Origin of the sequence: Methylobacterium sp. Leaf456, from assembly GCF_001425465.1 — a bacterium.
In the GTDB taxonomy this organism is placed as follows: Bacteria; Pseudomonadota; Alphaproteobacteria; order Rhizobiales; family Beijerinckiaceae; genus Methylobacterium.
This window is the reverse complement of the sequence record NZ_LMQV01000002.1, coordinates 1-114,830: the sequence shown is the minus strand read 5'-3', so window position 1 is coordinate 114,830 and position 114,830 is coordinate 1. Positions and strand designations below refer to the sequence as shown.

Below are 114,830 nucleotides of genomic sequence, written 5' to 3'. Positions count from 1 at the left end.
CGCCGCCGCCGGTGCCTGAGCCTTGCAGGCAAGGAAATCCGTATGGCCCGGCGCGAAGAGCGCCGCGCGCAGCGGGCCTCGGCCTTCAGCCGAGGCGTCGAGCGGAGCGAAAGCCTAAGCTCGCGCACGCGGGCGCCGGCGACTGAGGCCAACCGAGAGACAGGTGAATACAATTGCGTGAGGGCCGCTTCCGCCTGTATAAGCCCACCATCCCCTCATTCATCGCGACACGGGATCCTCCGGGCTCAAGGCCGGAGGTCGCGGGAAGCCCGTTTCCGCTCCCCTGGCGCGACGCCCCGAACGACACCGTCTGGAGTTTGCCCGATGTCCCAAGGTCCGCTGATGCCCAAGGCGACCGCCGTGTGGCTCGTCGAGAACACCTCGCTCGCCTTCGAGCAGATCGCCGACTTCTGCAAGCTGCACCCGCTGGAGGTGAAGGGCATCGCCGACGGCGAGGTTGCGGCCGGCATCAAGGGGCTCGATCCGATCACCACCGGCCAGCTCACCCGCGACGAGATCGAGCGGGCGCAGCGCGCGCCGAACTATAAGCTGAAGGTCGCGGTCTCGAAGGTGAAGCTGCCGGAGGTGAAGCGTACCACCAAGGGCCCGCGCTACACCCCGCTCTCGCGCCGCCAGGACCGGCCGAACGCGATCCTCTGGCTGATCCGCAACCATCCGGAGCTGAAGGACGCGCAGATCATCCGGCTCGTCGGCACCACCAAGTCCACGATCCAGCAGATCCGCGAGCGCACCCACTGGAATTCGAGCCAGCTCTCGCCGCTCGATCCGGTGACGCTGGGTCTCTGCTCGCAGATCGACCTCGACTTCGAGGTCCAGCGCGCCGCCAAGGACCGCCCGGCGGTGGTCCAGCCCGATGGCGGCGCCAAGCTGCTGCCGACCGAGGTCTCGACCGCGCCCGCCGCCGAGGAGGCCGAGGACGAGGATCTCAACGCGGACGCCGTCTTCGCCAAGCTCAAGGGCATGAGCCGCATCGACGAGGACGACGAGGACTGAAGCCCGGCGGCTTTTGAAGAGATCATTTGATGCAAAGGAAGGCCTCCCGCTGCGCAGCGGGAGGCCTTCTTCGTTGTGGCGGCGCCGATATGGCGCTCAATTCATGGGCGGGCGCCGCGCTGGGGGGATTTAGCAAGAGTTCTCGCATAGACATGCCGCCAGAATCGGCGAGCGCCGCCCCTTCGCGGGAATTGCGGGTCTCGGACAAGCCGATCTCGGGCCGGGGGTGACGATGCTTGCGAGATTGTCCGACGAATTGTGCCTCTTATCGACCAAAGAATTCGTCGATGTCGAAGTCATCGACGGCGGCGACACCGTCGTGGTGAAATTCGAGGGCGCCGATTGTCGGACGGTCGGCGTGATGATGTCGCGCCGGGTGATGCAGGGCATGGTCCGCGCGCTCGGTGGTCTCGCCGCCGAGGCCGAGCCGGCGGACCGGCTGCGGCTGGGCACCGAGGCGTCAGGAGGGTAGCCGCTCGATCAGCCCCTGAAGTTCTCCCGGCAGCGGCGTCCGGTCCTGCCGGGCGTAGAGGTCGCGCAGTTGGCGGCCGATCTCGGCCAGACTCATCGAGCCCTTCACGATCAGCCGGTCGGCCTGGGCGCCGAGGCTCTCCTTCTCGGAGGGGGTGATCTCCTTGGCGGTCAGCACCACCACCGGCACGTTGCCGTCGGGCCGTCCGCGCAGCGCCCTGAGGAAGGCGAAGCCGTCCATCACCGGCATCATCAGGTCGAGCAGGATCAGGCTCGGTCGGCTCATGTCGAGGCTCTCCAGCGCCCGCGCGCCGTTCTCCGCCTCGCGCACCTCCCAGCCGTCGCGCTGGAGCGTGCGGCGCACCCGTTCGCGGGCATCCGCGTCGTCGTCGACGATGAGGACGTGGCCCTCGCATCCGGCGGGCCGGTAGCGCTCCATCGCCTCCTTGAGGGCGTTCCAGTCGACCGGCTTGACGAGGTAGTCGGTGGCGCCGAGCACGTGGGCGAGGCTGAACTCGTTGACCACGCTGGTGATGATCACCGGCGTCTCGGCGATGTCCGGGTCGGTGCGGATCGCGTGCAGCACCGCCCAGCCGTCCATGCGCGGCATCTCGATGTCGAGCAGGATCGCCCGCGGCTTGAGCGCCCGCGCCAGCGTCAGCCCGGCCCGGCCGTCGTTGGCGGTGCGGACGCGGAACCCCTCGCGCTCGAGGAAGCGCTGGAGCAGGTCGCGGGCGGCGGGGTCGTCGTCCACCAGCAGCACCACGTCGTGCAGGTGGGCCTCGCCCTCGGTGATCTCGCGGACGCGGGCCGCCACGCTCTCGGCGGCTTCCTCCTCCTCGCGCTCGGCCAGTTCGGCGGGCAGGCGGATCGTGAAGGTCGCGCCCTTGCCGTAGGTGCTGGCGACCCCGATCGCGCCGCCCATCCGCTCGCAGAAGGCGCGGGTGATGGAGAGGCCGAGGCCCGTGCCGCCGAACTGGCGCGTGGTCGATTCGTCGGCCTGGGAGAACCGCTCGAACAGCCGGCCGATCTGCTCCTCGGTCAGCCCGATGCCGGTGTCCGAGACGGCGAAGGTGAGCCAATCGGCGCCCTCTTCCGTGCTGCGGCGCACCGTCAGGGCGATGTCGCCGTCCTCGGAGAATTTCGCGGCGTTGCCGATCAGGTTGATCAGCGATTGCCGGAGCTTCAACTGGTCCTGATGCATCGCGCCGAGATCGGGGGCGAGGTCGAGGCGGAAGCGGTTGGACTTCTTCGCGATCAGGCTTTGGGTCGCCGCCGACACGTCGTCCACGAGGCTCGCGACGTCGAAGGTCTCGGCCGCGAGCGTCATGCGCCCGGCCTCGATCTTCGAGATGTCGAGCACGTCGTTGATGAGCCCGAGCAGGTGGCGGGCGGCCGCCTCGATCTTGCGCAGGTCCGGCAGCAGCTCGGCTTGGCCCAGATCCTCCAGCTCCTCGCCGAGCATCTCGGAATAGCCGATCACCGCCGAGAGCGGCGTGCGCAGTTCGTGGCTCATGTTGGCCAGGAACTGGCTCTTGGCGAGGTTGGCGGCCTCCGCCGCCGCGCGGGCGCGCTCGGCCTCGGCCTCGGCCTCTTTCCGCACGGTGATGTCGATGTTGAGCCCAACCCATTCGCGGATCGTGCCGTCCTCGGCCAGCACCGGCACGCCGCGCACCTCGGTGTCGCGCCATTCCCCGTCGTGGCGGCGCAGGCGATATTCGACGGCGTAGGGGCGCTTGCCCTCGACGCACGCCGCCCACACCTCCGCCGCCCGCGCCCGGTCCTCGGGATGGACCGCATCGACCCAGCCCCAGCCCTGATAGGCTTCCTCGCTCTGGCCCGTATAGGCGGCCCAGCGCGGCTGCGGTGGCGTCAGCTCGCCCTCCGCATTGGTGTTCCAGATCACCGCCGCGGAGGCATCGATCAGCGCGCGGAAACGCTCTTCCGAGAGGCGCAGGGCTTCTTGCGCCTCCCGCGTCTCGGTGACGTCGGTGTTGGTGCCGTACCAACGCTCGACCGTGCCGTCCGGCCCCCGCACCGGCTCGGCCAGCGACAGGAACCAGCGGTACCGCCCGTCCTTCCCGCGTAAGGGGAACGTGTCCTGCCAGGATTCGCCCGCCGCGATGCAGGCGGAGAAGCGGGCGGCGGCGCCCTCCAGATGGTCCGGGTGGTGCAGCTTGCGCCAGCCCGAATCCGCCATCTCGGCCGGCGTCGTGCCGGTGTAGTCGTACCAGCGGCGATTGTACCAGAACAGGTTGCCCGCCCCGTCGGCGATCCAGGCGAGCTGGGGCAGCGCGTCGGCGAGGTTGCGGAAATCGGCCTCGCTCGGCGGGGCCGGCTGCGCATTGCGTCCCGTCATGGTGTGATCCTCCATGGTCCCCATTGTCAGCGCCGCAGCCGGTTGCCGAGGACGAAGCCGAACAGGCCCATCAGCACGATGCCGACGGCGCCCTGTGCGCCGACGAGCAGGTTGGTGATGCGCCCCTCGGGCTTCACCCCGATCTCCGGCGGGTTGGCGGTGAGCATGTTGAGGGCGCTGTAGCTCACGAGGTCGAGGGGGTTGTAGGTCGGCACGTCGGTGCCCTCCCGCGACAGCCCGCCGGTCGCCCCGTAGGCCACCGCGAACAGGACGATGCCGATGGCGAAGGCGCGGGCGATGCGCGACAGGCTCTCGCCGTAATCGCACAGCCACTCGACGTAGCGGTCGGCGACCCAGCGATAGCCGTGCTGGACGGTGCCGCGCAGATCGCGCGCGAAAAAAGCCTTGCGGGCCTGCTGGCCGGCATGGCGCCGGCCCATCCGGCGCCCGCGCTTGTAGGCCCAGCTCGCGCCCGCATGGCTGCCGATGCTCTGGAGGTTGCGCTCCAGCGCGAGATAGCTCGCCTGCGCCGCCTCGTACTCGCCCGCCGCCTCCTCGCCGACGCAGCCGCCGAGCTGCTCGTGCGAGAGGCGCACGCCCTCCAGCCACGCCCCGGCGAAGCGTGCGTGACGCAGCTTGCAGGTGGTCAGATCGAGCCGCACGAGGCTGGTGCGGGCAAAATCCGCCCCCGACAGGTCGGCCCCGTCGAGACGGCAGCCGGCGAGGTTGGCGCCGCGCAGGCGCGAGCCGGTCAGCCGCGCCTTCTTCAGGCTGGCGCCCTCGAAATCCGCCCCCGTGAGGTTGCAGTCGGACAGGTTCGCTTCGTCCAGGCGGGCGGAGCGGAACACCGAATCGTCGGCGTCGGCCCCGGAGAAGTCGGTGCCCCACAGGTCGGCGCCGGGAAAGCGCGCGCCGTCGAGCAGCGCTTTCCTGAAGGTCGCGAAGCGCATCACGGCGTCGGAAAAGTCGGCATCCTCCAGCATCGCCTCGCCGAAGGCCGCCTGGCCCCCCGCGACGCCGCGGAAGCGCGCACCCGAGAGGTCGGCTCCGGAAAAGTCGGCTTCCTCCAGGCAGGCCCCCTCGAAGCCCGCCGAGCGGGCGAGGATGCCGGGCAGCTTGGCGCGCCGGAGGTTGGCGCCCGACAGGTCGGTTTCCTCAAAGTCGGCCTGCGAAAGGTCGGCCCCGCCGAGGTCGAGCCCGCCGGTCTCGGCGGCCCACCACCGGGGCGGCGCGCCCGCATCGATGCGGGCTTCCAGCGCGGCGCGGCCCAGGCGCATCCCGGCGAGCCCGCCCCGGCCCGCGCCGTCCAGAGGCGCGGCGCCCGCGCCGAGCTGCGCCAGCAGGGCGGCGACGCGCGGATCACCCTCCGTCCCGCCATGTTGCACTGCGGCCTCCCGCACCATATCCACCCCTCGCACCGTCGCCTTGAGCGATACAGGCAGGCGGGGCCGGATGGCGAGACGCTTGCACCGCGGCGATTGTGTGATCCGGCGGGCGTTCCGCGCGTTGATGCGGAGCGCCGTGACGGCGCGAGAGGGGATGGGCGGGCGTGTCGGGCAAGATTCTGCTGGTCGAGGACCACGAGGAGATCTGGGACTTCCTGTCCCGGCGCCTCAAGCGCCGCGGCTACGAGGTGGTGCTGGCCCATGACGGCGAGGCCGGCGTGCAGCAGGCCCGCGCGGCCCAGCCCGACGTGATCCTGCTCGACATGAACCTGCCGGTGCTCGACGGCTGGTCCACCGCCCGGGCGCTCAAGGCCGGCGGCGACACCCGCGCGATCCCGATCATCGCGCTCACCGCCCACGCCATGTCGGGCGACCGCGACAAGGCGATCCAGGCCGGCTGCGACGACTACCACGCCAAGCCGATCGATTTCCCCAAGCTCCTGAGCCAGATCGGCGCGGCGATCGGGGCGGCGTCCTGAGCGTGGCCGGGCGCTCGGGTTTCTCCACCACCCCTCCTCCCACCCACCCCCTCATCCTGAGGTGCTGCGAAGCAGCCTCGAAGGAGGGCTCCAGCCCGCCACGCGATCCCTGGAGCCCTCCTTCGAGGCTTCGCTTCGCTCCGCACCTCAGGATGAGGGCGCGCGTGGGAGCAGCGTCGCCGGTGCTCGTCCACTCCCTCTTCGAACAGGCCACTGCGTCATGAGCGACGATCCGGTCACGGCGCGCCTGATGCGGCGGGCGCTGCCGGTGGTGACGGCGCTCGCCTCGCTGCTCCTCGTCGTGACGGTGGCCGGCGCGCTCTATTTCGGGCGCGACATCCTCGTGCCGGTGGCGCTCGCCATCCTCCTCAGCTTCGTCCTGCTGCCCGCGGTGCGCGTCCTGCGCCGCATGCGGGTGCCACGGGCGGCGGCGGTGCTGGTCGTGGTGGTGCTGGCCTTCGGCATCCTCGCCGCGGTCGGCGGGCTGATCGCCCGCGAGGCGGCCCAGCTCGCCACCGACCTGCCGCGCTACTCCCTGACGCTGCGGGACAAGATCACAGCCTTGCGCGCCGCCACCGCCGAGCGCGGCGGCCTGTCCGATACCTTCTCCGGCTTCTTCGACATGGCCGAGGAGGTCGGCAAGGAGTTGCAGCCCCCTGCCCCCGAGACCACCGGGGATGCCCGGCTCGGCACGGCCGAGCGGCCGATGCAGGTCGAGATCCACGCCCCCCGCTCGGGCCTCCTGAAGACGCTGGGCTCGGTGGCGGGCGGCGTGCTGCATCCGCTGGCCACCCTCGGCCTGATCCTGCTGTTCACGATCTTCATCCTGCTCCAGCGCGAAGACCTGCGGAACCGCGCGATCCGGCTCGCCGGCTCGAGCGACCTGCGCCGCACCACCGCGGCGATCGACGACGCCACCGGCCGCCTCAGCCGGTTCTTTCTCGCGCAGCTCGCCCTCAACCTCGCCTTCGGCGTGGTGATCGGGCTGGGCCTGTGGGCCATCGGCGTGCCGAGCCCGATCCTGTTCGGCGTCATCGCCGGCATCTCGCGCTTCGTACCGTATATCGGCGCGGTCATCAGCGCGGTGCTGCCGCTCGCCATCGCGGTCGCGGTCGATCCCGGCTGGTCGATGGCGATCGAGGTCGCGCTGCTGTTCGTGATCGTCGAGCCCATCGCCGGCCACGTGGTCGAGCCGCTGCTCTACGGCCACTCCACCGGCATCTCGCCGATGGCGGTGATCCTCGCCGCCACGATCTGGACCTTCCTGTGGGGGCCGATCGGCCTCCTGCTCGCCACCCCGCTCACCGTCTGCCTCGTGGTGCTCGGGCGCCACGTCGAGCGATTGTGGTTCCTCGACGTGATCCTCGGCGACCGGCCGGCGCTCGGGCCCCAGGAAATCTTCTATCAGCGCATGCTGGCGGGGGATCCGGCCGAGGCGATCGAGCAGGGCCGGCTGTTCCTCAAGGAGCGGGCGCTCGTCACCTATTACGACGAGGTCGTGCTGGCCTCCTTGCGGATGGCGCAGGAGGACGCCGCCCGCGGCAGCCTCGACCGCGCGCGGCAGGGGCAGGTGGGGCAAAGCGTGCGCACCGTCGTCGAGACGCTGGGGCAGGTGCGGGCTCGCGGCCTGCCGTTCCTCGGTCGGCGGCAGAAATCCGTCAGCGCCGAGGCGGAAGCGGCCTTCGCCGCCGTGGGGCCGGACCGCAGCGACGCGGCCATCGTGCTCCGCCCCGACGACCTCGCGCCCGGCTGGCGCGGCGCGACGCCCGTGCTCTGCGTGATGAGCGCAGGCGCCTTCGACGAGGCCGCCACCCTGATGCTCGCCCAGACGCTGACCCGCCACGGCTTGAGCGCGCGGGCGGTGTCGCAGGACGCGCTGCGGGACCTGACGCCGGAGCAGCGCCCGGCGATGATCTGCTTCTCCTATCTCGACCCGATCAGCCTCTCGCAAATCCGCTTGACGCTCCGCCGCGCCCGCCAGGCGTTGCCGGGGGTGAGCGTGATGGTCGGCTTCTGGCGCGAGCGCGATCCGGCCTCGCTGGGGCGCCTGCGCCGCCAGATCGCCGCCGACCGCCTCGTCACCTCGCTCGGCGACGCGCTGGGAGCCGCGCTGGAGCAGGCGCGGGCGGCGCCGGAGCCGATGCGACGGGCGGCGGAGTAGGGCTCCGACGACAACTCCACCGTCATACCGCGGCCGCGCAGCGGAACCCGGCCCCGAAGGGGCGCGCCGGAGGCGTGCAATCCACGACTAGCCGCGACGCTGTGTGAAGCCGTGCATCACGGGTGGATTCCGGGTTCGCCCGCGGCGCCCCGGAACGACGAGCGCGTTCAAGCAGAAGCGAAGCGATTGTCAGCCCGCGTTCGGCGTCCCGGCTGCCCCTCGGCCGGTCGGCAGGGCTTCCTCGAACACCACCGCCTCGCCCCGCGACGGGTTGGCGAGCTCCCCCTGCCACATCACCGGCACGCCGCGCACCAGCGTACCGACCGGCCAGCCGGTGACGGTCACGCCGTCATAGGGGGTCCAGCCGCATTTCGAGGCGATCCACGCGTTGCGGATGGTCTCGCGGCGCTTGAGGTCCACCACCGTCACGTCGGCGTCGTAGCCGAGCGCCAGCCGCCCCTTGCGGGCGATCCCGAACAGGCGCTTCGGCCCCGCGCTCGTCAGATCGACGAGGCGGGCGAGCGAGAGCCGGCCCGCCGCCACGTGGTCGAGCATGATCGGCACCAGCGTCTGCACGCCGGTCATGCCCGAGGGCGAGTCGGGATAGGGCTTGGCCTTTTCCTCCAGCGTGTGCGGCGCGTGGTCGGAGCCGAGCACGTCGACCACCCCCTGCGCGAGGCCGCGCCAGATGCCGTCGCGGTGGGCCGCGTCGCGCACCGGCGGGTTCATCTGCACCAGGGTGCCGAGGCGCGCGTAGGCCTCGGTGCCGTCGAGGGTGAGGTGGTGCGGCGTCACCTCGACGCTCGCGACATCCTTGGCCGCGGCCAGGATCGGCATCTCGTCCTGGGTCGAGATGTGCAGGATGTGGATGCGCGCGCCGGTCTCGCGGGCCAGCGCGATCAGCCGTCGCGTCGCCTTCACCGCGACCTCGGGCGAGCGCCAGACCGGGTGCGAGGCCGGATCGCCCGGCACGCGAAGCTCTTTCCGCTCGCGCAGCATCGGCTCGTCCTCGGAATGGAAGGCGGCGCGGCGGCGGATGTTTTTCAGGATTTCGCGCACGCCCGCATCGTCCTCGACCAAGAGCGAGCCGGTGGAGGAGCCGACGAACACCTTGATCCCCGCCGCACCCGGCAGCCGCTCCAGGCTTGCCACCTCGCCCGCGTTCTCGTGGGTGCCGCCGACCCAGAAGGCGAAGTCGCAATGCATCCGGTGATGGGCGCGGGCCACCTTGTCGGCGAGCGCCTGCGCGGTCGTCGTCTGCGGGTTGGTGTTGGGCATCTCGAACACCGCCGTCACGCCGCCCATCACCGCGGCGCGGGAGCCCGTCTCCAGATCCTCCTTGTGATCGAGGCCGGGCTCGCGGAAATGCACCTGGCTGTCGATGAATCCGGGCAGGAGATGCAGCCCGCGGCAATCGCGCCGCTCCGCCGTCGCGGCGTTCGAAAGGTCGCCGATGGCGGCCACGCGGCCATCGCGGATGCCGAGATCGGCGAGGGTCGCGCCGTCGTGGTTGACCAGCGTGCCGCCGGCGAGGACGAGGTCGAAGGGCGTGTCCATCGGGGCTCTTCCCTCCAGTCGGGCGATTGAGGCCGGGATGGGCGCGGCTTATGTCAGCCGTGGACCCCATGCAACGCCAACGCCGCCCTCAGGAGAGACCATGCCGATCGCCCTGCTGCCGGACCGCGCCGTCGTCGCCGTCACGGGCGAGGAGGCGACCGCCTTCCTCCAGGGTATCCTCACCTGCAACGTCGAGACCCTGCCCGAGGGCGAGGCCCGCCTCGGTGCCCTGCTGACGCCGCAGGGGAAAATCCAGTTCGATTTCCTGGTGTCGCGCAACGGCGCGGAGGGTTTTCGCCTGGATGTGGCGACCGAGCGCGTCCCCGATCTCGTCAAGCGGCTCGGGCTCTACCGCCTGCGCGCCAAGGTGAGCATCAGTGCCGACCCGACGCTCGGCGTCGCCGCCGCCTGGGACGGCGCCGAGACGGCGGCCGAGACGATCCGGGTGCGCGACGGGCGCCTGCCCGCGCTCGGCGAGCGCCTGTATTTCACGGAGGGCGCCTTCTCGGCGGATGCCGCGGAGGCCGACTACCACGCCCATCGCATCGGCCTCGGCGTGCCCGAGGGCGGGCGCGATTTCGCGTTCACCGATGCTTTTCCGCACGAGGCCCTGATGGACCAGCTCGGCGGCGTGGACTTCAGGAAGGGCTGCTATGTCGGCCAGGAAGTCGTCTCGCGCATGCAGCACCGCGGCACCGCCCGCACCCGCATCCTGCCCGTGGTCTTCAAGGACGGGTCGGCCCCGGCGCCGGGCACCGAGGTGACGGCGGGCGCCCGCAGCCTCGGGGTCGTCGGCAGCGCGGCGGGCGGGCGGGGGCTCGCCACGATCCGTCTCGACCGCCTTGGCGATGCGCTCGCCGCGGGCGAGCCTTTGCGGGCCGGGGGCAGCATCGCGGGCGTGGAAAAGCCGGCCTTCGCCACCTTCGCCTTCCCCACCGACACGGCCGCCGCCGAATGAGCGCCGACGCGACCGGTCTCATCACCCATCCCGACGGCTGCCCGCGCTGCTGGTGGCCGGGGAATGACCCCGTTTACGTCACCTATCACGACACCGAGTGGGGCGTGCCGGAATACGATGCGCGCGCCTTGTACGAAAAACTGATCCTCGACGGGTTCCAGGCTGGCCTGTCGTGGATCACCATCCTGCGCCGCCGCGAGGGGTTTCGGCGGGCCTTCGAGGGTTTCCAGCCCGAGCGCGTCGCCCGCTTCACGGAGGACGACGTCGAGCGGCTGATGGGGGACACCGGCATCATCCGCAACCGCGCCAAGATTCGCGGGACGGTCAGTGGGGCGCGGGCGTGGCTGGCGATTCAAGAGGAGGGGCCGGGGTTTTCGGACTTCCTCTGGGACTTTTGCGATGGCCGGCCGATTCAGACCAATCCGAGAAGCCGGGCGGCCATCGCGACGGAGACCGAGGTCTCGCGCAAGATGAGTAAGGCCCTGAAACAGAAAGGGTTCACCTTCGTCGGCCCCACCATCGTCCACGCCTTCATGCAGGCGGTCGGCATGGTCAACGACCACCTCGTCGGCTGCCACCGTCACGCCGCCTGCGCGGCGCTCGGGGAGAGCCCGCGTTCGTGACGGTTGCCCGGACTCCCAAAAAACCGCGGGCGTGGCAGCGGATGCTGTCGGGGCGCCGTCTCGATCTGCTCGATCCGTCGGCGCTGGATGTCGAGATCGCCGACATCGCCCACGGGCTCGCCCGCGTCGCCCGCTGGAACGGCCAGACCGCGGGGCCGCACGTCTTCTCGGTCGCGCAGCACTCGCTCTTGGTCGAGGCCATCGGCGGCGCCCTCGACCCGCGGCTCGGGCCCCCGGAGCGGCTGGAGCTGCTGCTGCACGACGCGCCGGAATACGTCATCGGCGACATCATCTCGCCGCTCAAGAACGCCATCGGCGACGCCTATCGCAGCGTCGAGCGGCGCCTCCTCGGCGCCATCCGCCAGCGGGTCGGCTTGGCCGCCCCGACCCCAGCGCTGGCCCGCCTCGTCAAGCGGGCCGACCGGATCGCGGCCTATCTCGAAGCCACCCGGCTCGCCGGCTTCTCCGTGGCCGAGGCCGACCAGATCTTTGGGCGCCCCCCTGCCATCCCGGTGGAGGCGATGCCCGAGATCGAGGCGCTGCTCACGCCCCGCCCGACCGCGGAGGCCGAAGCGGCCTATCTCGCCCGGTTCAGTGCGCTCCAGGCGGGCGCCTGATGCCGCATCTCCACGTCTGCCCGCTGTCGCGGCTGCCCGAGACCCTGGCGGCGAGCGGCGCCAGCCATCTCGTGACCCTGGCGACGCTCGGCTCTCCGGGGCTCGCCATCGAGCGCCCGCAACAAATCGCGCCGGAGCACCATCTGCGGGTCGGCTTCAGCGACATCGTCGCGCCGATGGAGGGCCACCTGCCGCCGGGCGAGGCGCATGTGCGCGCGGTGCTCGACTTCGCGACGGCCTGGAACCGGGAGCGCCCGCTGCTGCTGCACTGCTATGCCGGCATCAGCCGTTCGACGGCCGCCGCCTACGCGGTGGCCTGCGCTCTCTCCCCTGAGCGCGACGAGGCGGAACTGGCCCGGGCGCTGCGCCGGCTGGCGCCGAGCGCCACGCCGAACCGCCTGTTCGTCGCCATCGCCGACGATCGGCTCGGGCGCCGGGGCCGCATGAGCGCCGCCATCGCCGCGATCGGGCGCGGCGCGGAGGCGTTCGAGGGCACGCCGTTCTGGCTGACGTTACCGTAAGCTCGGCTGACGTTGCCGTAAGCTCGGCTTACGCGCTCGCGCCAACGTGCCCCCGTGATCGGTCGCACGCAATCCACCCGGGCTTGTGCGACGGGAGCCGGCCCGTCATAACCCGCGCAAAGGGGATCGGGCAGGAAAGCCGGGATGAACGCTCAACGACCTGCCGCGCCCGCGGAGGCGCTGCCGGACGATCTGCCGTTCGAGCGGGCCATGGAGCAGCTCGAGGAGATCGTGCGGCGGCTGGAGCGCGGCGACGTGCCCCTCGACGAGTCGGTCGCGATCTACGAGCGCGGCGAGGCGCTCAAGCGCCATTGCGAGGCGCTGCTCAAGCGGGCCGAGGCGCGCATCCAGACCATCGCGGTCGGGCCCGACGGCCGGGCCGCGGGCACCGCGCCGCTCGATGTCGAGTAAGGCCTTGGCTCCCTTCGCACATTCAAGAATTCACGGCGTGCGAGGGATTTGCGCGCCTTTCCTCTCTTCGGGCATGAGGCTGCTCCGGTGGCACTAGCGGACACGACGATCCTCGAGGGTCTTGAGACGCCCGACCGGCTGCGGCTCCTTCCGGAGAGCAAGCTCCAAGAGGTGGCGGACGCCGTACGCGCCGAGATGATCGACGCCGTCTCGATCACCGGCGGCCATCTCGGCTCGGGGCTGGGCGTCGTCGAACTCACCGTCGCGCTGCACCACGTGTTCGACACGCCCGACGACCGCATCGTCTGGGACGTCGGCCACCAGTGCTACCCGCACAAGATCCTCACCGGACGCCGCGACCGCATCCGCACCCTGCGCCAGGGCGGCGGGCTCTCCGGCTTCACCAAGCGCAGCGAGAGCGCGTACGACCCGTTCGGGGCGGCGCACTCCTCGACCTCGATCTCGGCCGCGCTCGGCATGGCGGTCGGCCGCGACCTCGCGGAAGCCGATGCCAAGGCCAAGGGTGAGGCGCCGGGCCGGCGCCGCAACATGGTGGCGGTGATCGGCGACGGCTCGATGTCGGCCGGCATGGCCTACGAGGCGATGAACAATGCCGGCGCCCTGCACTCGCGCCTGATCGTCATCCTCAACGACAACGACATGTCGATCGCCCCGCCCGTTGGCGCGATGTCGGCCTACCTCGCCCGGCTCGCCTCCGGTGGCACCTATCGCGGCTTGCGCGAGACGGCCAAGCAGCTCGGCAAGCTCCTGCCCAAGGCGATCTACCAGCGCGCTGCGGCGGCGGAAGAGTATGCCCGCTCGCTGATCGTCGGCGGCGGGACGATGTTCGAGGAGATGGGCTTCCACTACGTCGGCCCGGTCGATGGGCACAACCTCGACCATCTGCTGCCCGTCCTGAAGAACGTCCGCGACAGCGATCAGGGCCCGATCCTGCTCCACGTCGTCACCCAGAAGGGCAAAGGCTACGGCCCGGCGGAGGCCTCGGCCGACCGCTACCACGGCGTCGTCAAGTTCGACGTGGTCTCGGGCGTGCAGGCCAAGGCCAAGGCCAACGCCCCGGCCTATACCCGCGTGTTCGGCGAGAGCCTGATCAAGGCCGCGGACGCCGACCCGAAGGTGGTGGCGATCACCGCCGCCATGCCCGGCGGCACCGGCATCGACCTGTTCGGCAAGGCGCATCCCGACAAGACCTTCGATGTCGGCATCGCCGAGCAGCACGCNGAAGGTCTGCCACGCCTCGTCCGAGCGATAGCCGAGCTTCGTCATCCACGCCGACCCGAAGGTGGTGGCGATCACCGCCGCCATGCCCGGCGGCACCGGCATCGACCTGTTCGGCAAGGCGCATCCCGACAAGACCTTCGATGTCGGCATCGCCGAGCAGCACGCCGTTACGTTTGCCGGCGGGCTGGCGACGGAGGGCTACAAGCCGTTCGTGGCGATCTACTCGACCTTCCTGCAGCGGGCCTACGATCAGGTCGTCCACGACATCGCGTTGCAGAACCTGCCCGTCCGCTTCGCGCTGGACCGCGCCGGGCTGGTCGGCGCCGACGGCGCCACCCATGCGGGCGCGTTCGACCTCGCCTACCTCTGCTGCCTGCCGAACATGNGTCCGCTTCGCGCTGGACCGCGCCGGGCTGGTCGGCGCCGACGGCGCCACCCATGCGGGCGCGTTCGACCTCGCCTACCTCTGCTGCCTGCCGAACATGACGGTGATGGCGGCGGCCGACGAGGCCGAGCTGGTGCACATGGTGGCTACCGCCCACGCGCACGACACCGGCCCGATCGCGCTCCGCTATCCCCGCGGCGAGGGCGTCGGCGTCGAGCTGCCGGAGCAGGGCGAGGTGCTCGCCATCGGCCGCGGTCGGGTGGTGCGGCGCCCCGAGGGCGCGCGGGTGGCGCTCCTCTCGCTCGGCACGCGCCTGTCGGAGGCCCTGAAGGCGGCGGACGCCTTGGAGGCCGAGGGCGTGGCCGTGACGGTGGCGGATGCGCGCTTCGCCAAGCCGCTCGATGCGGAGCTGGTGGTCGATCTTGCGAACCACCACGAGGTTCTGGTGACGGTGGAGGAGGGCTCGGTCGGCGGGTTCGGGGCGATGGTGCTGCATCTGCTCGCCGAGCGCGGCGTGCTGGATGCCGGCCGGGTCCGCGTGCGGACGCTGACGCTGCCGGACACCTACCAGGACCACGACAAGCCCGAAAAAATGTACGCCGAGGCCGGTCTCGACGCCGAGGGCATCCTCAAGGCGGTCCGCGCCGCGCTGCCGCCGCGCGAAGTCGCCGAGCCGCGCGAGAGCAGCGTGGTGAATCTGAAGCGCTGACGAGAAGCCCTCTCCCCTCTGCGGGAGAGGGTGGCCCCCAAAGGGGGTCGGGTGAGGGGCTGGCTCCGCACTTTCCGGAACCGTTGCTCCCCTCTCCCGCCCGCGCCGCGGGCACCCTCCCCCGCGGAGGGGGGAGGGTTATGGCGGTGCTGCTTGCGCCCTACTTGATCACCGCGCAGCCGATCCGCGGGCCGGCCCCGCCGATCGGCTGGGTGGTGTGGTCGTCCTCGTTGGCGTGGACGATCAGCGCCGAGCCGTCGCCGTCGCGTAGCCCCCCCTCGCCGGTCAGCGGGGTCTCGCTGGAGACCTCCGCGTTCACCGAGCCGTCCGCGGCGGCGAAGACGTTGGGAAGGTCGCCCTCGTCCGGGCCGTCGGGGTTGAGCAGGCCGTGCTTGCTCTGGTCGTGGTTCACGTGGGACTTCGACTTCTCGAACTTTTCCGGGTCCGAGCAGTCGCCGACCGCGTGGAAGTGGATGCCGTGCCAGCCCGGCGGCAGGCCGCCGGCCTGGACCGTCACCCGCATGACGAGCGAGTTCGCCCCGTCGCGGATCATGATCTTGCCGATGGTCTCGCCCTTGCCGTTGGTGAGGGCGCTCTCGTAGGTCTGCGGGGCGGAGGCCTCTTCCTTCGCGGGTTCCTTGCCCGGTTCCTTGGCCGGCGCCTGCGCGAGGGCGGGCGCGCACAGGGCCGCGAGCGCGGCGGCGGCCAGCGGGAGGCGTCGGTGGGCACGCGTCATGAGACCGCTCATCTGTCCTCGCATGGGTCGTTCGTCTCCCGATGGCGACCGCCCGGCGCGGGGCGGCCGCTTGTGACCTTGCTTGTGCCCTCGGGGGGAACCGGATTATCCGACCCCGGCGCGGGCGCTCGAAGCCGCACCGCGCATTGGGCCCGCTCAAGGTAAGGCGTGCCGGGGCCGTGCGACAGGGGCGGGGCGGCGGCAGCCGTCACGATCCGCCCTTCACGAAACCGCGGGGCCGTAAAAGAGAGGGATGATGACGGGCGAACGCCTCCGTGCCGACCGGGTGCTGGTCGAGCGCGGCCATTTCCGCAGCCGGGCGCAGGCGCGGGCTGCGATCGAGGCCGGCCTCGTCTTCGCCGACGGCTGCCCGGTGACGCGCCCCGCCGCCCCGATCGCCGAGGGCGCCCGGATCGAGGCCGCCGCCGCCCACCCCTACGTCTCCCGCGGCGGACTGAAGCTCGCCGCCGCCCTCGACGCCTTTGAAATCGACCCCACGGGCCTGCCCTGCCTCGATGTCGGCGCCTCGACCGGCGGCTTCACCGACGTGCTGCTGCGGCGCGGGGCGGCGCATGTCCACGCGGTCGATGTCGGCCGCGACCAGTTCGATGCGTCCTTGCGCGCCGACCCGCGGGTGAGCCTGCGCGAGGCAACCGACATCCGCACCCTCGAGGCGCTCGATCCGGTGCCGCGGCTCGCGGTCGTCGATGTCAGCTTCATCGGCCTGCGCCTCGTCCTGCCGACCGTCTCCACGCTTCTCGCGGGGGAGGCGGCGCTGGTGGCGTTGATCAAGCCGCAATTCGAGGCCGGGCGCGAGCGGGTCGGGCGCGGCGGCCTCGTCCGCGACGCGGCCGTGCATGCGGAGGTCTGCGAGGCGGTGCGGGGGCTCCTGGCCGATCTCGGCTTCACCGGCCTCGGCCTGATCCCCTCCCCCGTCGAGGGCGGCGACGGCAACCGCGAATTCCTGATCGGCGCCAAGCGGATGAGTCATGTCTGACACCGAAACCCTGACCATCGCCCGCCTCGGCGCCCGCGGCGACGGCCTCACCGAGGACGGCTTGCCGGTACCCGGCGCGCTGCCCGGCGAGCGGGTGCAACTGCGCCGCGAGGGCCGACACGGCGTGCTGCTGGCCGTCGAGACGCCCTCCCCCGAGCGGATCGACCCATTCTGCCCGTACTACGCGGCTTGCGGCGGCTGCGCCGTGCAGCACCTCGCGCCCGACCCGTATGCGCAATGGAAGCGCTGCATCGTCGAGGGGGCGCTGGCGCAGGCGCGGATCGAGACGCAGCTGGCGCCGCTCCTCGACGCGCGGGGCGAGGGAAGGCGGCGCATCGTGCTGCACGTGCGCGAGATCGAGGGCCGGGCGCGGGCCGGGCTGATGGCGGCGCGCAGCCACGCGCTGGTGCCGCTCGACCACTGCCCGATCACCGTGCCGGGGCTGCACCGGGCGCCCGCGGTCGCCGAAGCGCTCGCCGCCCCGCTCGGCCACGGTCGCAAGCCCCTCGACATGGCCGTGACCGCGGCCGGCGCCGGGCTCGACGTGGACATCCGCGGCCACGGGCCGGTGAGCGACGGCGTGCGCGGCGTGCTGACCCGGCTCGCCGGCGAACTCGACCTCGCCCGGCTGTCGCTGCACGGCGATGTCGTGGTGGAGCGCCGGGGGCCGGCGGTCGGCGAGGGCCCGGCCCGCCGGGTGCCGCCGCCCGGCGGCTTCCTCCAGGCGACGGCTTCGGGCGAGGCGGCGCTGACCGCGCTCGTGCTGGAGCCGATGGGCAAGGCCAAGCGCGTCGCCGACCTGTTTTGCGGCAGCGGCCCGTTCGCGCTCGCGCTCGCCGCGACCGGCCGCGAGGTTCATGCCGCCGAGGGCGACGCGGCCTCGATCCAGGCGCTCACCCGCGCCTACCGGGCCGCCGCCGGCCTGTCGCGGATTATGGCCGAGGCGCGCGACCTGTTCCGCCGCCCCCTGCTCGGGCCGGAACTCGACCGTCTCGACGCCGTGGTGTTCGATCCGCCGCGGGCGGGCGCGGAGGCGCAGGCGCGCCGGCTCGCGGAATCGAAGGTGCCGCTGGTGGTGGGGGTCGCCTGCGACCCCGGCACGTTCGCCCGCGACGCCGCCATCCTCATCGCGGGCGGCTACCGGCTGGAGCGGGTCACGCCCGTCGATCAGTTCGCGTGGTCGGGCCATGTCGAGCTGGTCGGAGTCTTCCGCAAGACCGCCTCCAAGCCGCGTCGCTTGCGTTGAGTCACGGGTCCCAAGGGCCAGCCCTTGGCGGGTCCGGGCAGAGCCCGGATTCTTTGAGCGCTTCCGCGATGTCCGCGGGATCGACCCGGAAATCCCGCAGGAAATCCGGCGCGTCCGAGGCCACCCGCGGCCCGAACACCGCGTGGTAGGTCAGCCCGCAGGCGACGGCGATCTCCCAGTAGAACGGGTCCTGCCAGCCCTCGGGCACGAGGTGGATCACCGGGGTGCCGGGGCGGCAGAACACGGTGTTGGCCATACCGGCCCCGGCGATGCCGACGACGATCTCGGCGTCCGCGAACCGGATCGCCTGCTGGCGCGGACTCAGGGTCTCGGGGTCGATCACGGTGAAGCCGTGGCGGGCGAGAAGCGCCATCACAGCGTCGCGCTCCACCAGCGCCCGGCCGCGATCCGGCTGGCGGTCGATGAACAGGCGCTGCTCCGGGGTGCGGCCGAGACGGCGCAGCCGCTGCCACAGGCGCGGCATCCGGGTGCGGCGGCGGATCGTTTCGCGCAGGAAGCGCAGGGCGTCGGGGGACTTGCGGTCGTTCGGCAGGCCGCAGGGGGTGGCGTGATGCGCCTGAGCGAAGCGGTAGGTTTTTGTTCGATCGAGGAAGCGCACGGTGACATCGCGCGGGTCGCCGAGGAACAGGGCGACGGAGCGGGCCCGCGCGGCATCGACATGGGGCACGTAGGCCACGAGCGCGACGGTGATCGGCTGGCCGGGGTAGCAGGCGCGGAGCAGGGCGAGCGCGCGCAGGCGCGGCAGGTCGTCGATCAGCCAGTGGCCGTAATTGAACGAGCCGCCGGAGTTGAGGAGAAAGGTGAGCCCCTCCCCCCCGACCGCCTCGTCGTAGGGCTCCGGGTCCGGCCCCGGGCCGGGGGTGACGTGGCGCTCCTGCGGGCGGACGGTCTCGAACAGGATTTCGGGGCGCCCGTCCGAGAGGGTGTAGAGGGCGTTGCCGGAGAGGCGGATGTCGCGGGATTCGAGGAGCAGCGTCGGCGGCACCGGCGGGAATTCGGCCGCGAAGCGCGCCGCCTGCCCCACACGGAACACCGTGCTGCCGCCGTGCAGGCGGGGCGTGCCGGGCGCGCGGGCGGGGCAACCGGGAAAGACCGTATCGAGGACGCGGGTGTGGCGCGCGACCCGGCCCGAGAGGCGGGCCAGCAGATCGGCATCGCCCGGAAACCCGCCCTCGCCGTAGAGACGCGCGGCTTCGCAGGAGAGGACGAGGTTGTTGTCCGTCAGCCAGATCGATGACGCGGACTGCGTCGGCTCTCCCGTCAACCGCGCCCTCCCCCGTCGGCTCCGCGGCGCGGGTTAGCACGCCGCACGTCCAAGCGGGACGCGCTCAGAACAGCTCCCCCCTGGACCGCTGCGCGGGGTGCCGGCCAAGCCGCGGATCCCGCGTCGCCCGCGTTGATCCGCTTGGCAGTCACGCGGTGGCCCCGTAGAACCGGGCTCCGATCATGGAGGAGTGCGAAGTGTCGGCGACGTTGCGGGGCCAATGGCGGCGGCTGTTTCGGACGCGCCGGCGGCCCCCTGTCTCGGTCGGGAGCATTGATGCCGCCACGCCGGCCTTCCTGCGGGGCTGGTGCGTCGGCGGGGACCGCACGCCGAGCCCGGTCGACGTGTTCGTCAACGGCGCGCACCTGACGCGGGTCGCCTCTAACGACCGCCGAGAGGATCTCGTCGCCCACGGCTTGCCGGCCGAGGCCGGCTTCGTCCTGCTCTATCCCGAGCCTCTGGCGCTCGCGGACGTCGTCGAGGTGCGCGCCGCCGACGGACGGCCGCTGCACGACTCGCCGAGCACCCGCCACCGCGACCGCCTGAGCCGCCTGCTCGATGGGATCGACGTGGCCCGCATGAGCGGGTTGGAGATCGGCCCCCTCGACCGCCCGACCCTCTCGAAGACGCGCGGGCCGGTCGCCTATGTGGATCACGCGAATGCCGCGGACCTGCGCAGGAAGTACGGCGGCGACCGCCCCGACATGGTCGATCAGCGGCGCATCCGCGAGGTCGACTACGTCTGGCCCTCGGGGTCGCTGCGGACCTGCATCCCGGACGGGCGGGTCTTCGACTACGCCGTCGCCGTACAGGTGATGGAGCACGTTCCCGACCCGATCGGCTGGCTCGGCCATCTCGCGGAGGTGATCCGGCCGGGCGGGCTGATCGCCCTGGCGCTGCCCGAGCGCTCCCGCTGTTTCGACCACCGCCGCGAGACGACGCGCCCCACCGACCTGATCGACGCGTGGCTGGCCAAGCTCGACCGGCCGAGTCCGCGCCAGGTCTTCGACCACGTGGCCTTCACCTCCTACCTGCATCTCGGCACCGCCCCGCCCTTCCCCGATCCGGAGCGCCTCGCGACCGCACTGGCCGATGCCCGTGCCACCGCCGTGGACGGCTACTACCGAGACGTGCACTGCAGCGTGTTCACGACGGAGGCGTTCCGGTTCTGCTGGGCGGCCATCGACGCGCTCGACATCCTGCCCCTCGAATTGCGGGCGATCCACGAGCCCTATCCAGGGGGCGACGAGTTCATCGTCAGCCTGCGCAGGCGCTGAAGCGTCAGAACAATTCGCCCTGGCGGTCGCCCGCGGGCGGCGGCGTCCGTTCCGCCCGCCCGACCGGCTCGATCAGGTCCGGATCGTCGTGGCGGGTGCCGTTGACGCGCTCGCTCACGGCATCGAGCCGCAGCCATGCGTCGGGGCAGGGGCGGCAGAGCCGGGCGGCCTCGGGGGCATCCACACGCGGATCGAGCCACGCCTCCACCGCCTCGGGAGCAAGGATCGCGGGCATGCGCTCGTGGATCGCGCTGAGCGTGCCGTTGGCCGAGCAGGTGACGATGGCACCCGTATCGACCTCCGAGCCGTCGGCGCCGCCCCAGGGCTCCCACAGGCCGGCGAGCGCCATCGGCGCACCATCGGTCCGGCGTACCGCGAAGGGCTGCTTGACCGCGCCCTTGCCGGTCCCCTCCCGGCGCCACTCGTAGAAGCCGTCGGCGAGGAAGATGCAGCGGCGATGGCGCAGGGCTCCGCGGAAGGCCGGTTTCTCGCCGGCCGATTCGATGCGAGCGTTGAACAGGACGGGGAAGCCGTTCGGGTCCTTGAGCCAAGTCGGCCACAGGCCCCAGCGCACCAGCCGGAAGTGCCGCTCCCCCTGCTCGGTCAGCACCACCGGCACCGGCTGGGTCGGGGCGATGTTGTAGCGGCCGGGGAAATTCGGCCGCTCGGAATAGCCGTAGACCGTCCGGTAAACTTCCGGAGGTTGGCCGATGAAGAAGCGTCCGCACATTTTTTCGATTTGGGGTGCGGACGGACACAGGATCAAGGCGCAACAGACCGCGTCTCACAGAAACCCACCCGACCATATGTCCCGTTGCGCCCGGCCGCCGCGGCGCTACGTTGGCGCTCATGACATCCCCCGCGACGGCGACCGGCCCCGAGCCCGTCCTGCAGGTGCGGGCCGTGCCGGGCCTCGCCCGGTTCGAGGCCGCCGAGTGGGACGCCTGCGCCACCTCCCCCGAGACCCTCTCGGCCGGTGACGAGACCTTCAACCCGTTCGTCTCCCACGCCTTCCTCTCGGCGCTGGAGGAATCGGGCTGCGTCTCCCGCCGCACCGGCTGGCTGCCGCTGCATGTGCGGGTCGAGCGCAAGGGCCGGCTCGTCGGCGCCGCGCCCTGCTACCTGAAATCCCACAGCCAGGGCGAATACGTGTTCGACCACGGCTGGGCCGACGCCTACGAGCGGGCCGGGGGCAGCTACTATCCGAAGCTCCAAGTGAGCGTGCCGTTCACCCCCGTGACCGGCCCGCGCTTCCTGATCGCGCCCGGCGAGGATGCGGACGCGGCGGCGGCCGCCATCGTCGCGGGGCTACGGGCCTTGCGCGAGGAGACGCAGGCCTCCTCGATCCACGCCACCTTCCTGCGGGAACGCGAATCGGATCAGGCGGAAGCGCTCGGCATGCTGCCGCGGATCGACCAGCAGTTCCACTGGATCAACGAGGGCTACGCGACCTTCGATGACTTTTTGGGGGCGCTGGCCTCGCGCAAGCGCAAGGCGATCAAGCGCGAGCGGCGCGATGCCCTGGCGTCGGGCATCACCATCGAGCACCGCACCGGGGCCGAGATCACCGAATCCGACTGGGACGCCTTCTACGCGTTCTATCAGGACACCAGCGCTCGCAAATGGGGCCGGCCCTATCTCAACCGGCGCTTCTTCTCGCTGATCGGCGAGCGGATGGCCGAGCGCATCCTGCTGGTCATCGCCCGGAAGGACGGGCGGCCGATCGCGGGCGCCATCAACTTCATCGGCGACACCGCGCTCTACGGGCGCAACTGGGGCTGCGTTGAGGACCACCCGTTCCTGCATTTCGAGGTCTGCTACTATCAGGCCATCGATTTCGCGCTGTCCCGCGGCCTCAAGCGGGTCGAGGCCGGGGCGCAGGGCGAGCACAAGCTCGCCCGCGGCTACCGCCCGGTGCCGATGCATTCGGCCCACGATTTCGCCGATTCGGGGTTGGGCCGCGCGGTCGGCGACTACCTGAAGCGGGAGCGGGCCGCCGTGCGGGCGGCCATCGCCGAGTATGCGCAGATGTCGCCGTTCCGCCGCGGCGGAGAGGAGTGCGAGGACAAATGAGCCCGATCGACCGCATCCGAGGCTATGCCGACGAGCTGACCGCACTCCGGCGCGACCTCCACGCCCATCCCGAGATCGGCTTCGAGGAGGTGCGGACCTCTGCAATCGTCGCCGAGCACTTGGAAAAATTCGGCATCGAGGTCCATCGGGGGCTGGGCAAGACCGGCGTGGTCGGCGTGCTGCAGGGGCGTCCGGGCCCGCGCCGGATCGGCCTGCGCGCCGACATGGACGCGCTGCCGATCGCCGAGGAGACCAACCTCCCCTACCGCTCGACGGTGCCCGGAAAGATGCACGCCTGCGGGCATGACGGGCACACCACCATGCTGGTGGGCGCGGCCCGCTACCTCGCCGAGACCCGCGACTTCGACGGCACCGCGGTGTTCGTGTTCCAGCCGGCGGAGGAGGGTTTGGGCGGCGCTCGCGCGATGATCGCCGACGGGCTGTTCGAACGCTTTCCGGTCGATGAGATCTACGCGCTGCACAATGCGCCACAGGGACCGCACGGCGTGTTCCAGACCCGCACCGGGCCGATGATGGCGGCGGCCGACTTCTTCGACATCCGCATCACCGGGCGCGGGGCGCATGCGGCGATGCCGCAGCAGGGCATCGACCCGATCGTGATCGCCACCGGCCTCGCCCAGGCGATGCAGTCGATCGTCAGCCGCAACAGCGACCCGCTCAAGGCCGCGGTGGTCTCGATCACGCAAGTTCACGCGGGCGCGGCCTACAACGTCATCCCCGAGGGCGCGCATCTGGCCGGCACCGTGCGGACCTTCGACGCGACCCTGCGCAAGCTGATCGGTCAGCGCATCCGCGAACTGGCTCAGGGCTTTGCCGCCGCCTACGGCGCCACTATCGAGGTGGACCTGCGCGACGTCTTCTCGGTGCTCGACAACAGCGCCGAGCAGGCTCGGGCCGCCGCCGAGATCGCGACCGAACTGTTCGGCGCCGACAAGGTCGATGCCGACACGATCCCGCGCATGGGCAGCGAGGATTTCGCCGACATGGTCGCGGCGGTGCCCGGCGCCTACGCCTGGCTCGGCGCAACGCCGGGGCCGGGCCTGCACAACGCCAGCTTCGACTTCGACGACAGTTTGATTCCGCTGGGGGCGGCTTATCTGGCGCGGGTGGTGGAGCGGCGGGCAAGGGCCTGAGGAGATTCACCCGAGCGCGTCGCTATTTTCGCATCCCCTCGCCCCGCTGTGCGGGGAGAGGGATTCATGCCCCCTTGTCGGGGCATGAAGAGAGGCGGCAGCCGAAGGTGAGGGGGCGGTTCAGGACCAGCCTCTTGCGTCGAGTCCCCTTCACCGCCGCTACAGCTTCGCCTGCGCTTCCTGCATGGACGACGAGGTCCATGCAGGCCTCTCCCCGCGTGCGGGGAGAGTGGGGAGCCGCCTGAACGCGAGTCGGTTAATCGGAAGCTGTCTCAGGCCGGCACGGCCGAGCCGGGCGGGGCCGCCTCCGGGCCGCTGGGCGCGCGGGCCGGGCTCGCGGCGGGCGTTGCCGGGTCCTTCGTCACGACATCCTTCTTCCCGGCATCCTTCGGGGTATCCGTCTTCGCCGCATCCGTCGTCGCAGCGTGCGCCTTGCGGTCCTGAATCTCGATGAACACCCGCTTCACGTCCGGGCTCTTGGCCTTGATGCGCCGCTCCAGCCGGCCCACCGTCTGCTCCACCTCGCCCGCGGGGATCTCGTCGGCGAAGTCGAGGCTGAGGTTCACCAGGATGTCGGAGGGGCCGAGATGCTGGGTCAGCACCTCGTTGACGTGGCGCACCGCCCGCTCCTCGCGCACCGCGGCGTCGATCGAGCGGACCACCTCCGGGTCGGCGGCCTCGCCGATCAGCAGGCCGTGGGTCTCGAACATCAGGAAGATCGACATGCCGATCAGCACCACGCCGATGCCGATCGAGGCCCAGCCGTCGAGCACCGGCATGTCGAGCACGTGCGCCGCGACCACGCCCGCCATGGCGATGAAGAGGCCGATCAGCGCCGCCACGTCCTCGACCAGGATGGTGTAGAGCGACGGGTCCTTGCTGCGCTGGATCGCGGTGATCGCGGTGCGGTTCCCCTTCTCGGCCCAAAAGGCTTTCAACGCGACCATGCAGGAATAGCCCTCGGCCAGGATCGCGAAGCCGAGGATCGAGACGTTCACCCAGAAGCCCGACAGGTGGACGCCGAAGATGGTCGCGTCGGCGGAGGGCTCGGGATGCTGGATCTTGTGGGCGCCCTCGTAGATCGCGAAGATGCCGCCGCCGAGGAAGATGAACAGCGCGACGATGAAGGCGTAGAAATACACCTCGCGCCCGTAGCCGAAGGGGTGCTGGGCGTCGGCCGGCTTCTCCGCCCGCTTGAGGCCGACGAGCAGCAGGATCTGGTTGGCGGTGTCCACCAGCGAGTGCGCGCCCTCCGCCAGCATCGCCGTCGAGCCGGTCAGGAAGGCGCCGACGAACTTCGCCGCCGCGATGGCGAGGTTGGCGCCCGCCGCAGTGTAGATCGCACCCGTGCTCTCGGCCATGCTCACGCTCCCGTTCGGCGCCCCGGAAGCGTCGCCGTCGTCACGGGGCATCCAACGCGCGCATGGGCCGCAAGGTTCGACGCGGATTTTTCGGGATGATTTTTCGCCATCGACGGGCGAGGGGCGCCCGTGCAACGTGCCGGGCGAATGGGAGAACCCTGTATGACGCCGCCCTATGACCCCGACAACATCTTCGCCAAAATCCTGCGCGGGGAGATTCCGGCTCACAAGGTCTACGAGGACGAGCACACCCTCGCCTTCATGGACGTGATGCCCCAGGGCGAGGGTCACACCCTGGTGATCCCCAAGGCGCCGAGCCGCGGCCTGCTCGATGCCGAGCCGGCGACGCTCGCCGCCCTGATCGCCAGCGTGCAGCGGGTCGGGCGCGCGGTGAAGGCGGCGTTTTCCGCCGACGGGCTCACCGTGTTCCAGTTCAACGAGTCGGCGGGCGGGCAGACGGTGTTCCACCTGCACGTTCACGTGATTCCGCGCCGCGAGGGCGTGCCGCTCACGCGCCACGAGGGCGGCATGGCCGACACCGCGGTGCTGGCCGAGCACGCTGCGCGCATCCGCGCCGCGCTCGACGCGGCGTGACGCTCATGTCGGGCGGTCTGAGTTCAGCTCAGGCCGCGCTGGCGGTCTATTCCACGCTCAGTCAGGCCGCGCTGGCCTTGCCGGCGCTGAGCGTCGTGAGCACCGAGCGCAGGGCCGCGTTCTCGGCTTCCAGCTCGGCGATCCGGCGCAGCAGCACCCCAATGGACGCGTCGGGCATCGGCGCCGGCTCGGCGGCGGCGGGCTTCGCGGGGTGGTCGGCGAAGGCGATGCCGACGCCGCCGTCGCGGCGCCAGCGCAGGGTGGCCCGGAAGGTCTCGTCCTTCTGCGGAATGTAGAGGTCGAACACCTCCGGCAGGGTGCTGGTCTCGGAAAGCTCCAGCCGCGCGCCGGTCTCCGACATGTCGCGGATCAGGCAGTCCATCGAGGACGCGCCCTTGTTGAAGAGGATACGCCCTTTCAGGAAGGTGCGCTTGCGGATGTCCTGGCGCTGCTCGCTGCTCATGGTGTCGGCCTCCGGCCCCGACGATTCCGGGAAGCCTACCCGCCAGCCGTTAAGGAATGCTCGACTCGATCCGCGAGTGAGACCTCACGTCGGGCCTCAGGAGGCTTTCTCGTCGAGCGCCTGGAACAGGTAGAAGCCGTTGAAGCGCACGGCGGTGGCGGCGGCGCGGTCGTCGAAGCCGGGCGGCGGGTTCGCCTGCCCGTCGATCTTGCCGCCGAAGGTCCAGCGGCGCCCGCCGACGAAGCGCGGCACGGCGTGGCTCTCCGGCACCGCGCAGCACAGGGCCTCGCCGCCCTTGCGCCGGAACACGTTGTAGCTGCGCATCGGTCGCCTCCACTTCGCCGCACCTTCGACCGGGCGGATAGCCCGCCAATCGGTCCGGTTTGTGTCGGCGAAGGTGGCATCGTGGCCGGGGGAGGGCGGGGTGTGCGGCGGCGCACGGGGCGGCGCGCCGCCCGCTCCCCTCAGAGGAACGATCCCGGCGCGACGCCGAACCGCTCCGCGAGGCGTCGGATCTGACCGAGGTTCAGGGCCCGCCGTCCGCTCAGGACTTCCGAGACCACCCCCTGGCTGCCGACCTCCGGCAGATCGCCCTGGCGCAGGCCGTGCTGCTCCATCAGCAGCCGCAGAATCTCGGCCGGCGTCGCGTCGGGCAGCCGATGCTGTGCCTCGTCGTACTCGCCGATGAAGCTGCCGAGCACGTCGAGCAGGCCCGCGAGCGGGTGCCCCTCCTCACCCGCCCCGGCATCGAGCAGCCCGTTCATCACCCGCACGGCGGCGTCGTACTCCGCCGCATCGCGGATCGGATGCAAGGGCACGCGCTCGGCCAGCGCCTGGAAGTGGCCGGTCAGCGTGTCGAGGTCGTCATGGCTGAAGGTCAGGGCTTCCATGCATCGTATTCCTTGTGCGTGAAGACGTGCCGCACGAAGAGCTTTTGCGTATCGAAATGGATCGCGGCGACGATCCGGTACTTGTTGCCGCCGATGTCGAAGACGTAGAAGTTCTTAACGCGATCGGTCGCGTTGAAGGCGCGCTTGAGGTCGGCGAAGCTGCGGAACGTGCTTGCCTCGACGATGCGGCGCCATGCCTGAAGCGCCGTGGCCGCGGGCGGATGGATCGCCGCGAAATCCACCAGAGCCTTGTTGGAGATCACCCGCATACCGTTCGGTATCTCAATCTGAGATACCGGGCAAGGTCGCGAGGGTATCCCTCACCCCATCGGCACGTTCCGTTCCAGCTCGTCCAGCCACGCCCGCGCGGTCGAATCGGAGGGGGCACGCCAGTCGCCCCGCGGGGACAGGGCGCCGCCCGCCGAGACTTTTGGGCCGTTGGGGAGCGCCGAGCGCTTGAACTGGCTGAAGCGGAAGAAGCGGTCGAGGAACACCGACAGCCAGCGCCGGATCGTCGGCAGATCGTAGGCGACGCGCTTGGCCTCCGGGAAATCCGGCGGCCAGTCGCCCCGCTCCGCATCCCCCCAGGCGTGCAGCGCCAGGAACGCGATCTTGGACGGCGCAAAACCGTGGCGCAGGGTGAACCACAGCGAAAAGTCCTGCAGCGCGTAGGGGCCGATCTTGGCCTCGGTGCTCTGCGGCCCCTCCCCCTCGGTGGCCGGCACGAGTTCGGGTGAGATTTCGGTATCGAGCACGGCGCGCAGCGTCCGGTTCTCAGCCTCGCCGAACTGGCCCGAGGCGATGACCCAGCGGATCAGGTGCTGGATCAAGGTCTTGGGCACGCCCGCGTTGACGCCGTAATGGCTCATCTGGTCGCCGACGCCGTAGGTCGACCAGCCGAGCGCCAATTCCGACAGGTCGCCGGTGCCGATGACGATGCCGCCGTGCTGGTTGGCCAGCCGAAACAGGTAGTCGGTGCGCAACCCCGCCTGCACGTTCTCGAAGGTGACGTCGTAGACCGCCTCGCCCCGCCCGAACGGATGGCCCATGTCGGCCAGCATCTGCCGGGCGGCGGGGCGGATGTCGATCTCTTCCGCGGTCGTGCCGATCGACCGCATCAGGGCGTGGGCGTTGGTCTTGGTCTCGTCCGAGGTGGCGAAGCCCGGCAGCGTGTAGGCCAAAATATCCTTTCGCGGGAGGCCGAGGCGGTCGAAGGCTTTTGCCACGACGATGAGGGCGTGGGTGGAATCGAGCCCGCCCGAGACGCCGATCACCGCCCGCTTGGTGCCCGTCGCCGCGAGCCGCTGGGCGAGGCCCGCGACCTGGATGTTGTAGGCCTCGTAGCAATCCTGGGCGAGGCGGGCCGGGTCGGCGGGCACGAAGGGAAAGCGCTCGACGCGCCGCCGCAGGCCCAGATCGCCGGACGGCGGATCGAGGCGGAAGGAGACCGTGCGGAACGGGCCTGCGGCCCGCGCCCGCGCGTTGTCGTCGAGGCTGCCGGCTTGCCGCCGCTCCTGGGTCAGCCCGTCGAGGTCGATGTCGGCGAGCGTTGCCACCGGCCTGTCCGGGAAGCGCTCGCCTTCCGCCAGCCGCACGCCGTTCTCGTCGATGCTGGTCTGGCCGTCCCAGGACAGGTCGGTGGTGGATTCCCCCGTGCCCGCGGCGGCGTAGACGTAGGCGCACAGGCCCCGCATCGAGGCGGCGCGGGTCAGGAGTTCGCGGGAATCGGCCCGGCCGACGGTGATCGGGCTGCCCGAGGGGTTGGCGATCACGGTGGCGCCGGCCAGCACCGCCTCCATGCCCGGCGTCTGCGGCACCCACAGATCCTCACAGATCTCGATGGCGAGCCGGAAGCCCGGCACGTCGTCGGCCTCGAACAGGAGGTCGGTGCCGAACGGCGCCTCGTGGCCGGCGACCCGAATGGTCTCGCCGGTCAGCCCGGCGCCGGAGGCGAAGTGGCGCTTCTCGTAGAACTCCCGGTAGTTCGGCAGGTAGCTCTTGGGCACCACGCCGAGCAGCCGCCCGCCGTGGATCGCGAGCGCACAATTGTAGAGCCGGTGGCGCCAGCGGACCGGCGCGCCGACGACGAGGACGGGGGTGAGGTCGGCGCTCGCCTCGACCAACCGGGCGATGCCGGCCTCGACCGCGTCGAGCAAAGCGGTCTGAAGGAGCAGGTCCTCGATGGCGTAGGACGAGACGCCAAGTTCGGGGAAGACCGCGAGCGCGGCGCCCTCCGCATGACACTCCCCGGCCAGCGCCAGGATCGCCGCGACGTTGGCCGCCGGATCGCCCGGATGGCTGCGCCCGGTGCAGGCCGCGACCCGGGCGAAGCCGTGACGGTAGAGCGAGCGGAAGGGTTTGGCTGTGGGGCTCTGGCTCACCGTGATCTCGACGCTCGCCTCGGGTCTCGCCGCCCGCCGCGAAGGGGCGGGAGGCGTTCTTGTTCAACGGGTTGGCGGCGTATCCTCACCCACACCGGCAGGAGCGGCGGGCAAGGCGCAGGAAAGACCGCCAAAGGTCCAATCGTGCAACAGGATATCCGGTTCTCGACCCGCGCGCACCGCACATGCGGGACGGGCGATCCGAGGGGAGGGCAAGCGTTCGTTAACGACGATCCGCCTAACTGAGGGGCGAACCGCTCCAGGGGGAGCCGGACCTTGTTTCGAGTCATCTCACAGATCATGCGCGCTTCGGGACGGCCTCCGCATTCCCATCGTGACCCGTCGCGGCCGAGCCGCGGCGGCGACCGTCTCGATCTCTCGGCGGGCGGCCTCGCCCACCGGCTGATGAACCTGCGGTCCAACCTCACCCGGCGCTTCGTCGGCGCGCCGCCCGCCCCGCCGCGGGCGCTGCCACGCGCCCTGCCGCATCCCCTCGCTCACCCGCACGCGACCGATCCGGCGCTGCCCGGCCCGGACGGGTTCGAGGCCGGCGCGATGCCGAGCTGGCTCGTGCCGCCGGGCGCCATGCTCGGCCGCGGGCCCGCGCAGCAGGATTGGGAGACACAGGAGCCTTCCTTCGAGATGCCCACCCCTGCCCGCCCCTACGAGGCTTACGCGGATCAGGCCGAGCCGGCCTTCGAGAGCCGAATCGACACCCGCGCCTCCGGGCCCGGCATCCTCGTGCGCACGCCCCGCCGCCCCGCTTCCATCGCCCCCGAGGCGGCGCCGATGCCCGCCGTCCACGCGATGCAGCAGGGGCTCGCCCAGGCGATGCCGCAGCTCAACCCCGAGCCCGCCGTGCGCTTCACCCGCACGCCCGATCCGGTGCTGATGGAGCGCCGCCGCCGGGCGCTGGAGGCCGAGCGCGAGGCGCAAAGCCGCGCCCAGGCCCTGCTCGACGCGCAAGCCGCCGCCGAGGCGGCGGCGCGCGAGGCCGAGCAGGCGCGTCTGGCCGCCATCGAGGCCGCCGAGCGCGAGGCCGAGGCCGCCGCCGTGCGGGCGGAAGAATCCGCCCGGGCGCTCGCCGCGCAGACCGTGGAGTCGATGGACGGCGTGCCGAGCTGGCGCCGCCCGTTCGTGCCGCCGCCGGGCGTGCGCTTCTTCCGCACCCCCGACCGCCGCCCGAAGCCCGCTGCGCCGGCCCCGGTCGCCGAGGTGCTGCCCGAGCCCGTGACGATCGACGCCGTGGCCCTGCCCGTCGAGGCGGCCTTCGACGCGCCGTTCATCCCGCCGGTCCCGGCCGAGCCGTCCGACTGGGCCGACGTGCCCGATTGGTCGGAGCTGCACGGCTGGTTCGGCCCCGCCGAGGGGCAGGTGGTCGAGGTCCGGGTCGTCGGGGCGCAGGCGCCCGAGGTCCAGGCGCCTGAGATTGTGGCCGTCGAGGCGTCGTTCATCGAAGACTTCACCGCCGTCTCGGCGCCCGTTGAGACGACGCCGGTCGAGGCTGTCCAAGTCGAGGCTGTCCAAGTCGAGGCAGCTACGGTCGAAGCCGTCGCCCCGGTCGCGGAGCGGCCCGCCTTCGCCGCGGCCCCGCGCCGCCGGCTCCACGCCATGGCGGCCCGCGCCGCGATCTTCCCCGCCGACATCGACGAGGCTTTGAGCGGCCCCGGCTTCGTCACGGCCGAGGCGCCCGCCGCCGTCGCGGAGGCGGCCCCCTCCCCTGCCCCGCAGGACATCTTGGTCCAGCCGGAGGTGTTCGCTCCGCAGCCGGTGCCGGCCCAGACGGTCGCCGCGGTCCAGCCGCTGACGATCCCCGCCCGCCCGGTCCTGCTGCGCAGCAAGGCCGCCCCCGCCGACGAGGCCACCCTGATCGTCGAGGCGTTCGAGGAGCCCGCCATCGAGGCGACCTCCGAGCCCGTCGTCGAGGAGCCGGCCCAAGAGGTCGCCCCTGCCCCCGTCGCCGTCGAGGCCGAGAACCGCCCCCGCGCGTATCTGCCCGAGCGCCCGGCCCTGATCCCGGCCGGCCGCCATCTGGAGATGACCTTCGTCGGCAATGCCGACTACACCCTGCCCTCGCTCGAACTCCTGGCCGAGCCGCCGCTGCCCGACGGCGAGGAGGTCGATGCCGACGAGTTGGAGCAGAACGCCCTCAACCTCCAGCAGACCGTTCAGGACTTCGGCGTCCGCGGCGACATCCTCGCCGTTCGTCCGGGGCCCGTGGTCACCCTCTACGAGCTGGAGCCGGCGCCCGGCACCAAGTCGAGCCGCGTCATCGGCCTGTCGGACGACATCGCCCGCTCGATGTCCGCCGTCTCCGCCCGCGTCGCCGTGGTGCCGGGCCGCAACGTCATCGGCATCGAGCTGCCGAACCAAGTGCGCGAGACCGTGTATCTGCGCGAACTCCTGGCCTCGGTCGATTTCGTCGAGACCAAGCACAAGCTCGCGCTCTGCCTCGGCAAGAACATCGGCGGCGAGCCGATCATCGCCGACCTCGCCCGGATGCCGCACCTGCTGGTGGCCGGCACGACGGGTTCCGGCAAGTCGGTCGCCATCAACACCATGATCCTGTCGCTGCTCTACCGGCTCAAGCCCGAAGAGTGCCGCCTGATCATGGTCGATCCCAAGATGCTGGAACTGTCGGTCTACGACGGCATCCCGCACCTGCTCTCCCCCGTCGTCATCGACCCGAAGAAGGCGGTCATCGCCCTCAAATGGGCCGTGCGCGAGATGGAGGAGCGCTACAAGAAGATGTCGAAGATCAGCGTGCGCAACATCGACGGGTACAATGCCCGGATGAAGGAAGCGCGCGAGCGGGACGAGATCATCACCCGCACGGTCCAGACCGGCTTCGACCGCACCACCGGCGAGGCGGTGTTCGAGGAGCAGGAGATGGATCGCTCCGCCCTCCCCTACATCGTCATCGTGGTCGACGAGATGGCCGACCTGATGATGGTGGCCGGCAAGGACATCGAGGGCGCGATCCAGCGGCTCGCCCAGATGGCGCGCGCGGCCGGCATCCACCTGATCATGGCGACGCAGCGCCCCTCGGTCGATGTCATCACCGGCACGATCAAGGCGAACTTCCCGACCCGCATCTCCTTCCAGGTGACGAGCAAGATCGATAGCCGCACGATCCTGGGCGAGATGGGCGCCGAGCAGCTGCTGGGCCAGGGCGACATGCTGTTCATGGCCGGCGGCGGGCGCACCACCCGCGTCCACGGCCCGTTCTGCTCGGACTCGGAAGTCGAGACCGTGGTGGCGCACCTCAAGCGCCAGGGCCGGCCCTCGTATTTGGAGGCCGTCACCGCTGACGACGGCTCGTCCGACCAGCCGGAAAAGCCCGCCAAGGGCGCGAAGGCGGCGGCCGCCAAGGCCGAGAAGGACGACTTCGCCGAGGTCGAGGAGGCGGACGCCCCGGTCTTCGACATCGGCGCCTTCGCGGCGACCGCGGGGGCGGAAGGCGGCGAACTCTACGAGCAGGCCATCGCCGTGGTGCTGCGCGACCGCAAGGCCTCGACGAGCTACATCCAGCGCCGCCTCCAGATCGGCTACAACCGCGCCGCCTCGATCATGGAGCGGATGGAGATCGAGGGCATCGTCGGCCCGGCCAACCATGCCGGGAAACGCGAGATCCTCGTCGAAGGCCTCGCCGGTGCCCCGACCGGCGGCTACGACGACGAGTAGAACCCAAATCCGGCCCCCGTCGCATATTCGCCACAGGGGCCGGCTCTATCGCAGGTCACGATTTCGGACCCTTGGCGCCCCCTCGGCGCCGAGGCCTGTCCGCACCCGACGGGGCCGCCCCGCCCGGCCCCCACGCCCGCACCCTGGGAGATGCCCACACGATGACTGGCCGACGCTTCCGCCCCGCCGCCGGTCCGCTGCTCGTGATGGCCGCGCTGGCGCTCCAGCCGCAGCCGGCGAGCGCCCAGGTCTCGTCCTTCCTCGACGGCCTGTTCGGCCGGAAGGAGGAGCCGCCGGCCCCGCCCGCGGCGCCGGAGCCCGAGCCGGAGGCCGCCCCCGCGGCACCGAAGAAGGCCGAGAAGCCGGCCAAACCCGCCAAGGAGAAGGCGGCGGCAACCGACAAGTCCCAAGATAAAACCCAGGACAAGACCGGCAGTATCAAGGCGGCGGGCAAGCCCGCCGCGCCCGCCCCCACGACGGCGGCGGCGCCCACGGGCACCCGCGTCGCGGCGGTCGGCGCGCCGAACCTCGGCGCCTCGCTGCAGGACGCCGACCCGGCCCAGATCGTCGCCGGGGCCAACGCCTACTTCAACAGCTTCCAGACGCTGACCGGCTCGTTCATCCAGATCGGCGCCGACGGGCGGCGCATCGGCGGCAAGCTCTCGCTGGTCAAGCCCGGGCGGCTCCGCTTCGAGTACGACCAGCCCTCGCCGCTGGAAGTGGTGGCCGACGGCACCTCGGTGGCGGTGCGCGACCGCAAGCTCAACACTCAGGATCTCTACTTCATCTCGCAGACGCCGCTGAAATTCCTGCTGCGCGAGAAGATGGACCTCGCCCGCGACCTCACGGTCACGGAGGTGACGAACGATCCGGGCGGCGTGCGCATCGCGCTCGAAGACCGCTCGACGCTCGGCGGCACCTCGAAGATCCAGCTCTATTTCGATGCCGAGATGAAGACCCTGTCGCAGTGGCGGATCACCGATCCGCAGGGCTACCTCACCACGGTCCAGCTCACCAACCTGCAGAAGGGCAAGGCGGTCGATCAGTCGATGTTCTTCATCAATTACGGCCGCGCCGAGGACAAGGCGATCCAGCGCCAGCTCCAGGGGCAGAACCCCTGAGAGCGGGTTCGAGGCGGCATTTGCAGAGAGCCGCCTCCCACCCACTCCCCTCATCCTGAGGTGCCCGCGCAGCGGGCCTCGAAGGAGGGCTCCCGCCAGCCGCGCGATCCCTGGGACGCCCTCCTTCGAGGCTTCGCCTTCGGCTCCGCACCTCAGGATGAGGGGAGTGGGTGGGCCGAAGGGATCGATCGGGGACGGTGTCGAAGGACGCTCAGGGCCGTACCATAGGTTATCGGCTCTCTGAAAAGCCTCTTAGGTTACTCTCGAAACTATGGAAATCCCGAATAGATTCGGGACTACGCTTGACCCGGCGGGCAAATTTAACAGTCCCTTCAAGTCTCGGCCGTTCAATGACGGCGCCGCCACGCTCAGGCGGCGTCATCCGAGACGTGACCCGGCCGCATGCCCGCCCCCTCCGCCGTGACGTCCCGCTCCGCCGGCCCGTTCGAGGCGGCGCTCGCCGAGATGGCCACGCCCCTGCTCCTGCTCGACGCGGGCGGCACCGTGACCTTCGCCAACGACCGCGCCGTGGTCCTGTTCGCAGGGAGCATGCCGGTCGGGCGCACCCTCGCCGCCCTGTTCGCCGCCCGCGGCGCGGCCGAGCCGCAGGCCCTGGACGAGGCCCTGCGCGCCGGCCGCCCGGCCCGCGAAGGCCTCGCCCTCGACGGAGGGCGCCGCGTCGAGGCGGCTTTGGCGCCCCTGTCCAGCGGCGGCTTCGCGCTCACCTTCGACGACGTGACCGAGCATGTCCGCAGCGCGGCGCTGGCCCGGCTGGAGCCCCTGACCGGCCTGTGCAACCGCGCCGAGCTGCACGAGCGCCTCGGCGCGGAACTCGCCGCCGCCGAGCGGGTCGGCGCGCCGCTGGCGGTGCTCCTGCTCGACCTCGACCGGTTCAAGGCGGTCAACGACACGCTCGGCCATCCGGTCGGCGACGCGCTGCTGCGCAAGGTCGCCGAGCGCCTGCGCAACGCCGCCCGCCGGGAGGACGTGATCGCCCGCCTCGGCGGCGACGAGTTCGCCCTGGTGCAGGTCGGCCGGGCCGGCGCCGACCAGTCTCGGGCGGCCGAGGCGCTGGCCGCCCGCCTCGTCGATCTCGTCGGGCGCACCTACGTGCTGGACGGCCAGATGCTCAATGTCGGCGCGAGCGTCGGCATCGCCCTCTATCCCGCCGACGGGCGCGGGGCCGACGACCTCCTGAAGCACGCCGACCTCGCGCTCTACCGCGCCAAGGCCGACGGGCGGGCCACCTACCGCTTCTTCGAGCCGGCGATGAACGCCGCGGTGCAGGCCCGCCGCAGTCTGGAGATCGACCTGCGCCGGGCGCTCGCGCTGAAGCAGTTCACCCTGGCCTTCCAGCCGCAGATCAGCCTGGAGACCGGCGCGGTGTCGGGCTTCGAGGCGCTGCTGCGCTGGCACCATCCCGAGCGCGGGCCGATCTCGCCCGCGACCTTCATCCCGCTCGCCGAAGAAATCGGCATCATCGTCGGCATCGGCGAGTGGGCCCTGCGCACCGCCTGCCGCGAGGCCGCCTCGTGGGCGCAGCCGGTCTCGATCGCGGTCAACCTGTCGCCGATCCAGTTCCGCGGCGGCAAGCTGGTCGAGACCGTGATGCTGGTCCTGGCCCAGACCGGCCTCGACCCGGCTCGGTTGGAGCTGGAGATCACCGAGGGCGCGCTCCTCGACGACACCGACGGGGTACTCACCGTGCTGAACGGCCTGCGGGGGCTGGGCGTGCGCATCTCGATGGACGATTTCGGCACCGGCTACTCGTCCCTGAGCTACCTGCAGAAATTCCCCTTCGACAAGATCAAGATCGACCAGTCCTTCGTGCGCGGCATGGCCGGCAGCGCCGAGTGCGGGGCGATCGTGCGGGCCATCGCCCGGCTCGGCGCGAGCCTCGGCATGCGCATCACCGCCGAAGGGGTCGAGACCGCCGACCAGCTCGACGCGATCCGCGCCGAGGGCTGCACCGAGGTCCAGGGCTACCTCACCGGCCGCCCGATGCCCGCCGACCAAGCCGCCGCCCTGCTCATCTGACCTGCCGCGAGGCCCCCATGACCGACGATTTGCGCCGTCTCGTCTATTACAGCCGCAACCGCACCGCGGGCGCGCCCGAGGCCGTGGACGCCACGATCCGCGCCATCCTCGCCACGAGCCGGATCAACAACGCCCGCGTCGGCGTCACCGGCGCGCTGATGTTCAACGCCGGCTGCTTCGCGCAGGTGCTGGAGGGCCCGAGCGACGCGGTGGAGGCCACCTTCGAGCGCATCCAGCAGGACGAGCGCCACGGCGACGTTGCGCTGCTCGCCTACGAAGCGGTCGAGAGCCGCCTCTTCACCGACTGGTCGATGGCCTATGTCGGCGCGTCGAAAGCCGAGGCCGACCGCTACGGCGACGTCGCGGATACGAGCGGCTTCGACATCGCCCGCATGACCGGCGACCGCCTCTGCGCCGTGCTGCACGGCCTCGCCCTGGAGGAGGAGGCGGCCATCGCGGCCTGACGGGAGCCTCATAAGTAACCACCGCCGTCATTCCGGGGCCGCGCAGCGGAACCCGGAATCCACCCGTGATGCACGGCCAGCCACACGAAGCGTTGGGCCGCTCATGGATCCCAGGTTCCGTGGTGCGGTCCCAGGACAGTAAGCGTCGAGAGGGTATGGACGATGCACGGACCGGTCAGGCATTCAGCCGACCGTAAAGATCGTCCCAATCCGGGTTCATCGCCTCGATCAGCGCGACCTTCCAGGCGCGGTGCCATTTCTTGATCGCTTTCTCGCGGGCAATGGCTTCATCGATCCGATCGTAGACCTCGTACCAGACGAGGCGATCGACGGCGTGACGCGCGGTGAAGCCCGGTGCCGTCTTCGTCTTGTGCTCCCAGATGCGCCGAGACAGGTTGCTCGTGACACCGAGATAGAGCGTGCCGTCCCGCTTGTGCGCCAGGAGGTAGACGGCACAGACCAAGCTATCCTCCACCGCGATTCGCAGACGCCGATAGGCGAACCCGGAAACCATGGTTCGCTGCAATACCCAGCTTCCGCCGCGCATCGCGGGTGGATTCCGGGTTCCGCTGCGCGGCCCCGGAATGACGATGGAGGGTTACGGTAGACTTCGGTGATTCCACACCGACCGAGCGCGGCTGTTTTCGATTTGCCCGGCCTCGGTTATCGGAGCGGGTCGCCCCCGCTCCTCAGGCTTGTCCCGTGCGCCTCACCGTCACGACCTGGAACATCAACTCGGTGCGGCTGCGCATCGAGTCCGTGCTGCGCTTCCTGCGCGCGGTGCGGCCCGACGTGCTGTGCCTGCAGGAGACCAAGTGCCCGGACGAGCTGTTTCCGCTGAAAGCGCTCAACGGGACGGGCTACGAGAACGTCGTGTTCGCCGGCCAGAAGGGCTATAACGGCGTCGCCATCCTCTCGCGCTTCCCGCTCCTGACCCGCGAGGTCATGAGTTTTTGCGAACGGCCGGACGCCCGCCACATATCGGCGGCGCTCGGGCCCGAGGCGGGACAGGCCGCCGGTATCGTGCTGCACGATTTCTACGTGCCGGCCGGGGGCGACGTGCCCCATCGCGACCTGAACCCGAAATTCGCGCACAAGCTCGATTTCCTGGGCGAACTGCGCGCCTGGGGCGGGCGCCGCGTCGCCGGGCCGGCGATCCTCGTGGGCGACCTCAACGTCGCGCCGCTGGAGCACGATGTCTGGTCCCACAAGCAGTTGCTCGACGTGGTGAGCCACACCCCCGTCGAGACCGAGGCTTTGGAGACCCTGCGCGGCGAGGCCGGCTGGATCGACGCCGCCCGCCTCCTCACCCCGGAGCCAGAGAAGATCTACACGTGGTGGAGCTACCGCTCGCCCGATTGGGCCGCGGCCAACAAGGGACGGCGCCTCGACCACGCCTGGGTCTCGCCCGATCTCGCCGGCACGGTGCACCGGGTCGAGGTGTTTCGCGAGGCGCGCGGCTGGGACAAGCCGTCGGACCACGCGCCGGTGACGCTCACGCTCGAACTCTAGGCGGAACGCGCAGGCCCCTTCCGGCATTGGACTGACAACTCAACCGTTCGAACGGAGACCAGCCCCGCATGCGTGGCATCCTGCGCCAGATCCTCGTCGTCTTCCTGCTGCCCAAGGCCATCTCGTGGGCCCGCCGCCGCTTCGGCGGGGGCCGCCACACCGGCCCGTCCCACCGCTCCTACTGATTGTCTCCGGCCCGGATCACTCGATCCGGGCCGTTTTGGTTCCGGGCCCGGCCGTAGCCGAACCAGATCGCCAGCCCGACGGCGAGCCAGGCGGCCAGCCGTAGCCACGTGTCGCCCGGCAGGCTCGCCATCAGGGCGAGGCAGGCGAGAATCCCCAGAACCGGCACGGTCGGCCCGCCCGGCACCCGGAACGGGCGCGGACGCTCCGGCTCGGTCCGGCGCAGGATCAACACGCTGGCGCAGACGAGCCCGAAGGCCAGCAGCGTGCCGATGCTGACGAGTTCGCCGAGCACGTCGATCGGCACCAAAGCCGCGACCAGCGCCGTCACCGCGCCGATCAAGCCTTGGGACGCCCAGGGTGTCCGCCACCGCGGATGCACAGAGGCAAAGAAGTCGGGCAGCATCCGGTCGCGGGCCATGGCGTAGAAGATGCGCGCCTGCCCGTAGAGGGCGGTGAGCGTCGCGGTGGTCAGCCCCAAGAGCGCCCCGACCTTGATGGCCAGCGCAAAACCGGCGAGCCCGGTGGCGTCGATGGCCTTGGCGATCGGGTCCGGCACGGCGAGTTCGCGATAGGGCACCAGCCCGGTCAGTACCCCCGCGACCGCGATGTAGAGCAGGCTCGTGACGATCAGCGCGCCGAGGATGCCGATGGGCGCGTCGCGCTGCGGGTTGCGGGTCTCGCCCGCCGCGGTGGCGATGGTCTCGAAGCCGACATAGGCGAAGAACACCACCCCAGCCCCGCGGAAGATCCCGCTCCAGCCGAAGGCGCCGAACGCGCCCTCGTTCGGCGGCACCAGGGGCGACCACAGTTCGGGCCGCAGATGGCCTGCGCCGATTCCGACGAAGGCCAGGATGATCGCGACCTTCAGCGCGACGAGCGCCGCGTTGACCCGCGACGCCCCGCGATTGCCCGCGATCAGGAGCGCGCTCAGCGCCAGCACGATTGTCCCCGCGGGCAGGTTGACGACCCCACCCTCCCCCGGCGCGGCGGCGAGCGCCGCCGGGAGCCTGAGCCCCGCATCCGCCATCAGGCTCTGGGCGTAGCCCGACCAGCCGACCGCGACCGTGGCGGCGGCGAGCGCGAATTCGAGCACGAGGTCCCAGCCGACGATCCAGGCCGCCAGCGCCCCGAAGGTGACCCGCGCATAGGAATAGCTCGACCCCGCCACCGGCATCATCGCGGCGAGTTCCGCGTAGCACAGGCCCACGAGCCCGCTGGCGATGCCGCCGAGCACGAAGGACAGCATCAGGCCCGGCCCGGCGTAATGCGCGGCGGCCGTGCCGGTCAGCACGAAGATGCCGGCGCCGACCGTCGCGCCGACGCCGATGCAGACGAGGCTGAAGGCCGAGAGGTTTTTTGCGAGTTCCGGCTCGTCCGCCCGCGCGTCGGGGATGTCGGCGAGGCGTCCGCTCAGGGGCGTGTCGGCCATGCGCTCCTCGTGTGATCGATTCGGGACGTTACGAGGGTTTCGCGGGCTCTGGCGAGAGAGGCCCGGCCCACATCGGGTCACGGTGCAGGGAGCGGGCCGCGCCGCGGGCCGGGAGCCTTCGGCCCCGCGCAACGCCGCCGCGCGGCCCGCGTAGTGGTCGGCGTGCCTTCGAGGCGCTAGAAGCGGCCACCGATTCCCGATCCGGCCCCTTTGGCCGTGAAGGCGACCCCTTGCCCTTTCCGCCGCTTCCCACTCCCCTCGCCCGGGCGCTCGACGCGCGCAGCTACGCCGAGCCGACCCCCGTCCAGCAGGCCGTGCTCGACGCCGAGGCCGGGCGCGACCTGCTCGTCTCGGCTCAGACCGGCTCGGGCAAGACCGTCGCCTTCGGGCTCGCCATCGCGGGCACCCTGCTCGACGAGAACGAGGCCCTGCCCCCGCCCGGCGCGCCGCTGGCGCTCGCCATCGCGCCGACCCGCGAGCTCGCCCTTCAGGTCCAGCGCGAGCTGATGTGGCTCTACGCCGAGACCGGCGCGCGGGTGATCGCGAATGTCGGCGGCATGGACCCGCGCCGGGAATCGCGCGCGCTGGAGGCCGGCACCCACATCGTCGTCGGCACGCCGGGGCGCCTGCGCGACCATCTGGAGCGCGGCCGCCTCGTCACCGAGAACCTGCGGGCGGTCGTCCTCGACGAGGCCGACGAGATGCTCGACATGGGCTTTCGCGAGGATCTCGAGTTCATCCTCGCGGCGACGCCCGCGGCGCGGCGCACGCTCTTGTTCTCGGCGACGCTCCCGAAGGCCATCGTCACCCTGGCCGAGCGCTACCAGCGCGACGCCCTGCGCCTCGCGGTCGCGGGCGAAACGCGGGGCCACGCCGACATCGCCTACCGCGCCGTTCGCGTCATGCCGCGCGAGGTCGAGCACGCCGTCGTCAACGTGCTGCGCTTCATCGATGCCCCGGTCTCGATCGTGTTCTGCAACACCCGCGACGGCGTGCGCCATCTCCAGGCCTCGCTGACCGAGCGCGGGTTTTCCGCCGTGGCGCTCTCGGGCGAACTCGGCCAGGGCGAGCGCAACGCCGCGCTCCAGGCGCTGCGCGACGGCCGCGCCCGCGTCTGCGTGGCCACCGACGTCGCCGCCCGCGGCATCGACCTGCCGGGCCTCGATCTCGTCATCCACGCCGACCTGCCCCACGATGCCGAGGTGATGCAGCACCGCTCCGGCCGCACCGGCCGCGCCGGGCGAAAAGGCACCAGCGTGGTGCTGGTGCCGGCCTCGCGGCGGCGGCGCGCCGAGCAGATGTTCGCGGTCGCCCGCGTCAACGTCGAGTGGAGCGGCCCGCCGACCGCGGATGAGATCCGCGTGCTCGACCGCGAGCGGATGATGGCCGATCCGCTGCTCGCCGAAGTCGAGTCGGACGAGGATCGCGACTGGGAGAAGGAATGGGCCGAGGCGCTCTTGGAGCGCTTCCCGCCGGAGCGCCTCGCGGCCTCGCTGGCGCGGCTCTACCGCTCGCGCATCCCCGTGCCGGAGGACGTGACCGATCCGGGCTTCGAGCCGCCGCGCCGCGCCGATCCCCGCATCGGCGCACCCGTCGGCGCCCCACGCGTCGGCGACGACGAGCCCGGCGTCTGGTTCCGGCTCAACATGGGCCGGCGCGACCGGGCCGAGCCGCGCCGCCTGCTGCCGATGCTGACCCGCCGCGGCGGCATCGGCCGCGGCGACATCGGCGCGATCCGCATCTTTGACCGCGAGACCACCTTCGAGATCCGCGGCAGCGCGGCGGACGCCTTCGCCGACGCCTTCGCCCGCCGCGGCCCCCCGGACGTGCGCGTCGAGCGTATGCAGGGCGAAGCCCCCGCCCCCGGCAAGCCGCCCAAGAGCCCGCGGGCGGCCAAGCACCGCCGCGAGGTCGTCGGCAAGACGGCGCAGAAGCACTGATTTTCTGGGGTTTCAAACGGGCGGTCGCATCCTCGTCCGCCCCGGACGAACCCGCGCCGTGATGGCGCGGATCAGGCGCTCATCCGCTCCGCCTCGGGCGGCCCTTCGGACACGGACTCCGCCGCCTTGCGCGAGGCGACGCTGCAGCGGCCCTTGCCGAGCGACTTGGCGCGGTAGAGGGCGGAATCGGCCGCGCGCATCAGGGCGGCGAGGCCGGTGCCGTGCTCGGGCGCCGTGGCGATGCCGACGCTGGCGCCGACCGCGAGCGCCTGTCCGTCCGGCCCGATCGGGTGCGGCGCGGCGATCCGCGCGATCAGCCGCTCGCCGAGATCGATCAGGGCGCCGCGCGCCCGTCCGGGGCAGAGCACCACGAACTCGTCGCCGCCGATCCGGGCCGCCACCGCCTCGGAGCCGGCCGCCTCGGCGATGCGCTCGGCGACGCTGCGCAGCAGCCGGTCGCCCATCGCGTGGCCATGGGTGTCGTTGATCGCCTTGAAGCCGTCGAGATCGAGATAGAGCAGGCCGGGCGCCCGGTGCCCGTGCCGCTCGAACGCCGCGTTCAGCCCGGCCCGATTGGCGAGGCCGGTCAGCCCGTCGTGGAGGGCGAGCGCCGCGTTCTCCCGCTCGGCCCGCATGGTGGCGACCAAGAGGCCGTTGAGCCGGTAGGCGGCCTTCGTCATCGCCAGGAGATAGAACGGGATCTGCACGAAGGTGACGGCGAGCAGGGGCTCGCCCGACAGCGCCGCCCCGAGGCAGCAGGGCCCCAGCGTCAGCGCGATCATCACGCCGGTGAGCCGGGGAGCGGAGAAGTTGCGGAAGCACGTGCCGCCGACCATCGCGGCCGAGGACAGGCAGGCGAGCGTCGCGGCCACCCAATCGCCCGAGACGAGGCTGACGAAGGTGCCGTAGCCGAGGCATCCCGCCCAGGCGACGGCGAGCATGAGGTTGAGGTCGGTCGGCGTCGGGCGCCCCGCCCGCGCCGCGCGGTCGGCCACCACCAGCACGGCGAGCCGGCTGAGGCAGACCGCCACCTCCATCACGAGCCAGGCCAGGATCGGCGGCGTCGGCAGGCGGGCGGCGATCACCGCGGCGACCAGAATGGTGTTGGCCACGCCACCCACGAAGATCGGCAGCGTGCCGTAGAGATTGGCGATCAGGGCGAGCCGGATCGGTTCCGGCACGTCGGCGCCGGGTTCGGCGAGCCAGCGCGCGAGCCGCGTTCGCGGCGGGGAATAGACCTTTTCGGTGTCGCGCATGGAAGGGCCCGGACGGTGCTCGGTTCGGGCTTCCCGGTCTCGAACCGGCCCCGGGGCGATCCTAGGTCCGGGGTCGTTACGAAAAGGTATTTTGCAAGGTGGGCCGGCGACACGACCGGAACAGAGCCGCCGCTTCAGGTAACGCGCGAAGCAACGGACCCGCAAGGCGGCCTCGGTTGCCGACAAAGGCGGGGTCTGATCTGTGTCAGCGGCCAGCGATGGCCGGGACGACGGCGAGGCTCGGGGCCCCCGTCGCGGCACGCTCGACCACGGGGCGGTAGGCCCGCAGCAGGTCGGGGTCGAGCTGGCCGGCCTGGGCTTCCATAAGGGCGAAGGCCTGCGCGTGGCTCATCGCCGGCCGGTAGACCCGGCGCTCGGTCAGCGCCGAATGCACGTCGCAGATCGCCACCAGCCGCACGAGGTCGCCGATCCGCGGCGCGGTCAGGCCCTCGGGATAGCCCGAGCCGTCGAGGCGCTCGTGGTGGTGGCGCACCACGTCGAGGATCTCGGGGGCGTAGGCCGCCTCGCGGCCGAGGAGGTCGGCGCCGAGGTCGGCGTGCGTCTGCATCACCCGCGTCTCCTCCGGGGTCAGCGGGCCGGGTTTGTCCAGGATGGCGCGGGGGATCAGCGCCTTGCCGATATCGTGAAGCAGGGCGGCGCGGGCAAGCCGCCGCCGGTCGGCTCCGGACAGGCCGAGTTCGGCGGCAAAGGCGGCGGCGAAGCCCGCCACGCTCAAGGAATGCTGGTAGACCGAGATGTCGTGGCGCCAGACGAGATCGAGCCACGCGCGGATGCCGACCTCGGACACCGTGTCGAGCACGATCTCGGTGCCCTCCTCCGCCACGGCCGGGCTCGGCGGATGGCCTGCCGCGGCGGCGTCGAACAGCCGGGTGACGAGGCGCGTGGCGGTCCCGACCCGCGCCCGCGGCCCGCCGACGGAGGCCGCCCCCGGATTCGCGCGGGCCTGGGCCTCCTCGACGAGGCGCAGCAGCGTCGGCACGATGCCGGCGGAGCGGGGATCGATCATCGCGGCGGCGCCGAACAGCCGCCGGGCCGCCGCGTCCCCGGCGGCGTTGCCGCGGGCGAGATAGAGGCAGGGCACCGCCCGCGCGCGGATCAGCCCGGCGAGCCGCCCGATCCAGGCGCCGCCCTCGGCCTCGGCCCGGTCGGCGGCGATGTCGATGACGAAGGCGACCGGATGCCCGATCGGCAGCGCGGCGCCGGGCTCGATCGTCCGGCAGGGCTGGACCAGGGCGATGCCCGAGGCCAGACGCTCGGCCCGCTCCCGGCGATCCGAGACGAGGCAGACGTATCGGTCCTGTGAATCGTCCTTCATGGATCATCCGTCGGCCGCGCGCCCTCGGACTCGGGCAAGCGGCGTCCGCGAGACTGTAATAAATGTGTTGAGAAAAACTTGGTGTTTTCTACGTAGATCGCCCCCGGATGCATTCGCGCGGATCGGGGGACCCGCGCGCCGATACAACCTTGGCGGCATATTCTTATGAGGCGGCTCTTATTCGAGACGCCTCGGGGCGCTGCCGCTACTCGGCGGCGACGCGCCGCCCGAACGAAGCGGGCTCGTTGGCCGGCGGGTGGGGGCGATAGGGCTCCGCCTCCGGGCCGGGCTCGTCGGTCGCGCCGACGAAGCGGCCGAACAGGCGCACGAACAGCCGCGAGAGGTCGTCGACGAGGAGGTAGATCGCCGGCACGAACACCAGCGACAGCCCGGTCGAGACGATCAGCCCGCCGATCACCGCCACCGCCATCGGCGCCCGGAACTCGCCGCCGATGCCGAGCGCCATCGCCGAGGGCACCATGCCGGCCGCCATGGCGATGGTGGTCATGACGATCGGGCGCGCCCGCTTGCGGCCGGCCTCGACGATGGCCGTGACGCGATCGACGCCGCGGGCGGTCTCCTCGACGGCGAAGTCCACCAGCATGATCGCGTTCTTCGTCACCACGCCCATCAGCATCAGGATGCCGATCACCACCGGCATCGAGATCGGCATGTGGAAGATGAGGAGGCCCAGGATCGCCCCGCCGATGGAGAGCGGCAGCGAGAACAGGATGGTCAGCGGCTGGAGGAAGTTGCCGAACAGCAGCACCAGCACGCCGAACACCATCATCAGGCCGGCGCCCATGGCGAGCGCGAAGCCCTCGAACACCTCGCCCATCACCTCGGCGTCGCCCGTCTGCTTGATGGTGACGCCGTCCGGCAGGTTGGTCGCGGCGGGCAAAGCCATCACCTGATCGATGATGGTGCCGAGCGCGTCCGAGCCCTGGAGGTCGCCCTCGATGGCGACGCGGATGGTGCGGTCGTAGCGCTCGATCGCGGTCGGCCCCCGCCCGAGCTTGAGGTCGGCCACCGTCGCGAGCGGTACCGCGGCGCCCGCCTTCACCGGTACCTTCAGGGTCTCGATCTCGGGCAGTTGCCCGCGCAGACGCTCGGGCAGCATGACCCGGATCGGGATCTGGCGGTCCTTCGCGTTGAACTTGGCGAGGTTCGCCGCGATGTCGCCGATGGTGCCGACGCGGACCGTCTCGGCGATGAGATCGGTCGAGACGCCAAGATCGGCGGCGACCCCCGGCTTCGGGGTGATGCGGATCTCGGTGCGGTCGAGCGGGGCCGTCGACATCACGTTGACGAGGTAGGGGACGCCCATGGCCTCGCGCTGGAGGCGCGCGGCGACCTCGGCCACCACGTCCTTGTCGGGCCCCGACACGATCAGGGCGAACTCCCGCTGTCCGCCCTCCTGCAGCGACCAGAAGCGGATGTCGGGCACCTGCCGCAGGAGGTCGGAGATCTTCAGGTCGATCTGCTTCTGGGTCAGCGTGCGCGTGTTCTTCGGGGTGAGGTTGATGGTGAGGCTGGCCAGCCTCACCTCCTTCTTGCCCGGCAGCTGGCGCCCGCCATCGACGAAGACGGACTTCACTTCCGGCATCATTCGGATCGTCGCGACGATGTCGTCGGAGACCCGCTTGGTGTCGTCGAGCCGGGCGCCGGGGGGCAGTTCCACCACGAACATCGTGCGCGCCGCGTCCTCCGCCGGCAGGAAGCCCGCGGGCAGGAGCTTGGTGGACGCGATCGAACCGGCAAAGCACGCGAGGCCGAGCACCAGCGTCACGTATTTGTGGCGCACCGACCATTCCACGATCCGGCCGTAGAGCCGCATCACCGGCCCTTCCCGCTCGTCCTCGGGGCCGTGGTCGCGCAGGAAGTAGGCGGCGAGCAACGGCGTGATCAGGCGCGCGACCAGCAGCGACATGAACACGGCGGCCGCGATGGTCAGCCCGAACTGCTTGAAATACTGCCCGGCGATGCCCGGCATGAAGGAAACGGGGGCAAAGATCGCGATGATGGTCGCGGTGATGGCGATGACCGCGAGCCCGATCTCGTCGGCGGCCTCCAGCGCGGCGCGATAGGGCGATTTGCCCATCCGCATGTGGCGGACGATGTTCTCGATCTCGACGATGGCGTCGTCGACGAGGATGCCGGTCACCAGCGTGATGGCGAGCAGGCTGACCGCGTTGAGCGAGAAGCCGAGCGCGCTCATCACCCAGAAGGTCGGCAGCACCGAGAGCGGCAGCGCGATCGCCGCGATCAGGGTGGCGCGCCAGTCGCGCAGGAACAGGAACACCACGATCACGGCGAGCGCCGCCCCTTCGAGCAGGCTCAGCATCGCCGAGTGGTAGTTGCCCACCGTGTTGATCACGCTGGTGTCGATCAGGTCGAAGCGCACGCTGGGGTTGGCGGCGTGCAGTTCCTCGATGCGCTTGGCGACCGCCACCGAGACCTCGGCGTCGCTCGCCCCCATGGCCCGCGAGATCGCGAAGCCCACCACCGGCTCGCCGTTGAAGCGGGCGAAGGTGCGCGGTTCCTCGGCCGAATCCATCAGGGTCGCGAGTTCGTCGAGCCGCACCTTGCGGCCCCCCGGCACGACGATGGAGGTGGCCCCGAGCGTCTCCAGGCTCGCCGAACCGCCCAGCGTCCGGATTGACTGCTCGGAGCCCGCCAGTTCCCCGCGTCCCCCGGCCATGTCGGCCGACGTCAGGCGCAGTTGCCGATTCACGTCCGCCGCGGTGATGCCCAGCGCCAGCAGCCGGTCGGGCTTCAGCGTCACCCGGATCTCGCGGGCGACGCCCCCGAGGCGCTCGACGCCGCCGACGCCCTTCACCCCCTGGATCTGGCGCGCCACCACGTCGTCGACGAACCACGACAGGTCCTCGGGCGTCATCGCGGGCGCGGAGGCGCCGTAGATCATGATCGGCAGGCCGGCGATCTCGACGCGGCTGATGATCGGCTCGTCGATGGTGCGCGGCAGGTTGATGCGGATCTTCGAGATCGCATCCTTCACGTCGTTGACGGCGCGGTCCTGGTTCGTTTCCAGCCGGAACTCGATCGTGGTGATCGAGGAGCCTTCCGAGATGGTCGAGAGGATGTGCTTGACGCCCTTCACACCCGCCACCGAATCCTCGACCCACTTCGTCACCTGGGTCTGCAATTCGGACGGTGCGGCGCCCGATTGCGTAATCGTCACCGAGACGATCGGGATGTCGATGTTGGGAAACCGCGTGATCGGCAAGCTTCGGAAGCTGACGAGGCCGAGCACCATCAGCACGAGGAACAGGACGAGCGAGGGAATCGGCTTGCGGATCGCCCAGGCCGAGATGTCGAGGCGCATGTCGTCTCCCCTCAGCGGGCCGCGGCCGTCGCGGGCAGGACCGGGCGCACCCGGTCGCCGTCGCGCAGGAACGAGCCGGCCCGCGCCACCACCGTCTCGCCGGCCGCGATGCCGGAGCGCACTTCCGTGAAGCCTTCGGCCGAGAGCCCGGTCTCGACCCGGCGGGCGGCGACGCGGCCCTCCGCGACCGCCAGCACCGTGGCGGTGCCGTCGGCGGCGTAGAGCACGGCGGCGAGCGGCACCGCGACGCCCTCGCGCCGCGCCACCTCGACCCGGCCGCGGGCGAAGGCGCCGATATGCAGCGCCGCGTCCGGTGCCAAGCGGATGCGGACCCGGCCGAGCCGCGTCGCCCGATCGACCTCCGGATAGACCCGCCGCACCGCGCCGGGGATCGCGCGCCCGTCCTCCAGTTCGAGCCGGGCCGGATCGCCGGGGTTGAGCCGGGGCAGGGCGGTCTCGGGCACCTCGCCCTCCAATTCGATCTCGCCCCGCGCGATCAGGCGGAACAGGGGCTCGCCGACCGCGCTTGCTGTGGCGCCGACGCGGGCCGTGCGGCGGCTGACGATGCCGGCCTCCGGCGCGCGGATTTCGGTGCGGGCGCGCCGCAGCGCGATCTCCCGGGCTTGCGCCTTCGCCGCGGCGAGGTCGGCCTGGGCGAGCGCGAGCCCGGCGCGGGCCGCGTCGAGCCGCCCGCCCGCGCCCTCGGCGGCCGAGACGCGCTGCTCCAGGGTGACCGCGGTGGCGTTGCCGGTCTTGACCAAGGACTGCGCCCGCTCCAGCGCCTGGCGCGCCTCGATCTGCGCCGCCTCGGCCTGGACGATCTGGCTCCTGGCCTGGAGGATCGCGGCGTCCGCCTTGGCGGTGGCGGCGGCGTTGGCCGCCTCCTGCGTCTCGATCATCTCCAGCGAGAGCCGGGCCAGCACCGCGCCCTTCTCGACCCGATCCCCCTCCTCCACCGCGAGCTCGACGATGCGCAGGCCCTCGACCTCGGGGGCGACCAGAATCTCGTCGCGGGGCACTAGCGTGCCGGTGACGATCGCCCGCTCGACGATCTCCCGCCGCTCGGCCGGCACCACGCTCACGGCCGGAAGCAAAGCGGCAGGGTCCGGCACCGCGGCCGCGGGCGGCGCCTCGTCGGCGGCCAAAGCCATGGGGGCGAAGCTCAGGCAGGCCGCGACCGGCAGGGCGAGGAGGCGGGCGGACATGGGACTTCGCTTCGACGGAGGACGGGCAAGGACCGCCCTCCCCTTGTCCACGAGGCCGGGCGATTTGATGGCGCGGTGCAAAGTCGCAGTGCAACCGCGGCCGGTCCTACGGGTTGTCCCATCACAGGATTCGCGGCGCAGTCCCTCGAAGAATGCGCTGGCCGAGCCGCCGCCCCCTTCCCGATGAGGTTCCCGGCATGAGCATCTTCCAGATCCGCCAGAAGACCAGCGGCGCCGTCCTCTGGACCGGCAGCGCCGACGACGAGCGCACCGCCCTCGACGCCATGGCCCGCGAGGCCGGCTACGCCGACTACGCCGCCCTCCCCGACGGCCTGCGCACCGCCGGCTTCGAGACGTCGAAGCTCGACCTGATCTCGTAAGTCCGGGGTCCCAAGGGCCTCAGGCCCTTGGCGGGGTCTCGGGGCGGAGCCCTGAGGTTGGCTTCGCCGACCAGGGCTCCGCCCTGGACCCGCGAAAGGACTAAGTCCTTTCGAAACCCATGACTCGGTCGTGACCAGGACCAATGAAGAGCGCCGGGGCGGGCACGCCCCGGCGCTCTTCATGCTTCCGCGCGCTTGGCCGCCTGCCACGCGGCTTCCATGGTGGCGAGGTCGCTGTCCTCCAGGGGGCCGTCGAGGCGGGCCGCCATGGCGGCGAAGCGCCGCTCGAACTTGCGCGTGCCCCGGCGCAGGGCCTCCTCCGGATCGACGCCCGCGTGGCGGGCGAGGTTGGCCACCGAGAACAGCAGGTCGCCGATCTCCTCGGCCACCGCCTCCGGGTCGCCCGCGCCCAAGCTCTCCTCGACCTCGTCGGTCTCCTCGCGCACCTTGGCGAGCACCTGGGCCGCGTCCGGCCAGTCGAAGCCCGTCGCGGCGGCCCGGCGCGAGACTTTGTCGGCCCGTGCCAGCGCCGGCAGCGCCCGCGGCATGCCCGCGAACGGGCCGGGCTCGGCTTCCACCTTGCCGGAGGCGGCCTTCGCCGCCCGCTCCTGCGCCTTGATCCGTCCCCACGCCGCCTCGATCGCCGCCGGATCGTCCGGCCGCTGGCCCGGCGGCAGGAACGCCCCCTCCGCGTCGAACACGTGCGGGTGGCGCCGGATCAGCTTGGCGACGATCGCCTCGGCGACATCATCGAAGCCGAAGGCGCCGGCTTCTTCCGCGAGGCGGGCCTGGAACACGACCTGCAGCAGCAGGTCGCCGAGTTCGTCGCGCAGGTCGTCCGCGTCGCCGCACTCGACCGCGTCGGCGACCTCGTAGGCCTCCTCGATCGTGTAGGGGACGATGCTCTCCGGCGTCTGCGCCAAGTCCCAAGCGCAGCCCCGCTCAGGGTGGCGCAAATCGGCCATCAGCCCCCGCAGCCTGTCGATCGCCGCCCCGTCCCGCTCCGCCATCCGCCCGGCCTCCGGCTGTTTTTTCGGAGTCGCTCATAGCCGCTCCTGCGCCGCTGCGGCAGCATCCCACGGCGGGGACAAACCAGGGCGAATCCCAGCTGGCCCTGTGCAAAATTCCTTTCATTCCTTTTGAAAATCAGGGGTTCCAGCATGTTCGTTTTGCCGAACGGTGCTCCAACCCCCTTAGGAAAGCTATCTGTAAAGGATTATTCGAGAGTCAGTTCGGCAAGTTATAGGGGCGCCGAATTACCCTGTCCTACCCGTGGCTTGTGCTCTGTTCGCGCATCGAACTCTGCGTGGATGCGCATCGAACTCTGCGTGGGTCCGCATGGGATTCTGCGCGGGCTGGCGGAGGAATCGCATCGGATTCTGCGTGAGGGCGCACGGGATTCGGCGTGGATCGCGGGGCTCGCCGGTGGATCGCGGGGACAAGGCGGGGATCGCAGGCGTATCGAACTCTGCGTGGGTGGTTTTACGCCCGTATCGAACTCTGCGCGGTCGTCTCACCGCCTGCCTGTGCAGAGCGGGACGGGGATGCGTGAATTGCCGGGAAAACTCCCTGGGCCCCTGGGACTCCGCGGAGCCGAATCGCGACAGGGTGGTTGGCGGCAAAGACCCGCTTCAGGACCCGAGCGACCCGTGATCCCTCACTCGCCCTTCGCCCCCCTCGCCCCCGTCCCGGCGGCGGCGCGCTGAGAACCGGTCCATGTCCGGGATCGAGGCCAAGATCGACCAGATCCGCGACGCGGACCTGCGCGCCGAGCTGGAGGCGGCGCGCGGCGGCTTCCTGTTCGCGCCGATCGTCGAGCACCTGCTCTACCGCCAGCGCGAGCGTGATGCCGAGCGCGCTGCCGCCGGGGCGCAGGCCGAGCGCCGCGACGCCATGGGCCGCGACCGCCGCCGCCGCGAGGCCGTGCGCGAGGTGATCGAGAACGAGCCGACGGCGCCGGAAAACCTCCAGCACCTGCACTCGGTCCTGGCGCTCTGCGGCCTACCCTACCGCGATCCCGGCCCGACCCGGGAATTCGTGCGGGAATACGGCCGCAACTCCCTGAGCCTCATGGCCGGGCGCCTGAAGAACCCGGTGACCGGCGAGATGGAGCCGCAGGGCCTCCCCTACGGCCCCAAGGCGCGGCTCGTGCTGCTGCATCTCTGCACCGAGGCGGTGCGCCAGAGGAGCCCCACGGTCGAGGTCGCCGACAGCCTCTCGGGGTTCATGAAGGCCATGGGCTTCGCCGTCACCGGCGGCGAGCGCGGCACGATCGGGGCCTTCAAGGACCAGCTCAACCGCCTCGCCGCCTGCTCGATGCAGATCGGCCTGTGGGACGGCGAGGGCCAGGCCTCGACCCTCAACGTGCCCCCGTTCCGCTCCCTGGAGCTGTGGCGCCGCGGCGACGACGGCCTCGTCTGGCAGAAGACCGTCTCGTTCCACCAGGATTTCTACGACAGCCTGATCCGGCACGCGCTCCCGGTCGATATCCGCGCCGCCCGCGCCTTCTCCGGCTCGGCGCGCAAGCTCGACCTGCTGTTCTGGACCGGCTATCGGCTCCGCGCCCTCCAGCGCCCCCTGCGCCTCACCTGGGAGAACCTGCACCGCCAGTTCGGGGCCGAGAACGCCAGCCTGCGCAGCTTCCGCCAAGCCTTCAAGGCCGACCTCGCCGGCCTCTTGGAGGTGTTTCCGAAGCTCCGCATCGACCTCGACGAGGGCGGCCTCCTCCTCCACCCGGCCGACCCCGGCAGCCTGCTGGTGCCGCCGAAGGCGGCCCGCACGGCCAAGGCCGCGCGGGGGTGAGCGTGTGTTCCGGTCCTTTTATGGGAAGGAATATGGAATATTCTTAGATTGAAATTCCATAATTGAGTTCCTTAGATGGAATATGTCGGCATAAGGAATATTCCATTTCACCCCCGGCTCAGTGGCACCCGCTTCGTTCCATCGAAGCATTCCCGTCATGGCGAGGCGGAGCCGAAGCAATCCAGCGCTCCGCACGCGCCGGAAAGGCCGCGCCGATGGCCGCATCGGCGTGGCCTCGCCCCTTTCCGAAAGGTCGAGCCCTGGATCGCTTCGGCTCCGCCTCGCGATGACGGCGGGAAGCGGAAGACGACAGGGGGATGCGGATCGCGCGAGGCGCGTCACGGAATGTGGAATATTTGGGACATAGAAAATCTCGATAGAGACGGAATAGAACGAAATCACCGAGCCTGTATTCCATTCCATTCCAACCCGCGCTATGTTCCCACCCTTGCCTCGTTCCATACCGGGGCCGTCGGAGCGTTTGGAACATGGGGCTGTCGGAAGTTCAGGCCGAGGCGAGGCTGGCAGAGCTGCGCCGCCGCCGCGACGCCATCGAGCGGGAGATCGCCGACCTCGTCCTCTACCTCGATCTCGGCCGCCGCCTCGCGGGGCAGGGGGGCGCGGCCGCCCTCGCAGAGGCGGCGGACGCCCCCGCCCCGTTCCACCCTGCCCCGCCCCATCTTGCCGCGGAGCCCGCCCGAGTGGCCTCTTCTGCGGCCTCGCCCGCGTCGTGGGTGCCGGCACCGCCCTCCCCGGCTCCGTCCGCCGCACGGACGGAGCCGGAGCCCGGCGGCCTGTCCGAGACGGTGCAGGCGCGCCGCTACGGCCGCGCCCTGATCGAGGCGGCGCTGGCCACCCTGGAGGAGGCCGGCCGGCCGCTCCACGCCGGCGAGATCTGGGCGCGGCTGTCCGACCAGGGCTTCGCGCTGCCGGGCGCCGATCCGGTGGCGGCCCTCAACACGCGTCTCTGGAAGCGCTCCGGCCCCGGCGGCCCGCTCCGCCGCCTGGGCGACGCCGTCTACGCCCCGGCTGAGGCGGAGGAGGGGTGACGGAGCGTCACCCCTGTTGCGGTTTCGATGCGGCGGCGAGGCGGGTCCGTCACCGCCTGCTGGGCCGCCAGACTTTTCCCACCCACGACCTCATCCTGAGGTGCTGCGAAGCAGCCTCGAAGGAGGGTTCCAGTGTATCGCGCGATCCCTGGAGCCTTCCTTCGAGGGCGCCGCTGCGCGTCGCCACCTCAGGATGAGGGGAATGGGTGGGAGGTTCGGGGCCGAACCCCCTCCCCCACCCCGTCACCGCCCGGCGACGGCCCCCACCGAACCCGAACCCTCCGCATGCCCCCCGTCGTGGTGGGGCGTGTCGGCGAAGGCGGTGCCGGTGCGGCCGAGCGCTTGGCCGTGGGCGAACAGGGCCTGCATGTAGGGCCGGTCGAACGGGCGCTCCGAGGTCTGGGTGAAGCGCTTGTCGATCAGCGCCACCTGCAGGTCGAGGCCGGTGCGCTGGGCGTAGGAGCGGGTCAGCGCCAGCGCCGCGCGGGTCTGCGCCTTGATCGCCGCCGACATGGTCCGGCCGAGCACCGACAGCACCGAGCGGCCCGCCATCTGGAAGTCCGGCTCCAGCCGGTTGTTGACCACGAGGTAGATGCGCGAGGCCGGCAGGATCAGCCGGGCCTCGCCCGCCAAAGCCGCGGCGGGGGCGAGGAAGTACGGGCCCATGGCGCCGCCGTCGTCGTGCATCTCCTCGAAGGTCTTGTCCCCGGCGCTCGCCGGGATCAGCACCGGCGGAAACACGCCGGGCACCGCGGTCGAGGCCAGCACGATCTCGCGGAACAGCTTGAGGGCGCGGGCGTCGCCGCTCGCGTTGAGGGTGGCGATCGCGCCCATGTCCCACAGGGTCGGCCGCTCGCTGTCGACCTGGGTCGTGGCGACGAAGAGGCGCCGGCCCTTGGCGTGCTCGGCCGCCACGGCCTTGAGCAGCGCGGGCGTCACCGCGCGGTCGATCCGCTCTTTAAGCGGCCACGTGTCGGTCAGCGAATCCCGCGTGCCGCCGAATTCGAACACGTCGGCGGCGGAAATCTCGGTGTAGTTCTGCTTGAGCGCCCCGTCGGCCTGGGGCCCGACGAAGGCGAAGGGGGCGATCAGCGCGCCGGTCGAGACGCCGGTGACGACGCCGAAGACCGGCCGGTCGCCGCGCTCGCTCCAGCCCGTCAGAAGGCCGGCCGCGAAGGCGCCGTTCTCCCCACCCCCCGACAGAACCAGCCAGGGATCGGAGGCCTTGTCGGCCGTCTCGATCAGCGCCTTGAAGGCGCTCACGTCGTCGCCCGCGATGCGCACGGACGCCGGCAGCCCCTCGGGCCGGGCGTTGGCCGCCTGCGCGGCGGTGTAGTCCGGCCGCTCCTCGGGCGATGGCTTCTCGGCAGGCTTTTCGGCCTGCATCTTCTCCGCCTGCATCTTCTTGGCGGCCGGTCGCTCGGCCGCGATGGCGGGCGAACCGAGCGCCATGGCGGTGCCGAGCAAGGTGAGCACGAGCCCCCGGCGCATCCGCCCGGCGGCCGGCAGCCCCCGCTCGTTCGAAATCGTGATCCGTTCCGGCATCGACGCACGTCCCTTGACGGTGTTCGATCTGCGTGGACCCTCGACACATCCGCTCACCGGATGTCTCCCACCGGCCGCGACGGACCGGCAGGAGTTTCGTGAATCCACACGCCCGCCTCGGCCGGAAAACACGGCCCGGCCCGGAGCGTTCCAGGCCGTCATGCTTCGTCGGGCAAGCAATCCTCGCCAATCTGGGGCGAACCGGACCCGGACGCGGTGCGCGGGCACACCCGAATCCTTGGCCGAATCTTGGGCTCGCCCGCGGATGATCTTCCCGAATGCGGTTTCGTGCAATGCTCGAATGCATCCGGCGCAAGGGTTGTCCGCGGATGTTCTGTCCATCTCGGGTCCGACCGTGCGGCGGGTCGCCACCCTCGGCCGAAAGCCCGGCTTTACGGCGGGGGCCGGGGTGCTCTAACCGGTTGGTCAGACGCCCCATCCGGAGCCAAGACATCCGATGAAACTGCCCCGCCGCTTCTTCCAGCCGCTCGCCGCCGGCGCGCCCGAGCCGTTCCGCGAGCTGCCGATCAAGCTCGAGCGGATGATCCACTTCGTGCCGCCCCACAACGACAAGGTCCGCGCCCGCGTGCCGGAGCTGGCCAAGACCGTGGACGTCGTGCTCGGCAACTTGGAGGACGCGGTCCCGGCCGACCAGAAGGAGGCAGCGCGCAAGGGCTTCGTCGAGATGGCCAAGGCCACCGATTTCGCCGCCTCCGGCACCGGCCTGTGGACGCGCATCAATGCGCTCAACTCGCCCTGGATCCTCGACGACCTGTTCACCCTGGTGGCCGAAGTCGGCGACAAGCTCGACGTGGTGATGGTGCCGAAGGTCGAGGGCCCGTGGGACATCCACTACATCGACCAGCTCCTGGCCCAGCTCGAAGCGCGCCACGGCGTCAAGAAGCCGATCCTCGTCCACGCCATTCTCGAGACGGCGGAAGGCGTCGCCAACGTCGACGCCATCGCCTGCGCCTCCCCCCGCATGCACGGGATGAGCCTCGGGCCCGCCGACCTCGCGGCCTCGCGCGGCATGAAGACCACCCGCGTCGGCGGCGGGCACCCGGACTACAAGGTATTGTCCGACCCGAAAGGCGACGCTGAGCGCTCGTCCGCGCAGCAGGATCTCTGGCACTACACCATCGCCCGGATGGTCGATGCCTGCATGGCCAACGGCATCAAGGCATTCTACGGCCCGTTCGGCGACTTCTCGGATTCGGCCGCCTGCGAGGTCCAGTTCCGCAACGCCTTCCTGATGGGCTGCGCCGGCGCCTGGACGCTGCATCCGAGCCAAGTCGCGCTCGCCAAGACCGTGTTCGCCCCCGATCCGGACGAGGTGAACTTCGCCTCCCGCATCGTCGCGGCGATGCCCGACGGCACCGGCGCCGTGATGATCGACGGCAAGATGCAGGACGACGCCACGTGGAAGCAGGCCAAGGTCATCGTCGACCTCGCCCGGCTCGTCGCCGACAAGGACCCGGACCTCGCCAAGGTCTACAATCTCCCCTGATCGTCGCGAAAGGCAGCGCGCGCATTGGCAGGGAGCGGGCGCGAGGCCTATCTTGTCGGTCATGAATCAGCAGACCAGCATGAGAACCGCGAAATTCGGCCTCGGTGCGGTGGTCCGGCACCGGATCTACCCGTTCCGGGGCGTGGTGTTCGACGTCGATCCGGAATTCGCCAACACCGAGGAATGGTGGCTGGCGATTCCGGAGGACGTCCGGCCGCGCAAGGACCAGCCGTTCTACCACCTGCTCGCCGAGAACGCGGACAGCGAGTACGTCGCCTACGTCTCCGAGCAGAACCTCGTGCCCGACACCTCCGGCGAGGCCCTGCGCCATGCCGGCATCAACGAGGTGTTCGAGCGCGATTCCGACGGCGGCTACCGCATGCGCCTGGGCCACGCGAACTAAGTCCGGGATCCCAAAGGACGAGTCCTTTGGCGGGGTTTGGGGCGGAGCCCCATGGATGGCTTCGCCGACCAGGGCTCCGCCCTGGACCCGCGAAAGGACTTGTCCTTTCGAAACCTGGACTTAGCTGCGCTTGCGCCGCGGCCAGTCGATCACGTGCGTCGCGTAGAGCGCCCACCACACCATGACCGGCTGAAACGCCAGCCGGGGGCCGTGGTACCACCACGTGTCGGGGATCGGCGGGACCGCAATGCCCTCGACCGCGTGCTTGAGGTTGGCCGGGAACACGCAGACCGCATAGAGCGCCAGCCCGATCCCCGCCGCCCGGCGCAAGCGCGGCCACGGCGTCATCAGCGCCAGGGCCGCCGCGATTTCGCACAGGCCGGTGGCGATCACCACGCCGCGCGGATGCGGTACCCAATCCGGCATGATCGGCAGGAAGCTCTCGGGCGCGGCGAGGTGAACCACGCCGATGAAGCCGTAGAGGCCGATCAGGCCGAGCCGTAGCCAGCGGCGGTCGTCGCTCATTCGCGGGGCGACGCGCTACACCGCGAGGCCGTGCAGGTCGTGCGCCTCGGCCCGCTCGATCTTCACGGTGACGATGTCGCCCGGCCGCACCGGGCGGCGGGAGGCGACGTGGACGGTGCCGTCGATCTCCGGCGCGTCCGACTTCGAGCGCCCGCGCGCCACCGTGGGGCCGACTTCGTCGATGATGACCGGGATGCGCTTGCCCACCTTGGCTCGCTGCAACCGCAGCGACACGACTTCCTGGGCCGCCATGAACCGGCGCTTGCGCTCGGCCTTGATCTCAGGCGGCACGGCGGCGCCGAGTTCGTTGGCGGCGGCGCCCTTGACCGGCTCGTACTCGAAGCAGCCGACCCGCTCCAGGCGGGCCTCCTTGATCCACTCCAGCAGTTCCTCGAACTCCGCATCCGTCTCGCCGGGGAAGCCGACGATGAAGGTCGAGCGGATCGCGAGATCGGGGCAGACCTCGCGCCAGCGCCGGATGCGCTCCAACTGGCGTTCCTGGTTGCCCGGCCGCCGCATCCGCTTGAGCACGGAGGGGCTCGCGTGCTGGAGCGGCATGTCGAGGTAGGGAAGGACCTTGCCCTCGGCCATCAGCGGGATGACCTCGTCCACGTGCGGATAGGGATAGACGTAGTGCAGCCGCACCCAGGCCCCGAGTTCGCCGAGTTCCTTGGCGAGGTCATAGAAGCGGGCGCGTACGTCCCGGTCCTGCCAGCGGCTCGGAGCGTAGCGGGTGTCGAGGCCGTAGGCGCTCGTGTCCTGCGAGACGACAAGCAGCTCCTTCACGCCGGCCTTCACCAGCTTCTCGGCCTCCCGCAGCACGTCCGCCGCCGGGCGGCTGACGAGATCGCCGCGCAAGCTCGGGATGATGCAGAAGCTGCAGCGGTTGTTGCAGCCCTCGGAAATCTTCAGATAGGCGTAGTGGCGCGGCGTCAGCTTGACGCCCTGCGGCGGGATCAGGTCGAGGAACGGATCGTGGGCCGGCGGCACCGCCTCGTGCACGGCGGCCACCACCGATTCGTAGGCCTGGGGGCCGGTGACGGCCAAGAGGTTCGGGTATTTCTCGCGAATCTCGTCGGGCTGCGCGCCCATGCAGCCGGTGACGATCACCCGGCCGTTCTCGGCCATGGCCTCGCCGATCGCCGACAGCGATTCCGCCTTGGCCGAATCGAGGAAGCCGCAGGTGTTGACGATGACCACGTCCGCCCCGTCGTGGCGGCGCGACAGCTCGTAGCCCTCGGCGCGCAGATGGGTGAGGATGCGCTCGGAATCGACGAGCGCCTTGGGGCAGCCCAGCGACACGAACGAGATCCGCGGCGCGGCGGCGCCCTTGGTGTCCGAGGGAGAGGCGGTGGCGGTCATGACGGCTCGTCGTGGGCGGCGCCTTGCAAACAGGGCCGCGGGCACTTCACGGGAATGCGGTGAAGCCGCCGATATAGCCGCATTGGGGCGCGGTTGCGAGCGGAGCCGTTCACACGGCCCATGTCACAAGGCTCGTATGCGAGGGTCGGCTGAACCCGGAGATAGACGATGCACCCCTATCGCTACCGGATCGGCCTGCGCATCCGTCATCCCGAATTGGTCGCCTCCGTCATCTGCGCCGAGTTGCTGCCCCTGGTTCCGAGGCGCGTCTGGGATGTGGGGGCGCCACGCACGGCCCCGAACGGCCGACCGCTCGGCGGTGTCAACGAGGAGACCTACGCGACCTTCTTCGTGAGCAAGGGCGAGGGCGACCTCGCCGAGGCCCTCACCGAGGCGGCCGAGCGGATGGAGCCTTACCGGCAGCACTTCGCCGCGTGGCGAGCGAGCGGCGGCGACATCGAGTTCTTCGTCGGCTGGTTCATGGAGGGGAGCAATGTCGGCGACGTGTTCGCGCCCGAACTGCTGGCGCAGCTCGGAGGGCTCGGGATCGCTTTGTCGCTGGACCTCTACGAGCGCGCCGAGCGCGGGTGAGCGAGGTTGGCCAGAAAATGCGTGCGCGACAGTGATTTGTTGTCGATCCTTGAGGCTATCGATGAGCCTGCGGCCAGGGTGGCGCATACCCCTCCCGCAGGCCCGAACCATGCGAGGCGATTGACGGCGCGATGCCGGACGCCCTTGGGTGGGTTGAGGCGACGCCGCGACGGACGCCGAGGCAAGAGCCCCGACACGACACCCTAGAAGCCGATGGTCTGGACCCGCCCAATTCCCTTCCTCGACCCGGTCGCGGCGGCCACTCGCCTCGCCCGGCTGCCGGGGCTCGCCTTCCTCGACAGTGCCATGCCGCACGACACGCTCGGGCGCGTCTCCGTGCTCGCCGCCGACCCGTTCGGGCGCTTCCGGTATCGCGACGGGCAGGCGAGCCTCGACGGGCGCGCGGTGCCGGGCGCGCCGCTCGACGCCCTGCGGGCCTGCCTTGCCCCCTACCGGCTCGCGCCCCGGCCCGACCTGCCGGCCTTTCCCGGCGCGGCGATCGGCTACTTTGCCTACGATCTCGGCGCGAGCCTGGAGCGGGTTATTTCGCCAGCCCGCCGGGCAGGGCTGACCGACGACATCGCCTTCAACCTCTACGACACACTGCTCGCCATCGATCACGGCAGCGGCACCGGCCTGCTGATCGCCACGGGCTTCCCGGAGACCGACCCGGAGGCCCGGGAGAAGCGCGCGACAGCCCGCCTCGACGCCTTCGCCGCGCTGCTGGCCGAGCCTGCGGAAACGCCGCCCGACTGGACCCCGATCGAGCTCGCGTGGCGCACGAACCTGTCGCGGGAAGCCTATGAAGGGGCTGTCGAAACTGTCCGGGACTACATCCGCGCGGGCGACATCTATCAGGCCAACATCGCCCAGCGTTTCGTCGCCGACCTGCCGCCCGGCTTCGACCCCTTCGCCTTCTACCGCCGCCTGCGGGCGACCAACCCGGCGACCTTCGGGGCCTATCTCGATTTCGATCGTCTCACGGTCGCCTCCTCCTCGCCGGAGCGCTTCCTGAAGGTGCAGGGCCGCGCGGTCGAGACCCGGCCGATCAAGGGCACGGTGCGCCGCGATCCCGATGCGGCCCGCGACGCCGAGGTGGCGGCGGCCCTCCAGGCCAACCCGAAGGAGCGGGCCGAGAACATCATGATCGTGGACCTGCTGCGCAACGACCTGTCGCGGGTCTGCGAGCCCGGCAGCGTCCGGGTGCCGGTCCTGTGCGGGCTGGAATCCTATGCCGGCATCCACCATCTCGTCTCGGTGGTCACCGGCACGCTCCGCGAGGGTGCGGACGCCCTCGACCTCATCGAAAGAACGTTTCCTGGCGGCTCGATCACCGGCGCGCCGAAGCTCAGGGCCATGGACATCATCACCGAGATCGAGGGGGATGCGCGCGAGCTCTATTGCGGGGCGATCGGCGCGCTCGGCTTCGACGGTTCGCTCGACACCTCGATCGCGATCCGCACCGTGTTCATGGACGCGACCCAGGCCGTGCTTCAGGCGGGCGGCGGCGTGACGCTGCTGTCCGACCCGGCTTCTGAGTACGAGGAGACGCTGACCAAGGCCGCCCGGGTCTTCGCCGCGTTCGAGGAGGCGCCGTGATCCTCGTCGTCGACAATTACGACTCGTTCGTCTTCAACGTCGTGCGCTACTTCGAGGAGCTGGGCGAGACGGTCCGGGTCGTGCGCAACGACGCGCTGGACGTTCCCGGCATCCGCGCCCTGAACCCGGAAGCGGTGGTGATCTCGCCGGGGCCCTGCACCCCGGCGGAGGCCGGCGTCAGCTTATCCGCGATCCGCGAACTCTCGGGCGAGCTGCCGATCCTCGGGGTCTGCCTCGGCCATCAGGCGATCGGCGCGGCCTTCGGCGGCCGGGTGGAGCGGGCCGGCAGGCCGCTGCACGGCCACGCCACGCCGATCCGTCACGGCGGCGAAGGGCTGTTCGCCGGCCTGCCGCAGCCGATGCAGGTCGGGCGCTACCACTCGCTGATCGTGACGCCGACCCCGGAGATGGAGCGCCAGCTCAGTGTCGATGCGGTCTCCTCCGAGGGCGAGGTGATGGCGCTGTCGCACCGAACGCATCCGACCTGGGGCATCCAGTTCCACCCGGAATCGGTGCTGACCGAGAACGGCCACGCGCTGTTCGCCAACTTCCTCAAAGGCGCTCGCGCGTGGCGCGGCGCGGCGCGAATGAGCGTGGCCGATGCTGTGGGCTGACGGGCGCCTCGTCGAGGGCGGCACGCTGCCCTTCGACATGGGCGACCGCGGCCTCCTGCTCGGCGACGGCGTGTTCGACACGGCGCTCGCGGTGCAGGGCCGGATCGCGTTCGAATTCGCCCATATCGACCGCCTCGTCGCGGCGGCGGAAACCCTCGGCTTCCCGGCCGACCCGGACGCGATCCGACAGGCGATGCGGGAACTGGCCGACACCCTGCCGCTCGCGGCGATCCGCACGACGCTGACCCGCGGCTCCGGCCCGCGCGGCCTCGCCCCGCCGAAAGAGCCCGCGCCGTTCCTGTTCGCCAGCGCCGCCCCGGCGCGGGCCGGCCTGTTCTTCTCAGCCTTACGGCTCCTGCCCACAGGGATCGCCCGCAACGAGACCTCCCCGGCCTCCCGGCTCAAGACGCTGGGCTATCTCGACGCGGTGCTGGCCGCCCGCGCCGCGACGGCGGCCGGGTTCGACGAGGCGCTGTTTCTGAACACGCAGGGGCGGATCGCCTGCGCCGGCACCGGCAACGTTTTTGGGATTTTCGGGGGGGCGCTGGTGACGCCACCCGCGGAGGAGGGCGTGCTGCCGGGTATCGTCCGGGGCGAGATTGTTTCGAGGATCGCGCCGGGGCTCGGCCTTTCCGTCGAGGAACGTCCGCTTCGGCCCGCCGAGCTGGACCGGGCGGAGGCGGTGTTCGTCACCAACTCCCTGCGCCTGATCGCCCCCGTGGCGGCGATCGGCCCCACGACTTACGACAGTGCCGGGAACGCGACCGTGCGGCGGCTATGGGCCGCGTTGCGTGGGGCGGTGGCGGCTTCGTGCGGCGCCGCGCCGGATGCCTTGAACCCGTGATCCAGGGATGATGGGATCACAGGATCGCGGGACGCCGTGATCCTCCCCTTCCACCCACTCTCCTCATCCTGAGGTGCGGAGCGAAGCGGAGCCTCGAAGGAGGGCTCCAGGGAGCGCGCGGCGGGTTGGAGCCCTCCTTCGAGCCTGCTGCGCAGCACCTCAGGATGAGGGGGTTGGGTTGGAAAGGCGTCGCTCAGCCGAGATCGGCACTCATGGCCCGCCCCACCCCGGCCCGCTCCATCTCGGCCCAGGCCCGCAGGGTGCCGTCGCGGTCGATGCCGCGCACGGCGTCCTCGATCACGGTCACGGCGAAGCCCGAGGCGCGGGCGTCGAGCGCGGTCCAGCGGATGCAGTAATCGGTGGCGAGGCCGGCGACGAACAGGTGGGTGAGGCCGCGCTCGCGCAGGTAGCCGGCGAGCCCGGTGCGAGTCTGCCGGTCGGCTTCGAGGAAGGCGGAGTAGCTGTCGATGTCCGGGTGGTAGCCTTTGCGGATCACCAGTTCGGCCCGCTCCGCGTCGAGGCCCGCGGCGAGGGCGGCGCCTTGGGTGCCCTGCACGCAATGGTCCGGCCAGAGCACCTGATCGCCGTACGGCATCGCCATCGTGTCGAACGGTTGGCGGCCCGGATGGCGCGAGGCGAAGGAGGCGTGGCCGGGCGGGTGCCAATCCTGGGTCAGCACCGCGTGCGGAAAGATTTTGGCCAGCCGGTTGACCGGCCCGATCACGGCATCGCCCTCCGGCACGGCCAGGGCCCCGCCGGGCAAGAAGTCGTTCTGCACATCGACGACGAGCAGAACGCTGGTCTCGTCGAGCCTCACGGCCGAGTCCGGGGTCCCGAGGGACAAGTCCCTCGGCGGGTCCGGGCAGAGCCCGGAATCACGGCGTCATCACCGTGGCGCCCGTCGTTTGCCGATCCGCCAGATCGCGGTGCACCTGCGCGGCGTCGGCGAGCTTGGCGCGCGCATGGATCGGGATCTTCACCGCGCCGCTCGCCACCACCTCGAACAGTTCGGCGGCGTTGGCGTCGAGCTGCTCACGGGTGGCGATGTGGGTGAAGAGGGTGGGGCGGGTGGCGTAGAGCGAGCCCTTGGCGGCCAGGATGCCGATGTCGAAGGCCTCGATCGGGCCCGAGGCCGAGCCGAAGCTGGCGAAGACGCCGCGGGGGCTCAGGCAATCGAGGGAGGCCGGGAAGGTCGCCTTGCCGACGCCGTCGTAGACGACCGGAACCCCCTTCCCGCCCGTGATCTCCTTCACCCGGGCGGCGAAATCCTCGTCGCGGTAGAGGATGACGTGGTCGCAGCCGTGCGCCTTCGCCAGCTCCGCCTTCTCCGGCGTGCCGACGGTGCCGATGACGGTGGCGCCGAGGTGCTTCGCCCATTGCGTGGCGATGAGGCCGACGCCGCCGGCGGCGGCGTGGAACAGGATCGTGTCGCCCGGCTGCACCCGGTAGGTCAGGCGCAGCAGGTAATGGGCGGTGAGGCCCTTGAGCATCATCGCGGCGGCGGTCTCGTCGGAGATCGCGTCGGGCACGTGGACGACGCCCTTCGTGTCGACCACGACCTCCTCGGCATAGGTGCCGACGGCGCCGGCATAGGCGACACGCTCGCCGACGCGGAAATCGGTGACGCCCTCGCCGAGCGCATCGACCACGCCCGCGCCCTCCTTGCCGAGGGTGAAGGGGAGGGCGGCGGCCTTGTAGAGGCCGGAGCGGAAGTAGATGTCGATGAAGTTGACGCCGATGGCGGTCTGGCGGACGCGGATCTGGCCGGGGCCGGGCTCCGGCGTCGGGATGTCCTCGTAGACCATCGCCTCGGGGCCGCCGTACTGGTGCACCCGGATCGCCTTCGGCATCGTGTTCGCTCCGTCCCTGTTCCGCCCTCTACCGGCGGACATATCGGGCGCGACGCAGCCGGCAAGCACTTTTGTAGGGCGGGATGGCCCGCCCTGATTTTTTGTGTGGCCTCAATCGCCGGCGCCCGCCTCCGCAGGCTTGGGCTTTCGCTCCGCTCGATGCCTCGGCTGAAGCCGAGGCCCGCTCCGCGTGGCGCTCTTCGCGCCGCGAAGCTGCTCACGCAGCTTCGAACGATTGTCCCCTCGCCTATTCCTCTTGCACGTCGACGCGCATGCCGATGCCGGCGAGGCAGCGGTGGATGCGCTCGGCGATCTCCGGGGTGAGCTGGTGGACGTGGACGTGCATCGTCGCGGTGTCCTCGGGCCGCACGATCACGCGGTAGCGCAGGCCCTCGTCGCGCATCTGGCGCAGCAGGTTGGTGCTCGCCGTGGTCATCGCCGCGATGTGCTGGTCGATCAGGTCGGGCCGCATGCCGGGCGTCGCCTCGCTCATCCGCGCCCTCCCCGGCTCGCCGCGGCATGGCGCCGGATCTCGGCGTCGCCCGCGCTCGCCCGGTCGTCGGTGCGGGCCGGGCCCGCCTGCCGGATCGGCGGAAACAGGCGCGACAGGCCCTGCGCCACGCCCGCGAGGACGGGATCGTAGGGAGAGCCGAAATCGCCCGAGGCGGCCTCGGGCCGGGTGGTGATGAACTTTCGCACGAACGCCCCCTCAGACGTGTGTCTCGCGCCGTTTGACGATGCGTCGCTCCCGGCGACCCACGGAAGGGACGGAGCCGGACCAACATATGTTTTGGCAATGCGCGCGGGGCGATTTGGTTTCATTTTGTCGCGTCGTCTTGTCGCCGCCGCGGCGGCGCCCAAGCCGTCGCAGGGAGCGGACGGCGCCCTTGACCCGGCCCCGGCGCAGCCTCTGTAGGGACGGCGGCCGCCTTTCCGCGCCAGCTTGAGGAGCCTTGTCGCCGTGACGGTCCCGGTCCCGCCTTCCCCCCTCCCCGCCCTGCCGCCGCGCTTCGAGGTGGCGGTGGTCGGCGCCGGGGCGGTGGGGCTCGCCGCCGCCCTGGCGCTCGCCCGTGACGGCGTGGCGACCGCCCTCGTCGGGCGCCACGCGCCGGTCGCCGACGGGCGCACCGTGGCGCTGCTCGACGGCTCGGTGCGGCTGCTCACCGCGCTCGGCGCCTGGAGCGAGATCGCCCCGCATGCGGCGCCGCTCGCCGAGATGCATCTCGTCGATGACACCGGCAGCCTGTTCCGCCCGCCGCCCGCCCGGTTCTCGGCGGGCGAGATCGGACTCGAGGCGTTCGGCTGGAACGTCGAGAGCGCCCGCTTGGTCGAGACCCTGCGGCGGCAGGCGCGCGCCACTCCCGGCCTGACCTTGTTCGAGGCGGATTCCGCCGGGATGCAGCGCACCGAGGGCGCGGCGATCCTCACCCTGGCGGATGGGCGGAGCCTGGCGGCGCAGCTCGTCGTCGGCGCCGACGGAGGCCGCTCGCCCCTGCGGCAGGCGGCGGGCTTGCGCACCCGCGAATGGTCGTACCCGCAAGGAGCGCTGACGACGCTGCTCGCCCACGCGCGGCCCCACCGCGACGTCTCCACCGAGTTCCACACCCGCAACGGGCCCTTCACCCTGGTGCCGCTGCCGGGCGGGCACCGCTCCAGCCTCGTCTGGGTCACGGGCGAGCGGGCGGCCAAGCGCCTGTCCGCCCTCGACGATGCCGCGCTCGGGGCGGCGGTGGAGCATCAGGCTCGCTCGATGCTCGGCGCGATGCGGATCGACGGGCCGCGCGGCCTCGTGCCGATGCGGGGGCTGTCGGTGGCAAGCCCGGTGGCCGAGCGCCTCGCGCTGATCGGAGAGGCCGCCCACGTCTTCCCGCCGATCGGGGCGCAAGGGCTCAATCTCGGCCTGCGCGACGCCGCCTCGATCCGCGACGCGGTGCTGTCCGCCCGCGAATCCGGGCGCGATCCGGGGACGCCCGTCGCGCTCGCGGGCTTCGCCCGCAACCGTGGCCTCGACGCCCGGTTGCGCGGGACGGCGGTGGACTGGCTCAACCGCTCGCTGCTGACCGACCTCGTGCCGGTCGACGCCCTGCGGGGCTTGGGCCTCGTCGTCCTCTCCTCGATCGCCCCGTTGCGCCGCCTCGTCATGCGCGAGGGCGTGCAGCCGCGGCTCGGAGCGCCGCGGTTGATGCGCTGAGTTCCCCTCTCCCCGCCCAAAGTCGGGCCTGCCCGACTTTGGTTCCTGCTTGCAGATCCTGGGCAAGCCCAGGATCTGTCGGGGAGAGGCCTGCATGGACCCTGTCGTCCATGCAGGAAGCGCAGGCGAAGCCGGAGCGTGGGTGAGGGGGTATCTCAGGATAGGACACATCCGGATGCGCCCCCTCACCTTCGGCTGCCGCCTCGCTTCATGCCCCGACGAGGGGGCATGAAGCCCTCTCCCCGCGTGCGGGGAGAGGGGATGCACGCGGCCGTTCTGTCAGTGCTGCAAGTCGCTCAAGTCAAAAAAGAATCACAAAAACTCGCCGTACAGGTCCACCGTCTCGAACCCCCGTTCCGCCAACCGCTCGGCCAACACCCTCCGGTGGCAGCGGGCAGGGTCGCGCTCGAAGCAGAGCAGGCAGGTGGGGGCGCGGGCGGCGAGTTCCGCGAGGGCGTCGAGGGCGAGCCCGCCGTCGGCGGTGTCCAGCACCTCCTCGCAGTAGATTTTCCGCATGAGCCCGGCGTCGTGCGCGCGGGCGGCTTCGCGGCCGGATTTCGGGGTGCCGAGCGAGCGGAAATGCTCGTAGCCGAGATCCGCCTCCGCCAAGCCGGCCTTCAGCGCGCCTTTCGAAAAGCCGCGCTTGCGCGAGTTCGCCACCGCCCGCACGTCGGCGAGCACGCCGACCCCCGCCTCCTTCAGCGCGGCGTGCAGACGCTCCGGCGCCAAGCCTTCGTATCCGATGGTGAACAGAGTGTTGCGCATGGGGCACTCGCGCGAAATCCGAGGCGGATGAGGGAATTAGCACGGGAGCCTGCGCCGCCGGAGGCGGCCTAGGCCGGCCTATGTGCCCGGTTTGCAACGGCTTCCGGAAATCCGCCGCAATGCTGGCAAAGCTCTGTTAACCGCCCGCGGGGCATCGAATACCCATTGATTTCGCACGCGGGAAGTGGCGGTCCATCGATGTCGCAGGACACCGGGTATACCTCTCGACGCCCTGCGGCCCCGCGCGCTTGGCTGAAGCGGGGGCTCGCCGCCGCCCTTCTGTCCGGGCTCGCGGCCTGCGCCTCGCAGAGCGACTTCTACCCCACCAAGGGCGACGTGAAGCCCCATCCGGGGGTGGCGAAGGCCAAGAACCACCCGATCCAGGGCATCGACATCTCGAAGTGGCAGGGCCCGATCGACTGGGCCTCGGTGAAGGGCGCGGGCACGCAGTTCGCCTTCATCAAGGCGACCGAGGGCGGCGACCACGTCGATGAGCGCTTCCGCGAGAACTGGGACGGGGCGGGCCGGGCCGGCGTGCCGCGGGGTGCCTACCACTTCGTGTTCTGGTGCCGCTCGGCGGAGGACCAGATGGCGTGGTTCAAGCGCAACGTGCCGAACGATCCGACCGCCCTGCCCCCGGTGCTCGACGTGGAGTGGAACGGCCACTCAGCCAAGTGCCCGAAGAAGCTGCCCAAGGCTCAGGCGCTGGCGATGACGCGCTACATGCTCGAGGAGATGGAGCGCTACACCGGCAAGCGGCCGATCATCTACACCGACATCACCTTCCACAAGGACGTGCTGGAGGACGAGCTGCCCGATTACCCGCACTGGGTCCGCTCGACCGCGGCCGAGCCGGAGCAGCGCTACGCCAACCGCAAGTGGATGCTGTGGCAGTTCACCTCGACCGGCCGGGTGCCCGGCGTGCGCGGCGACGTGGACCGCAACGCCTTCTACGGCAGCCCGAAGGAATGGGCCTCGTTCCTCGCCACCGATTGCGACCCGCGCGACCATCGCAGTCTCGCCCCGCAGGGGCTGTGCAGCGCCAAATAGCAGCGCCGCGTGGCGGCGGTACGTCAGGCCAGGAGTCGGGGGATGGGCGCGGTGGCGGATAACGTATGTTATCGCCCCATCGGCGCTTGATCTGTCGAGTATGAGGAAGAGCGATTCTGTACGGGTTTTTCGCTGTCGGGCGATTTTAGCGTCTACTTGTAGACAGACGTCGCGGCGGGGCTCGCGCTAGGAGCGCCGCACCATCCGACGGATACCGAGCGACCCCATGCCTTCGGCCCTGGAGCGCTGCTTCGAAGGCAACCTCCTCCTCAAGTCCCTGCGGTCCGAGGACCGCGCGCTGCTGCTGCCGCATCTGGAGCGGATCGAGTACGCGCGCGGCGCGACGCTGTTCGCCGCGGGCCGCGAGGTCGACTTCATCAGCTTCCCCCTCGACCAGACGGTGGTGACGCTGCTGATCTCGATGATCGACGGACGCAGCGCCGAGACCGCCACGATCGGCCGCGAGGGGGCGGTCGGCGGCGTCGTCAGCAACGGCGGCCTGCCGGCCTCGACGCACGCCACGATCCAGATCGGCGGCCCGGTGCTGCGGATGGACTCGGTGCGGCTCCAAGAGGCCAAGCGCCGCTCGGAGAGCTTGCGCAACCTGTTCACCCGCTACTCCGACTGCCTGCTGGCGCAGGTGCTCCAGTCGGTCGCCTGCAACGCCCTGCACCCGATCGAGGAGCGCTGCCTGCGCTGGCTCCTGACCCTGCAGGACCGGCTGGAGAGCGACGTGCTGCCGATCACCCAGGAATCGCTGGCCGCGATGCTGGGGGTGCAGCGCACCTACCTGACCCGCATCCTGCGGATGCTGCAGCAGCAGGGGCTGATCGAGGTCGGGCGCGGGCGCATCACCATCGTGGACCGGGCCGAGACCGAGGCGGTGGCCTGCGAGTGCCACGCTTGCGTCAAACGTCATTTCGAGACGGTGCTGGGGGCGGTCTATGGTCCAAATGGTCGCCTTGTCGCGATCGATCCGCCGACCTAAAGCGCTCTCTCACGGGATGGTGCGGCCGGTTCGCCTGCGGCACTGTCTTCGATGGGGCCGAGCCGCCGAGCCCGCGGGGACGGGATGCAAGGGGCGACACGACGCCATGACCGACAGCCAACCCGTCCGTGCCGATGAGCCGACCGTCTGACGCCGCCGCGGCGGGGATCGCGACCGGGGTCGCCGAGCGGCGCGCCGCGCTCGCCCGCTACGGCATCCTCGACACACACCCCGAGCAGGATTTCGACGACGCGGTCGCGCTCGCCGCGCAGCTCTGCGCCGCGCCCACCGCCCTCGTCAGCCTCGTTACCGAGGACCGGCAATGGTTCAAGGCGCGGCTCGGGTTCAGCGAATCCGAGACCGGGCTCGACCGCTCGGTCTGCTCGCACACCTTGGGCCTGACCGATGTCCTCGTCATCCCCGACCTGACCGCGGACGACCGCACCCGCCTGAATCCGCTGGTCACGGCGGCGCGGGGAATGCGCTTCTACGCGGGCGCCCCGCTGATCACGCCGGAGGGCGTCGCCATCGGCGCCCTGTGCGTGCTCGACACCGTACCCCGGCCCGAGGGCCTGAGCCCGGCGCAAGCGGCGGGGCTCGCGGCGCTCGCCCGCTCGGTGATGACCAAGTTCGAGCTGCGCCGGGCGGCCCTGTCCCGCCGGGCGGAGATCGCCGCGCTCGCCGAGAGCGAATTGCGCCTGCGGCTCGCCGTGGAGGCGACCGGCATCGGCACCTTCGATTACGATCTCACGTCCGGCCTCCTGCGCTGGGACGGGCGCACCCGCGCCCTGTTCGGCGTCGGCCCGGACGAGCCGGTCAGCTACGAGGGCACGTTCCTGCCCCGCCTCCACCCGGAAGACCGGGCGCGGACCGACGCCGCGGTGCGGGCCGCCCTCGATCCCGACGGCCCCGGCCGGTTCGATTGCGAGTACCGCACGGTTGGCGACGACGGCAGCCTGCTCCATCGGCTGGCCGCCCGCGGCGCCCTGGTGCGCGAGGGCGCCGACACGCTCCGCTTCGTCGGCACGGTGCGCGACGTGACCGCCGAGCGCGCGGCGCAGGGCGCGCTCGGCGCCACCGAGGAGCGGCTGCGGCTGGCGACGCGGGCCACCAACGACGCGATCTGGGACTGGGACCTCGTCACCGACCACGTGCTGTGGAACGAGGCGCTGGAGGCGGCCTATGGCTGGGCCCCCGAGGCCGTCGAACCCACCGGCGGCTGGTGGCTGGCGTGCATCCATCCGGACGACCGGGCGCGGGTCGAGGACGACATTCGGGCCGTGATCGACGGCGGCGGCGACGACTGGCGCCACGAATACCGCTTCCGCCGGGCCGACGGCTCCTATGCCGAGGTGTTCGACCGCGGCTCGATGGTGCGCGACGCGCGCGGGGCGCCGCTGCGGATGATCGGCGCCATGCTGGATCTCACCGAGCGCAACCGCGTCTCGGGCCAGCTCCGCGCCGTGTTCGAGGGCGCCAATGTCGGCATCGTCCAGATCGACCCGCGCACGCTGGTCGCCCTGGAGGTCAACGCCAAGCTCTGCGCGATCTGGGGCGCGGAGGAATCCGACATCCTCGGCCACTCGGTGGCGAAGTGGACGCCGCCGGAGGACACGGCCGAGCGCGACCGCCTGCACCGCCGGCTGGCGGCGGGCGAGATCATGCGCGAGACCTTGGAGAAGCGCTACCGCCGCAAGGACGGGCGCCTGATCTGGGGCCGGGTCAACCTCGTCTCGCAGGTGATCGGCGACGCGCTGCTGACCACCGCGATGATCGAGGACATCACCGAGGAGAAGCGGGTCGAGGCGCGCCAGCGGGCGCTCATCGAACTCGGCGACCGCCTGCGCGACGCCTCCGACGCCGCCGCGGTCTCGAGCGTTGCCGCCGAGATTCTCGGCCGGACGCTCGGCCTGTCGCGGGCCGGCTACGGCGCCATCGATCTCGGCGGAGGCCGCTTCCGGATCGAGCGCGACCGGACCGACGGGACGATGGCGAGCCTCGCCGGAACCCATCCGCTCGACCTGTTCGCCGCGACGGTGGCGCGCCTGCGCCGGGGCGAGGTTCTGGTGATTTCCGACATCGCCGCCGATCCGGGCCTGGCCCCGGACGGGGGGAGCTACGCCGCGCACCGCATCCGCGCCCAGATCAAGGTGCCGCTGCTGCGCCGGGGCGAGCTCGTCGGCCTGCTGTTCGCCCATGCCGACGCGCCCCGCGCGTGGGAGCCGGCGGAAGTCGGCTTCGTGCGCGAGGTGGCCGACCGGGTCTGGGCGGCGCTCGGCCGGCTCCAGGCCGAGGAGCAGCAGCGCGTGCTCAACCGCGAGCTGAGCCACCGCCTCAAGAACACCCTGACCATGGCCCAGGCCATCGCCTCGCAGACCCTGCGCAACGTCACCGATGTCGGTTCGGTCAAGGAGGCGCTGGTCGCCCGTCTCGTGGCGCTCGGCAAGGCGCACGACATCCTGCTCTCGGGGGAGGGCGACGAGGGTGCCGGGCTGGAGGCGGTGCTGGCCGGCGCGCTCGCGATCCACGACGACGGCGAGACCGACCGCATCCGCCTGTCGGGGCCGCCGATCGAGGTCGGCCCGAAGGCCGCGCTCTCGCTCTCGCTGATGATCCACGAACTCGCCACCAACGCCGCCAAGTACGGCGCGTTCTCGGTGCCCGGCGGGCGCGTCGGCGTGGAATGGACGATCGAGGGGACCGGTCCCGACGCCCTGGTCCGGATGGTCTGGACCGAGCGCGGCGGCCCGCCGGTCAAGGTACCGACGCGAAAGGGGTTCGGCTCGCGCCTGATCGAGCGCGGCCTCTCCGGTGCCGTCGGCGGCGAGACGCGGACCGATTACGCGCCCGACGGCGTGGTCTGCCGCATCACCGCCCCGCTCGGGGGACTCTTGGAGAAGGAGTAGATTCTTCCCATCGAAAGCCGTGCCCGACCCCGTTGGGTCGGGCACGGCTTTCGATCCTTCTTTGCCGCGCATTCTTTCGACGAACCGGTGTCCACTTCGTCGGAATGCGCTCCGGCAGGGGTGGGGCGGCATTTTTGCGCGGGAACGGGAGCAACGAACCGCGGTCTCGCCGTTTGTCGGAGGGACCCGGCCCGAGGAGACCCGATGGACGAGCCCGCCTCCCCTGCCCGCGACGGCGCGCGCCCGCTCGCCCTGGTCGTCGAGGGCGACGCGATCCAGCGGATCGGGACGGCGGATTGCGTGGCCGAGGCCGGCTTCGAGGTGATCGAGGCCTGGAACGGGGCGACGGCGTTCCGCCAGATCGAGCGCCATCCCGAACTCCGCCTCGTCGTCATCGACGCCGACCTGCCCGACCCGGACGGGCGCTTCGCCCTGATCCACGCCATCGCCCGCCTGCGGCCCGGGCTGACCCTGATGGCGGTCTCCGCCGGCCCGGCCCCGGAGCCGGGCGCCCTGCCCTGCGACGCGCGCTTCTCATCGAAGCCCCTCGGCGCGGTGCTGGCGCGGCAGGTGCGGGCGGGGTTGGGAGAACCGCTCACGTGACCGGACCGGTGTCGTCGGCGCAGTGGCAGCCGCTCCTGGCCGAAGACATGGCGCGGGTCGATGCCATCGCCGCCCTGGTCCATGCCGGGCTGCCGGAGCGGCAAGCGGTACTGGCGCAGAAGCGCGACCTCGCGCCCGCGACCTGCCTGAAGCTCGTGCTCGCCGAAACAATCGTCGGATACGGACTCGCGCATCCGTGGATGCTGGGCGATGTCCCGCCCCTCGACGCGTTCCTGACCACGCTGCCGCCGTCGCCGGACTGCCTCTACGTCCACGACGTCGCGATTCTGCCCCAGGTGCGCGGCCGGCAAGCCGCCGCCCGATACGTCGCGATCCTCGCGGCGCAGGCGCGCACGCTCGGGATCGCGCATCTCGCCTGCGTCTCCGTCTACGGCACCGTCGGGCTGTGGTCGGCGCTCGGCTTCGAGGCGCAGGACGATCCGGGCTTACGGGCAAAGCTGTCGAGCTACGGCGACAGCGCCCGGTACATGACGGCGAGAATTTGAGGGCGGGCCAAAGTCGCTTGTCCCACCCATTCCCCTCATCCTGAGGTGCTGCGCAGCAGCCTCGAAGGAGCGCTCCAGGGACCGCGCGAACTGGAGCCCTCCTTCGAGGCTCCGCTGCGCTCCGCACCTCAGGATGAGGGAATTGGCTGGAACGGAGCGGTGGCGACGAAGTCCCGAAAATCACTCCGCCGGCACCGCCTGACCCTCTGCCTTGCCCTTCGCATCCCCCCGCAGCCGCTCGGCGGCGATGTAGAAGACAGGCGTCACGAACAGGGTCAGGATGGTGGCAACCACGAGGCCGCCGATCACCACCGTGCCCATCGAGAGCCGGGCGTTGGCCCCTGCCCCGCTGGCGATGGCCAGCGGCACTGCGCCGAGGATGAAGGCGAAGGAGGTCATCAGGATCGGGCGCATGCGCATCCGCGTGGCGTGCTTGGCGGCTGCCAGAGCGTCCTCGCCCCTGCCCCGCAACTCCTCGGCGAAGGAGACGAGCAGGATCGAGTTCTTGGCCGCAAGGCCCACGAGCAGGAGCAGCCCGATCTGCCCGAACACGTCGAGCGGCATGTCGCGCAAGGCGAGGAATCCGACCGCGCCGAAGATGGCGAGCGGGGTCGCCAGCAGGATCACGAGCGGCAGACGCACCGATTCGTACTGCCCGGCGAGGAAGCAGAAGATCATGAACACGCCGAGCCCGAAGATCAGCGGCGCGAAGCTGCCGGCGATCTTTTCCTGATAGGCCACCTCGGTCCACTCGATCGAGAAGTTGCGCGGCAGCTCGGAGGAGAGGCGCTCGACCTCTTCGAGGATGGTGCCGGAGGAGGAGGTCGGCTCGATGGTGATCGCCACCTCGATCGCCGGATAGGTGTTGTAGGACAGGACCGCGGTCGGCCCGGTGGTGAACTTCGCCTGGACCAGCGAGCCGAGGCGCACCGGCTGGCCTTCGGCGTTCAGCACGGTCAGGGCTTCGAGATCCTGGAACACGCGCCGGCCCGAGGCCTCGCTCTGGACGTAGACCTGATAGACGAAGCCGAAGCGGTTGAAGAGGTTGACGAAACTGGAGCCCACATAGGTGCCGAGCGCCTCGAACAGGCGCGAGAGCGGCACGCCGAGCTGCTCGGCCTTGGCCCGGTCGATGTCGAGGCGGATCTGCGGCACGCCCCATTCGGTGGTCGGCGTCGCCCCGCTGACGCCGGGCAGCGCCTTGATCTTCTCGATGAATTCATTGGCGGTTTTCGCGAGCCCGAGGCCGCCGTTGCCCGAGCGGTCCTGGATTTCGAGCGTCAGGCCGCCGCGGCTGCCCAGCCCCGGCAGCGGCGAGGGGTTGGCGATCCTCACCTGCCCGTCGGGATCGTGCTTGAACCGCTCCTCCATGTCGCGGATCAGGTCGTTGACGGTGGTCGTGCGCTCGTCCCAGGGCTTCATGACCGGGATGTTGAAGCCGTAGAACGGGGCCACCGTGTCGGCGAGGAACGAGCGGCCGGACACGCCGATGGTGTGGTCGACGTCGTCGCGGGCCCTCAACACCTCGCCGAAGCGGGTGTTCATCGCCTCGGTGCGTTGGACCGAGGCGCCGAGCGGCATCGCCACCTCGGCATAGAGATAACCCTGGTCCTCCTCCGGCACGAAGCCGGTGGGGCGCTGCATCAAGAGCAGCACGGTGGCGCCGGCGAACAGCGCGAACACGACGAGCGTCAGCACGACCCGGCGCGACAGGAAGACGATCGCGGCGACGACGAAGCCCGCCGCCCGTTCGAGCGCGGTGTTGAACCAGTCGAGCGGGCGCTGCCACCACGGGCGGCGGTAGCCGTGCTCGTGCGGGCGCAGCAGCAGGCCGCAGAGCGCCGGGGTGAGCGTCAGCGAGACGACCGCCGAGATCAGCACCGAGATCGCGATGGTGAGCGCGAACTGGTTGTAGAGCTGCCCCGTCAGCCCCGGAATGAAGGCCACCGGCACGAAGAGTGCTGCGAGCACCAGCGTCGTGGCGATGACCGGTCCGCCGACCTCGTTGACGGCGGCGCGCGCCGCGGGTTTCGGCTCCTCGCCCTCCGCCATCAGCCGCTCGGTGTTCTCGACGACGATGATGGCGTCGTCCACCACCAGCCCCACCGCCAGCACGAGGCCGAGCAGGCTCAAGGTGTTGAACGAGAAGCCGAGGAGCGCCATCGGCCCGAACGTGCCGATCAGCGCCACCGGCACGGCGATGGTCGGGATCAGCGTCGCGCGCCAGTTCTGGAGGAACAGGTAGGTCACGACGGTGACGATCAGGATCGCCTCGACCAGCGTGCGCACCACCTCGTAGATCGCCTCCTTGACGAACTCGGTGGAATCGAGCGCGATCTTGTAGTGCAGCCCTGGGGGAAACCTTTTGGCGAGGTCCGCCATGGTCTCGCGCGTCCCGTTCATCACCTCGACGGCGTTGGCGTCGGGGTTCTGGAAGATGCCCAGCGTCGCCGCCTGCTTACCGTCGAAGTTCGAGGTGACGCCGTATTGCTCCGAGCCGAGTTCGACCCGCGCGACGTCGGCGATGCGCACCACCGAGCCGTCGGCATTGGCCCGCAGCACGATGTTGGCGAACTCCTCCGGCTTGACCAGCCGGCCCTTGGTGACGAGCTGCAGCTCGAACGGCGTGGCGCGGTCCATCGGCAGCTTGCCGAGCGAGCCGGTGGTCACCTGCGCGTTCTGCGCCTGGATCGCCTGGAGCACCGTCTCGGTCGCCAGGCCCAGCGCTTCCATCTTGGCCGGGTCGAGCCAGACCCGCATGGCGTAGCGCATGTTCGAGAAGTTGAGGATGCGGCCCATGCCGGTGACGCGGCGCAGCGGCTTGATCACCTGCGTCTCGGCGTAGTTGGCGAGAAACAGCTCGTCGAAGCCGGTGCCCTCGTCGGCGTAGAGCACGACGTTGCCGAGCCGCTGGCGCGAGGACTTCTGGATTTCCAGGCCTTGGTCGCGCACCGCCTGCGGCAGCTTGGCCTCGGCGCGGCTTGACCGGGTCAGCACTTCGGCGGCGGCCGCATCGAGGTTCGAGCCGACCTCGAAGGTGGCGTCGACCGAGACGCTGCCGTCGGCCGAGGAGGTCGATTGGATGTAGATCAGGCTCGGCGCGCCGTTGATTTCCTGTTCCAGCGGGATCGCGATCGACTCGTAGGCCTGCTGGGCGGAGGCGCCGGGATAGGTCGCCTGGATGTTGACGACGGGGGGCGCGATCTCAGGGTATTGCGCGATCGGGAGGGTCAGCCCGGCGACAATGCCGATCGTCGTGATGATGATCGAGATGACGCTCGCGAGGATCGGCCGGTCGACGAACGTGGCGAACATGGGCCGGGGCCGTCTCCGGGATTTTTTGGGTGAGGCGGCCGAGGGGCCATGAAGAGTCCGCTTGCAACGTCTTGGGCTTACGCGTGTTCCCCCACCTGCCATGCCGCCGGGACCGGCGGCGGGCTTTCGGAGGGGTCCTACGTGCGCTCAGGCGTCGGTTTCGTCATCGCCGGCATCGTCATCGGGGCGATGGGCATCGCGGGCGGCGCGTGGTGGGGGATGGGCCATCCGATCCCCGGCTTCCTCGCCCACCACCTGCGGGTGGAGCCGCGCGCCAAGGCCAAGGACAAGGGGGAGCCGGCGCTCGCCGTGAAGGTGGTGCCCGCCGCGCAGGCCGAAGTGCCGGTCGCCTTCGAGTATACCGGCACGATCCTCTCGCCCCGCGACGCCGAGTTGCAGACGCGGGTGACCGGCATCGTGGTGGAGCGCGCCTTCGAGCCCGGCGGCCACGTGAAGAAGGGGCAGGTGCTGTTCCGCATCGATCCGCGCCCCTTCGAGGTGGCGCTGCAATCGGCCACCGCGATGCGCGACCAAGCGAAGGCGGCGGTCGACTTCGCCCAGGCCGAGGTGAACCGCACCGAGCAGCTCGCCGACAAGGGCTTCGCCACCGAGCAGCGCGCCCAGCAGAACCAGTCGAACCTCGCGACCGCCATCGCCAAGCTCAACGAGGCGGAAGCGGCCATCGCCCGCCAGCGGCTCAACCTCGACTACGCGGTGATCCGCGCGCCGATCGACGGGCGCTCCTCGCTGTCGCTCGTCAACATCGGCGACATGGTGATCGAGAACCAGACCAAGCTCGTCTCGGTGGTGCAGGTGAACCCGATCGACGTGCAGATGGCGCTCTCCTCCGAGGACGCCGAGGCCGTGCGGGTGGCGGTCCACGATAAGCGGGCCAAGGTCCAGCTCCTCGACGTACGGCGCGAGCCGGAGCGCGAGGCCACGATCTACCGCCTCGACAACCGCTTCGATCCCCGCACCGGCCGCCGCCTGATCCAGGCGTGGCTCGACAATGCCGACGAGCGCTACCTGCCCGGTCGCTTCGTGCGCGCCCGCATCGAGGTCGGCCGCCAGCAGCGGCTGTTGGTGCCGACGATCGCGCTCTCGGCCCAGCTCGACCAGCAGGTGGTCTGGACCGTGGACGACAAGAACACGGTCCACATGACCGCGATCGAGGTCGGCGATGCCTACGGCGATGCCACCGCGGTGCTGAAAGGCCTCAAGCCCGGCACCAGGGTGGTGATCGATCATCTCCAGAGCCTGCGCCAGAACCTCAAGGTCGAGCCGCAGGCGGCCGAGCCGGTGAAGGCCGCCGACAACACCCCCGCCTCCGGCGAGGCGCGGCACTGAGCGATGTCAGAGCATCAGCCCGAAAGGTGGGAACCGGCTTTCGGAAAAAGCTGATGCGGCACAACAGCCCGGAGCATCGGGCCGGATACGGTCATCCGGCACGATGCTCCGGGCGGGACCACGGCCCGGCTCTTGCTGCACGGCGCGTGTGCAGGCGCACGGGTTCGGGCGGCGGCAACGGCGTTGAAGCGAAGATGCGAGCGAGACGGAGACGATGACGCTTCTTACCATGCCGGCCGTGCAGGCCCTCGTGTTCGTGGCGGGCTGCGCCCTGATCCACGCCGCCCGCGCCCACGCCGCGGCGCTCGCCCGCGTGCTGACCGAGGCGGCGCTCCTGCTCGCCGTGCTCCTGCTCGTCAGCGCCGCCATCAACTCGGCGGTCGAGGCCACCCTCGGCGGCAGCGGCCCCTACGACGCGATCGTGGCGCTCGACGCGCCCTGACCGGGGATTTCGCTCACACCACGAAGAAGTCGTCGTGGGTGATCGCCGCCTTGTTGTCGAGGACGGCGAACTTCACCGCCGCCGCTCGCCCTGAGCCGTCGGCGTCGTAGAACAGGGAGCCGTCCCGGCTGTCGTAGAGGATGTGGTCGTCGGCATCGACCTTCCCCTTGGCGATGTCCTTGAACTCGCCGGCCTTGATCTCGCCCGGCGCCAGGGCCGAAAAAATGCTCTTCGAGAGGCGGATCGCGTCCACCGTCGAGAAGTCGGTGATCCGATCGACGTTGCCCGCGCCCAGCACCGTCGAGAACACGAAGGTGTCGGCCCCCTTGCCGCCGGTCAGCACGTCGGCGCCGAGGCCGCCGTCGAGGACGTTGACCCCGACATTGCCGACCAGCGTCTGGCCGAACGCGTTGCCGGTGAGGGCGACGGAGCCGGCCTTGCCGGTCAGGCGCAGGCTCTCGATCTCTTGGCCCTCCCGGAGCGCGTAGCCGACCGAGGCCAGCACCGTGTCCGTCCCACCCCCGACCGCCTCGATCACGATGTCCCGGGCGTTGTCCACGAGATAGGTGTCGTTGCCGGCCCCGCCCCGCATCTCGTCGTTGCCGGCCCCGCCCCGCATCTCGTCGATGCCGGCCCCGCCGTCGAGCACGTTGTTGCCGGCATTGCCGATGAGCTTGTTGGTGAATTCGTTGCCGGTGAGCGAAAGCGCGGCCTTGCCGTTGGCGTCGGCCGTCTGCAGCACCTCGATCTGTTGGCCGGCGGCGAGCCGGTAGCTGACCGTGGTCACCACCGTGTCGCGGCCCCCGCCGGCCGCCTCGATCACCCGGTCGGCGGCGTGATCGACGAAGTAGACGTCGTTGCCCGCGCCGCCTTCCATGAGGTCGGCGCCGCCCTTGCCGTCGAGGACATTGGCCGTGCCGTTGCCGATCAGGTGGTTCGAGAGGGCGTTGCCGGTGGCGTTGATCGCCTTGGTGCCTACGAGCGTCAGCCGCTCGACGTTGTCCGAGAGAGTGTAGGAGACCGACGCGACGACGCTGTCGTATCCCTGGTTGCGGCCCTCCACGACCACGTCGCGGGCATTGTCGACGATGTAGGTGTCGTTGCCGAGGCCGCCGGCCATCGTGTCGGCGCCGAGGCCGCCGTCGAGGACGTTGTCGCCGGCATTGCCGGTGAGATGGTTGGCGAGCCGGTTGCCGGTGAGGTCGGCGTGGCTCGTCCCGAGCAGGCGGGCGCTCTGGACGATGTCGGAGGGCAGGACCATCGACACGAACGAGAAGGTCGCGACCGGCAGGCCCGCCGGCGCCTTCGTCGCCGCCTTGCCGAGATCGACGGTGTGGCGCACCGACGGATCGTCGGTGCGGTCGTAGACGAGGCCGCCGAGCTTCGACCGGTCCGCGGTGCCGAAATAGTCGTTCTGCGAGGTCACCCGTCCGTCGTTCGTCAGCGCGATGGCGATGGCCTGCGAGTCGAGGAAGGCGTTGCCGGTCGAGACCGGGCCGCGCAGCGCGCCGCTGCCGAGGACCGACAGGGCGGCCCCCGGCCCGCCCGGATGATACGTCCCGTCGTAGGAGAAGGTGCGGTCGAAGACGTTCTGGCCGATCGTGACGGCGCCGTACTCGCTGCCGTCGGCCGTGCGGGCCTCAATCCCGCCGCTGTCGAGGAACAGGTTTCGGCTGATCGTCGTGTCGCCGCCGCGGGGGTAATAGGCGTTGATCGCGGCGTACATGTTGCTGACGACGGAGTTGGTCAGGCTCAGCGAGCCGTAGCCCACGCCGCTGACGCTGCCCGCGTCGAGCTGCGCGTAGTCGATCACCGTCCTGCCGTTGATGCCGGCGTCGTTGCTCGTCACGAAGTGGGTGTCGCCGAAGAAGATCGGCGCGGCCGCCGTGCCCTTGGCCGACAGCGTGCCGTAGGTCGCGATGCTGTAACCGTTGCCCTCGATCCGGGCGCCGGGCGCGATCGTCAGGGTCACGCCCGCGGCGATCTGGACGTCATCCGTCAGCGTCCGCGCCCCCGGCCCCCATACCGTGTCTTTCCGGATGACGATCATGCAATCCCTCGGAAGCCTGTTTCTCCCGAGCATCGTCCCGAAAGGTTGTTGCCGCCTTTCGAAAAGGACGATGCGGGGCAGGAACCGAGAGAATCGTCCCGGATCCGAGATCCCGGACGATTCTCCAGGCGCCCTGCCCCGGCCGGCTTTCGCCTACGCGATCAGGATGTCGGCGTGGGTGAGCGCCGCCTTGTTGTCGAGCACGGCGAACTTCACCGCCGCCGCCTTGCCCGAACCGTCGGTGTCGTAGAACAGGGAGCCGTCCCGGCTGTCGTAGAGGATGTGGTCGTCGGCATCGACCTTACCCTTCGCGACGTCCTTGAATTCCTCGGCCTTGAGTTCGCCCGGCGCCAGGGCCGAAAAAATGCTCTTCGAGAGGCGGATCGTGTCCACCGCCGAGAAGTCGGTGATCCGATCGACGTTGCCCGCGCCGAGCGCCGTCGCGAACACGAAGGTGTCGGCGCCCTTGCCGCCGGTCAGCACGTCGGCGCCGAGGCCGCCGTCGAGGACGTTGACCCCGACATTGCCGACCAGCGTCTGGCCGAACGCGTTGCCGACGAGATTGACGGAGCCGGCCTTGCTAGTCAGGCGCAAGTTCTCGATTTCCTGTCCGGCCCGGAGCGCGTAGCTGACGAACGACAGGACCGTGTCCGTCCCGCCCCCGACCGCCTCGACCACCACGTCCCGGGCGTGATCGACGACATAGGTGTCGTTGCCGGCTCCGCCCCGCATCTCGTCGATGCCGGCCCCACCGTCGAGGACGTTGTCGCCGGCATTGCCGATGAGCTTGTTGCTGAACTCGTTGCCAGTGAGTTTGAGGGCCGCCTTGCCGTTGGCGTCGGCCGTTTGCAGGATTTCGATCTGCTGCTCGGCGGCGAGCCGGTAGCTCACCGTGGTGACGACCGTGTCGCGGCCCTCGCCGATCGCTTCGATGACGCGGTCGGAAGCATGATCGACGAAGTAGACGTCGTTGCCGGCACCGCCTTCCATCACGTCGGCGCCGCCCTTGCCGTCGAGTGCGTTGGCCGCGCCGTTGCCGACGAGGTGGTTCGCCAACGCGTTGCCCGTCGCGTTGATCGCCTTGGTGCCCGAGAGCATCAGCCGCTCGACGTTGGCCGCGAGGGTGTAGGACACGGACGTGACGACGCTGTCATAGCCCTTGTTGCGGCTCTCCAGGACCACGTCGCGGGCGTTGTCGACGATGTAGGTGTCGTTGCCGAGGCCGCCGATCATCGTGTCGGCGCCGAGGCCACCGTCGATGATGTTGTCGCCGCTGTTGCCGGTGAGCTTGTTGTTGAGCTTGTTGCCCGTCAGGTTTGCGCTGTACGTTCCGAATAATTGTGCGTCAATAATGATTTCTCGTGGCAGGGAGATTGAGACGAAAGAGAGCATTGTGGTTTTAATGTTGGTCGATGGGCTCGACAATGGCCTTTTTACGTCTGCAAAATTCTCGACCGAAAGGTCGTCATTTCTGTCGTATATGTAGTCTGATATTTTGGCGCCTTCGCGTAGCTTGAAATAATCGCCTTGCGAGGAAATTCGGCCATATTTTTGCAGATCAATGGCATAAAGTTCTGTGTCTAGGAACGCATTTCCGATAGACTGCACATTCCTTGAGTCGCTGCCGTTGTAAGTGGTCAAGGCGATGCCTTCATATCCCGGCGAATGTTGGCCATCGTAGGAATAATACCGGTCAAAAATGTTGCCACTCACCGTTAATGAGCCGTAATCTCCGTAATCGAGAGTTCCAGCGTCAATAGCGCCACTGTCAATGAAAACATTGTTGCTTATAATAGTATTTCCGCCTTCGGGATAGTATGCATCAATTCTATCATGAACATTTGATATAGTAGAGTTTTTCAAGTCAAGGGATCCATAGCCAATCCCATCATATCTGCCGCCGTTTATTTGTGCAAAATCTATCTCTATTCTTCCGTAAAGATTATAGTTGTCATTCATCTCAATGACTGTTTCGTTGAAAAATATCGGATTTGCCGACGTGCCTTTGGCGCTCAGCTTTCCAAAAGCAGTAATACTATGTCCATTTCCTTCGACTTGCGTGCCGGGCTGAATTGTGAGGGTTACGCCAGGAGCGATTTGAACGTCATCGGTAAGGTTCTTGAGGCCCGGCCCCCATACGGTGTCCTTGCGGATGATAATCATTTCCAGCCCCGAAGCGATGCGTGTCCAGGCGCTCTTCGGCGCAGCACTCCGGTGTCTTTGACTTGTGGTTGCGTCAAGGCGGCGGCGGTATGGGGCACGCTATGTCGGTTGGCGTCACCCTCAGGCCACACCCGGGCCGCCCTCACGCCGCCCGCACCTGTTCCAAGAACCCGCCGACTTCCTGCCGGAGCGCCGCCGCCTGCCGGGCGAGGTCGCTCGCCGCGCCCAGCACCTGGGACGAGCCGGCGCTGGTGCCGGTGGCGGCCTGGGCCACGCCCGCGATGGTGTCCGAGACGGTGCGCACGCCGTGCGAGGTCTCGACCGTGGTGCGGGCGATCTCGGCGGTGGCAGCGCCCTGCTGCTCGACCGCGGCGGCGATGTCGCCGGAGATGCGCGCCAACTCGCGGATGGAGCGGCCGATCCCGCCGATGCCGGCGACCGAGGCCTCGCCCGAGGCGGCGATCTCGGCGACGCGCCCGGCGATCTCTTCGGTCGCCCGCGCGGTCTGGCCCGCCAGTTCCTTCACCTCGGAGGCCACCACGGCAAAGCCCCTTCCCGCCTCGCCGGCCCGCGCCGCCTCGATCGTGGCGTTGAGGGCCAAAAGATTGGTCTGGCTGGCGATGTCCGAGATCAGCCCGACGATCCGGGCGATGCCGTTCGCGGCACCCGCCAGCCGCTCGACCTCGGCGGCGGTGCGCGCCGCGTCCGCCTCGGCGCTGGCCGCGGCGTCCGCCGAGGCGACGACCTGGGTGCCGATCTCGCGGATCGAGGCCGACAGCTCCTCGGTCGCCGCGGCGATCGAATCGGAGGCCAGCGCCGCCTTCTCCGAGGCCGCCGCCGCCGAACCGCTGAGCGCGGAGGTGTCGCCCGCGTTCGTACTCATGGCGCGGGCGGCGCCCTCCAGCTGCTGCGCGGCGGCCGAGACCGCGGCGACGATGCCGCCGACCCGCGCCTCGAAGCCGTCGGCCACGCCCATCATCGCGGCGCGGCGGCGCGCGGCCTCCTCCCCGGCGCTGCGCTCGCGCTCAGTTCGGGTGCGGGCCCGCTCGGCGACGCTGTCGCGGAACTCGGCCGCGGCCGCGGCGATGGCGCGCAGCTCGTGCGGGCCCTTCATCGGCACGGCCACATTCGTGTCGCCCTGCCCGATCGCGGTGAGCGCGCGGGCCATGCGGCTCAAGGGGGTGGCGATGGCCGAGCCGAGGGCGAAGGCGAGCGCCACCGAGAGCCCCAGCATCGCCAGCATCCCGGCGGACCAGACCGCGACCGCCCGCTCGGCACGGGCGCGGGCGGCGCCGGCCTCCCGCGCCAGCGCCGCGGTGAGCCGGTCCTCGATGGCCTTGAGGCCGTCGATGCGCTGGGTCGCGAGCCGGAACCAGCCCTTGGCATCGGTGAAGGCCGGCGCCTGCCCCGGCACCGTGCCGAGCGCGATCCCGCGGATGCGGGCAACCTCGCGGGCGGGGTCCGTTGCCTCGGCCGCGTCGAGGGCGCCCGTATCCTCCGCCGGGCTCGCGGCCCGGAACAGCCGGGCATAGGTGTCCTGATCGGCCGACAGCCCGGCGAGCCGCCGGTAGCCCGGCAGATCGAGGCTGCCCGCGGCGAAGACGGCGGAGGCCGCCGCCCGCTCCTGGCCCGCCATCTCCTTGAGCGACAGGAAGGCGGAATAGGCCGAGATCCGCGCGCCCACCGCCGGGTCGGCGGCGATCTGCCCGACCTCGCGCACGAGGTTGAGCGCCTCGCCGATCACGCCGGTATAGAGGGCGAGGTTGGCCGGGACGGTGGTCTCCAGCCGATCGACCGCGCCGCGATGGGCCTCGATCCGGGCGAGCGCGGTGCGCAGCGCCTCGGCCTTGCGGGCGAAATCGGCGCCGCCTTCTGCCGCGTCGAGCGCTGCGGTCAGCTCGGCGCGGGCCGCGTCGGTGAGCCGGCGCTGGGCGGCGAGTTCGGGGCCGAACTGCGCAGCCCTGGAGCCGAGGAACAGCGAGGAGGCGCCGCGCTCCTTCTGGGCCTCGTGCACCATCGCGCTGATCCGGGCCGAGAGGCCGACCAGCGCCTCCATCCGGGCCATCGCCTGGCCTTCCCCGACCCGCTCGTACACCGCCACCCCGGCCGTCCCGGCGAAGGCGAGGCAGGGGATCAGCGCCACGGCGACGATGCGCCCGCGCAGCGAACCGAGAACCCGCCCGCCGAGCATTTTTGCGCCCGGGGAGCGAAGAGCGGAAGATCTTTCGATTGAGGAAGCGGACATCGACGCGCCGGACTTGAGAAAGTTCTGTCGCAGTTGTGATGTCTCTCGGTAAAGAAATGCTTGTTCGGCCGAATTCGCTGCGTGTTGAGCGATTTGCCTGCTTATTATGCTGAAAGATGTAAAAATGGGCAATCTAGAGTGCCTTGGTCCGGACGCTCCATCATTCGATAGCTTTCGGAGGCGAGGAGCTCCGTCCTTGGCTTACGCTGCCGGTCCCAACGAACACGGAACCCGGCGGGACCAGCCGTCTTGAAACGCGAGGCGGCGCGCGACGGGAGACCAGCATGGCGGCATCCGAAGAGGGCGGCGCGATCGGCGACGGCAGCGGACGCTTCGACCTCCATGCCATCGCCCACGGCCTGCCCGAAAGCGCCGCGACGCTGCTGGTCGATGCCTACCTGTCGGACCGCCCGGCGGCGAGCGTGCGGGTGTTTCGGGTCTATCGCCCGACCCCGCCGCACTATCACGCCACCTGCGACGAGGTGCTGGTCTGCCTCTCCGGGCGCGGCACCTTCTGGATGGGCGACGCCGCGTCCGAGGCCGAGTTCGGCCCCGGCCACCTGCTGCTGTTCGACCGCAACACGGTGCACGCGCTGCCGAAGATTCTGGAGGAGCCGCTGGTGTTCCTCTCGGTCGACACCCCGCGCCGGGCGCCCACCGACATCGTGTTCGTGAACCCGGAGGACGGGACGCCCGCGACCTTCATGGCGCGCAATGCCGAGGGCGGTGCCGCGTAGCGCCGGGCCGCTTGGCTCCCCATGTCGCGGATGGCCCATTCTCGCGGAGGTGCCGCCGGATGATCCCTGCCCTGCTTGCGCTGACCGCCGCCGCCCTGTTCACGGGGGCGGCCGTCTACATCACCCTGGCCGAGCAGCCGGCCCGGCTGCTCCTGCCCGATGCCGCCCTCTTGGTGCAGTGGCGCCGCGCCTATGCCCGCGGCCTGCCGATGCAGGCGGGGCTCGCCGTGATCGGTTTCGTCCTCGCTGCGGGTTCATGGTGGCTGACCGGGCGGGCGGGCTTCCTCATCGGCGGGCTCGTGCTGGTGGCGAACTGGCCCTACACGCTTGTGGCCATCATGCCGGTCAACAAGCGGCTGGAGGCGGTCGAGCCGACCCGGGCCGGGCCGGAGGCCCGCGCCCTCGTCGTCCGCTGGGGCCATCTCCACGCAGGACGGAGTGGGCTGGGCGCTCTCGCGACCCTCATTCTGCTCGGGACGCTGGCGACGTGATCGGCGTTGCCGTCGTACCTGTTCCGTTCTAGTGGTTTCGCGCTGCCCGGAACCCATCTGCGTTCCCGTAACCTGTTCCCGCGTGGCACGGCTTCGTCCGTGCGGCACAGTCTCGCTCGCCCGGCCGCACCCGGCGCCGTCATCTTGGCTCGACCGTCAGAGAATTCTTCGCCCATGGCCAAAGCCAAAGCCCGCAAAGCCGAGACCGCGGTCAGCAAAGGGGCCGGCAAGGAACAGCAGGCCGATGCCCGCCTCGCCGCGATGTTCGACGCGGCGCCCCCGGCGCGCGACACCCGCGTGATCTCGGTGCGGGGCGCGCGCGAGCACAATCTCAAGAACGTCGATCTGACGATCCCGCGCGACAGGCTGGTGGTGTTCACCGGGCTGTCGGGCTCGGGCAAGTCGTCGCTCGCCTTCGACACGATCTACGCGGAAGGGCAGCGCCGCTACGTCGAATCGCTCTCGGCCTATGCCCGCCAGTTCCTCGAGATGATGGCCAAGCCCGATGTCGATCAGATCGACGGGCTCTCGCCCGCGATCTCCATCGAGCAGAAGACCACCTCGAAGAACCCGCGCTCGACGGTCGGCACCGTCACCGAGATCTACGACTACATGCGCCTGCTCTGGGCGCGGGTCGGCATCCCCTACTCGCCCGCCACCGGCGAGCCGATCGAGAGCCAGACCGTCTCGCAGATGGTCGATCGTGTGCTGGAACTGCCGGAGAAGACGCGGCTCTACCTGCTCGCGCCCGTGGTGCGCGGCCGCAAGGGTGAATATCGAAAAGAAATCGCCGAGTTCCAGAAGAAGGGGTTTCAGCGGCTGCGGATCGACGGCGAGTATTACCCGATCGACGACGTGCCGAAGCTCGACAAGAAGCTCAAGCACGACATCGACGTGGTGGTGGACCGCATCGTCGTGCGCGCCGACATCGCGAGCCGGCTGGCCGACTCGTTCGAGACGGCGCTGGAGCTTGCCGACGGCATCGCCGACATCGAGTTCGCCGACACGCCGGAAGGCGAGACCCCGAAGAAGATCACCTTCTCGTCGCGCTTCGCTTGTCCGGTCTCCGGGTTCACCATCCCCGAGATCGAGCCGCGGCTGTTCTCGTTCAACAACCCGTTCGGCGCCTGCCCGACCTGCGGCGGCATCGGCCACGAGATGCGGATCGATCCCGAGATCGTCATCTCGGATTCCGCCCTGTCGCTGAAGCGTGGGGCGGTGGGGCCGTGGGCGAAATCCACCTCGCCCTATTACGACCAGACGCTCGATGCGCTGGCGCGCCATTTCGGCTTCAAGACCACGGTCGCGTGGTCGGCGCTGCCGGCCTCGGCCAAGCAGGCGATCCTCTACGGCACCGGCACGGAATCGGTGCGGTTCGACTACAACGACGGCCTGCGCTCCTACTCGGTCAACAAGCCGTTCGAGGGCGTCATCCCGAACCTGGAGCGGCGCTACAAGGAGACCGAGAGCGACGCCTCGCGCGACGAGATCGGCCGCTTCATGAGCGCCACGCCCTGCGAGGCCTGCGGCGGCAAGCGCCTGAAGCCCGAGGCGCTGGCGGTGAAGATCGACCGGCAGGATATCGGGCAGGTGACGGCGCTCTCGGTGCGCGAGGCCCACCGCTGGTTCTCCGAGATTTCCTCAAGGCTCACCGACAAGCAGAACGAGATCGCGGTCCGCATCCTCAAGGAAATCCGCGACCGGCTGACCTTCCTGGTCGATGTCGGCCTCGAATACCTGACGCTCGCCCGCGGCTCCGGCTCGCTGTCGGGCGGCGAGAGCCAGCGCATCCGGCTCGCCTCGCAGATCGGCTCGGGGCTGACGGGCGTGCTCTACGTCCTCGACGAGCCCTCGATCGGCCTGCACCAGCGCGACAACGAGCGGCTGCTCGGCACCCTCAAGCGCCTGCGCGATCTCGGCAATTCGGTGATCGTGGTCGAGCACGACGAGGACGCGATCCTCCAGGCCGACTACGTGGTCGATGTCGGGCCGGGCGCGGGCATCCACGGCGGCGAGATCATCGCCCAGGGCACGCCGCAGGAGCTTCTGAAGGACCCGGCCTCGCTCACCGCGAAATACCTGACCGGCGAGATGTCGGTGCGCACCCCCAAGGTCCGGCGCGATCCGGGCCGCGGCACCCTCACGGTCGTCGGCGCGCGCGGCAACAATCTCAAGGACGTCACCGCAAAAATCCCGCTCGGCACCTTCACCTGCATTGCCGGCGTGTCGGGCGGCGGCAAGTCGACCCTCATCATCGACACGCTCTACAAGGTGGCGGCCAAGCGTCTGAACGGCGCGCTGGAGCATCCGGCCCCCCACGATTCGATCGAGGGGCTGGAGCATCTCGACAAGGTCATCGACATCGATCAGTCGCCGATCGGCCGCACGCCGCGCTCGAACCCGGCGACCTACACGGGCGCCTTCACCCCGATCCGCGACTGGTTCGCGGGGCTGCCCGAGGCCAAGGCCCGCGGCTACCAGGCCGGGCGCTTCTCGTTCAACGTGAAGGGCGGGCGCTGCGAGGCCTGCTCGGGCGACGGTGTCATCAAGATCGAGATGCACTTCCTGCCCGACGTCTACGTCACCTGCGACGTGTGCAAGGGCAAGCGCTACGACCGCGAGACGCTGGAGGTGCGCTACCGCAACAAGTCCATCGCCGACGTGCTCGACATGACGGTGGAGGAGGCGGCCGAACTCTTCAAAGCCGTCCCGACGATTCGCGAAAAAATGGAGACGCTGGCCCGCGTCGGCCTGCACTACGTCCGCGTCGGCCAGCAGGCGACGACGCTGTCGGGCGGCGAGGCGCAGCGGGTGAAGCTGTCCAAGGAGCTGTCGAAGCGGGCGACCGGCCGCACGCTCTACATCCTCGACGAGCCGACCACCGGCCTGCACTTCCACGACGTCGCCAAGCTGATGGAAGTGCTGCACGAACTGGTGGATCAGGGCAACACGGTGGTGGTGATCGAGCACAACCTGGAGGTGATAAAAACCGCCGACTGGGTGATCGACATGGGCCCCGAGGGCGGTGACGGCGGCGGCCGCGTCGTGGCGCAGGGCACGCCGGAGCAGATCGCCGCGAGCACGGCGAGCCATACCGGCCGCTTCCTGCGCGAGGTGCTGGCCCGCCGCCCCGCCGCGCCGGCCAAGGCGAAGCCCGCCAAATCGTCCGCCAAAGCCGTGCCCGAGAAGGCCGCGGCGCGGCGCGGGCCGGGCGCCGGCCGGGGTCGTCAGGCGGCCGAGTAGCCGCCGAACCCGGGCGGCGCGCCCGACGATTCGCCGCCCGATTCCCCGCGCCGACCCGTCGCCGGACCCCGTGCTCGTTTGCTGCGCTGCGGGACATCCCGCGCGCCTTGCGCAATCGACCCGCCCGGTCTGCCGGACCTGCCCGCCCCTGTGCCGCGCCCAACGGCTTGATCGAGCTTGGCTATTTCCCTTATCCAACCACCCGGTCGCCCGGGCCGGCATCATGGTCGATCAGTAAGACATCGTTAAGGAATCCGTTGCCCCGCAGCGAAAATGCGGCTTTTGCGCAACGGTATGACCCGAACTGCCGAGATTGCGGGCAATCCCCTGTCATTCGGAGCCGGTCTGTAGAATAGTTCCCGTCGTCGAGACTTGAGGTGCGGCCGTAAGGGGGCGTCGGCATCGGGCCGGTTCGGTCCCGCTCCACAGAGAGCGGGGGTCGATCCGGGGATGCGGGGGCTACGGGGCGGACGCCTGAAATCCTTGGGAAGGAACGAGAAAATGATGAAGAACTGGCTCGCCGCCGGCGCCATCGCGCTGACGGCCGGAATGACGACGACCGTTGCGCAGGCCCAGACCACCACGGTCCCCGGCGAGCAGGTCGGCCTCGCGGTCGGCGCCCCGCTGCCGGAAGGCATCTACGCCATCAACACCTTCACCTACGGCGGCCGTGACCAGGGCGCTCTGGACGTCGGCGTGAACATTCCGATCCTCGTGTGGGCGACCCCGTGGGTCCCGTTCGGCGGTCGTCTCGAGTTCGTCGTCGCTCCCCCGACCGTGTTCGGCTTCGGCAAGAACAGCGGCCCCGGCGGCATCCGTGACTTCTCGGTCAACGTCGGCACCTTCGTCGGTGGTATCTGGGCGTTCGACCTCGGCGGCAACTTCGGCGTCAGCGTCCTCGGCGGTGTCTACCTCAACGAGGCGAACGGCGACCGCGGCGTGGCCCGCTTCAACAGCGGCGCCGTGGCCGTCAACCCGGTCCTGCCGTTCCTGGCCTCCAACACCTACCGCTTCGGCGTGGCCGGCAGCTACACCGGCGACGGCTGGAACGCCACCGCCAACCTGACCTACAACTTCTACGACTCGCCGGCGACCTTCAGCGGCAACAACACCTTCGGGACCCGTGGCCCGTTCAACATCTCCGACGCCCTCAACCTCGACCTGACCGCGACCAAGAAGTTCGGCAAGTTCGAGATCGGCGCCATCGGTTACGGCACGGTCAACCTCGACCCGAACCTGCTGAACCGCGTCGGCGATCTGGGCTCCGGCCGGATCGGTCGCGGTGGTCGCTTCCTCCTCGGCGGCCTCATCGGCTACGACTTCGGCGCCTTCACCACGCAGTTCTACGTGGCCCGCACCGTCGCCCGCACCGCCGACTCCTTCGACTCGACCGAAGGCTGGTTCCGCGTCGTGGCCCCGCTCTACACCCCGCCGGCCGCCGTGGCCGTCGCCCCGGCCCCGCTCATGCGCAAGTACTGATCCGAACCGGGGACGCCGCACGGCGTCCCCACGCCCGAACGGGCGAAAACCGTCCGGCCGCAAGGCCGGGCGGTTTTTCGTTTTGTCTTTTGTCTTGCGCCTCGGTGCCACGGGCGCCGGCCAGGGCAGGGCACCTCGCGCATCGCTTGAGGATGCGGCGCTTGGGCGTTGATTTAACTAATAAAAATCGAAAAAATTACTCCGGGATCAGCTTGCCCGAATAGACCACCTGCCCCGTCGGCTGGCCCGTGGGCGAGCCGCCCGGCGGCTCGACCGAGACCGCGAGGGTGGCGCCCTCGGTGGCCCCGGCCTCCGGGGGCAGGGCGAGGCGGGACGGCGCGGTGCCGACGAGGCCGAGCGGCCGGGGCGCGGCGCCCGCGCCGACATACCAGAGTTCCAGGCTGCGGCCCTCGGGGGCGCGGGCGGCGAGGGGGCGCACCCGCACGGTGCCGTCGGCGGCATCGACGCTGACGATCAGCGCCGGCAGGTCGCCACCGCTCGTCACCACCGCGACCGAGCGCCCGCCCGGCGGCGTCGGCCGCAACGACCCTGTAAAGGTCAGGGCGAGCCCGGCGGCGGCGAGCCCGGCCGCCCCCGCCGCGACGGTCGCGCGGCGCCAGAACCGGACTTTTCGAACGAGGTCGTGCAGGTGGTCGTCGTTGGCGGCGGTAGGAACTGCCTCCCCCTGCCCCGCCCGACCCGACGGCAAAGCCGCGGCGATGCGCCCCCACACCTCGGGGCCGGGCGCGACCGGCGGCACCGCCCGCGCCAGGGGAAAAAGCCGCCGCTCCCAGGCGCGCAGGGCCGCCTCGGTCGCCGGATCGACCGTGCGCTCCAATTCGAACGCCGCCCGCTCGCCCGCATCGAGGGTGCCGAGCACGTATTCGGCGGCGCGCATCTTTCGCGCGTCGTCGCTCTCCCGGCCACTGCTCTCCTTGCCGCTCATGCGCCCGGCTCCAGGCAGGATTTCAGGGCGGCGAGCGTCCGGTGCAGCCAGGTCTTCACGGTGTTGACCGGACGGCCGTAGCGCGCGGCCAACTCCTCCCGCGACCAGCCCTCACAATAGGCCAGCACGACGCAGTCGCGCTGGGTCGGGTCGAGCCGGGACAGGCACGCGACCAGGGCGTCGCGATCGAGGATCGCATCCTCGCCGCCGCCCGGCGCGGCGAGCCGCTCCCAATACGCTTCGCCGGCCTCGCCCGACGGCATCGTGACCTCGCTTCGGCGGCGCATCCCGTCGATGGCCCGGTTGCGCGCGATGGCACACAGCCAGGGGAGCGGCGCCCCCGCCGCGGGCGCATACGATCCGGCCGCGTGCCAGATCCGCAGATACACGTCCTGAAGCACGTCCTCGGCCAAGCTCCGATCGCGCTGGATACGCAGGATGAGGCCGAGAAGTTTCGCCGCCGTGCGTTCGTAGAGCGCCCGGAGCGCCGCCTCGTCCCGCCCGGCGATTTCACGGAGGAGACCCGCGAGGATCGCGTCCTCGCCGGACCCATCACGCGGCGCCACGGCCGGCTCCTGTCTCGGTCGGCGATGCGTGCGGCATGCGGGCTCGGGCTCGTTCGTCCGGCGGAAACGTTGCGGGCAATCTATCGGAGGGAAACCGCGCGCGCCATCGATCGGGCGGCGTCATCCCGCGCCATCGCGCACACCGGAAGCGCGCGGCAGGCGGCTGTCGGCGGCGAGGCCGTCGCCTATCTTGTTCGGGGCAACGGGGACGTCGCGGGAGAGGGAGCGCATGGCCGCGCACGGCGAATTCAGGATCCCGGCCGCCCAGCAGCCGAAATCGGGCGACTACGCCTACGATCTCGAACGGGCACTGACCTCGGTGGTCTCGCTGTCCTCGCGCGTGCCGGCGGAGGCCTTCACCGCCGAGACGCTCGGCACCGAGCGGGCCGGCAACGGCGTGGTGATCCGCGAGGACGGCCTCGTGCTCACCATCGGCTACCTCGTGATCGAGGCCGAGACCGTCTGGCTCACCACCCATGACGGGCGCTTCGTGCCCGCCCACGTCGTCGGCTACGACGCGGTGACTGGCTTCGGCCTCGTCCAAGCGCTCGGCGATCTCGGCCTGACCGCTTTGCGGCTCGGCTCCTCGGCCACGTTGCGGATCGGCGACCGCGCCGTGATCGCGGGGGCGGGCGGGCGCGGGCACAGCCTCGCGGTCGAACTGGTCGGGCGCCAGGAATTCGCGGGCTACTGGGAGTACGTCCTCGACGAGGCCCTGTTCACCGCGCCCTCCCACCCGCAATGGGGCGGAACCGCCCTGATCGGGCCGGCGGGCGACCTCGTCGGCATCGGCTCGCTCCAGCTCCAGCAGGGCGGCCAAGCGGGGGCGCGGGCGATCAACATGGTGGTGCCGATCGAGCTCTTGCCGCCGATCCTGTCCGACCTCGAGAGCCGCGGCCGGGCCGACCGCCCGCCCCGGCCCTGGCTCGGCCTCTACGCCACCGAGACCGAGGACGGCGTCGTCGTGATGGGCCTGACCGACACCGGCCCGGCGGAGGCCGCGGATCTGCGCCCCGGCGACGTGCTGGCGGAGGTGGCGGGCGAGCCGGTGGCGGATCTGGCGGGCTTCTTCCGGCAGGTCTGGGCGCTCGGCGAGGCCGGCGTGCGCGTGCCGCTGACGATCAACCGCGACGGCCGCCCGCTGCGCCTCTCGCTGACTTCGGTCGATCGCGAGCGCTTCCTCGTGGGACCCAAGCTGCACTGAAGCCCGGCTGAGCGGTTCCGACGCAGGCCGCCCGGCACCGGCTCCGCTTGCGCTCATGTTAAGAGGGTTTACACTCGATCCATTGTCGGCAGGGTCTTCCCGGGCGCCAGCGGCTGAGAGACCTGCGCGCTCCGCCTGAACGGACATGGAGTGCTCTTTGCCCCTCTTCGTCGGCCCCCCGATCTGCCCCGAACTGCCCGCAGCCTACCGTGTACTGGTCCTGAGCGCGAGCGGACACATCCTCTTGAGCGAATCGATCTCTGCGAAAAACGACGGCGAGGCCGTGGCGCAGGCGCGCCGACGTGCCGGCGCCGCCAGCGTCGAGTTGTGGGACGGCGTGCGCTTCATGGAGCATTTCCCGCCCCTGCTCGAACCGGCGAGCTGATCCGGGGGTCCCCGCGTCAGGGAGGCTTACGTGCCGCGCTGCTTCTTCGACCTGTCCGACACTGAGGCGGCCCGGCGCATCTACAGCGCCTCGATGGTCCTGCAGGGCGTGCGGTTCGATTCCGCCGCACACTGAGCCTCGGCCCGAACCGGGCCGGCCTCGGCCGACGCGCCACAAAATCCCAAAAACTATTGCGGGCGTCGGAATCCGGCGAGTTCGACGACGCCGGCCGCCTCCCGCGGGCTGATCCAGCGGGGCAGAGCCGGGCAGGACAGGGTGATCCGCAGGAAGACCACGCCGCGGCAGCCCTGCCACAGCTCGGCCGGCAGCACGGCGGCACCGTCGGTCCAGCGCCAGCGCGCCTCCCCTTCTCCGTCGAGCGGATGGAAGCCGGCTCCCAGGCGCGGGTCGTCGAGGGCGATCCGGCGCTGGCCGGTCAGGCCGTCGTCGATCGTGAGGGCGGCCAAAGCCACGCCGAGCCGCCGCCCGTCGCCGGAGCCCGGCAGGACGTGGGCCGGCACGCTGGTGTCGCTGACGAGGCGCACCTCGCGCGCCTCCGTCGGCAGCACGAAGCGGACGACGAGGCCATCGATGTCGGGCTGGATCGCCTTCCCGTCGGCCGTAAGGTGCAGCCCGGCCAGCGACGCCTCCGACAGACGCCAGCCGAGCGAGCGGGCACGGTCCGCCAGCCGGGTGCGCAGCACCTCGATCATCACGCCCTCCTCGTGGATCGGGCGGCAGGCGCCGGTCGCCGCCAGCCGGATCGCGGCTTCCGACGGCGCGGCGTGGCCGTCTCCGGCCGCGGTGAAGAAGCGGCGGTGGCCGGTGTCGCGGCAGCTCTCGACGGGCTGGCCCTCGGCCAGGAGGATGTCGTGGCCGGCGAGTTCCACGTGCCAGTAGGTGACGCTCTCCAGAGGGACCCGGGCGAGCGTCGTGCCGTTGACGAGGCGCCGGGCCGGGATCAGCACCTCGCCGAGCACGTCGAGGCAGAGGCCGTGGTCGGGGGCGACGAGGAGGTCGCGCTCCGGGCGGCCTTCGCCGAAGGCGTGCGCCGCGATGCGCACCGGCTGCAACTCGGCGCGACCGTGGCAGGAGACCGTGCGCTCACCGATCCAGCGGATCGGGCGCTGCAGGCCGCCCGCGGTCACCAGGAGGGTGCCGACGCTCAGCTCCTCCACCGCCATCGGGCCGTCCACGGTCGCGAGGCAGGTGCCGGCGACGAAGCTGCTGAAGGCGTGGGGCGGGCCCGCTTCGGCGACGGGGGCGGCCTCGGGGGCCGTTTCCTCGCGATCCGATTCTTGCCGTTCCGATTCTTGCCGTTCCGCGTCCGTGCCCGCCTCCGCGGCGTCGCCCTCGGCCTCGGCGACCGGGGGGATCGCCGCGGTGTCGCTCTGGTCCGCCCCGGCGACCGTGTCTGCGGGGGGATTCGGATGGGGGCCGTCCGACATGATGCGATCCCGATGCGGCCCGGTGCATCGCCGGGCCCTCCTCTCCCAGCGATGACGCCCCTGGCCCGCCCTGACAAGGCACGGCTGTGTCAGCGGCGGCGATTCCGCCGCCGCGCGCGCTTTTCGGGCAACGGCATCCCCTTCCCCGCATCGAGCGCCGACGGCCGCGTCCGCGGGCATCGTGGCACACGGGCCGCATTGATCGCGGGCGCGCAAGATTCTATCCCGTCGCGATGACGGACCCGATCCATATCGTCGGCGGCGGGCTCGCCGGCTCCGAGGCCGCCTGGCAGATTGCCGAGGGCGGCGGGCGCGTGGTGCTGCACGAGATGCGGCCGCAGCGCGCCACCGAGGCCCACCACACCGACGGCCTCGCCGAACTCGTCTGCTCGAACTCGTTCCGCTCGGACGACGCCAACGGCAACGCGGTGGGCCTGCTGCATCAGGAGATGCGGGCGCTGGGCTCGCTGATCATGCGCGCGGCCGACGCCAACCAAGTGCCCGCGGGCGGGGCGCTGGCGGTCGATCGCGAGGCCTTCTCGCAAGGCGTCACCGCCGCGCTCGAAGCGCATCCGAACGTTCGAATCGTGCGCGAAGAGGTCGCCGGCCTGCCCCCCGAGGAATGGGGCCCGACCATCCTGGCCACCGGCCCCCTCACCTCCCCGGCACTCGCCGAGGCGGTGGCCGCGCTCACCGGCAAGGACGCGCTCGCCTTCTTCGACGCCATCGCCCCGATCGTCCACCGCGACTCGATCGACATGGGGCGTGCGTGGTTCCAGTCGCGCTACGACAAGGCCGGGCCGGGCGGCACCGGGGCCGACTACCTCAATTGCCCGATGGACCGGGCGCAGTACGACGCCTTCATCGCCGCGTTGATCGCGGGCGAAAAGACCTCGTTCAAGGAATGGGAGGCCACGACCCCCTATTTCGACGGTTGCCTGCCGATCGAGGTGATGGCCGAGCGCGGTCCCGAGACCCTCCGCCACGGCCCGATGAAGCCGGTGGGGCTCACCAACCCGCACGATCCGACGGTGAAGCCCTGCGCCATCGTCCAGCTCCGCCAGGACAACGCGCTCGGCACGCTGTTCAACATGGTCGGTTTCCAGACCAAGCTGCGGCACGCCGAGCAGGTGCGCATCTTCCGCACGATTCCGGGGCTGGAGAACGCCGAGTTCGCCCGCCTCGGCGGCCTGCACCGCAACACCTACCTCGATTCCCCGCGCCTGCTCGATGCGACCCTGCGGCTGAAGGCGCGGCCCGCTCTGCGCTTCGCCGGCCAGATCACCGGCTGCGAGGGCTATGTCGAGAGCGCCGCGGTCGGGCTGATGGCGGGCCGCTTCGCATTGGCCGAGGCCGCGGGGCAGACGCTGGCCCCCCTGCCCCCGACGACGGCGCTCGGCGCCTTGATCGGCCATATCACCGGCGGCCATGTCGAGGCGGACGCGGAGGCCGGGGCCAACGCGCCGCGCTCGTTCCAGCCGATGAACGTCAATTTCGGGCTGTTCCCGCCGCTGGAGCGGATGCCGCGCAACGAGACCGGCAAGCGCCTGCGTGGTCCCGAGAAGGCAGCGCTCAAGAAGCGGGCCCTGACCGACCGGGCGCGGGCCGACCTCGCCGCCTGGCTCGGCGACGGCGAGGCCCCGCTGCGGGCGGCGGAGTAGCCTTCAGCTCGGCTTGTCGGCATCGCCGGGTTTTTCCGGCTTCGGGTCCTTCGACGGGTCGGGGTCGTCCTCGGGTCGCATCGTCGCCCCCGACGTGCCCTTGCCGGGGTCGCCGGTCTGCTCGTCGATGTTGCCGAGCGCCCCGCCCGCTTGCGTCTTGCTGTCCTGCGTGCCCGGCTTCTCCGGCTTTCTCACGGCGGCCTCCTGTCGCGAAAATCGGACATATGGTTCTCGTTTCGCCGACAACGAGGCCGTGTCGACGGGCCTGCTGCATTATGATGCAGTTCGATCGAGCGCCGGGCCGGGCCGACCGATCCGCCACGGTGCAGCGCTTTTCGGTATTCGGATCGCGGTTCCACGCTCGTCAGGTTGGGCGATCTGCGATACAACCGTAATAACGATCGAGACGGCACGTCGCCCGAAGGGCGCGTTGCCGATCGACAGCAGATCGGGCGAAGCCGGGAGCAGTTCGTGGCCAATTCTCTGTTCACCTACGAATTCGAGCACCCACCCCTGCCGCTCCACGAGCCTTTCGTCGCGCCGACCCCGCCGACCAATACCCCCGCCTTGACCTCTCCCGACGGCGAGAAGGTGATCCTCAAAGAGCCTGACGGATTTACTATCAAAAATCAGGTTACTGGCGAGTCTTTGACCTTTACTGGTAGCGACATTCTGGGGAGTGATTACACTCCGATTGGATTCAGCCAGGATTCTTCGCTTCTGTATTTTATCGGGCAGGAGGATTATGACGATAATCCGCCCGACCAGAATATCTTGGTCCTCAACGCTAACGAACTGACCCAGCCGACCAGGATCGGCGGCTTCACTGCGTATTCGCAAGACGTCGATTTCGCGAGCGATGGTCAGTCGTTCGTCTTGAAATATATGAACAGAGCAGCTGAGGGAAAGCCCGCATACCCGGTGTTTCTGGCTATTAAGACGAGCACTAGTGAGGTGTTCGACTTGAACACCACGGCCGGCGGCGACGCGGGGAACGGTCTGGTCACCGAGGCCAGGGTCGTGAACGGCGGCCAGTTCGTTGCCTTCGTCAGCACGTCGAGCAACCTCGTGGCAGGCGACACCAACGGCGTCGCCGACGTGTTCCTCAAGAACCTCGCGACCGGCGCGATCACGCGGGTCTCGACCTCGGCCTCGGGCGCCCAGTCCAACGGCGCTTCGAGCGGGCTCGACGTCTCGGCGGACGGCACCAGGATCCTGTTCCAGAGCGCGGGCTCCAACCTCGTGGCGGGCGACACGAACGGCTTCCAGGACGTGTTCGTGAGGGACATCGCGACGGGCGAGGTCACCCGTGTCTCCGTCGGGGCCGACGGGCTTCAGGGCAACGGTGATTCCGGGGACGGCGTCTTCTCGCCCGACGGCCGGTCGGTCGCCTTCGTGAGCGCGGCCGCCAACTTCGCTCCGAACGACCTCAACGGTGCCCGGGACGTCTTCCTCAAGGCGCTCGCCACCGGCACGCTCACCCCGCTCTCGTTCATCAGGGAGGGCGGCAGCTCGGTCAGCGTCCCGGTCACCGCCAAGCCCACGTTCAGCAGCGATGGCGACTCCGTCAATTTCGGCGGATACACCTACAGTGTCGATCAGGCCGGCCTGCTGATCCTCGACGTGACACGGACCGGCACTTTCCTTGAGATCGGCGGCATCACCGTCTCGAAGGGCGACGGGTCGTCCGCGGTGCCCTATTCGTTCGGCAACGTCATCCGATCGATCGGCCTCGACTACGACCGGGACGGCGACTTCCAGGCGACGATCACCGGAGTGAAAAATTCGGCCACGGTCGCCAGCGAGAGCTTCACCGTCAAGGTCCGGGCCCATTCCGGCGCCCAGAACTTCGTCGGCGACGGCACCGGTGAGGTCGTGCTGCTGTCCACGAGCGCCGACAAGGCCGATGGTGGCGGCGGCGACGACACCCTGTTCGGCAACCGCGGTGCGGACGATCTGAGCGGCGGCGCCGGCAACGACGTCCTCGACGGCGGGCTCGGCGACGACACCCTGCGCGGCGGCGCGGGCGACGACCGCTACTACGTCGACAGCCCGGCCGATACGGTGATCGAGGCGGCGGGTGAGGGTCGCGACACCGTCGTGGCGTCGTTCTCGACGACGCTCGGCGCCAACGTCGAGGACCTCGTCCTCACCGGCAGCGCCAAGCTGACCGGCACGGGCAACGGGCTCGACAACACCCTCACCGGTAACGGCGCCGACAACACGCTGACCGGGCTCGACGGGAACGACATCCTGATCGGCGGCGGCGGGGCCGACCGCCTGGTCGGCGGCAACGGCGACGACAACTACTACGTCGACTCGCCCGACGATGTCGTCGTGGAGAGCGCCGGCGGCGGCACCATCGACCGCGTTTACGTGACCTACTCGGGCTCGTCCTTCCTCACCGCGTACACGCTTCAGGACAATGTCGAGCGGCTGGTCCTCGTCTCGGGCCGGATCGCCAATGGCAACGCCCTCGACAACGTTATCACCGGCAACGATGAGGGCAGCGTCCTCGACGGTCGGGGCGGCAACGACACCCTGACCGGCGGCACCGGACAGGACGCGCTCACCGGCGGAGACGGCATCGACACGCTCATCGGCGGGGACGGCAACGACGTCCTGAGCGGCGGCCTCGGGGCCGACCGCCTGATCGGCGGGCGCGGCAACGACACATACTACGTCAACGAAGCCGGCGACCGGGTGATCGAGGACTCGACCGATGCCTCGAACGACACCGTCTACTCCGCCGTCGACTTCACCCTCACGGACGCGCAGCGGATCGAGGTCCTGCGGACCGCGAATTTCGAGCAAGTCTCCACCAAGCTCACCGGCAACGCATTCGCCAACCGGATCATCGGCGGCACCGGCAACGACGTCCTCGACGGCGGCGGCGGCGCGGACAATCTCCAGGGCGGGATCGGAAACGACACCTACATCGTCGATAACGCGGGTGACGTGATCAGGGAGTTCCCAGGCGCCCTCTACGGCAACGACACGCTCATCGCCTCCGTCAGCTACGTCCTCGACAATGGGCAGGCGGTCGAGACGCTGCGCTTCGCTGAGGGGCGGTCGAGCGACAGGCTCAGCCTCACCGGCAGCGCCATCGGCCAGACGCTGATCGGCAACGGCGGCGCCAGCAACCTGCTCGGGCGCGGCGGCGACGACACCTACATCGTCGACGACGACAGCGATCAGGTGTTCGAGGCCGGCAACGAGGGCACCGACACCGTCGTCACGACCGGCAGCTACACGCTGGGCGTCGGCCAGTCGATCGAGATCCTCCGGTTCGCCGACCCCGCCGGCACCGCCGCCCGCAACCTCACCGGCAACGGCTTCGCCAACAGCCTGACCGGCAATGCCGGCAACAACATCCTCGACGGCGACGGCGGTGCCGACAGCCTCTCGGGGCTCGCCGGCAACGACACCTACGTCATCGACGACGCCGGCGACCTCGTGTTCGAGAAGGCCGGCGAGGGCACCGACACCGTCCGCACCTCGGTCGGCTACACGCTGGCCGCGGGGCAGTCGATCGAGACCCTCGAACTCACCGGCACCGGCGCGCTCGGCCTCACCGGCAACGAACTCGCCAACCGGCTGGTCGACAATGCCGGCAACAACGTTCTCGACGGCGGCGCGGGCGACGACGTCCTCGTCAGCACGGGCGGGCAGGACGTGCTGCTCGGCAACCGCGGCACCGACAGCGCGGTGATCGACCGCTCCGGCGNGGCGGCGCGGGCGACGACGTCCTCGTCAGCACGGGCGGGCAGGACGTGCTGCTCGGCAACCGCGGCACCGACAGCGCGGTGATCGACCGCTCCGGCGCGACCGTCGCGCTCCGCTTCGTCATGGAGAGCTTCGGCGCCACCACGACGCTGGAGGGCGACGGCACCACCACCGCCAGCATCAACAACATCACCCTGACGGGCGGCGCGGGCAACGACCGCTTCGCCACCCTCGAAGGCACCGACGTGCTCTCGGGCGGGGCGGGCGACGACAAGCTGTCGAGCGGGGCGGGCGACGACGTCCTGAACGGGGGCGCCGGCAACGACACGCTGGAGGGCGGCACCGGCATCGACCGGATGAGCGGCGGCACCGGAAACGACGTCTACCAAGTCGACACCTCGAACGACCGGGTGTTCGAGCGAGCGGGCGAGGGCTTCGACAGCGTCTACACGACGAGCCACTACACCCTGGCGGCCGGCCAGGAGATCGAGAGCCTGCGGCTGCTGTCCTCGACGGGGGCGACGAACTTCAACCTCATCGGCAACGAGTTCGGGCAGACGCTGGTGGGCAATGCCNGGCCAGGAGATCGAGAGCCTGCGGCTGCTGTCCTCGACGGGGGCGACGAACTTCAACCTCATCGGCAACGAGTTCGGGCAGACGCTGGTGGGCAATGCCGGGGCCAATCGTCTGGACGGCAAGGGCGGCAGCGACGTGCTGACGGGGGGGCGGGGCGCCGACACGTTCATCTTCGCCAATGCGCTCGGCGCCGACAACGTCGATCGCATCACCGACTTCGCGTCGAACGACACGATCTGGCTCGGCAAGGGCGTGTTCACGGCGCTGGCCCCGGGGCAGCTGGCCGAGAGCGCGTTCAAGAACCTCGACGCGGGTGGTGCGGATGCCAACGACCGCATCCTCTACAAGCAGACGACCGGCGAACTGTTCTACGACGCGGACGGCTCAGGGACCGGGGCGGCGGTGAAGTTCGCGGTTCTCGACAACAAGGCGGCGCTGAGCGCGGGCGACTTCCTCGTGGTGTGAGGCCGTCGGGGCCGGGCAGCCCGGAGCTGCCCGGCCCCGACGCGCGTCAGAACCGCCCGGCCAGCGTCAGCCGCACGGCGGTGGGCTCGACGGGGTGGAAGTGGCGGTCGGGGGTCCCTTGCGGCGGTTGGCCGGGCGGACGGATCAGCGGTTCGCCGCGCAGGCGGCTCTCGTAAAAGTAGGTGATCTGGTCGGCCTTGGCGTTCGTGAGATTGAGGACGTCGAGCGACAGGCTGACGCCGTTGGCGAAGGCGTAGCCGATGCGGCCGTTGAGGAGCGCGGTCGCTCGTGAGCGTACCGAATTGTCCTCGATCAGCGGACGGGGGCCGAAATAGCGGAAGCGTAAACTCCCGAACCAGCCCTCGCCTTCGCCGAAGCTGATCCCGGCCGAGGCGATGGTGGTCGGCGCGTCGGGCACGCGGCGGCCGGTATCGGGGACGCGGTCGGCGAAGCGCGCGTTCGTCACGGTCAGGTCGCCCTCCAGTTGAAGCCAGGGGGTGAGCGCGTAGCGGTTGGTCCACTCGACGCCGAAGCGGCGGGTCGGGCGGCTCGGCTCCGTGGTGCCGGCGTCCCCCACGAACAGGTTCTCGGAGGCGAAGTCGAGCCGGAACAGGGCAACCGCCGTCTCAAGCCCGGCAATCGAGCGGTTGCGGACGCCCACCTCGTAGCCGGTCGAGGGCACGAGGAAGGGCGCGCGCACCACGGGGGCAAGCGTGCCCGAGGCCTCGACGGTCGCGGTCACGCCGCGCACGTCGTTCGAGTGGAAGCCGCCGCCGTAGTTCAGGTAGAGTTCGGTGTCGGCCCAGGGTCCGAGCACGAGGCCGAGCTTCGGGTTGACGATGCCGTCGCGGGCGCGCCCCGAATTGGCCGGCGTGTCGGAGCGGACGTCGGCGTAGTAGCCGTCGGCGCGGAAGCCCACGCTGGTGCGCAGCCAATCGGTCCAGCGCACCCGGTTTTCGTAATAGAACGCCGCGCTCGTCTCCAGCACCCGATCGTCGAGCACGGTCGAGCGGAATTGCCGCCGCGTGGTGTTGAACAGCCCGATTCGCATCGAATCGGTGCGGGTCTGGATGCCGATTTCGTTTTCCATCGGCATCCCGAAGAGATCGCCGGAGAAGACGTGGCTGGCCTCCGCCCCGCCGAGCACCCGGTCGTCGAGCTGGCGGAACTGGTCGCCGTGATCGGGATCGTTGAGGAAGTAGGTGAAGTTGTTCCACAGATTCATCCGGTAGCGGATGAGGTAGGCGTTGGCCCGGGTGATCCCGGCTTCGCTCGTGTGGCTCCAGCGGCCCGACAGCGAGAAGCGGCCGGTGTCGCCGCCATCCGTCGGGTCGAGGGTGCCGAACCGGCCGACGAGCCCTTCCGCGACCGCGCGCTCGGGGATCTGGTTGGTGGCGTTCCACTTCGCCCAATAGGCCATGCCGGTGACGGAGAAGCCGTCGAGGGCCGTGCCCTGGCTGTAGCGGGCGACGCCGTTGAGTTTCTTCAGGCGGTCCGGCACGTCCCAGGGGCCGTCATAGGTCTGCGCCTCGCCCGCCACCAGGAGGTTGCCCGCCCCGAGCGGTGCGGAGGCGATGGTGAGCGCGCGCTTGTAGCCGAACGAACCGATCGAGGTCAGAGCGACGTTCTTGGCGACCGTGTCGAGGTAGTCGATCCGCACCGAGCCGGCGGAGGCGAAGTCGCCGTCGCGCACGAAATAGGGGCCCTTGTGGAATTCCACCGCGCCGACGAGTTCGGGGATCAGGAAGTTGAGGTCGGCATAGCCCTGGCCGTGGGCGTGGGTGCGCATGTTGACCGGCATGCCATCGACGAACAGGGCGATGTCGGTGCCGTGGTCGAGGTTGAACCCGCGCAGGAAGAACTGGTTGGCCTTCCCCTCCCCCGAATGCTGGGTGACGATCAGGCCGGGCACCGCCTCCAGCGCCTCGCCGGGGCGGGTGACGGGCCGGGCGTTGACCTGCGCACCGGAGACGAGGCCGCCGCTCGCCGACGCCACCGGTTGAAGGGCGCCGCCGATGCCGGTGACGCCGCCGACGTAACCGGCGCTGGCCGAGAAGGCGGCGACTGGGCGCGGCGCCTCGCCCGCGACGGAGAGTTCATCGAGGGTGACGGCCTCCTGGGCGCTCGCAGGGAGGGGCAGCAGCGCGACGGCGAGCGCCGCCAGTCGCAGGGCGGTCGGGGAACGGGAATCGGACACGGGCAAAACGGCCTCGGGCAACGGCAGTGGCACGTCACCGCGAACGAGGCCGCGGACCGCCCGACCCTCGCAGGATCGGTGCCGCCCCCGGCAACCCATCGGTGCACCCCGCCCGACGCGCCTCGCGTGTGACCACGACTGACGGCAGGTCTCCTGGCTCGCGGGTCACGGCCCTCTCACCGTCTTCCCGGATGCGGCGCATCCAGTGACATGGTGGCGGAAGGCTCGCCGCTCACAGTTGCGGGGGCAGCCGCGGCATCGGGCTTTCGCCCTCACCGCGTTCCCTTTTGATCCCCGAGGGGAACCGTCACGCTACGGTTAGCACGGCGCTCTCATCCGTCGTCAACGCGCTGCCGGGGCGCTGGCCGCGAAGCGGTGCGGCTGTGCCCCGTGGGAGACACCCTTGGGTTCACGCCCCTTGGCGCGCGGCGCCGGCTCGCGGCAGGACCCGCGTCAGCAAAACTCCGGCGGCGAGGCCGGCGGCGTGGAGTCCGGCGGTCGCGGCGAGGAAGCCGAGGCCGTAGGCGAGGCCCGAGGCGGTCTCGGGCATCTCGGCCCCGTGCGCCGCGCCGTGGAACACCGCGAAGGCGCCCACCAGCCCGGCGAGCGCCGCGAGCGGGATCAGCCGGGCGCAGACCGCCATCACGGCGAACGCCGCGACCGAGGCGAGGATGGCCGGCTCGACGAAGGGCAGGTCGAGGCCGGCCATGGCCGCCCCCGCGCCCAGCGTCATCATGCCGAGGAAGCAGGCGGGCAGCAGCCACAGCGCCCGCCCGCCGACGAGGCCGGCGATGATCCCGACCGCGACCATCGCCAGGACGTGGTCGGCGCCACCGACCGGATGGGCAAAGCCCGCGGCCCAGCCCATTGCCTCGCCGTGGCCGGGATGGGCGAACGCCGCGCCGGGCAGGAGCACGAGCGCCACGGCGAGCGGCATCGAGCGAGAGATCATGCGGTTTCTCCGAGAGGGGATCATTTGGTGAGGCCGCCGGACTCGACGACGAAGCGGGCGATGGCGTCGGCGCCGTGGCCGTCGCGCAGCGAGGCGAAGACGTAGGGCCGGGTTCCCCGCATGCGGCGGGTGTCGGCCTCCATCACGGCAAGATCCGCGCCGACGAGCGGCGCGAGGTCGGTCTTGTTGACCACGAGGAGGTCGGAGCGGGTGATGCCGGGGCCGCCTTTCCGCGGGATCTTCTCGCCGCCCGCCACGTCGATGACGTAGAGGGTGATGTCGGCGAGTTCCGGCGAGAAGGTCGCGGCGAGGTTGTCGCCGCCGGATTCGATCAGCACCACGTCGAGGTGGGGGAAGCGGCGGCGCATCTCGGCCACCGCCGCGAGGTTGATCGAGGCGTCCTCGCGGATCGCCGTGTGCGGGCAGCCGCCGGTCTCGACGCCCATGATCCGCTCCTCGGGCAGCGCCCCGGCGACGGTGAGGAGGCGGGCATCCTCCTTGGTGTAGATGTCGTTGGTGATGGCGCAGATGTCGTAGGCGTCGCGTAAGCGCTTGCAGAGCTGCTCCATCAGCGCCGTCTTGCCGGAGCCGACGGGGCCGCCGATGCCGACGCGTAAGGGGCCGTTCGCGGATGTCATGGCGTCCCTCATGAGCGAAAGATCCGGGAATACTGGGTCTCGTGCCGGAACGAGCCGAGATCGAGCTTGAGCGTGCACGAACCCAGCGCGTCGAGACCGAGCGGCTCGACCGCTTCAGTGAGCGCCACCACGCGGGGGCTCAGCGCGGCGACGATGCGGGTGCCGGCCCCCTGCCCGATCGGCGCGACCCGTAAACCCGCCGAGACGATGGCCTGGACGAAGGCGAGCCCGTAGGCCGCGAGCATCGGCCCGCGCGCCATGCCGTGGGCGGAGGCCGCCGCGCCGACCGCCACCGGCAGCGCCACCGGCCCCGGCAGGGCGGCGGCGACCGCATCGAGCGGCGGGCAGGGCCAGGCTACCAGCGTCGCGTCGAGGAAGCTGCGGCCCTGTTGGCTCGTCTCCAGATGCAGCTCGCGCGAGGGCGCCATCGCCAGGGCGAGGTCGTTGATCGCTGTCAGGGCGGCGCCCTCCCCGGCCGCCCGGTGGGCGTGCGCGGCCAGGATCAGGTCGTTGCGCCCGGAGCCCCGCTCCAGCACGTCGCCGAGCCACTCCGAAAAACTCGCCTCGTCGGCGACCGCGCCGGTCTCCACCGCCCATTCGAGCCCGTGCGAATAGGCGAACCCCCCGACCGGATAGGCCGGCGACAGCCACGCCATCAGCCGCAGCGCCTCAATCATGGTGGTGATGGCCATGGTGGTGATCATGGCCATGATCGTGACCGTGCCCGCCCTCGTAGGCTCCGCCCTCCGGCCGGAACGGACGCTCGACCGGCTCGGCGCTGCCGCCCAACCCGCGCACCATCTCGGCGAGCACGTGGTCTTCTGCGATCCATACGGCCTCCGCCCCGATCTCGGCGGGGATGTGCCGGTTGCCGATATGCCAGATCAGGCGCTTCAGCGCGTGATCGGTGGGCGCCCGGATCTCGAGCAGCCGCTCGGGCGCCGCCTCGACCCAGACGAGACGGCCGTCGTCGAGCACAAGTGCGTCGCCGTCATCGAGCAGGATCGGGTGGGGCAGATCGAGTAGGAACGGGGTGCCGCCGACCCCGCGCATGGCGATGCGGCGGCGATGCCGGTCGCCGTGGTCGAGCACGACGCGGTCGATGATCTCGCCGCGGGGCAGGGCGTCGCGGCGGATGACGCGGGTGGCGCGGATCATGAGGAGGTCAGGACTGGTCCAGCAAGTCGACATCCTTGGGTAGAAAATTAGCGTCGAGCGCTTGCTCCAAGGTGAAGGGAGGCGTTTCGGGGAAGAGGACGAGGGCGATGCCCGTCTCCCTGGACGCCAGGAGGCGGCCGGACCGATAGCATTCGCCGAACACCTCGGCCGGATAGCGCTTCAGACTCGGACTGGCCTTCAGGACGCGAGCGATCCGACGACGCTGCTCGTCGATGGTGCCAGTCCAGTGACTGTTGCGCAGTCCGGGTTGATATCGCCATTTTAGGAGATGGCCGAGCAGGACATCGAGGCGGCTCTCGATCTGCTGCCTGTCGCTCCGGCCCACGCTCGCCACCTCTTCGATCAGGTTCTCAAGGTCGAGTTCATCGAAGCGCCGCGCGCGCAGCAGTTCGGCCTGACCCTGTGTCCAGGCATGGAAGTCCGTCTCGTACAGATCGTCAGCCGCCGGCGGCTTCAGCGCGGCCTTGGTCATCGCGGGTCTCCCGAATGTCACCCTCGATCCTACCTCAGAACAAAAAATATCGCTGCGCCATCGGCACCACCTCGGCCGGCTCGCAGACCAGCAACTCGCCGTCGGCGCGCACGTCGTAGGTTTCGGGGTCGATCTCGATCACCGGGGTGGCGTCGTTGAGGATCATGCTCTTCTTCGAGATGCCGCCGCGCACGTTCTCGACGGCGACCAGCTCCTTCTGCACGCCCAGCCGCTCGCGCAAGCCATCCTCGATCGCCGCCTTGGACACGAAGGTCAGCGCCGTGGCGAAGGGGGCCCGGCCAACGCTTCCGAACATCGGGCGGTAATGCACGGGCTGGGGCGTCGGGATTGAGGCGTTAGGGTCGCCCATCGGGGCGGTGGCGATCATGCCTCCCTTGAGGACGAGATCGGGCTTCACGCCGAAGAAGGCGGGCGTCCACAGCACGAGGTCGGCGAGCTTGCCCGGTTCCACCGAGCCGATGTGGCGCGACACGCCGTGGGCGATGGCCGGGTTGATCGTGTATTTCGCCACGTAACGGCGGGCGCGCAGGTTGTCGTTGCCGCTCGCGTCGCCGGGGAGCGCCCCGCGCTGGCGCTTCATCTTGTCGGCGGTCTGCCACGTGCGGATCACCACCTCGCCGACCCGGCCCATCGCCTGGCTGTCGGAGGACATCATGGAGAGCGCGCCGATGTCGTGCAGGATGTCCTCGGCCGCGATGGTTTCGCGGCGGATGCGGCTCTCGGCGAAGGCGAGATCCTCGGGGATCGACGGGTCGAGGTGATGGCACACCATCAGCATGTCGAGATGCTCGTCGATGGTGTTTTTGGTGTAGGGGCGCGTCGGGTTCGTGGACGACGGGAGGACGTTTTCCAGCCCGGCGACGCGCATGATGTCCGGCGCGTGGCCGCCCCCCGCCCCCTCCGTGTGGAAGGCGTGGATGGTGCGGCCCTTGAAGGCCGCGATGGTGTCCTCGACGAAGCCGCCCTCGTTGAGGGTGTCGGAGTGGATCATCACCTGCACGTCGTGGGCGTCGGCAACCGTCAGGCATGTGTCGATGGCCTGGGGCGTCGTGCCCCAATCCTCGTGCAGCTTGAGCGCGCAGGCGCCCGCCCGCACCATCTCCTCCAGCGCGCCGGGCAGCGAGGCGTTGCCCTTGCCGGCGAACGCGAGGTTCATCGGAAAGTGGTCGGCGGCCTCGATCATCCGGGCGAGGTGCCAGGGACCGGGGGTGCAGGTGGTGGCCAGCGTCCCGTGCGCCGGCCCGGTGCCGCCGCCCAGCATGGTCGTGACGCCGGAGCAGAGCGCCTCCTCGATCTGCTGCGGGCAGATGTAGTGGATGTGGCTGTCGAAGCCACCCGCGGTGAGGATCTTCCCCTCCCCCGCGATCACCTCGGTGCCCGGCCCGACCACGATGTCCACGCCCGGCTGGATGTCCGGGTTGCCGGCCTTGCCGAGGTGGACGATGCGACCGCCTTTCAGGCCGACATCGCATTTCACGATGCCCCAATGGTCGAGCACCACCGCGTTGGTGATGACGGTATCGACCGCGCCCGCTTCGTTCGTCACCTGGCTCTGGCCCATGCCGTCGCGGATCACCTTGCCGCCGCCGAACTTCACCTCCTCGCCGTAGGTGGTCAGATCGCGCTCGACCTCGATCGTAAGGCCGGTGTCGGCCAGCCGGATGCGGTCGCCGGTGGTCGGCCCGAACATGGCGGCGTAGGCGATACGCGGCAGCGAAGCCGGGGGTATCTGCGTCAGGTCGCTCGCCCAGCGGTCGGCGAACAGATCGGTCGCGTTGCGATGGTTCGGTGTCGTGGTGACGAAGACGCGGGAAGGGCTTGCCCTTCGAACCCAGTTCGTCTCTGCGGGGCCGGACCCGAGCAGGTGGTAGACGAGGATCGCCCCGAAGGTCGCGGTGCCGATGCCGCCGAGCGCGAAGTCGCCCAGGCGTACCGTCAGGTCGCCCGCGCCCGCGATCAGCGCCACCGCGGCGGTGACGAGGTTGCGGGCGTCGGAGAAGTCGGTCCGGTCCTGCACCCAGATGCGCCCGCCGGTGGCGGCGATCAGGCCGAACACCACGAGCGCCAAGCCGCCGACGACCGGCCCGGGGATCGTCAGCACCAGGGCGCCGAATTTCGGCGAGAACCCGAGCAGGATGGCGAAGCCCGCCGCCGCGACGAAGACCAGCGTCGAGTAGATGCGGGTGACCGCCATCACGCCCATGTTCTCGGCGTAGGTCGTCACGCCGGTGCCGCCGCCCATTCCCGACAGGATGGTCGCGAGCCCGTCGGCGAGGAAGCCGCGGCCGATGAGGGGATCGTAGTCGCGCCCGGTCATCGCAGCGATGCCCTTGATATGGCCGAGGTTTTCCGCGACCAGGATGAGCGCGACCGGTGCGATCAGCACCAGGGCGGGCGCGGTGAAGACCGGCGCCGAGAAATGCGGCAGGCCGACCCAGGCAGCCTCCCCGAGGCGGGTGAAATCGATGGGCTTGGCCAACCCCAGCCCGTTGGCGAGGACGAGGTAGAGCCCGTAGGCGACCGCCGCCCCGATCAGGATCGGCAAGCGCCGCGCCAGTCCATGCCCGCGCACCGCCACGAGCCCGACGAGCAACGCCGTCACCAGCCCCATCGCGGTGTCGAAGCCGGACGCCGAGATGCTCTTCACGGCCACCGGCGCGAGGTTGAGCCCGATCGCCGCGACGATGGCGCCGGTGACGACGGGCGGCATCAGCCGCTCGATCCAGGCGGTGCCCGACAGATGCACCGCGACCCCGATCACCGCATAGAGCGCGCCGCAGGCGACGATGCCGCCGAGTGCCACGCCGATATTCGGGTTCGGCCCGGTGCCGGCATAGCCGGTGGCGGCGATCACCACGGCGATGAAGGCGAAGCTGGAGCCGAGATAGGACGGCAACCGCCCGCCCGTCAGCACAAAGAACAGCAGCGTGCCGACGCCTGAGAACAGGATCGCGGTGTTGGGATCGAACCCCATCAGGATCGGCGCCAGCGCCGTCGAGCCGAACATGGCCACAACGTGCTGGAGCCCGAGCACCAGCGTCTGCCCGGTCGGCAGCCGTTCGTCGGGCGCGACCTCGCCGGAGGTCTTGAGGCGCCAGTGGGGAAAGTAGCTCACGACCGATCCTCTCGCGGGGCGCCGTCTTGCCCGCCGCACCACGCCCGGCTCATAACCGAATCGCCGACGGATTTGTCGGACAAGGAGACCGTCATGTCGAACCGTAAGCTCATCGCGAACCGAATTTGTCGCCCGTATTCCGGCAAATTTAGTGCCGGTTTCGCCCGTCTTCGCCACTTACGAAAGATACGGATATGATATTCCCTCGCATCGAACATCTCGACCAAGTCACGCCGCACGTTTCTTTCGATCGGGGTTTCGTCGTCTCGCGACGGCCCGACCATACGGTGATCGATTACGTCTACACCGTCCCCGAGACCTTCAGCTCCGCCATAGCTCTGGAATGCCGCGGCCTGAAGTTCGACCGCGACGGGCGGATCATCGGCCGGCCCTTCCACAAGTTCTTCAATCTCGGCGAGCGCCAGCGGATCGATCAGATCGACTGGTCGGCGCCCCATCACGTCCTCGACAAGCTCGACGGCTCGATGGTGCATCCGGTCCGGCTCGACGGAACGACCGTGTTCATGACCCGGATGGGCGCCACCGGGCAGGCCGCGGCGGCGCAACGCCACGCCGATCCGGGTCTTCTCGATCTTGCCGGCCATCTGCTCGCGGGCGGCATCACGCCGATCTTCGAGTTCACCGCGCCGGACAACCGGATCGTGGTGGCCTACGAGCGGCCGGCGCTCACCCTGCTGGCGGCGCGGGCGATGGTGAGCGGCGCCTACCTGCCGCAGGCGGAGCTGGTGCGGCTCGGCGCGCGCTTCGGCATCGCCGTGGTGCGGGCCGGGGGCCCGCTCGCGGACGCCGACGCGTTCGTCGCCCGGGCCCGCCGCGAGGCCGGCATCGAGGGCTACGTGCTGGCGTTCGAGGACGGCTATCGCCTCAAGCTCAAGACCGACGGCTACGTGCTGCGCCACCGCGCGCTGACCGGCGTGCGGCTGGAGAAGACGGTGCTGGCCTGGGTCGCGGCGGGCGCCGTCGATGACGTGGTGCCGATCCTGCCCGAGACGGTGGCCGCGCGGCTGCTCGCCTATCAGGCGAACATCGAGGCGCGCGCCGCGGCGCATGCCGCCGACATCCGCGCTTTTGCTGCCGAGCATCGCGGCCTGCCGCGCAAGGACTACGCTGCGCTTGCCTTCCGACGCTTCGACAAGCGGCTGACCAAGGCCGCCTTCGAGGCCTATGACGGGCGCGACCCGCGCGGTGTGATCGGGGGGCTGCTGACCTACGCTGCGGGGAGCGAAGGCCGGGTCGAGGCGGTGCGCGACCTGTTCGGCATGGCCTGGAGCGTGGACGACCTCGCCCTGCCGGAGATCGAGCCGTGAAGCGCGCCCTGCCCTGACGCGAGAGTGGGGGTGGGCCGGTGTCACAGCCGGCCCATCACCTCGCCGCGGAAACCGTAGACGGTGCGGGTGCCCGAGAGCGGCACCAGCGTCACGTCGCGGGTCGAGCCCGGCTCGAACCGCACGGCGGTGCCCGGCGCGATGTCGAGGCGCTGGCCGCGGGCCCGCTCGCGCTCGAAGACGAGGCCCGGATTGACCTCGTAGAAATGGTAGTGCGAGCCGACCTGGATCGGCCGGTCGCCGGTGTTGGCCACACTCACAACCGTGCGCGGCGCGCCCGCATTGAGTTCGATCGCGCCGGGAAGCGTCGTCACCGTACCCGGCACGTCGTCGGAGGCCGCGCCGCGGATCGGATGGTGGACGGTGACGAGCTTGGTGCCGTCGGGGAAGGTCGCCTCGACCTGGATGTCGTGGATCATCTCGGGGATGCCCGGCATCACCTGATCGGCGGTGAGCACGTGGGCGCCGGCCTGCATCAGCTCGGCGACCGAGCACCCGTCGCGGGCGCCCTCGACCACGAAATCGGTGATCAGCGCTACCGCCTCCGGGTGGTTGAGCCGCACGCCCCGCGCCAGCCGGTTGCGCGCCACCTGGGCCGCCATGGCGACCAGAAGCTTGTCTTTCTCGCGGGGGGTGAGGAGCACGGGCGCTCTCCGAATTCTTGTTCGATGTCTCGCGGATCATGCATGGAGCGTGCGAGAGCGCCAGCCTCAGCTCTGCCAGACGCGCGGCATCGGCAGACCGCGATAGGCGGTGAGGAAGCGCGCAGCCAGTTCCCTGAGCGCCCCGACCTCGGGCCCGAGCAGGCGCACGATGAGGTGCCCGTTCCAGGCGCTCGCGGCGGCCTCGGTGAGGCCGGGGCCGGCGGCGTCGAGGCAGGCGCGGGCCTCCTCGATTCGGCCTTCGGCGCCGGGCGAACAGTCGAGGATCGTGCCCATCGCCCGCGCCCCGCCGCCGATCGCCGCGCGGGCGAGCAGCGCCGAGACCGGGCCCTCCAGCCGCAAAGTGTCGGCGTAGACGAGCTTTTGGGCACGCCGCACCCGCCAGATGTCTTCGAACAGCACGTCCTCCAGCGTCTCGCCCCGCGCGGCGCGGCCGAAGGCGACGATTTCGGCGACGAGGAGGGCGGAATCCGCGGCGAGATCGGCCTCGAAGCTTCGCTTGAGCCGCGCGCGGTCGAACAGGATCGTCTCCTGCGGCAGCCAGGCGAGATGGGCACCCTCCCCCAGATCGAGGCGGTTGCGCACGTGGCTCACCGGGCCGTCGGAGCGGTAGACTTTCTCCGCCGCCACCGTCGTCAGCACGAGGTCGGCGCCGGGATCGAGCCGGACGGAGACGCAAAAATCGTCGCCGCAGGCGATGCCGCCTGCGGTGTTGACGAGGATGCCCTCCATCGTCCCGGCCTGCCGGGGGAAGCGCAGCCGCGAGGGGCCGGATTCGGCGATGTCGCGCAGCCGCGTCGGGCCATTCGCGGCAGCCGGGCCGACGTGGAGATCGACATGGCCGCGTGAGCGCTGCCGCGATGGGGGGGCGGGAGGGGCTGGGAAGGCGTGGATGGTCGCAACTCGCGGAAGGCGGGCCTACGGCCCCTGCCCTTCCTGGCGCGGCCGCGCCCGCCGGGCAACACGGTCGTCTCCCCCCCTCTGCCGTCATTCCGGGGCGCCGCAGGCGAACCCGGAATCCACGACTGGCCGCGACGCATCGTGTAGCCGCGCATCACGGGTGGATTCCGGGTTCCGCTCCGCGGCCCCGGAATGACGGGGGTGGAGGGTGGTCGAAGGCCTGTCAGGTTAAGGCACGGCAAAGTCTCAAAAACATCACCGCGGATCGGGCGGGCCTTCCCCCTTGCCGACGAAGGGGATGCCCTCGATCGGGCATTCCTCGGTGCCGACGCTGGAGCGGGTGATGGCGCGCACGGCGTCGCGGGTGCCGTCGGGGTCCTCGATCCAGCGGCGGTAGAAGTCGTAGGGGCATTCCGACATGCCGTGCCGGTTCTCCTTCGAGTTGATCATGCCGGTGTAGCCGCGATGCAGCAGCTTGAAGAGGTGGTTCTCCGACTGGCCGTGGGCGCGGAAGTCGCGGATCAGGAATTTTGAGAGCGCCGCGTACTGGATGCCCATCGGCTCCTCCCCGCATTCGCCAAGCGTGCGGCCGTCGAAGCCGATGATCGCCGAGTGGCCGAAGTAGCTGTAGACGCCGTCGAACCCGGCCGCGTTCGCCACCGCGACGTAGGTGTTGTTGGCGAACGCCATCGCCTTCGAGATCAGCACCTGCTGCTCTTTGGCCGGATACATGTAGCCCTGGCAGCGGATGATGAGTTCGGCCCCGCGCATGGCGCAGTCGCGCCAGATCTCGGGGTAGTTGCCGTCGTCGCAGATGATGAGGCTGATTTTGAGCCCCTTCGGCCCGTCCGAGACGTAGGTGCGATCACCCGGATACCAGCCCTCGATCGGGGTCCAGGGCATGATCTTGCGGTATTTCTGGACGATCTCGCCCTGGTCGTTCATCAGGATCAGGGTGTTGTAGGGCGCCTTGTGCGGGTGCTCCTCGTGCCGCTCACCCGTGAGCGAGAACACGCCCCACACGCCAGCCTTGCGGCAGGCATCGGCGAAGATTTCCGTTTCCGCGCCGGGGATGCTCGCGGCGGTCTCGTACATCTCGGCGGCGTCGTACATGATGCCGTGGGTCGAGTATTCGGGGAAGATCACCAGATCGAGGCCGGGCAACCCGGCCTTCATGCCGACGATCATGTCGCCGATCTTTTTCGCATTTTCGATGACCTCGGCCTTCGTGTGCAGGCGGGGCATCGTGTAGTTCACCACCGCCACGCCGACGCTGTCCTGGCTCGATGAGATGTCGCCGTGCATCATGGCGTTGTCCTCCACTCTTGACTGATTGGGACGGGCCGCGCCTCGGCGCGACCCGCATTCGCAGGGCGGCGATCAGCCCGGCGCGAGGCCCAGCAGCGTGCCGAGCGGCACGACGAGGGTGAAGCCGCCGTAGAAGCCGTCCTTGGCGCGGCGCGCCGTGTAGGGGTTCCAGAATGAGTTCGGGTTGACGACGTACTGGACCACCGGCTCGAGGATCACGCCCTTGCCGATGTCGAGGTGGGCGTTGGCCTCGAAGATCAGCTTGTCGCGCGAATACGGGGCGCCGGAGCCGCCGGAGATGAAGTTCGCGTCCGCCAGGAACTGGGTGTAGTTCTCGTTGAGGCGCTGCCAGTTGACCTTGAGCCCGTAGGTGTCGTTCGGCCGGCTCGGGTCGGGGGCTTCCAGCAGAACGCCGGCGAACGAGTTGAAGCGGATCGGAATCGTCGGGTCGAAGGCGTAGCCGGTGCCGGTGTAGACCGAGATCGCGGTCGGGTGCAGGTTGAGGTCGCCCTTGGTGATCAGCCCGCCATCGGCCCGCCACACCGT

Annotated in this window: 94 protein-coding genes, 6 pseudogenes and 1 riboswitch (1 of these 101 running past the window's edge); of the genes and pseudogenes, 53 read left to right on the top strand and 47 right to left on the bottom strand. The window is 70.4% G+C overall.

Features of this window, described 5'->3' with window-relative positions; genetic code table 11:
- The 3 genes from ASG52_RS02645 to ASG52_RS02635 form a co-directional block, all read left to right on the top strand.
- Positions 1-19, top strand: partial view of a LysR family transcriptional regulator gene (locus tag ASG52_RS02645; RefSeq protein WP_056238622.1) — the end only. The gene continues 899 nt to the left of window position 1, outside the view; only the last 19 of its 918 coding nucleotides appear in the window; its start codon lies beyond the left edge, outside the window; the stop codon is at positions 17-19.
- A gap of 305 nt (positions 20-324) precedes the next feature.
- Positions 325-1,014, top strand: a complete 690-nt coding sequence (locus tag ASG52_RS02640) for a DUF1013 domain-containing protein (RefSeq protein WP_056238620.1) — start codon at positions 325-327, stop codon at positions 1,012-1,014.
- A gap of 244 nt (positions 1,015-1,258) precedes the next feature.
- Positions 1,259-1,486 (top strand): hypothetical protein, encoded by a 228-nt coding sequence (locus tag ASG52_RS02635; RefSeq protein ID WP_056238618.1) that lies wholly within the window; start codon positions 1,259-1,261, stop codon positions 1,484-1,486.
- Here ASG52_RS02635 and ASG52_RS02630 read toward each other — a convergent pair.
- Both ASG52_RS02630 and ASG52_RS02625 read right to left on the bottom strand, forming a co-directional pair.
- A complete protein-coding gene (locus ASG52_RS02630) occupies positions 1,475-3,844 on the bottom strand; it encodes a hybrid sensor histidine kinase/response regulator (RefSeq protein ID WP_056239472.1) in 2,370 nt (789 codons plus the stop codon). The genes ASG52_RS02635 and ASG52_RS02630 overlap by 12 nt on opposite strands.
- Before the next feature lie 26 nt (positions 3,845-3,870).
- Positions 3,871-5,247 carry a pentapeptide repeat-containing protein gene (locus ASG52_RS02625; protein WP_502691018.1) on the bottom strand — a complete coding sequence of 459 codons (1,377 nt, stop codon included), beginning with the start codon at positions 5,245-5,247 and terminating at the stop codon, positions 3,871-3,873.
- Between the two features lie 146 nt (positions 5,248-5,393).
- Here ASG52_RS02625 and ASG52_RS02620 point away from each other — a divergent pair, with 146 nt between their 5' ends.
- Together ASG52_RS02620 and ASG52_RS02615 are read left to right on the top strand one after the other, a co-directional pair.
- Positions 5,394-5,768 carry a response regulator gene (locus ASG52_RS02620; RefSeq protein ID WP_056238615.1) on the top strand — a complete coding sequence of 125 codons (375 nt, stop codon included), beginning with the start codon at positions 5,394-5,396 and terminating at the stop codon, positions 5,766-5,768.
- Between the two features lie 220 nt (positions 5,769-5,988).
- Positions 5,989-7,929, top strand: a complete 1,941-nt coding sequence (locus ASG52_RS02615) for an AI-2E family transporter (protein WP_056238612.1) — start codon at positions 5,989-5,991, stop codon at positions 7,927-7,929.
- Positions 7,930-8,118: 189 nt separating this feature from the next.
- Here ASG52_RS02615 and ASG52_RS02610 read toward each other — a convergent pair whose 3' ends face one another.
- A complete protein-coding gene (locus ASG52_RS02610) occupies positions 8,119-9,486 on the bottom strand; it encodes a dihydroorotase (protein WP_056238611.1) in 1,368 nt (455 codons plus the stop codon).
- A gap of 100 nt (positions 9,487-9,586) precedes the next feature.
- On the opposite strand from ASG52_RS02610, the gene ygfZ reads away from it, so the two are divergent.
- The 8 genes and pseudogenes from ygfZ to ASG52_RS02575 all read left to right on the top strand — a co-directional run.
- Positions 9,587-10,444, top strand: coding sequence for a CAF17-like 4Fe-4S cluster assembly/insertion protein YgfZ (ygfZ, locus tag ASG52_RS02605; protein WP_056238609.1), 858 nt, complete (start codon positions 9,587-9,589; stop codon positions 10,442-10,444).
- Positions 10,441-11,067: a DNA-3-methyladenine glycosylase I gene (locus ASG52_RS02600; RefSeq protein ID WP_056238608.1), complete on the top strand. Its 627-nt coding sequence runs from the start codon at positions 10,441-10,443 to the stop codon at positions 11,065-11,067. The genes ygfZ and ASG52_RS02600 overlap by 4 nt, the downstream gene beginning before the upstream one ends.
- A 41-nt stretch (positions 11,068-11,108) precedes the next feature.
- On the top strand, positions 11,109-11,684 hold the full coding sequence (locus ASG52_RS02595; RefSeq protein ID WP_056238605.1) for an HD domain-containing protein: 576 nt from the start codon (positions 11,109-11,111) through the stop codon (positions 11,682-11,684).
- On the top strand, positions 11,684-12,205 hold the full coding sequence (locus ASG52_RS02590) for a tyrosine phosphatase family protein (RefSeq protein ID WP_056238604.1): 522 nt from the start codon (positions 11,684-11,686) through the stop codon (positions 12,203-12,205). The genes ASG52_RS02595 and ASG52_RS02590 overlap by 1 nt, the downstream gene beginning before the upstream one ends.
- 144 nt (positions 12,206-12,349) lie before the next feature.
- Entirely contained in the window at positions 12,350-12,616 is a 267-nt protein-coding gene (locus ASG52_RS02585; RefSeq protein ID WP_056238601.1) for an exodeoxyribonuclease VII small subunit, read from the top strand.
- A gap of 87 nt (positions 12,617-12,703) precedes the next feature.
- Positions 12,704-13,857, top strand: a pseudogene (locus ASG52_RS02580) (1-deoxy-D-xylulose-5-phosphate synthase N-terminal domain-containing protein); the annotation flags it as partial.
- A gap of 50 nt (positions 13,858-13,907) precedes the next feature.
- Positions 13,908-14,243: pseudogene (locus ASG52_RS28140) on the top strand (1-deoxy-D-xylulose-5-phosphate synthase); the annotation flags it as partial.
- 1 nt (position 14,244) lies between these two features.
- The coding region (locus ASG52_RS02575) for a transketolase C-terminal domain-containing protein (protein ID WP_286158916.1) at positions 14,245-14,952 on the top strand (708 nt) is incomplete at its 5' end.
- A gap of 160 nt (positions 14,953-15,112) precedes the next feature.
- Here ASG52_RS02575 and ASG52_RS02570 read toward each other — a convergent pair.
- On the bottom strand, positions 15,113-15,688 hold the full coding sequence (locus ASG52_RS02570; protein WP_502691017.1) for a superoxide dismutase family protein: 576 nt from the start codon (positions 15,686-15,688) through the stop codon (positions 15,113-15,115).
- A gap of 256 nt (positions 15,689-15,944) precedes the next feature.
- Between ASG52_RS02570 and ASG52_RS02565 the strand changes: the two genes are divergently transcribed.
- Both ASG52_RS02565 and ASG52_RS02560 read left to right on the top strand, forming a co-directional pair.
- Positions 15,945-16,685 (top strand): TlyA family RNA methyltransferase, encoded by a 741-nt coding sequence (locus ASG52_RS02565; RefSeq protein WP_056239466.1) that lies wholly within the window; start codon positions 15,945-15,947, stop codon positions 16,683-16,685.
- Complete coding sequence (locus ASG52_RS02560; protein WP_056238596.1) at positions 16,678-17,931, top strand: class I SAM-dependent RNA methyltransferase; 1,254 nt, start codon at positions 16,678-16,680, stop codon at positions 17,929-17,931. The genes ASG52_RS02565 and ASG52_RS02560 overlap by 8 nt, the downstream gene beginning before the upstream one ends.
- 1 nt (position 17,932) lies before the next feature.
- Here ASG52_RS02560 and ASG52_RS02555 read toward each other — a convergent pair whose 3' ends face one another.
- The gene (locus ASG52_RS02555) at positions 17,933-19,216 is read right to left on the bottom strand and encodes a glycosyltransferase family 61 protein (RefSeq protein ID WP_056238593.1); all 1,284 of its coding nucleotides are present in this window, start codon (positions 19,214-19,216) and stop codon (positions 17,933-17,935) included.
- A 197-nt stretch (positions 19,217-19,413) separates the two neighbouring features.
- Between ASG52_RS02555 and ASG52_RS02550 the strand changes: the two genes are divergently transcribed.
- Complete coding sequence (locus ASG52_RS02550) at positions 19,414-20,493, top strand: class I SAM-dependent methyltransferase (protein WP_156383760.1); 1,080 nt, start codon at positions 19,414-19,416, stop codon at positions 20,491-20,493.
- A gap of 4 nt (positions 20,494-20,497) precedes the next feature.
- Here the strand turns inward: ASG52_RS02550 and ASG52_RS02545 are convergent, their stop codons facing one another.
- Positions 20,498-21,223, bottom strand: coding sequence for an SOS response-associated peptidase (locus ASG52_RS02545; RefSeq protein ID WP_056238588.1), 726 nt, complete (start codon positions 21,221-21,223; stop codon positions 20,498-20,500).
- 119 nt (positions 21,224-21,342) lie between these two features.
- Here ASG52_RS02545 and ASG52_RS02540 point away from each other — a divergent pair, with 119 nt between their 5' ends.
- Together ASG52_RS02540 and ASG52_RS02535 are read left to right on the top strand one after the other, a co-directional pair.
- Entirely contained in the window at positions 21,343-22,566 is a 1,224-nt protein-coding gene (locus tag ASG52_RS02540) for a GNAT family N-acetyltransferase (RefSeq protein ID WP_056238587.1), read from the top strand.
- Positions 22,563-23,720 carry a M20 aminoacylase family protein gene (locus ASG52_RS02535; protein ID WP_056238583.1) on the top strand — a complete coding sequence of 386 codons (1,158 nt, stop codon included), beginning with the start codon at positions 22,563-22,565 and terminating at the stop codon, positions 23,718-23,720. The genes ASG52_RS02540 and ASG52_RS02535 overlap by 4 nt, the downstream gene beginning before the upstream one ends.
- Positions 23,721-23,992: 272 nt before the next feature.
- Here the strand turns inward: ASG52_RS02535 and ASG52_RS02530 are convergent, their stop codons facing one another.
- Positions 23,993-25,081, bottom strand: coding sequence for a cation diffusion facilitator family transporter (locus ASG52_RS02530; protein WP_056238582.1), 1,089 nt, complete (start codon positions 25,079-25,081; stop codon positions 23,993-23,995).
- 162 nt (positions 25,082-25,243) lie between these two features.
- Here ASG52_RS02530 and ASG52_RS02525 point away from each other — a divergent pair, with 162 nt between their 5' ends.
- Positions 25,244-25,675, top strand: a complete 432-nt coding sequence (locus ASG52_RS02525; RefSeq protein WP_056238581.1) for an HIT family protein — start codon at positions 25,244-25,246, stop codon at positions 25,673-25,675.
- A gap of 61 nt (positions 25,676-25,736) precedes the next feature.
- On the opposite strand, the gene ASG52_RS02520 is transcribed toward ASG52_RS02525, so the two are convergent.
- The 5 genes from ASG52_RS02520 to ASG52_RS02500 form a co-directional block, all read right to left on the bottom strand.
- Complete coding sequence (locus tag ASG52_RS02520; RefSeq protein WP_056238578.1) at positions 25,737-26,138, bottom strand: PilZ domain-containing protein; 402 nt, start codon at positions 26,136-26,138, stop codon at positions 25,737-25,739.
- Positions 26,139-26,234: 96 nt separating this feature from the next.
- Entirely contained in the window at positions 26,235-26,462 is a 228-nt protein-coding gene (locus tag ASG52_RS02515) for a hypothetical protein (protein ID WP_056238576.1), read from the bottom strand.
- 140 nt (positions 26,463-26,602) lie between these two features.
- Complete coding sequence (locus ASG52_RS02510; RefSeq protein WP_056238573.1) at positions 26,603-27,028, bottom strand: helix-turn-helix domain-containing protein; 426 nt, start codon at positions 27,026-27,028, stop codon at positions 26,603-26,605.
- A complete protein-coding gene (locus ASG52_RS02505; protein ID WP_056238572.1) occupies positions 27,016-27,297 on the bottom strand; it encodes a type II toxin-antitoxin system HigB family toxin in 282 nt (93 codons plus the stop codon). Before ASG52_RS02505 ends, ASG52_RS02510 begins: the two co-directional genes overlap by 13 nt.
- 51 nt (positions 27,298-27,348) lie before the next feature.
- A complete protein-coding gene (locus tag ASG52_RS02500) occupies positions 27,349-29,409 on the bottom strand; it encodes an NAD(+) synthase (RefSeq protein WP_056238569.1) in 2,061 nt (686 codons plus the stop codon).
- A 405-nt stretch (positions 29,410-29,814) separates the two neighbouring features.
- On the opposite strand from ASG52_RS02500, the gene ASG52_RS02495 reads away from it, so the two are divergent.
- From ASG52_RS02495 to ASG52_RS02480, 4 genes are all read left to right on the top strand, one after another.
- Positions 29,815-33,093, top strand: coding sequence for a DNA translocase FtsK (locus tag ASG52_RS02495; protein WP_056239464.1), 3,279 nt, complete (start codon positions 29,815-29,817; stop codon positions 33,091-33,093).
- A 161-nt stretch (positions 33,094-33,254) separates the two neighbouring features.
- Positions 33,255-34,214, top strand: a complete 960-nt coding sequence (locus ASG52_RS02490; RefSeq protein WP_056238565.1) for a LolA family protein — start codon at positions 33,255-33,257, stop codon at positions 34,212-34,214.
- A gap of 402 nt (positions 34,215-34,616) precedes the next feature.
- Positions 34,617-36,251 (top strand): putative bifunctional diguanylate cyclase/phosphodiesterase, encoded by a 1,635-nt coding sequence (locus tag ASG52_RS02485; RefSeq protein WP_056238563.1) that lies wholly within the window; start codon positions 34,617-34,619, stop codon positions 36,249-36,251.
- 17 nt (positions 36,252-36,268) lie between these two features.
- Positions 36,269-36,715 (top strand): BLUF domain-containing protein, encoded by a 447-nt coding sequence (locus ASG52_RS02480; protein ID WP_056238562.1) that lies wholly within the window; start codon positions 36,269-36,271, stop codon positions 36,713-36,715.
- A gap of 175 nt (positions 36,716-36,890) precedes the next feature.
- On the opposite strand, the gene ASG52_RS02475 is transcribed toward ASG52_RS02480, so the two are convergent.
- On the bottom strand, positions 36,891-37,262 hold the full coding sequence (locus ASG52_RS02475) for a GIY-YIG nuclease family protein (protein ID WP_353612447.1): 372 nt from the start codon (positions 37,260-37,262) through the stop codon (positions 36,891-36,893).
- Between the two features lie 155 nt (positions 37,263-37,417).
- Between ASG52_RS02475 and ASG52_RS02470 the strand changes: the two genes are divergently transcribed.
- Positions 37,418-38,227 carry an exodeoxyribonuclease III gene (locus tag ASG52_RS02470; RefSeq protein WP_056238558.1) on the top strand — a complete coding sequence of 270 codons (810 nt, stop codon included), beginning with the start codon at positions 37,418-37,420 and terminating at the stop codon, positions 38,225-38,227.
- A gap of 178 nt (positions 38,228-38,405) precedes the next feature.
- Here ASG52_RS02470 and ASG52_RS02465 read toward each other — a convergent pair whose 3' ends face one another.
- Positions 38,406-39,842 (bottom strand): amino acid permease, encoded by a 1,437-nt coding sequence (locus tag ASG52_RS02465; protein WP_056238555.1) that lies wholly within the window; start codon positions 39,840-39,842, stop codon positions 38,406-38,408.
- Between the two features lie 230 nt (positions 39,843-40,072).
- On the opposite strand from ASG52_RS02465, the gene ASG52_RS02460 reads away from it, so the two are divergent.
- Entirely contained in the window at positions 40,073-41,782 is a 1,710-nt protein-coding gene (locus ASG52_RS02460; protein WP_056238553.1) for a DEAD/DEAH box helicase, read from the top strand.
- Between the two features lie 71 nt (positions 41,783-41,853).
- On the opposite strand, the gene ASG52_RS02455 is transcribed toward ASG52_RS02460, so the two are convergent.
- From ASG52_RS02455 to ASG52_RS02440, 4 genes are all read right to left on the bottom strand, one after another.
- The gene (locus ASG52_RS02455; RefSeq protein ID WP_056238550.1) at positions 41,854-43,038 is read right to left on the bottom strand and encodes a GGDEF domain-containing protein; all 1,185 of its coding nucleotides are present in this window, start codon (positions 43,036-43,038) and stop codon (positions 41,854-41,856) included.
- Between the two features lie 205 nt (positions 43,039-43,243).
- Positions 43,244-44,374 (bottom strand): HD-GYP domain-containing protein, encoded by a 1,131-nt coding sequence (locus ASG52_RS02450; protein ID WP_056238548.1) that lies wholly within the window; start codon positions 44,372-44,374, stop codon positions 43,244-43,246.
- Positions 44,375-44,579: 205 nt separating this feature from the next.
- Positions 44,580-47,720: an efflux RND transporter permease subunit gene (locus ASG52_RS02445; RefSeq protein ID WP_056238545.1), complete on the bottom strand. Its 3,141-nt coding sequence runs from the start codon at positions 47,718-47,720 to the stop codon at positions 44,580-44,582.
- An 11-nt stretch (positions 47,721-47,731) separates the two neighbouring features.
- Entirely contained in the window at positions 47,732-48,925 is a 1,194-nt protein-coding gene (locus tag ASG52_RS02440; protein WP_056238543.1) for an efflux RND transporter periplasmic adaptor subunit, read from the bottom strand.
- 197 nt (positions 48,926-49,122) lie between these two features.
- Here ASG52_RS02440 and ASG52_RS02435 point away from each other — a divergent pair, with 197 nt between their 5' ends.
- Positions 49,123-49,305, top strand: coding sequence for a hypothetical protein (locus tag ASG52_RS02435; RefSeq protein ID WP_056239458.1), 183 nt, complete (start codon positions 49,123-49,125; stop codon positions 49,303-49,305).
- Between the two features lie 179 nt (positions 49,306-49,484).
- Here ASG52_RS02435 and mazG read toward each other — a convergent pair whose 3' ends face one another.
- Positions 49,485-50,315 (bottom strand): nucleoside triphosphate pyrophosphohydrolase, encoded by an 831-nt coding sequence (gene mazG / locus ASG52_RS02430; protein WP_056238540.1) that lies wholly within the window; start codon positions 50,313-50,315, stop codon positions 49,485-49,487.
- Between the two features lie 706 nt (positions 50,316-51,021).
- On the opposite strand from mazG, the gene ASG52_RS02425 reads away from it, so the two are divergent.
- Both ASG52_RS02425 and ASG52_RS02420 read left to right on the top strand, forming a co-directional pair.
- On the top strand, positions 51,022-52,107 hold the full coding sequence (locus ASG52_RS02425; protein ID WP_056238537.1) for a replication protein RepA: 1,086 nt from the start codon (positions 51,022-51,024) through the stop codon (positions 52,105-52,107).
- 488 nt (positions 52,108-52,595) lie between these two features.
- A complete protein-coding gene (locus ASG52_RS02420; protein ID WP_056238534.1) occupies positions 52,596-53,156 on the top strand; it encodes a hypothetical protein in 561 nt (186 codons plus the stop codon).
- A 243-nt stretch (positions 53,157-53,399) separates the two neighbouring features.
- Here ASG52_RS02420 and ASG52_RS02415 read toward each other — a convergent pair whose 3' ends face one another.
- The gene (locus ASG52_RS02415) at positions 53,400-54,701 is read right to left on the bottom strand and encodes a patatin-like phospholipase family protein (protein ID WP_286158915.1); all 1,302 of its coding nucleotides are present in this window, start codon (positions 54,699-54,701) and stop codon (positions 53,400-53,402) included.
- A 457-nt stretch (positions 54,702-55,158) separates the two neighbouring features.
- Here ASG52_RS02415 and ASG52_RS02410 point away from each other — a divergent pair, with 457 nt between their 5' ends.
- On the top strand, positions 55,159-56,208 hold the full coding sequence (locus tag ASG52_RS02410) for an HpcH/HpaI aldolase/citrate lyase family protein (protein ID WP_056238532.1): 1,050 nt from the start codon (positions 55,159-55,161) through the stop codon (positions 56,206-56,208).
- A 61-nt stretch (positions 56,209-56,269) separates the two neighbouring features.
- Positions 56,270-56,611, top strand: coding sequence for a heat shock protein HspQ (gene hspQ / locus ASG52_RS02405; RefSeq protein ID WP_056238530.1), 342 nt, complete (start codon positions 56,270-56,272; stop codon positions 56,609-56,611).
- 120 nt (positions 56,612-56,731) lie between these two features.
- Here the strand turns inward: hspQ and ASG52_RS02400 are convergent, their stop codons facing one another.
- Both ASG52_RS02400 and rimO read right to left on the bottom strand, forming a co-directional pair.
- Positions 56,732-57,136, bottom strand: coding sequence for a DoxX family protein (locus ASG52_RS02400; protein WP_056238528.1), 405 nt, complete (start codon positions 57,134-57,136; stop codon positions 56,732-56,734).
- Between the two features lie 15 nt (positions 57,137-57,151).
- Entirely contained in the window at positions 57,152-58,498 is a 1,347-nt protein-coding gene (gene rimO, locus ASG52_RS02395; RefSeq protein ID WP_056238524.1) for a 30S ribosomal protein S12 methylthiotransferase RimO, read from the bottom strand.
- Positions 58,499-58,666: 168 nt separating this feature from the next.
- Between rimO and ASG52_RS02390 the strand changes: the two genes are divergently transcribed.
- The 4 genes from ASG52_RS02390 (at position 58,667) to ASG52_RS02375 (ending at position 62,146) form a co-directional block, all read left to right on the top strand.
- A complete protein-coding gene (locus tag ASG52_RS02390) occupies positions 58,667-59,089 on the top strand; it encodes a hypothetical protein (RefSeq protein ID WP_056238522.1) in 423 nt (140 codons plus the stop codon).
- Between the two features lie 213 nt (positions 59,090-59,302).
- Positions 59,303-60,688 (top strand): aminodeoxychorismate synthase component I, encoded by a 1,386-nt coding sequence (pabB, locus tag ASG52_RS02385; protein WP_056238520.1) that lies wholly within the window; start codon positions 59,303-59,305, stop codon positions 60,686-60,688.
- Entirely contained in the window at positions 60,685-61,302 is a 618-nt protein-coding gene (locus ASG52_RS02380; protein WP_056238517.1) for an anthranilate synthase component II, read from the top strand. Before pabB ends, ASG52_RS02380 begins: the two co-directional genes overlap by 4 nt.
- Positions 61,289-62,146 carry an aminotransferase class IV gene (locus ASG52_RS02375; RefSeq protein ID WP_056238514.1) on the top strand — a complete coding sequence of 286 codons (858 nt, stop codon included), beginning with the start codon at positions 61,289-61,291 and terminating at the stop codon, positions 62,144-62,146. The genes ASG52_RS02380 and ASG52_RS02375 overlap by 14 nt, the downstream gene beginning before the upstream one ends.
- A 193-nt stretch (positions 62,147-62,339) precedes the next feature.
- Here ASG52_RS02375 and pncA read toward each other — a convergent pair whose 3' ends face one another.
- The 4 genes from pncA to ASG52_RS02355 form a co-directional block, all read right to left on the bottom strand.
- Positions 62,340-62,963, bottom strand: coding sequence for a bifunctional nicotinamidase/pyrazinamidase (gene pncA, locus ASG52_RS02370; protein WP_056239453.1), 624 nt, complete (start codon positions 62,961-62,963; stop codon positions 62,340-62,342).
- Between the two features lie 58 nt (positions 62,964-63,021).
- The gene (locus tag ASG52_RS02365; protein ID WP_056238512.1) at positions 63,022-63,996 is read right to left on the bottom strand and encodes a quinone oxidoreductase family protein; all 975 of its coding nucleotides are present in this window, start codon (positions 63,994-63,996) and stop codon (positions 63,022-63,024) included.
- A gap of 247 nt (positions 63,997-64,243) precedes the next feature.
- Positions 64,244-64,489: a hypothetical protein gene (locus ASG52_RS02360; RefSeq protein ID WP_286158914.1), complete on the bottom strand. Its 246-nt coding sequence runs from the start codon at positions 64,487-64,489 to the stop codon at positions 64,244-64,246.
- On the bottom strand, positions 64,486-64,695 hold the full coding sequence (locus ASG52_RS02355; protein WP_056238510.1) for a hypothetical protein: 210 nt from the start codon (positions 64,693-64,695) through the stop codon (positions 64,486-64,488). Before ASG52_RS02355 ends, ASG52_RS02360 begins: the two co-directional genes overlap by 4 nt.
- A 262-nt stretch (positions 64,696-64,957) precedes the next feature.
- On the opposite strand from ASG52_RS02355, the gene ASG52_RS02350 reads away from it, so the two are divergent.
- Positions 64,958-66,187 carry an FAD-dependent monooxygenase gene (locus ASG52_RS02350; RefSeq protein WP_056238509.1) on the top strand — a complete coding sequence of 410 codons (1,230 nt, stop codon included), beginning with the start codon at positions 64,958-64,960 and terminating at the stop codon, positions 66,185-66,187.
- Between the two features lie 312 nt (positions 66,188-66,499).
- On the opposite strand, the gene ASG52_RS02345 is transcribed toward ASG52_RS02350, so the two are convergent.
- Complete coding sequence (locus ASG52_RS02345) at positions 66,500-66,952, bottom strand: DUF488 domain-containing protein (RefSeq protein ID WP_056238505.1); 453 nt, start codon at positions 66,950-66,952, stop codon at positions 66,500-66,502.
- Positions 66,953-67,150: 198 nt separating this feature from the next.
- Between ASG52_RS02345 and ASG52_RS02340 the strand changes: the two genes are divergently transcribed.
- From ASG52_RS02340 to ASG52_RS02320, 5 genes are all read left to right on the top strand, one after another.
- Entirely contained in the window at positions 67,151-68,002 is an 852-nt protein-coding gene (locus ASG52_RS02340; protein ID WP_056238503.1) for a glycoside hydrolase family 25 protein, read from the top strand.
- A 226-nt stretch (positions 68,003-68,228) separates the two neighbouring features.
- A complete protein-coding gene (locus tag ASG52_RS02335; RefSeq protein ID WP_056238501.1) occupies positions 68,229-68,990 on the top strand; it encodes a Crp/Fnr family transcriptional regulator in 762 nt (253 codons plus the stop codon).
- Positions 68,991-69,124: 134 nt separating this feature from the next.
- Complete coding sequence (locus tag ASG52_RS02330) at positions 69,125-71,896, top strand: PAS domain S-box protein (protein WP_056238498.1); 2,772 nt, start codon at positions 69,125-69,127, stop codon at positions 71,894-71,896.
- A 204-nt stretch (positions 71,897-72,100) separates the two neighbouring features.
- A complete protein-coding gene (locus tag ASG52_RS02325) occupies positions 72,101-72,499 on the top strand; it encodes a response regulator (protein ID WP_056238495.1) in 399 nt (132 codons plus the stop codon).
- Positions 72,496-73,005, top strand: a complete 510-nt coding sequence (locus tag ASG52_RS02320) for a GNAT family N-acetyltransferase (protein ID WP_286158913.1) — start codon at positions 72,496-72,498, stop codon at positions 73,003-73,005. Before ASG52_RS02325 ends, ASG52_RS02320 begins: the two co-directional genes overlap by 4 nt.
- Positions 73,006-73,185: 180 nt before the next feature.
- Here ASG52_RS02320 and ASG52_RS02315 read toward each other — a convergent pair whose 3' ends face one another.
- Entirely contained in the window at positions 73,186-76,320 is a 3,135-nt protein-coding gene (locus tag ASG52_RS02315; RefSeq protein ID WP_056238492.1) for an efflux RND transporter permease subunit, read from the bottom strand.
- Between the two features lie 141 nt (positions 76,321-76,461).
- Here ASG52_RS02315 and ASG52_RS02310 point away from each other — a divergent pair, with 141 nt between their 5' ends.
- Both ASG52_RS02310 and ASG52_RS02305 read left to right on the top strand, forming a co-directional pair.
- Positions 76,462-77,667 (top strand): efflux RND transporter periplasmic adaptor subunit, encoded by a 1,206-nt coding sequence (locus ASG52_RS02310; RefSeq protein WP_056238489.1) that lies wholly within the window; start codon positions 76,462-76,464, stop codon positions 77,665-77,667.
- Between the two features lie 214 nt (positions 77,668-77,881).
- Complete coding sequence (locus tag ASG52_RS02305) at positions 77,882-78,109, top strand: hypothetical protein (RefSeq protein ID WP_056238487.1); 228 nt, start codon at positions 77,882-77,884, stop codon at positions 78,107-78,109.
- Between the two features lie 13 nt (positions 78,110-78,122).
- On the opposite strand, the gene ASG52_RS02300 is transcribed toward ASG52_RS02305, so the two are convergent.
- The 3 genes from ASG52_RS02300 to ASG52_RS02290 form a co-directional block, all read right to left on the bottom strand.
- Positions 78,123-80,159 carry a calcium-binding protein gene (locus ASG52_RS02300; RefSeq protein WP_056238483.1) on the bottom strand — a complete coding sequence of 679 codons (2,037 nt, stop codon included), beginning with the start codon at positions 80,157-80,159 and terminating at the stop codon, positions 78,123-78,125.
- A 153-nt stretch (positions 80,160-80,312) separates the two neighbouring features.
- Entirely contained in the window at positions 80,313-82,322 is a 2,010-nt protein-coding gene (locus ASG52_RS26835; protein ID WP_156383758.1) for a calcium-binding protein, read from the bottom strand.
- A gap of 142 nt (positions 82,323-82,464) precedes the next feature.
- A complete protein-coding gene (locus tag ASG52_RS02290) occupies positions 82,465-84,513 on the bottom strand; it encodes a methyl-accepting chemotaxis protein (protein ID WP_056238478.1) in 2,049 nt (682 codons plus the stop codon).
- A 338-nt stretch (positions 84,514-84,851) separates the two neighbouring features.
- Between ASG52_RS02290 and ASG52_RS02285 the strand changes: the two genes are divergently transcribed.
- The 4 genes from ASG52_RS02285 to ASG52_RS02270 all read left to right on the top strand — a co-directional run bounded on the left by ASG52_RS02285 (position 84,852) and on the right by ASG52_RS02270 (position 90,517).
- On the top strand, positions 84,852-85,304 hold the full coding sequence (locus tag ASG52_RS02285; RefSeq protein WP_056238474.1) for a cupin domain-containing protein: 453 nt from the start codon (positions 84,852-84,854) through the stop codon (positions 85,302-85,304).
- 62 nt (positions 85,305-85,366) lie between these two features.
- The gene (locus ASG52_RS02280) at positions 85,367-85,795 is read left to right on the top strand and encodes an anthrone oxygenase family protein (protein ID WP_162249968.1); all 429 of its coding nucleotides are present in this window, start codon (positions 85,367-85,369) and stop codon (positions 85,793-85,795) included.
- A 174-nt stretch (positions 85,796-85,969) separates the two neighbouring features.
- Positions 85,970-89,038 (top strand): excinuclease ABC subunit UvrA, encoded by a 3,069-nt coding sequence (gene uvrA, locus ASG52_RS02275; RefSeq protein ID WP_056238470.1) that lies wholly within the window; start codon positions 85,970-85,972, stop codon positions 89,036-89,038.
- Positions 89,039-89,539: 501 nt separating this feature from the next.
- Positions 89,540-90,517, top strand: a complete 978-nt coding sequence (locus ASG52_RS02270) for a transporter family protein (RefSeq protein WP_056238467.1) — start codon at positions 89,540-89,542, stop codon at positions 90,515-90,517.
- 196 nt (positions 90,518-90,713) lie between these two features.
- Here the strand turns inward: ASG52_RS02270 and ASG52_RS02265 are convergent, their stop codons facing one another.
- Together ASG52_RS02265 and ASG52_RS02260 are read right to left on the bottom strand one after the other, a co-directional pair.
- Positions 90,714-91,463: an anti-sigma factor gene (locus ASG52_RS02265; RefSeq protein ID WP_056238464.1), complete on the bottom strand. Its 750-nt coding sequence runs from the start codon at positions 91,461-91,463 to the stop codon at positions 90,714-90,716.
- Positions 91,460-92,029: an RNA polymerase sigma factor gene (locus ASG52_RS02260; RefSeq protein WP_056238461.1), complete on the bottom strand. Its 570-nt coding sequence runs from the start codon at positions 92,027-92,029 to the stop codon at positions 91,460-91,462. Before ASG52_RS02260 ends, ASG52_RS02265 begins: the two co-directional genes overlap by 4 nt.
- A 229-nt stretch (positions 92,030-92,258) precedes the next feature.
- On the opposite strand from ASG52_RS02260, the gene ASG52_RS02255 reads away from it, so the two are divergent.
- Positions 92,259-93,233, top strand: a complete 975-nt coding sequence (locus ASG52_RS02255; protein ID WP_056238458.1) for a S1C family serine protease — start codon at positions 92,259-92,261, stop codon at positions 93,231-93,233.
- A gap of 157 nt (positions 93,234-93,390) precedes the next feature.
- Positions 93,391-93,618 carry a hypothetical protein gene (locus ASG52_RS02250; RefSeq protein WP_156383757.1) on the top strand — a complete coding sequence of 76 codons (228 nt, stop codon included), beginning with the start codon at positions 93,391-93,393 and terminating at the stop codon, positions 93,616-93,618.
- A 188-nt stretch (positions 93,619-93,806) separates the two neighbouring features.
- Here ASG52_RS02250 and ASG52_RS02245 read toward each other — a convergent pair whose 3' ends face one another.
- Positions 93,807-95,066: a Hint domain-containing protein gene (locus ASG52_RS02245; RefSeq protein ID WP_056238453.1), complete on the bottom strand. Its 1,260-nt coding sequence runs from the start codon at positions 95,064-95,066 to the stop codon at positions 93,807-93,809.
- Positions 95,067-95,299: 233 nt separating this feature from the next.
- On the opposite strand from ASG52_RS02245, the gene trmFO reads away from it, so the two are divergent.
- On the top strand, positions 95,300-96,727 hold the full coding sequence (trmFO, locus tag ASG52_RS02240) for a methylenetetrahydrofolate--tRNA-(uracil(54)-C(5))-methyltransferase (FADH(2)-oxidizing) TrmFO (protein ID WP_056238452.1): 1,428 nt from the start codon (positions 95,300-95,302) through the stop codon (positions 96,725-96,727).
- A gap of 3 nt (positions 96,728-96,730) precedes the next feature.
- On the opposite strand, the gene ASG52_RS02235 is transcribed toward trmFO, so the two are convergent.
- Positions 96,731-96,922 carry a hypothetical protein gene (locus tag ASG52_RS02235; protein WP_056238449.1) on the bottom strand — a complete coding sequence of 64 codons (192 nt, stop codon included), beginning with the start codon at positions 96,920-96,922 and terminating at the stop codon, positions 96,731-96,733.
- A 690-nt stretch (positions 96,923-97,612) separates the two neighbouring features.
- Between ASG52_RS02235 and ASG52_RS28135 the strand changes: the two are divergent.
- The 3 pseudogenes from ASG52_RS28135 to ASG52_RS27585 all read left to right on the top strand — a co-directional run.
- A pseudogene (locus ASG52_RS28135) lies at positions 97,613-100,454 on the top strand (beta strand repeat-containing protein); the annotation flags it as partial.
- Between the two features lies 1 nt (position 100,455).
- A pseudogene (locus ASG52_RS28600) lies at positions 100,456-101,028 on the top strand (calcium-binding protein); the annotation flags it as partial.
- Position 101,029: 1 nt separating this feature from the next.
- A pseudogene (locus ASG52_RS27585) lies at positions 101,030-101,494 on the top strand (hemolysin); the annotation flags it as partial.
- Between the two features lie 46 nt (positions 101,495-101,540).
- Here ASG52_RS27585 and ASG52_RS02220 read toward each other — a convergent pair.
- The 8 genes and pseudogenes from ASG52_RS02220 to ASG52_RS28125 form a co-directional block, all read right to left on the bottom strand.
- Positions 101,541-103,691, bottom strand: a complete 2,151-nt coding sequence (locus tag ASG52_RS02220) for a TonB-dependent receptor (protein WP_502691016.1) — start codon at positions 103,689-103,691, stop codon at positions 101,541-101,543.
- A 126-nt stretch (positions 103,692-103,817) separates the two neighbouring features.
- A riboswitch (cobalamin riboswitch) is annotated at positions 103,818-104,015 on the bottom strand.
- An 85-nt stretch (positions 104,016-104,100) separates the two neighbouring features.
- Positions 104,101-104,643 (bottom strand): HupE/UreJ family protein, encoded by a 543-nt coding sequence (locus ASG52_RS02215; protein ID WP_286158911.1) that lies wholly within the window; start codon positions 104,641-104,643, stop codon positions 104,101-104,103.
- Positions 104,644-104,663: 20 nt separating this feature from the next.
- On the bottom strand, positions 104,664-105,281 hold the full coding sequence (ureG, locus tag ASG52_RS02210) for an urease accessory protein UreG (protein WP_056238438.1): 618 nt from the start codon (positions 105,279-105,281) through the stop codon (positions 104,664-104,666).
- 8 nt (positions 105,282-105,289) lie between these two features.
- Positions 105,290-105,985: an urease accessory protein UreF gene (locus tag ASG52_RS02205; protein ID WP_502691015.1), complete on the bottom strand. Its 696-nt coding sequence runs from the start codon at positions 105,983-105,985 to the stop codon at positions 105,290-105,292.
- The gene (locus ASG52_RS02200) at positions 105,951-106,439 is read right to left on the bottom strand and encodes an urease accessory protein UreE (RefSeq protein ID WP_056238437.1); all 489 of its coding nucleotides are present in this window, start codon (positions 106,437-106,439) and stop codon (positions 105,951-105,953) included. Before ASG52_RS02200 ends, ASG52_RS02205 begins: the two co-directional genes overlap by 35 nt.
- 7 nt (positions 106,440-106,446) lie before the next feature.
- Positions 106,447-106,932: a DUF29 domain-containing protein gene (locus tag ASG52_RS02195; RefSeq protein WP_056238434.1), complete on the bottom strand. Its 486-nt coding sequence runs from the start codon at positions 106,930-106,932 to the stop codon at positions 106,447-106,449.
- Positions 106,933-106,966: 34 nt separating this feature from the next.
- Positions 106,967-108,682 carry an urease subunit alpha gene (ureC, locus tag ASG52_RS28130; protein ID WP_502691022.1) on the bottom strand — a complete coding sequence of 572 codons (1,716 nt, stop codon included), beginning with the start codon at positions 108,680-108,682 and terminating at the stop codon, positions 106,967-106,969.
- Between the two features lie 156 nt (positions 108,683-108,838).
- Positions 108,839-110,068: pseudogene (locus tag ASG52_RS28125) on the bottom strand (solute carrier family 23 protein); the annotation flags it as partial.
- Between the two features lie 194 nt (positions 110,069-110,262).
- On the opposite strand from ASG52_RS28125, the gene ASG52_RS02185 reads away from it, so the two are divergent.
- Positions 110,263-111,396, top strand: a complete 1,134-nt coding sequence (locus ASG52_RS02185; RefSeq protein WP_056238431.1) for an RNA ligase — start codon at positions 110,263-110,265, stop codon at positions 111,394-111,396.
- Between the two features lie 41 nt (positions 111,397-111,437).
- Here the strand turns inward: ASG52_RS02185 and ASG52_RS02180 are convergent, their stop codons facing one another.
- The 4 genes from ASG52_RS02180 to ASG52_RS02165 form a co-directional block, all read right to left on the bottom strand.
- The gene (locus tag ASG52_RS02180; protein WP_082552304.1) at positions 111,438-112,058 is read right to left on the bottom strand and encodes an urease subunit gamma; all 621 of its coding nucleotides are present in this window, start codon (positions 112,056-112,058) and stop codon (positions 111,438-111,440) included.
- Positions 112,059-112,124: 66 nt separating this feature from the next.
- Positions 112,125-112,970 (bottom strand): urease accessory protein UreD, encoded by an 846-nt coding sequence (locus ASG52_RS02175; protein WP_056238428.1) that lies wholly within the window; start codon positions 112,968-112,970, stop codon positions 112,125-112,127.
- 261 nt (positions 112,971-113,231) lie between these two features.
- Positions 113,232-114,284, bottom strand: coding sequence for an aliphatic amidase (locus tag ASG52_RS02170; protein ID WP_056239432.1), 1,053 nt, complete (start codon positions 114,282-114,284; stop codon positions 113,232-113,234).
- 72 nt (positions 114,285-114,356) lie between these two features.
- A partial coding sequence (locus ASG52_RS02165; protein ID WP_200945558.1) for a carbohydrate porin occupies positions 114,357-114,830 on the bottom strand: 474 nt, incomplete at its 5' end.

Excerpts from the sequence above, each read along its gene's own strand:
- ASG52_RS02640 (WP_056238620.1), top strand. The coding sequence starts at position 325 with ATGTCCCAAGGTCCGCTGATGCCCAAGGCGACCGCCGTGTGGCTCGTC.
- ASG52_RS02630 (WP_056239472.1), bottom strand. The coding sequence starts at position 3,844 with ATGACGGGACGCAATGCGCAGCCGGCCCCGCCGAGCGAGGCCGATTTC.
- ASG52_RS02625 (WP_502691018.1), bottom strand. The coding sequence starts at position 5,247 with ATGGTGCGGGAGGCCGCAGTGCAACATGGCGGGACGGAGGGTGATCCG.
- ASG52_RS02615 (WP_056238612.1), top strand. The coding sequence starts at position 5,989 with ATGAGCGACGATCCGGTCACGGCGCGCCTGATGCGGCGGGCGCTGCCG.
- ASG52_RS02610 (WP_056238611.1), bottom strand. The coding sequence starts at position 9,486 with ATGGACACGCCCTTCGACCTCGTCCTCGCCGGCGGCACGCTGGTCAAC.
- ygfZ (WP_056238609.1), top strand. The coding sequence starts at position 9,587 with ATGCCGATCGCCCTGCTGCCGGACCGCGCCGTCGTCGCCGTCACGGGC.
- ASG52_RS02600 (WP_056238608.1), top strand. The coding sequence starts at position 10,441 with ATGAGCGCCGACGCGACCGGTCTCATCACCCATCCCGACGGCTGCCCG.
- ASG52_RS02595 (WP_056238605.1), top strand. The coding sequence starts at position 11,109 with ATGCTGTCGGGGCGCCGTCTCGATCTGCTCGATCCGTCGGCGCTGGAT.
- ASG52_RS02590 (WP_056238604.1), top strand. The coding sequence starts at position 11,684 with ATGCCGCATCTCCACGTCTGCCCGCTGTCGCGGCTGCCCGAGACCCTG.
- ASG52_RS02585 (WP_056238601.1), top strand. The coding sequence starts at position 12,350 with ATGAACGCTCAACGACCTGCCGCGCCCGCGGAGGCGCTGCCGGACGAT.
- ASG52_RS02570 (WP_502691017.1), bottom strand. The coding sequence starts at position 15,688 with ATGACGCGTGCCCACCGACGCCTCCCGCTGGCCGCCGCCGCGCTCGCG.
- ASG52_RS02565 (WP_056239466.1), top strand. The coding sequence starts at position 15,945 with ATGACGGGCGAACGCCTCCGTGCCGACCGGGTGCTGGTCGAGCGCGGC.
- ASG52_RS02560 (WP_056238596.1), top strand. The coding sequence starts at position 16,678 with ATGTCTGACACCGAAACCCTGACCATCGCCCGCCTCGGCGCCCGCGGC.
- ASG52_RS02545 (WP_056238588.1), bottom strand. The coding sequence starts at position 21,223 with ATGTGCGGACGCTTCTTCATCGGCCAACCTCCGGAAGTTTACCGGACG.
- ASG52_RS02540 (WP_056238587.1), top strand. The coding sequence starts at position 21,343 with ATGACATCCCCCGCGACGGCGACCGGCCCCGAGCCCGTCCTGCAGGTG.
- ASG52_RS02535 (WP_056238583.1), top strand. The coding sequence starts at position 22,563 with ATGAGCCCGATCGACCGCATCCGAGGCTATGCCGACGAGCTGACCGCA.
- ASG52_RS02530 (WP_056238582.1), bottom strand. The coding sequence starts at position 25,081 with ATGGCCGAGAGCACGGGTGCGATCTACACTGCGGCGGGCGCCAACCTC.
- ASG52_RS02525 (WP_056238581.1), top strand. The coding sequence starts at position 25,244 with ATGACGCCGCCCTATGACCCCGACAACATCTTCGCCAAAATCCTGCGC.
- ASG52_RS02520 (WP_056238578.1), bottom strand. The coding sequence starts at position 26,138 with ATGAGCAGCGAGCAGCGCCAGGACATCCGCAAGCGCACCTTCCTGAAA.
- ASG52_RS02515 (WP_056238576.1), bottom strand. The coding sequence starts at position 26,462 with ATGCGCAGCTACAACGTGTTCCGGCGCAAGGGCGGCGAGGCCCTGTGC.
- ASG52_RS02510 (WP_056238573.1), bottom strand. The coding sequence starts at position 27,028 with ATGGAAGCCCTGACCTTCAGCCATGACGACCTCGACACGCTGACCGGC.
- ASG52_RS02505 (WP_056238572.1), bottom strand. The coding sequence starts at position 27,297 with ATGCGGGTGATCTCCAACAAGGCTCTGGTGGATTTCGCGGCGATCCAT.
- ASG52_RS02495 (WP_056239464.1), top strand. The coding sequence starts at position 29,815 with ATGAACCTGCGGTCCAACCTCACCCGGCGCTTCGTCGGCGCGCCGCCC.
- ASG52_RS02490 (WP_056238565.1), top strand. The coding sequence starts at position 33,255 with ATGACTGGCCGACGCTTCCGCCCCGCCGCCGGTCCGCTGCTCGTGATG.
- ASG52_RS02485 (WP_056238563.1), top strand. The coding sequence starts at position 34,617 with ATGCCCGCCCCCTCCGCCGTGACGTCCCGCTCCGCCGGCCCGTTCGAG.
- ASG52_RS02480 (WP_056238562.1), top strand. The coding sequence starts at position 36,269 with ATGACCGACGATTTGCGCCGTCTCGTCTATTACAGCCGCAACCGCACC.
- ASG52_RS02475 (WP_353612447.1), bottom strand. The coding sequence starts at position 37,262 with ATGCGCGGCGGAAGCTGGGTATTGCAGCGAACCATGGTTTCCGGGTTC.
- ASG52_RS02465 (WP_056238555.1), bottom strand. The coding sequence starts at position 39,842 with ATGGCCGACACGCCCCTGAGCGGACGCCTCGCCGACATCCCCGACGCG.
- ASG52_RS02455 (WP_056238550.1), bottom strand. The coding sequence starts at position 43,038 with ATGCGCGACACCGAAAAGGTCTATTCCCCGCCGCGAACGCGGCTCGCG.
- ASG52_RS02450 (WP_056238548.1), bottom strand. The coding sequence starts at position 44,374 with ATGAAGGACGATTCACAGGACCGATACGTCTGCCTCGTCTCGGATCGC.
- ASG52_RS02445 (WP_056238545.1), bottom strand. The coding sequence starts at position 47,720 with ATGCGCCTCGACATCTCGGCCTGGGCGATCCGCAAGCCGATTCCCTCG.
- ASG52_RS02440 (WP_056238543.1), bottom strand. The coding sequence starts at position 48,925 with ATGTCCGCCCGCCTCCTCGCCCTGCCGGTCGCGGCCTGCCTGAGCTTC.
- ASG52_RS02435 (WP_056239458.1), top strand. The coding sequence starts at position 49,123 with ATGAGCATCTTCCAGATCCGCCAGAAGACCAGCGGCGCCGTCCTCTGG.
- mazG (WP_056238540.1), bottom strand. The coding sequence starts at position 50,315 with ATGGCGGAGCGGGACGGGGCGGCGATCGACAGGCTGCGGGGGCTGATG.
- ASG52_RS02425 (WP_056238537.1), top strand. The coding sequence starts at position 51,022 with ATGTCCGGGATCGAGGCCAAGATCGACCAGATCCGCGACGCGGACCTG.
- ASG52_RS02420 (WP_056238534.1), top strand. The coding sequence starts at position 52,596 with ATGGGGCTGTCGGAAGTTCAGGCCGAGGCGAGGCTGGCAGAGCTGCGC.
- ASG52_RS02415 (WP_286158915.1), bottom strand. The coding sequence starts at position 54,701 with ATGCCGGAACGGATCACGATTTCGAACGAGCGGGGGCTGCCGGCCGCC.
- ASG52_RS02410 (WP_056238532.1), top strand. The coding sequence starts at position 55,159 with ATGAAACTGCCCCGCCGCTTCTTCCAGCCGCTCGCCGCCGGCGCGCCC.
- hspQ (WP_056238530.1), top strand. The coding sequence starts at position 56,270 with ATGAATCAGCAGACCAGCATGAGAACCGCGAAATTCGGCCTCGGTGCG.
- ASG52_RS02400 (WP_056238528.1), bottom strand. The coding sequence starts at position 57,136 with ATGAGCGACGACCGCCGCTGGCTACGGCTCGGCCTGATCGGCCTCTAC.
- rimO (WP_056238524.1), bottom strand. The coding sequence starts at position 58,498 with ATGACCGCCACCGCCTCTCCCTCGGACACCAAGGGCGCCGCCGCGCCG.
- ASG52_RS02390 (WP_056238522.1), top strand. The coding sequence starts at position 58,667 with ATGCACCCCTATCGCTACCGGATCGGCCTGCGCATCCGTCATCCCGAA.
- pabB (WP_056238520.1), top strand. The coding sequence starts at position 59,303 with ATGGTCTGGACCCGCCCAATTCCCTTCCTCGACCCGGTCGCGGCGGCC.
- ASG52_RS02375 (WP_056238514.1), top strand. The coding sequence starts at position 61,289 with ATGCTGTGGGCTGACGGGCGCCTCGTCGAGGGCGGCACGCTGCCCTTC.
- ASG52_RS02365 (WP_056238512.1), bottom strand. The coding sequence starts at position 63,996 with ATGCCGAAGGCGATCCGGGTGCACCAGTACGGCGGCCCCGAGGCGATG.
- ASG52_RS02360 (WP_286158914.1), bottom strand. The coding sequence starts at position 64,489 with ATGAGCGAGGCGACGCCCGGCATGCGGCCCGACCTGATCGACCAGCAC.
- ASG52_RS02345 (WP_056238505.1), bottom strand. The coding sequence starts at position 66,952 with ATGCGCAACACTCTGTTCACCATCGGATACGAAGGCTTGGCGCCGGAG.
- ASG52_RS02340 (WP_056238503.1), top strand. The coding sequence starts at position 67,151 with ATGTCGCAGGACACCGGGTATACCTCTCGACGCCCTGCGGCCCCGCGC.
- ASG52_RS02335 (WP_056238501.1), top strand. The coding sequence starts at position 68,229 with ATGCCTTCGGCCCTGGAGCGCTGCTTCGAAGGCAACCTCCTCCTCAAG.
- ASG52_RS02330 (WP_056238498.1), top strand. The coding sequence starts at position 69,125 with ATGAGCCGACCGTCTGACGCCGCCGCGGCGGGGATCGCGACCGGGGTC.
- ASG52_RS02325 (WP_056238495.1), top strand. The coding sequence starts at position 72,101 with ATGGACGAGCCCGCCTCCCCTGCCCGCGACGGCGCGCGCCCGCTCGCC.
- ASG52_RS02315 (WP_056238492.1), bottom strand. The coding sequence starts at position 76,320 with ATGTTCGCCACGTTCGTCGACCGGCCGATCCTCGCGAGCGTCATCTCG.
- ASG52_RS02305 (WP_056238487.1), top strand. The coding sequence starts at position 77,882 with ATGACGCTTCTTACCATGCCGGCCGTGCAGGCCCTCGTGTTCGTGGCG.
- ASG52_RS02300 (WP_056238483.1), bottom strand. The coding sequence starts at position 80,159 with ATGATCGTCATCCGGAAAGACACGGTATGGGGGCCGGGGGCGCGGACG.
- ASG52_RS26835 (WP_156383758.1), bottom strand. The coding sequence starts at position 82,322 with ATGATTATCATCCGCAAGGACACCGTATGGGGGCCGGGCCTCAAGAAC.
- ASG52_RS02290 (WP_056238478.1), bottom strand. The coding sequence starts at position 84,513 with ATGCTCGGCGGGCGGGTTCTCGGTTCGCTGCGCGGGCGCATCGTCGCC.
- ASG52_RS02285 (WP_056238474.1), top strand. The coding sequence starts at position 84,852 with ATGGCGGCATCCGAAGAGGGCGGCGCGATCGGCGACGGCAGCGGACGC.
- uvrA (WP_056238470.1), top strand. The coding sequence starts at position 85,970 with ATGGCCAAAGCCAAAGCCCGCAAAGCCGAGACCGCGGTCAGCAAAGGG.
- ASG52_RS02270 (WP_056238467.1), top strand. The coding sequence starts at position 89,540 with ATGATGAAGAACTGGCTCGCCGCCGGCGCCATCGCGCTGACGGCCGGA.
- ASG52_RS02265 (WP_056238464.1), bottom strand. The coding sequence starts at position 91,463 with ATGAGCGGCAAGGAGAGCAGTGGCCGGGAGAGCGACGACGCGCGAAAG.
- ASG52_RS02255 (WP_056238458.1), top strand. The coding sequence starts at position 92,259 with ATGGCCGCGCACGGCGAATTCAGGATCCCGGCCGCCCAGCAGCCGAAA.
- ASG52_RS02245 (WP_056238453.1), bottom strand. The coding sequence starts at position 95,066 with ATGTCGGACGGCCCCCATCCGAATCCCCCCGCAGACACGGTCGCCGGG.
- trmFO (WP_056238452.1), top strand. The coding sequence starts at position 95,300 with ATGACGGACCCGATCCATATCGTCGGCGGCGGGCTCGCCGGCTCCGAG.
- ASG52_RS02215 (WP_286158911.1), bottom strand. The coding sequence starts at position 104,643 with ATGATCTCTCGCTCGATGCCGCTCGCCGTGGCGCTCGTGCTCCTGCCC.
- ureG (WP_056238438.1), bottom strand. The coding sequence starts at position 105,281 with ATGACATCCGCGAACGGCCCCTTACGCGTCGGCATCGGCGGCCCCGTC.
- ASG52_RS02205 (WP_502691015.1), bottom strand. The coding sequence starts at position 105,985 with ATGATCACCACCATGGCCATCACCACCATGATTGAGGCGCTGCGGCTG.
- ASG52_RS02200 (WP_056238437.1), bottom strand. The coding sequence starts at position 106,439 with ATGATCCGCGCCACCCGCGTCATCCGCCGCGACGCCCTGCCCCGCGGC.
- ASG52_RS02195 (WP_056238434.1), bottom strand. The coding sequence starts at position 106,932 with ATGACCAAGGCCGCGCTGAAGCCGCCGGCGGCTGACGATCTGTACGAG.
- ASG52_RS02185 (WP_056238431.1), top strand. The coding sequence starts at position 110,263 with ATGATATTCCCTCGCATCGAACATCTCGACCAAGTCACGCCGCACGTT.
- ASG52_RS02170 (WP_056239432.1), bottom strand. The coding sequence starts at position 114,284 with ATGATGCACGGCGACATCTCATCGAGCCAGGACAGCGTCGGCGTGGCG.